We start from the raw sequence: 115,343 nt of genomic DNA, 5'->3' as shown, positions 1-115,343 counted from the left end.
AATCAACTCAGTTTACGACCACAACCAAACTTATAGGTCGAGCTCAGATTGTTGCTGGCGAACTTCTGGCGGGTAATAATGTCGTCACTAAGAGAGCAGCACCTAACAATCTCACACTTCAAGGCTCAACGACTTTACGGTTAAACACCAGTTTTAACGGTAAAGATTCACTAGGTATAACAATAGGAGGTGGAAATATTGAATCACTGGGACAAACAAGAGCTGGATTATTGGGAACTTATGAGGGGAGAACTGCTGATAACTCCAGTATTACTTTTGCACGCAACACTCTTATTCTCAGTGGTGTTCGCTATCGGTTTCTACCTTTTCCAAATACCCAAGTCAACATTTATCCCTTGTCTGACGGAGCTAGTGAGATAGGTCTTTCTGGTCCGGTTAACCCATATTTTGAATCGTCTTCTGCGACTGGTGCTAATGGGATTTCGCGATTTTCCCGGCGGTCTTTGGTCTATAACTATGGAGATAGCGGCCCTGGAATTGCCATACTCCAAGGATTAGGCAAACAGGTTCAATTCGGGATAGCGTATAGCGCACCAAACGGTGGTAATCCGACACTTAATAATGGCTTATTTACAGGCAGATATTTAGCTTTAGCACAGTTAATATACTACTCCGGTAATCGGAATTTTCGGGTAGCTGCAACTTACGTTAATACCTATAGCCCACCAAATACCATAGGTTTTAGCGGAACAAATTTCGGCCCAGCAGTCGGGAGTAACCTGGTAAACAGCACCGTGCCTGGAGTAGCAACTCTAGGCAACCTTTATGGCCTACAGGCGTTCTATCAAGTTAATTCCAAGTTGGCAATCAATGGGTGGATAAGTTATGGGGTACACACCTATTTGGGGCGCGGAAATGGTGAAGCTATGGATTGGGCCGTAGGACTGGCATTCCCGGATCTTTTTAGTGAAGGTGCTTTAGGGGGGATTTTAGTTGGTATGGAGCCAAAACTCACCAGTCTTAGTAATAATATAAATTTGGGAAAAGGTCTAGGACAAGCGGACAGAGATACTTCTCTGCACGTTGAAGCATTCTACCAATATAAAATCGGAGATAATATTGAGGTTACGCCAGGTTTGATCTGGATTACTGCACCTGATTCGGATTCCAGCAATCCTGATAGTTTATTTGCTTGGGTTCGTACTGTCTTTAGGTTTTAACCGAATGGCACTCCCCGGACTGAATAAAAACAGGACTTACATTCGTTTAATCAAAAGTCCGGGGATTCTTGAGTCTTAAGGGAGCGAATGTTAGTGCCGCAAGACAAAGACAATTCAATTTCGTGTCTTTTCTATCTAGACAAAACCGTTTAGAAAAATTTATTAAACTACGGCAAACTTATCGAATTTAAGTATCTTATGAACTAAAATTCGACTACTACACAAAAGACGTTACAAAGCAAGTTCTTGAGAAAGATAATTCCGTTGATTTTACATAAATTTACGTTTGAAGTTGTTTGGTAAAATGCTTGCTTTTTGCCGAAAACTGTGAAAGACTTTATTAAGTCAAAAACTACGGTTTACCGATCAAGATAAAGTATTTAATCAATGTCAAGCTAGTTATAGCAAGGGACTGGGGACACTTCGACAAGCTCAGTGCATCGCTGGGGACTGGGTGAAAAGCCTTTTTGTATCTAAGTTTTATCGTCTGTTGATGTCCTAACCACCTTGACTGTTGCTATAGAACCTGTATTAAGCGATCGCAATTTCTAGATTTTTAAATATTTATTTTGCAGCATGGATGGGGTGAAGACTTGATGCTTAAGAGTTTATTGATGGAGGGAAATGGTAGATGCTAAAGACGTTAACAAACGATTTTGAACTCGACTTAGAAGCAGATGTACTTGTGATTGGAGGTGGGCCGGCTGGAACTTGGGCGGCATGGAGTGCTGCATCAAGTGGAGCTAAAGTTGTCTTGGTGGACAAAGGATATTGCGGCACAACTGGATGCGCTGCTGCATCTGGAAATGGTGTGTGGTACGTGCCACCCGATCCCGAAGCAAGAGAAACTGCAAAGGCGAGTCGGGAGTCGTTGGGTGGGTTTTTATCCGATCGCAACTGGATGGATCGAGTACTGGATCAGACCTATGCAAACGTCAATCAGTTAGCAGAGTGGGGTTATCCCTTCCCTACCGACGATGAAGGTAAACCCTACCGGCGATCGCTGCAAGGGCCTGAATATATGCGGCTGATGCGGCGGCAAATTCAACGCGCTGGAGTCAAGATTTTAGACAACAGCCCCGCCTTAGAATTACTGGTTGATGACGATGGTGCTGTTGCTGGTGCAACAGGTGTAAACCGTCAAACTGGTGAGAAATGGATAGTGCGATCGCAGTCCACAATTATCGCCACAGGTGGCTGTGCATTTCTCAGTAAAGCGTTAGGATGCAACGTCCTGACGGGGGATGGTTATCTGATGGCGGCAGAAGCCGGAGCCGAGATGTCGGGTATGGAATTCTCCAATGCTTATGGCATCTCTCCCGCCTTTTCTTCAGTCACCAAAACCCTGTTTTATAATTGGGCAACTTTCACCTACGAAGACGGTACTGTAATTCCAGGGGCAAGTTCTCATAGACGTTCAGTAATAGCCCAGACATTACTGCAACAGCCAGTTTACGCCATCATAGACAAAGCCGCAGAATCGATGCGGCCATCCATGCGTTTAGCACAGCCCAACTTCTTTTTACCCTTTGATCGTGCAGGTATCGATCCATTTACCCAACGTTTCCCTGTGACTCTACGCCTAGAAGGAACTGTGCGTGGTACGGGAGGAATTCGGATTGTCGATGAGAGTTGTGCCAGTTCTGTACGGGGACTCTACGCGGCGGGAGATGCGGCTACACGGGAACTGATTTGTGGCGGATTTACTGGCGGTGGTAGTCATAATGCAGCTTGGGCAATATCTTCTGGCTATTGGTCAGGGAAATCGGCTGCTGAATATGCTCGTAGTTTGGGAGAACAGAAAACTCAACGACAAGTTAAGGGTGTTGGAGAGGTAGTATTAGAGAGTGGGAGCGATCGCTCCTTAGCAACTGACGAAATTATTCAAGCAGTCCAAGCTGAAGTATTCCCCTACGAAAAGAACTATTTCCGTACAGAACAAGGCTTAACCGAGTCTTTGAGTAAGCTAAATCATCTTTGGCAAGAACTTCGCAGTAGCCAGGTAACATCAGAGAAAGAGCTTCCCAGGGCGCGAGAAGCTGCGGCAATGGTAGCCACAGCGCGATGGATGTACAGCAGTGCCATTGAACGTAAAGAAACTCGTGGTATGCACAAACATCAAGACTATCCAGAACTTGATGCTAACCAGCAACATCACTTGATTAGTGGCGGATTAGATCGAGTCTGGGTAAAAACTCAGCCTTTACTGAATGCAGAAGATATTTTCCAATCCAAAATCGCTCGACTGAGCGAAGTCGAAGTCCAAAATCTAAAATCCAAAATAGGAGCAGCAGTGTGATTGAGTTGGTCAGCGAATCGCGGTGCATAAAATGTAATATCTGCGTGAATATTTGTCCAACCAACGTGTTTGACCGTGTACCTGATGCGCCGCCAACCATTGCTCGACAGAGTGACTGCCAAACCTGTTATATGTGCGAATTGTATTGTCCAGTTGATGCTCTTTATGTTGCACCAGAAAGCGATGTGACGGCTTCAGTTAACGAGGCAGAATTGGCAGAAGTAGGGCTACTGGGTAGTTACCGGGAAAACATTGGTTGGGGACATAAACGCACCTCAACAGCAAAAGCCGATGAAACATTCCAAATTTTGAAGCAGATGAAATAGTAACGCGATGTGCAACTTATCCTTAGAACCCCGCTTCCATTCCTCTCCCCCGCAGGTAGAGAGGCTTTGATTCCTGCTCCCCTTCCCTAGAAGGGAAGGGGTTGGGGGTTAGGTCTGAGAGAAAGTTGTACACCGCGTATAGTACGGCGGAGAAAAAAGTTATGCTGTCGTTTTCAGTAGTAACAGGTTCTATTAGTAAAAATAAATTTACTTCCAGATTATCAACCTCTGTGGCTTGTATCCTACTGTTAGTTACTACAGGATGTAGCCAAGGCGAAACTAAATCTGCTCAATCCATTGAGGCTGTTAATGTCAATAACACTGTTGCTGCATCCAATAATATTTCTACACTACGTATAGGTTATGTAGGTAGTTCAGCACCGACAGGGCCACTTGGTTGGGCAAAGAAAAAAGGAATTTTAGATCGGGAGTTGCAAAAAGCAGGATTTAAAAACATTACTTTTGCAAGATTTCCTAACGGGCCGGATCTAAATGAGGCGCTTGTTGCTGGACAGCTAGATGTTGGTTCTTTAGGCGATACACCAGCCATAATTTTGAGAGCAAGGGGTCAGGAAACGCAACTGCTGCGAATTACTCAATTTAATACAACCGCCTGGTTAGTGGCGAAAAAAAATGGTGCGCGATCGCTCGCTGAACTGAAAGGTCAAAAAATAGCTACCCAAAAAGGCTCTTATATGCATAGATACCTGCTGGGTCTATTAGCTGAAGCTAAAATTGCCAAAGATGTAAAAGTTGTTCACTTAATGACTACTGAGGCAAAAGCGGCTTTAGAACGTGGTGATGTCGCAGCTTATGCAACCTCTAGCGATTTGGGGCCTTATTTGAAATCACAAGGGTTTCCAGTGATTGATTCTTCGGCAAATCATCAGGGTTTGTCAGGGACATCATTAGTTGTCGCAACCGAAAGCTTTTTGGCGAAACAGCCTGATTTTCCGCAGAAATTTAATGCAATTCTCACAGAAGCAGCTAAGGATTTAAAAGCTAATTCTGAAGAATATTATCAGTATCACGCTCAAACTACTAAATACCCTATCGATATTATTAAAGTATCGTACCCACTCAAACAGGTTTCAGAAGAACCATTACCAGCCGACGGAGTGAAACTTTTAGAGGGAACAAAGAAATTTTTAGTCTCGCAGGGTTTAGCAAAATCGGACTTTAAATTAACAGATTGGGTTGCTAAAGAACAGTCTCGTTAATTTTATCTGTCTGAGCTTGTTACACAAAAATACTCCTCACTTTAGAGGAAGATTTTATGAATATTGCTGTTGCAGCTAATGTCTACAAGTTTGTGAAGAGGAAGATGATCGGTAAAGCTGATTATCAAGATTTTATCTTTACTAATCTCGCCACATTATATGTAAAGAAAATCCCAACTTCTTCAAAAAAATGCTGGTAAGAAGAAAGTAAACAACCTTCTTAATCAGTACTATCTACCCAATCCAATTGAAAAATAAGGTAGAACCTATGACTATTGCCTTAGAACATCCCAAAAAAACCAAGTCTGCTCAAATTCGGGAAAAACTGGGTTATCCGATTATTGACACCGATGTACATACCCAAGAGTTTCCCCCAGCATTCTTGGACTATTTAGAGCAAGTTGCTGGAACTGCGATCGCACAGCGTTTTCAAGAACACTTACCCGGTGCATCTCGTTCTAAATGGTTTAAGCAATCTTGGGATGAACGTCGCACTTACCGCACCGCCCGCCCTCCTTTCTGGACTCGTCCCACTAACGATCCCCTAAATTTAGCTACTGTTAGCTTGCCGAAGTTGCTGCACGAACGCTTACAAGAAGCTGGTACAGACTTTGCCGTTGTGTACCCCAACTTGGCAACGATGGCTCCACACATCGGTAATGAAGAAATGCGGCGGGCTGTTTGTCGTGCAACTAACACGTATCACGCTGATATTTTCCGTCCTTATAGCGATCGCTTAACACCCATTGCCGCTATTCCCATGCATACGCCTGAAGAGGCGATCGTAGAATTGGAATATGCGGTGAAAGTGCTGGGACTCAAAGCAATTCAAATTCCCGGACATATCCGCCGCCCGATTCCCGCCTTCGAGAAGTATGGCGAAGAAGTAGCCAACGAAGCCATCTGGATTGATACTTTTGGCTTGGATAGTAAATATGATTACGATCCCTTCTGGGCGAAGTGTGTAGAACTGAAAGTTGTACCCACCACCCACTCTTCCGGTATGGGCTGGATTAATCGGCGTTCCATTAGCAATTACCAATACAACCATATTGGTCACTTTGCATCGGCTGGGGAAGCACTATGTAAATCTCTGTTTTTTGGTGGTGTAACTCACCGCTTCCCCACACTCAAGTTTGCTTTCTTGGAAGGAGGTGCAGCTTGGGGTGCTAGCTTGTACACCGATTTGATTTGGCATTGGGATACTCGCAATAAAGACCATTTGGTGGAAAATAACAATCCCGCCAATATCGATCGCGAAGAATTGCTAGAACTATATACCCGTTACGGTGGCGAATTAGTACATGGTCGTTTGGATCGGCTAGGTAGTGGTTTAGGTTTCCACGCTGATTTATTATCTCCCCTAGAACCAGGTGATTTGGATGAATTCGCCGTTGCCGGAGTTACCAAGCCAGAAGATATCCGCGATCGCTTTTTGAATCACTTCTACTTCGGGACAGAATCAGATGATACCCGTGTAGCTCAAGCCTTTAACCGGAAAGCTAATCCTTATGGCGACCGTGTTAAAGCCTTTTTGGGTTCCGATTCCGGTCATTGGGATGTACCTGATATTACTGCGATCGCTGCTAATACCTATTCAATGGTAGAACGAAAGATTATCAGCGAAGAAGATTTGCAATACTTCCTGTCAATTCATCCCTTGGAGTTGTACACCAGCCTCAATCGTGATTTCTTCAAAGGTACGGCTGTTGAGAAAACCGCAGATGAATTTTTGGCTGCAAAAGAGACGCGATAAATCGCCGTCTGTACAATAATCAATCCTTTGTAGAGACGGCGATTTATCGCGTCTTTGCTAAGTGGCGTCTTTGCCAATCCCTATAAACATTTGATGAGGGTAAACTATCATGACGATCGCTCTAGACCGCCCACAAAAAACCAGGTCTGCTCAAATTCGGGAAAAACTAGGTTATCCGATAATTGACACCGATGTACATACCCAAGAATTTGAACCAGCAGTCTTGGATTATTTAGAGCAAGTTGGTGGAACTGCACTTGTTGAACGTTTCAAAGAGAATTTACCAGGATCTTCTCGCTTTAAGTGGTACAAGCAAAGTTGGGAAGAACGTTTTGCTTATCGCACTAATCGCCCTAACTGGTGGGGTCGTCCGACCAAAAATACTTTGAATTTGGCTACCATTAGCTTGCCTAAGTTGTTGCACGAACGCTTGCAAGAAGCAGGTACAGACTTTGCCGTTGTGTATCCCAATTTGGCAACAATGGCCCCGAATATCGGCAACGAAGAAATGCGGCGGGCTGTTTGTCGGGCAGTTAACACCTACCATGCTGATATTTTCCGTCCTTATTCTGACCGATTAACACCCATCGCCGCCATTCCCCTACATACTCCCGAAGAAGGGATTGAAGAGTTGGAATATGCCGTGAATGTTCTGGGACTCAAAGCAATTCAAATCCCCGGTTATGTTCGTCGTCCAATTCCTGCTTTTGAAAAGTACGGCAAAGAAGTTGCTAACGAAGTGGTTTGGATTGATAACTTTGGTTTAGATAGCGAGTATGACTACGATCCATTCTGGGCGAAGTGCGTAGAACTGAAAGTTGTACCCACAACTCACGCTTCTAGCCAAGGTTGGACAACTCAGCGTTCTGTCACCAACGCCCAGTATAATCACATTAATCACTTTGCCTTTGCAGCCGAAGCATTATGCAAATCGCTGTTCTTTGGTGGAGTTACCCGCCGCTTCCCACAATTAAAGTTTGCTTTCTTAGAAGGTGGTTCGGCTTGGGGTGCTAGTCTATACGCTGATATTATTTGGCATTGGGAAACCCGCAACAAACAACATTTGTTGTCAAATAACAATCCTGCGATTATCGACAAGGAAGCACTAGTAGAGTTGTATACTCGCTACGGTGGCGAACTTGTAGACGGACGCTTAGATAAAATTGGTGACGGTTTAGGATTTCACCATCAATTATTAGCGCCAGAAAATCCGGGCGAACTCGACGAATTTGAACTAGCGGGAATTGAGAAACCAGAAGATGTGCGCGATCGCTTCTTGAATCATTTCTACTTCGGTACAGAATCAGATGATACCCGTGTAGCTCAAGCTTTTAATCGTGCCGCTAATCCCTTTGGCGATCGCGTTAAAGCCTTCTTGGGTTCAGATTCCGGTCACTGGGATGTGCCTGATATCACCGCCGTTACTGCCAACGCCTACTCAATGGCAGAACGCGAAATCATTACCGAAGAAGACCTCCGCTACTTCCTCTCAATCCATCCCTTAGAGTTGTACACCAGTCTCAATCAAGACTTCTTCAAGGGTACAGGTGTTGAGAAAGCTGCCAACGAATATCTAGCGGCTAAGAAATAACTGTCATTGGTCATTAGTCATTAGTCATTTGCAAAGGACAAAGGACAAAGGACTAATGACAAAGGACAATTACAACGTTCCATGTTCCATTTCCTCTGTTCACTTGTAGCGTGGGCAAGGCCCACTCTACATTTCTCTAAATTCTGTGTCTAATCGCAAATTATGAAACAAGACATTGTTTCACTTTCACAGAGAAACTGGTTATATTCATAAGCATTTTTGTTTGCCTTAATTACGAATTACGAATTACGAATTACGAATTATTAGGACGGTTTGATTATGGTGCTAGATATTACAAAACCGAAGGATTACGTTGACCTAGCAACTTCTCTATCCAAGGAACTTGCTCAATCCGCAGTTGAACGGGATGCTAAAGCTGGAGTTCCAGAAGAGGAAATTAATAAACTGCGTGAAAGTGGTTTGTTGCCACTGATTGTACCTAAGCAATATGGCGGCATTGGTGCAACTTGGATTGATGCTTTAAAAATTGTCAGAAAGCTATCAAAAGCAGATGGTTCAATTGGTCAGTTATATGGTAATCATCTCAATTTAACGGCTTTGGGTCACGTTTCTGGCACACCAGCCCAAAAGGAAAAATACTATAGAGAAACTGCTAAAAATAACTTATTTTGGGCAAATGCAATTAATACAAAGGATACTAGGCTGAAGATTAACCCAGAAGGCGAGAATTTTCGGGTAAATGGTGTTAAAAGCTTTGGTACAGGTATTTCCGTTGCCGATTATCGGGTATTCTCCGCTTTAGAAGATGGCGTAGAATTGCCCTTCATATTCATAATTCCCAAAGACAGGGAAGGGTTAGTTTCTAATCACGATTGGGATAATATTGGGCAACGTCGCACTGATAGCGGGAGTTATACATTTAACAATGTTCTAGTAGAAAAAGATGAGATTTTGGGGCCACCAAATCCTCATGATAGTGCCTTCTCAACTTTTCTTGGAATTATTGCCCAGCTAACAAAAACTAATGTTTATCTAGGAATTACTAAAGGAGCCTTCGCCGCTGCTCGTGAATATACTAAAACTACTACTCAACCGTGGATTACATCAGGGGTAGATAGTGCGACTCAAGACCCATATATTCTGCATCATTACGGTGACTTTTGGGTGGAAATTCAAGCTGCGATCGCTCTAGCCGACAAAGCAGCCGAGAAGGTACAAGCAGCCTGGGACAAGGATGTAGAACTGACTCATCAGGAGAGGGGAGAAGTTGCGATCGCAGTTTCCGCATCTAAAGCATTAGCGACTCGTGTAGGTATAGATATTACCAACCGCATCTTTGAAGTTACGGGAACTCGCGCTACAGCAACCAAATATGGATTTGACCGTTACTGGCGGGATTTACGAACCTTTACTCTACACGATCCTGTGGATTACAAATTGAAAGCGATCGGTGATTGGGTACTCAATGATGAATTACCCGTTATCACGCAATATTCTTAGCTAAAGACGCGATGAATTGCGTCTCTACAATCCAAAATCTAAAATCCAAAATCTAAAATCCAATGACTCAACTAAAAACACTTCCTACCTACGACCCAAGTTTATTTGAGGGAGCCGCAGAGGGCTACGCTCAATATAGAACCAAATACCCACCGATTGTATTCGACAAACTAACCGAAATATTTAATCTCAATGGTCAAGGACGACTCCTTGATTTAGGTACTGGCCCAGGATTAATTTCAATTGGTCTGCGTACCAAATTTGAGGAAGTTGTAGCGATCGATCCCGATCCCGACATGATTGCAGAAGCTAAACGGCAAGCAGCAGCAGTCGGAGCAAATAATATCACCTGGTTACAACAAGGCGCAGAATTCATCGACGCTAGTTTAGGAAAATTTAAGTTAGCCACTATTGGTAGAGCCTTCCACTGGATGGAACGCGAATTAGTACTTGAACGCCTTTATGAATTGTTAACTGATGATGGTGCATTAGCACTGCTTCAGACTGGTGATAACCCTTGGGAAAGCAATCTACCTTGGAAGCAAGCTGCTGTTGGAGTAGTGAAAAAATGGCTAGGTGAAGAACGCCGGACTGGACAACGAGGACAAGGCATTCGTAAACCACTCGATCCTCCTCATGAAGTTGTAATTGGCAATTCAGCTTTTGCTCGTCAAGAAAACTATGAAGTGCTATTTGAAAAATCTTGGACTGTCGATAGCTATCTCGGCTATTTATACACTACAGCCTTCTCTCTGAAAATTTTCTATGGCGATAACGCCCCAGCATTTGAAAAGGATCTTAGAGAAGCGCTACTAGCAGTTGAGCCGTCTGGACATTTTACAGAAGAACTCAAAGCTACAATTTTAGTCGCTTGGAAGCACTAGCAAAATTGAACGCGAATAAGACAGAGTTTCACTCACAAGTTTCAATCTTCCACTAGCACCCCCTTGGAGTGGGTACTACTCACTCCACTTCCTAAATTTTTTCCTTTCAACTCTTAAATTCTCAGTTCCTAGAGTCGTTATAGGGTGGGTAATACCCACTCTCTTTTTTATTTTAGACATTCCCAAAAAATATTTTTATTTATTAAAAAACTGTTCCCTCTGATGCCTAAATGTGATAAAAATAGTTTTATAAAATGGATCAAAATATCTATAAATCGTACAAAAAATTGAACTCCCCCCTTGTAGAGACGCGATTCATCGCGTCTTTAAAAACCAATCATCTACACCAACAATCTTTGCTAAAATGTATTAATATATAACATTTTTAAAAGTTGAATCCTCTATAAGATTCAGTCCAACAAAATAAAAAATAAAAATATCCACTTACTTCGATAAATTACATTGAATCATGTTCATAAGCTACAGAAAGTCATGGTTGTTTGCGAATATAGCTCGTTATTTTTTGCTAGCATTTACGACTTTCTTGTTAGTTACAGGCTGTAGCTCTGCAAGCACTCAAAGCAATAGTTCCCAAGTTGAGCCAACTACTGCAAGCTCAAAAAAAATAGAGGTTATCAACATTGGTCATCAGAGTGGTACACCTGGTCTGAACCTACTTAAAGCTCAAGGCTATTTGGAAAAGCGCTTTGCTGCTGATGGTATTGCTATCAAGTGGATAGAATTTCGGGGCGGCCCGCCAATGATGGAAGCAATGGCTGCAAACAGTGTTGATATTGGCAACGTTGGAAATCTGCCACCAATTTTTGCTCAAGCTGGTGATAATCCCATTGTTTATGTTGCTGCAACTGGCTCCAACGCAGGCGCTCAAGCAGTTATTGTTCGTAAGGATTCACCAATCAAAACTCTTGCGGAACTCAAGGGTAAGAAAGTTGCCATACAAAAAGGAACTGCTCTGCAATATTTGCTTTTGAAAGCTATAGCAAGTGCTGGATTAACTCTCAATGATATTCAACCTGTTTACTTAACTATTCCAGAAAGTCAGGTTGCTTTTGAAAGTGCCAGAGTTGATGTTTTACCTACTAGCGATCCGTTTTATGCTCGCAAAGAGCGAGCAAATGAAATACGAGTTCTAGCCAAAGGTTCTGATGTCGCTCCCCAAAGAGCTTACTATATCGCTACACGCAATTTTGCTGCAAATCATCCCGACTTAGTGAAGATAATTTTGGAAGAACAAAGAAAAGTAGAAGAATGGGCTAAAGCTAACCCCAATGAAGTTGCTAATTTGTTAGCAGCGCAAACTAGACAAGAACCAGGAGTCTGGAAATGGGCTTTAGAAAGGCGACCTATCTTAGGGGTATTTGATATAACTGATGAATTTGTCGCTGAACAACAGCAGGTAGTTGAACTTTTCTACAGTCAAAAGCTGATTCCTAAAACTTTTCAAATCAAAGATGCAGTATGGAAACCTAAGAGTTGATTTATTAAAAGAGAAGTCATAATTATGAATGCAATCAGTCGCAAATTTAGACCCAAACACTGGATTATTTTTTCGATGCAGTTGAGAAGTATTTAACAAACTGTTATAGCTGTTTACAATCAACAGTATTATGCAATTTTTTATTTACTGTTAATAAATTAACATAATTTAATAGTAATATTGATAATAGCTTGACGTAAACTAATACCGTGACTTATTGATAGATGTTTACAGTTAAAAAAATATTTAACTAGTCTAGTTTTCAACTATATTATTAATAAACAAAAGTTTTTTTGCTTGTTGAGACCGCAATTAATCATAATTGTTCTGACCACCGCTCGAAGAATAAAGAAAATAACCTATGCCAGCTTCAAAAGGAAAGTTTGAATTCAGGAAAAACCAGAGAACAACGCGTCGTTCGTTGTTGTTTGCTTTGGGCTACTGCTTAATGCTATCGACGGTCTTATCGAGTTGTGGTGAAGCCAAAAATAACACTCAGCAGTCATCAGCTTCCCCTGAGTCTGTAGCTGCATCTAGCACTACAGAGAAATCAACTGAGAAACAAGTAATACGGATTGTTCGTTCAAAACAACTTTCCGCTTTAGCAGTTTTAGAAAAACAGGGTTCTTTAGAAAAGCGATTAGAGCCTCTGGGTTTTAAAGTACAGTGGGCTGAGTTTGCGGCTGGGCCACAACAGTTAGAAGCCCTAAATGCAAACGGACTGGATATCGCATCTACAGCCGAATCGCCTCCTGTATTTTCACAAGCAGCCGGAGCGCCTCTTGTTTATCTAGCTACTACACGCCCTAGTGGTAAAGCTATTTCACTTTTAGTTCCTGTCAACTCTCCTGTTAAAAGTGTTGCCGATTTGAAGGGTAAAAAAGTAGCTTTCCAGAAAGCTTCTATCGGTCACTACTTATTAGTTAAAGCCTTAGAAGATGCCGGACTAAAACTGAGCGATGTCCAATCAGTTTTTTTAACGCCGCCAGATGCAAATGCAGCATTTAGTCAAAATAAGGTGGATGCTTGGTATATTTGGGAGCCATTTGCTACCAGAAATGTACAAAATAAAATAGCTCGTGTTTTAGCAGATGGTGGAAAGTTGCGAGATACTGGCAACTTTTATTCAACTTCACGCCAGTTTTATCAGGCTCATCCTGATGCGATCAAAGTGTTTCTAGAGGAACTAGAAAAGGCAGAAATTTGGACTAAGGATCATCCCAAAGAAGTTGCACAACTGCTTGCTCCTGTAACTCAGTTAGATCCACCAACTCTAGAAATAATGCATAAAAAATATGACTATGGGTTGCTACCAATCACTGATAAAACTATTACTAAACAACAGGAAGTTGCAGATAAGTGGTACAGCTTAGGGCTTATCCCCAAGAAGGTAAATGTTAGAGACGGTTTTTTGACACCTGAAGAATACGCCAAAATTACTCCTTCAGAGGTTCTAGCGAATAAGTAGTTATTCCCAAGAAAAAACTAAAATTCAGGAGAATATTGATGTCTACCTCGACTTTGACAAAGGTTAAAATTAGGCCTATTGATGCTCCTTTGGGAGCGATAGTTACCGATCTTGATGCCAGTCAAGCGATCGCACCTGAAGTTATCTTACAACTTAAAGCAGCTCTGCGCGATCGCCACATCTTAATTTTCAAAGACCAAAAGCTCTCTGATGAACAGCTTTTGAACTTTTCTCTATACTTTGGCGCGCTTTTTGTACCATCTGATGAAACTCCAGTATTGGCTTCTAAACCAGGAGAAACTCCGGTAGTGATTCCGATTTCCAATGTTGATGGTGGCTATACCGGTACTGGAGAACTCACTTTCCATTCCGATCACAAATGGACTCCTATCCCATCTAGTGGTTCGCTTCTTTATGCGTTGGAAATACCAACTCATGGTGGAGATACTTATTGGTTAAATACCAATTTAGCTTATGAGGCATTAGATGAAGCCACCAAAGAACGGATTGCAGATTTGCAGTTAATTACCTACAACCCATTTTTGCGAGATCGGAATGCACCCCGGTCTTTGTATCGTTTAGACAAAACTATTCCTTTAATCAGTCCGATCTTTCCCCATCCTTTAGTTAGAACCCATCCAGAGAGTGGGAAAAAGCATCTTTACTTGGATGCTGCCACAGAAGTGGAAATTGTCGGGTTAGAGCCGGAAGAAGGATCTAAACTGATTGAACAGTTGAGACAACATCTAAATCAACCCAAGTTCTACTACGAACACAAATGGTCTGTAGGCGATATTGTCTACTGGGATAATCAAGCTACCTTACATTATCGTCAAGCATTCGATCCGAATGAGCGACGAGTATTAAAGCGGGTTAGCCTTGCAGGTAGTCGTCCCTTTTAGGATTTATAGCTCAGAGGATGTCTGAAAACTTTTTGGTGTTATATTCGAGACTTGTAGATCCCCCTAAATCCCCCTTAAAAAGGGGGACTTTGATTCCAGTTCCCCCCTTAAAAAGGGGGGCTAGGGGGGATCAAGCGAAATATTGAATACTTCTCAGACATCCTCTCAGAAGATTGAGTTGATGGGCGTTTAAATATACCTTTTATTGGTCAAAAGTCAAGAGTTATTCTGGACTTTTGACCAATAAAACTTGTCTAAATATCATACTCTATGCTTGGAAATCAAAAATAGTAAAAATTATTTTTTTGGTTAAAAACAAGTGTTTATGAATACTTTATTTTTAGACCAAACTTGATAAACTCTAAACTGAAAATCAGAGTTATTAGCACTCATTAAAAGCGCTAATACCAAAATTATTAAATTTAACTAGAAAAATATTATGGAGCTTTTAAAATCTTTGCAAAGGCTAAGTTTGTCTAGCAATAAATTTCTGCAATCAAAAATAAAAAATACCAAGATAGTATGTGAATCTAGCCTAAATATTAAACTTATAGAAGCCAAATATAAAATTGAGTCTAAACATATATCTTTATTAATTGCTGCTTGCACTTTCACTATACCAATGAGCATAGTTGGTTGTAGTCAAGAAACTAAAAATACTCAAAACCAACTATCCCCAGTTAGTACACAATCTCAAAGTAAAACAGTCTCTAATATTCCCCAAAAACAAGAGTTACGAGTTGTTTCTTCTAAGCTTGGTTCTCTTGCAGTGATGAGAAAGCAAGGAACTCTAGAAAAAAGTTTGGCGGCAAAGAATTTTACTGTCAAGTGGCTAGAGTTTGCTGCTGGGCCACAAGCTTTAGAAGCGTTAAATGCTGGTTCCCTTGACATCGCAGCCACAGCTGAATCACCACCTATATTTGCTCAAGCCGCAGGTACACCTCTTGTGTATATTGCAACGACTCGATTTAATGGTAGAGGAGTTTCTTTTTTAGTACCAAAAAACTCTCCGATTAAAAGTGTTGCTGACTTTAAAGGCAAAAAAGTTTCTTTTCAAAAAGCCTCTATTGCTCACTATGTCTTATTAAAAGCATTACAAAAAGAGGGACTAAAACTGAGTGATGTAAAATCTCTTTTTCTCCCACCTCCAGATGCAAATGTGGCTTTTAGTCAGGGAGGAATTGATGTTTGGGTAATTTGGGAACCTTACATTACCAGAAATGTCCAAAAAAATCTTGGTCGTGTATTAATAGATGGGCAAGGACTTCAGGATATTGGTAGCTTTTATACTACCTCACGTAAATTTGCTAAAGAGCATCCTGATATTCTCAAAGTTTTTCTAGAGGAGTTTATTAAAGCTGAAGATTGGTCGCAGAAAAATATTGATAAGTTAGCAGAACTTGAGACTAGTGAAGTTGGTATTGATGTACCTACTCTCAAAACAATTCATAGTAAAGCAATATATGGTCTACTACCAATCACCGATGAAGTTGTTACAAAACAACAACAAATAGCTGATTTATGGTATGCACAAGGACTTTTACCAAAAAAGGTTAATGTCAAAGATGGAGTACTTACTCCAGAAGAATATGCAGCATTCACACCGGATTCAATTAAATCTAATAAGTAAATAACTGTAATCAAGTTTCATAAACTGAAAAATTTACGTTATTAGCTAATGCTTTTAAATCAGTAGTTAATCAAAAATTCAGGTGCAAAAATGTTTAATATTTTCGTGAAAACTAAGACAACAATAATCAAACAATTCGCCTTATTTATAATACCTGGTTTTGTAGTATCTACTACTTTAATCAGTTGTACATCAACTGTATCTAACACAAATGCAGGAAGCGTTCCGAAAGCAGAGCCAGCAGGGGCTAAGACTATAACTTTTAAAACAAAGCTACTACGAATAGGGTATCAAAGCTCTGGTGATTTAGTTAGAGTCAGAGGAGTTTTAGAAAAACGTTTGGAGCCTTTGGGCTTGAAAGTAGAGTGGTCACAATTTGCTCAAGGGCCACAACTTATGGAAGCAATGAATGTGGGCAAAATTGATATTGGCTCTGTTGGAGAAACGCCTCCCATCTTTGCTCAAGCTGCGGGTGCAAGAATCATCTATTTGGCTGGCAGAAGACTTGGGCCTAATTCAGGTAAAGGTAGTGCGATCGCAGTTCCGAAAAACTCTCAAATTAAAAAATTAGCTGATATTAAAGGTCAAAAAGTAGTCTTTCAAAAAGGTTCTGCTTCTCACTATTTTATCATCCAAGCCTTAAAAGAAGTAGGTTTAAAATATAGTGATATTCAAGTCTTAAGTATGCCCAATGTCGAAGCCCGTGGCGCATTTATTCAAGGCACTATTCCAGTTTGGGTAACTGGCGATCCTCATTTAGCTTTGGTAGAAAAACTCCACGGTGCGCGGGTGCTGAGAGATGCAACCAATATAGGTACTCCAGGCGGATACTATGTAGGAACACGAGAATTTGCTAAGGAAAATCCCGAATTAGTTCGGATCATTTTAGAAGAAATTGAGAAAAATGGTGAATGGGCAGAAGCGAATCGTAAAGAAGTAGCGAAACTCATAGCACCTGTACTCAAAATTGATTTACCTATTCAGGAAGTAATTTCTAGCCGTGCTACTTATCGGCTAAAAGGAATTACTCCAGAACTAATGCAAGCTCAACAAAATGTTGCTGATTTGTTCTATAACGAAAAAATCTTACCCAAAAAAATTGATGTTAAAGAAGCATTACTCACGCCTCAAGAATATGCAGCTATTACTCCACCAACACTGATAAGTGAAAAGTAGAGAATAATCAAATATGAAGTTTGTTTTTTTAAACAAACTAGAATACCAATTTACTAAATGTACAAGGGGATTTGTTTAAGTAGCAGAATCTCAATTTTTTGCCATAATTTGGTGTTCTAGGAGGTTTAAATAATAACTTCCTATGATCTTACTTGCTTTTGAAAGTAAGACTGACAACGTAAAAGCTAAAACTTACTAGGAAAATCATAACTGATGAACAAGTCATTTCAACCACAACGCCGTACAGTCTTAAAGCGTGTTGTCCAATATTCTGCATTGGGACTGTTTACTTTATTATCTCCGTTAGCTGGTAGCCTTATACAAACCACCCAAGCAGTGCCTGCTAAAGTAATTAACTTGGCTTATCAAAGTTCTGGTGATATTGTCAAGTCTAAAAAAGCTGTTGAGCCACGTTTCAAAGCATTGGGTATAACCGTGAATTGGGTTGGGCCATTCGCAGCAGGGCCGCAATTGATCAAAGCGCTGAATGAAGGTAAAGTGGATATCGGTAATGTGGGAGAGACACCTCCAATATTTGACCAAGCCGCACGCCCAGGCCTCATCCCTGAAGTTGTCTATCTTACTGGACGCACGCCCAGCGATGGTACAAACCAAGGTATTGTGGTGAAAGCTAATTCTCCTATTAAGAAAGTAGCCGATCTTAAAGGGAAGAAAATTGCTTTTCAGGTAGGTTCCAATGCACAGTATTTACTAACAAAAGCGTTGAAAGAAGTAGGATTAAAAATTAGCGATATTCAAATCGTTGCTTTGACTCCAACTGAGGCCCGCGATGCCTTTATTCAAGGCAAGGCTGACGCCTGGGTGGGTGGCGATCCGCTTTTAGCTGCTGTAGAAAGTACTACCCCGATTCGTAATCTGAGAAATGCAAAAGGAATTAATACTCTCGGCGGGTTTTATATTGGCAGGCGTGCATTTGTCACCCAAAATCCGCAATTGGTGCGAGTGTTTTTAGAGGAAGCACAGAAAGTAGGAGAAGCGGCTGAAAAAAAACCAAGCGATTATGCCAAAATTTTAGTTGATGAACAGAAATTAGATCCAGCAGTTGCGCTAAAGGTGGCAAGCCGTCGTACTTATAAATTGAGAAAAATTACACCTGCGATCGTTGCCGAGCAGCAGCGCGTTGCTGATTTTTATTTTGATGAAAAAGTCATCTCGCGTAAGATTGATATCAAACAAGGGATTCTTTCCGATCTAGAATATAAAGCGAGCATACCTGATAATATCAAGTAATGGTAAACAGGTAGAGACAGGTTTATTCAGCTATTACACATTTGTCATTTGTGGTTTATTCAGCTATTAACTTGGCTAGCTATTACACTGTAGCGGAAGTTTGCCTAACTTGAACAAGGGGCTTAACAAGTTGCTCAACTAACTTGTTAAGCCTATTGTTTGTTTAAGTAAAAACCAAGAAAGGAACAAGCGATCGCAAATATTTTTACAGATATGATTTAAAACTGACAAATAGTTTTAACTATATCAAGTAATGGCGAACAGGTAGAGGCAGGTTTATTCAGCGATTAAGTTAGCGATCGCATCTACTAATTCGGCTGGCTCTACTGGTTTGGCTATATGCTTGTTAAATCCGGCTTTTAGCACTTGTTGAGCGTTCATTTCTCCAGCATAGGCGGTAAGGGCGATCGCTCGAATTTTTCCTCCCTGCTCTGGTGGCAGTGTTCTCAACTGTCGCATGAACATACAGCCATCCACTTCTGGCATCCCAATATCGCTTAAAAGTATATCTGGTAAGGATTGGGCTAAAGTAGCTAGGGCTTCATTTGCTGATGTTACTGCTGTCACATTTGCCCCATACTGCTCTAGTAAGAAGACAATAAATTCTCGCGTATCTGTATCATCATCCACTACTAAAATTTTGATGCCATTCAAATTTGAAGATGGCTCAGAATTGCTACTCTCCTGTTTAATCTCTAATTGATTTTGGATTAACGGTAGTCTCACAGTAAAAGTTGCCCCCCGATCTTCGCCCTCACTTTCTACTTGGACTGTCCCGCCATGCAATTCGACTAAGTGACGGACGATCGCTAATCCTAACCCCAATCCACCAAATTTTCTGGTGGTGCTGCTATTCTCTTGACGAAAATATTCAAACACGTAAGGCAGAAAATTGGGGTCGATGCCTTTTCCTGTGTCGCTGACTTGAATCAGTGCTGAGTTATGAGTGCTGGGTGCTGAGTTGACATTAGAACATGATGATAGTCGAATATCAACCCGTCCGCCTTCTGGTGTAAACTTAACCGCATTTGAAAGCAGGTTCCAAACAATTTGCTGCAATCGGTTGGAGTCTCCCAAAACTTGTCCCAAATTTGGTTCCAGACTAATGTGCATCTCAATTGATTTAGCTTCTGCTGATAGCCGCACTGTCTCCATTGCTGCCGAAATCACAGATGTCAGATCGACTGGGTAGATATTCAAGCTGATTTTACCTTGTAAAATCCGGGAGATATCCAGTAAATCTTCAATCAGTTGAGCCTGTAATTTCGCATTTCGCTCAATAGTCTTCAGCGCTTGAGGAATTGTCTTTTCATCAAGCTTTTTGGTTTGGAGTAGCTTTGACCAACCTAAAATTGGGTTGAGTGGCGATCGCAATTCATGAGAAAGTACTGCCAGAAACTCATCTTTTATCCGGTTGGCGTTTTCTGCTACTTTCCGGGCGGTTTGTTCTGCCTCGTATAGACGGGCACGTTCCATCGCTTGTGCGCACTGCTGTGCTAGTGCCAGCATAAAAGCTCGATCGTCTTGATTAAACTTTTGAATTTCGGTAAAAGCTAGAGACATTCCACCAATAGCTTGTCCCTCGATGAGCAATGGAATCGAAATCCAAGCGTTGTAGTTGGACTGAGCATACTCCTTGGCAAGATTTGAGTAACGAGCAATCCTCGCTGTTGTTGGCTCTTCCCAAATAGGCTGCTTAGTTCTTACAACTTCTGCCAGTGGCGCGGATGCATTAATCGAGAATCGACGCCATGAATCTACTATTTCTTGTTGTCCGCCAACAGTTCGGACAAGTTCTAATTCAGTACCGCTTTCAGTCAGTAGTGCGACAAAAACAAAACTAGCTCCCAAAGCTGCTATACTTTGCTCCACAATTACTTCAACAACTTGTGTTGCAGTTAAAGATTCAGAAAGGGCAGCGGTAATTGCTTGCAGACGGGTAGTGCGAGATGCTGCGCGTAAAGCCGCCTGTTGAGATTGCTGGGCTTCTCTGTAGAGTCGGGCATTATCAACTGCGATCGCTGCTCGGTCAGCTAACTCCTCAGCTAACATCAGGCTTTTGTTCTCGTAGAAACGACCTGAAGAAGATGCCAAAGTCATCGCTCCCAGCACTCGTCCTCGAACGATTAGCGGTACACTCATACCAGATGTTGGATTTAGTTCTTGCAGGATTTTGAAGTGACTGGCGTTGTGGGTTAACCCTTGGAGCTGTTCCTCAGAAATAAAATGAGTAATTTGTGATTTGCCTGTCCGTATTACCTTCGCAACTCCTGCTGTTTGTGCCAAATCAGGCGGATAATTTTGTAACTCTTCGACCAATTCTTGTTTCTCTGGATTGGCATGGGCTGTTGCAAGCCGGCGGACTAATTGATTGTCACAAATAATATCAACTAAGCACCAATCAGCGATTTCCGGCACTGCTAAACGCGCCAAACCTGCTAGGGTTGTCTCGTAGTCCAACGATTTAGCCAAAATCCCACTAGCTTCAGCTAAGAAACGCTGCTCCTCTTCCACTTGTTTGCGCTTAGTGATATCTCGCGAAGACGCTTGTATCTCTAAAATTTCTTGAGTTTGGCGATCGCGAATAGCTCGAATAGTTGCTTCCAACCAGATATAATGCCCGTCTTTGTGACGAGCGCGGTGAGTAACGGTATAAATATCTGGTAAATCGGCATTGACTGGGTAATTCCTGGCAATCTCTGCCAAATCGTCTGGGTGAACTAACTCCTGGCTGGGATGACCGACTAGTTGCTCTGGTTGATACCCCAATACTGTGTAGCAAGCTGGTGAAATGTACAGAAGAATTCCATCTACTGTCTGGCGGGAAATAATATCAGTTGAATTCTCAGCCAGCAGCCGAAAACACGCCTCACTCTCGCGCAGTTTTGCTTCTGCCTGCTTGCGTAGATTAACGTTACGGAAATGAAGTGATAACCCTGTGGCTGAAGGATAAGCGCGAACCGCAAACCATGCATCAAAGGGTAGGTAATAATCTTCAAGCTCAAGCGGCATTCCTAGAGCAACTGCGCTGAGATAAAGTTGACCAAAGCTAGTATTAGCCAGTTCTGGAAACTCTGACCACAAATTTTTTCCGAGCAGATCCTCGCAGGAACGCCCCAGAGTTCTGCTTCCCTCATGATTGAGATAGGTAAAGCGCCACTCACGATCAAAGGCAAGAAAGCCGTCAGTTATGCTCTCTAAAATCTTGGTAACTTGCTCTTTGGCAGTTTCAGCCTCAACACGAGCCGCTTGCTCTCGCTCAAACAGATGTTCCCGCTCGACTTCTGCTTGCTTGCGCTCCGTGATTTCTTGGCAGATTGCACCCACCCAAGTAATATCACTTGGTAGTTTAATCGGATAATAATTTACCAACCAGTGCCGTTGCTTTCCAGGTGCGGCGGGTGTCTCTCCACTGGCCTCTTGGGTAATAGATTCTCCTGTCTCGATCGCATGGTGTAAAGCTTCCATCACCGCAGGAGCTACCCCAGGTAGCACTTGAGCGACGGTCTTTCCGATATGCGCTTCTTGAGGAAAACCGTTAATCTCAGCTAAAGCGTCATTCAAGCGAACGTATCTCAATTTCTCATCCCATAGACCAATACCTACAGGGGCGTTATTAAAGAGGGTATCAAGCAGAACGTTAGCTTCAAGCAAACGAGTCTGTTCTGTTTTCAGTAGCGCCAACAGTTGCTCGCGTTCTGCCTCAGCTTGCTTGCGTTCGCTGATATCCATGCACATTCCTACCCATTCCTGGATTTCGCCTGATTCGTCAAGTATGGGCACACCACGTATAGCCATGTCACGGTATTCGCCGTCATGCCGCAGAACGCGATACTCGGCAACTGCAACGCTGCGTCCAAAAAAGGCCTGTCTCCAAATGGCAGCTACAGATGTCCGGTCATTTGGGTGTAGTGCGTCAACCCAACCCCATCCTTTGTATTGTTCGGGACTTTGCCCAGTGAACGCCTCCCAAGTCGGAATCTCGTCAACAACGTTGCCCCAAGGCCCGGCGCTCCAAACGATGGATGCGCTTGCTTCTGCCAGTGAGCGGTAGCGTGCTTCACTATGACGCAGATTTTCTTCTATTTGCTGCTGTTCATCCAAATATTGTCGCAAATCTGTAACCTCTCGAGCTTTCAGGTTATCAATTAAATTTTTAAGTAAGTCGGCACAATAAAACCAAACTATGTAAAGAAAAATTAACTAGGCTAAAACTCTTTTCCCTCCTGCTCGATCTCAACGATAAATTTTCCCACCCACCTATTTAACAATGGTAGAATTTTCCTCTCCAATCGAGACACCTGGAATTTCAAAAATCTGACATATTTTTTCTCACTTTCTTGCAGTAATGACGAGCTTCGCTGCTGCTCAATGAACTGACCAATTTGAGTGGCGATCGCACTCATCATTTGGAGTAAATTGGTGTCAGGTTCTAAAATTTGAGCGCTGAAAAATTCGAGCGCAGCTAAGATTTTATTACCCAACCGAATCGGAAATCTGATGGCGGTGGCAAAAAAATTCTCGTCTTGGGCGGGTTCTGAAATCCAAACAGGTTGACCACTTGCCCAAATCCGATCGGGTAAACCTTCACTAAAAGTAATTGTGTGCTGGTTAAATGGTTCTTTCTCCAAATCAGGTGAATACCAAGTACTCATGGGGTGTACAACATTAGCTTCATCGTCTACACTCCAGAAAATACCAGCTTGCCATCCTAAACTTTCGCACAAGGATTGTAGAATAGCTAGAACCCCATTCACAAGCGTAGTTGTCTCAGAAAGGACGTAAGCGATCGCATACTGTGCAGTTAGAAGCTGTTGGCTGCGTTTGCACTCAGTAATATCTCTAATTAAGATTGATACACCACTTTCTGAGGCATAAATGCAATTTTCCAACCAACGATGCCATTTTGGATAGAAATACTCAAAATTTACTGTAAATTTTTCTAGTAAGTAAGTCGGCATAATAAAACCAAATTATGTGAAGAAAAATTAACTAGGCTAAAACTCTCTTCCCTTTTGCCTCCTGCCTCATTTCAACAATAAATTTTTCCACCCACCTACTTAAATATTGGAATATAGCATCTGCTATAACTTTGACTCCATCTATCTACGGCTATAGACCTTGTAAGTTGGTGATTATGTATTACATCAATTATCATGCAAGCTATTTAAGCTAGTAATAGAATTGTTTCAATTCAGGGGATAAGAATATGAAGGTTTGGCTTGCTTGCTTTTTAGTGCTGTTTGCCTTAGCAGAACTGTTTGACTGGTTGCAAGAATTTAATCTGCCATTACCTATCTATATTTTAGGTGGCGCTTTTTTAGCTGTTGCTTCTAACTATGATAAAATTGTCGGCTCTGCCACTGCTGATTCCAGCATTGAAGCATCACTTGAACAACCTCAGTTAGATTCACTAACTCCATCTACTAATCCGATTTCTTTGCCAATTACCAGTCCTGTTGAAGACGTTCAAACATCTCCAACAGATGATTAGAGCTTGTCTAATTCTATGGTTGACGCTGGGCGTAAACTTGCTTTAAAAGTAGGAATACGTCAAAATCTCTAACTAACAAGTAAATTGCTACATTAATAGGAGCTTTAGGTTAATTAGCTTTTAACCTAGATTCCCAAAATTGACTTTTGTACCGACAACATCTACCCAATTCAGGCTACCGCCTCAACGCCGTGATTAGTGGACTATTAGAAAAACTCCGCGTACCTTTTGTCAAAGTTCAGGATTCCCGTGAAACTTCTAAGAGCAAAAGCTGGCTGCCAATTATTTTTGTTACCAGTATAGGAGTCACTGCCTTTATCTGGGGACTTCGGGAACTCAAATGGTTACAGCCTTGGGAGTTAAGAGTTTATGACCAGATGTTGCGATCGCGTCCATCAGAAGCACCCGATCGGCGGATTGTGCTAGTAAAAATTACTGATAAGGATCTCAAACGAGAGAAATGGCCTCTATCTGATCGGACAATCAATCAGCTATTAAAGAAAATAGAGTCTTATCAACCGCGAATTATTGGTTTATATCTTTTCCGACCAGAAGACAATAATTTGACGGCTAATCTTCAAAATCAAGATAACATTGTCACTACCTGTTTGTTCAGCAGTTTAGGTAGAGATGAAATTCCTCCACCGCCGAATGTCCCTATAGATAATGTTGGGTTTAGCGATGTGGTCGCTGACAATGAAAACGACCAAAGTCTCCGCCGCACTTTATTATTTGCTAACTCTACAGACAATAAATGTACAACACAATTTGCATTTGGTGCATTAATTGCAATTAATTATCTAGAAAAGCAAGGTATTGAATACGATTTCACGAAAAAAGGAGATTTTATATTAGGTAAAATCCTGTTCCGGCGTTTACAACCTAATTCTGGTGGCTACCAACATTTGGATGCACAGGGCTATCAAATATTATTAAATTACCGTCACCCCAATAGCCTCGCTGACCAAGTAAGCCTCACAGATGTTCTTAGCGATCGAGTCAACCCCAGTTTATTCAAAGACCGTCTGGTAATTATTGGCACTACAGCGGCTAATATCCCTCCAAGTGGCTTTTATACGCCCTACAGCGCTTTACCAGATCAACCAGCTAGAATGCCTGCTCTGTTTATTCATGCACAGATAGCAAGTCAACTGATCAGTACAGTGTTGGATGGGCGACCCTTGATTTGGTATTGGCCAAACTGGGTGGAACTTATTTGGGTGTGGGGCTGGTCGCTATTAGGTGGTGTTTTAGTATTGCGGTGGCAAAATCCGCTGCTTTTGCTAGTGGCGTTAGGGATAACTCTATTTGGCTTAGTAGTAATCTGCGTTGCTTTGTTTTTACAAGCTGGATGGGTGCCATTAATCCCTCCTGCTCTTGCTTTGGCGATCAGTAGTATCTGTGCGATCGCTTATACTAGCTACCAAAATCAACAGCAAACTCAGGTGATTGTTCTGCAAGTTGAAAAACAACAAGAAGCGATCGCCCAATTAAATGTACTCTTAGAAGATAAAACAGCAATTCCCGACTCGTCTGTTGACTTTCCTCCTCCAGTTGATTCACCAGAAATAAAATCAGGTGATTTGCTTTTGAGTGGACGCTACAAAATCTCTCAAACTCTCGGCGCTGGTGGATTTGGTCGGACTTATTTAGCACAGGATACTCAACGACCAGGTAATCCTACTTGTGTAGTTAAAAAGTTAATGCCAGCCCGTCAAGATACACGATTTTTGCAAGTCGCCCGCAGGTTGTTTCATAGTGAAGCTGAAATTTTAGAAATTTTGGGTAAACACCATCAAATTCCCGAACTACTTGCTTATTTTGAAGATAATCAAGAATTTTATTTAATCCAACAATATATTGAGGGACATACCCTAAGTGAAGAATTACCACCCGTACAAAATGTGCAAAACGAATCATTTGTGATGGAAATGCTCAAACAAGTTTTAGAAGTTCTAGAATTTGTTCATCAACATCAAGTGATTCATCGCGATCTCAAACCGACTAATATTATTAGATGCGCTCAAAATAATCGACTGGTATTGATTGACTTTGGTGCTGTCAAATTGATGCAACCGTCGAGTAGCGAGCAAACAGAATTAGCCACAGTAGCCATTGGGACGCGGGGTTATGCACCTCCAGAACAATTTGCCGGTCATCCCCGCTTATGCAGTGACATCTATGCTTTAGGAATGATTGCTATTCAAGCTATAACTGGAACACTACCCCAAGAACTCCACCCAGATCCAGAAACGGGTAATGCGATCTGGCGGCAAACCGTGCAAGTAAGTGAAGAATTAGCAGCAATTTTAGATAAAATGGTTTGCTATCATTTTAGCGATCGCTATCAATCAGCCACCGCAGTTTTACAAGATTTAAAACGGATGTAGCCCTGACGATTAGAAATTGCGGCTACACATACTTTCGTTTGCCGATACAAAAAATTAATGGTTTGCAACCCGCAGATGGGGTTTTATCTGTAATCTCAAGGGTTTATACTTATATTAATTATTAACGTGAGTTCTATCGACCTCTCCCTCCCTCTCCTACGGTAAAGAGAGGAGCAACGAGAAATTAGGGTTTTGGCTCCCCTCTAGGTGTCTAAGAGGGGTTGGGAAAGAGGTCAAAAAAAGCAAGGGACTTGTCGAACTCACGTTAATTATTAATGCTATTCATTTTAGCGAATACCTGATTAACTGCGTTTCCTGGTTTTCAGCAAAAAAAATCGCCCCCTGAATTCAGGAAGCGCATCACCAAGGTGCTGTAGAGACGCGAAGTTCCGCGTCTCTTATTTTAGCTAGCAACGTATTCTTTGACATTGGCACGACGGCGACGCAGATGAGCCAAAGCTTGATGCTCTAACTGACGAACGCGTTCGCGGCTGAGATTCAATCTCTCACCAACTTTTGCCAATGACATTTCATTACCATCTTCTAAACCAAAGCGCAGTGCTACAACTTCTCGCTGTTGCGGTGTTAGTTCTGCTAACAGATTGTTCAAGTCTTGGCGTAAGAATTCCTGGTTGGTGTAATACTCTGGTGATGGGCCATCATCTTCGAGCATTTCTTGCAACTCAGTATCTTGGTTTTCACCAACTCGCACATCCAAAGACACTGGTTGACGAGCCATATTCAGGTACTCGCGAATCTGAGCAGGTTCTAGTTCCAGTGCTTTGGCAATTTCGGCTGGAGTTGGCGATCGCCCCAAGCTTTGAGCCAACTCGCGCTGCACTTTTTTAATTTTGTTCAGTTTCTCGGTGATATGGATCGGTAAGCGAATAGTCCGACCTTGTTGAGCGATCGCCCGAGTAATTGCTTGGCGAATCCACCAGTAAGCATAAGTCGAGAACTTATAACCCCTCATCGGATCAAATTTCTCCACACCCCGCTCTAACCCTAGTGTTCCTTCCTGGATTAAATCCAGAAACTCCATATTTCGCTTTTGATATTTTTTAGCAATAGCGACAACCAAGCGCAAATTCGCTTCGATCATTTTTTGCTTCGCCCGCTTACCTTGTGCCACTGTCTGCTGCACATCGGTTTCCGATTGTTTAACGTGGTCAGCCCACTCTGAAATATCCGGTTCGCGTTGCAACTTCTTCGCCAAAGCTTCCTTGGCATCGATGAGCGTCATCATTTGTTGCACTTGCTTCCCAAACACAATTTCTTGTTCGCGGGTTAGCAGTGGTACACGACCAATTTCTCGCAGATAGGTTCGCACCATATCAGCCGTGAATTTGGTGTTGAGGTTTTCCGTTTGGGGATTGACAGTAGGCATTGGTGCGATGTCCTCTACTTCGTAAAGATAATGTATGTTTTATTACTAAAATGGATGGGGAGAAGTAGTATATCTATCACGAAATATCGGGAGCTATCAAAAGCAATTAGTTAATTGATACAGCCGTTGTTAAGACGGTAAGCCCCCATTGATAGGTTCCCCTACCTTCCCGAAATTTTCAATTTTTTATAAGCACGCTGGTTATTTTTGAGAATTCTTCTCTTGGACTGTTACTAACACCAATCGGTAAATCCGAAGTCGGTATGAGTTCTACTTAACTTATGATACGATAAATCAGGCAAATAGTAAACTCTCTTAAGATAAAACCTATTATTATAATTTAAAAGCAGCCGTTATATAAAAAATTTTTGAATTTCCTCGAAATTGCTGACTACTTCTATAGTGACGCCAAAAACCCCTCTTCTGTTGCCAAAACTAGCGGGATAACCGAACTTAATTTGCTGTGATAATGGAGGGATGTCACGAATTAGTCATTTGTCATTTGTCATTGGTCATTTGTCACTTGTACTGAACGACTCGTGCCGACTTGTGCCGAGCGAAGTCGAGGTAGTGGAGCCGAGGTAAGTCGTTGGCGTAATCTCTGTCTTTGACACGCTGTTAGCGTTCGTAGAGAAGTATTGGTCATTTACAAAGGACAAATGACAATTGACAAATGACAATCTAAAATCCAAGGTCAGCTTTAGCTAGTTCCGCAGCGGCGAATACTTCTGCGTCAGGTTTTTCTTCCCAGGCTGGCTCACCAATTTCGGCATAAAAAGTTGCGTCATAAGGACGGGTACGGACTACTACGGGCATAGGAACGGCGTGACCCAATATTAAAGCTTGTTGTTTCGAGTCTAGCTTTGCCAATACCGACCGCAGTCCGCTACCACCAGATACACCTGTAAAAATCGCCTCAATGTCTTTTTCATCATTCAGCAAAGCGGTAATGCGAGTCCCTATTTGCGACATCACTTCATTATCAATGCCTGATGGACGTTGATCGACTACCAAAAGTGTGACAAAATACTTCCGCAGCTCGCGGGCGATAGTCCCAAAGATAGTACTTTGAACGATAGCCGGGTCAAGGAAACGGTGCGCCTCTTCAATGGTAATCATCAATGGCGTTGGGCGATCGCTAGGATTTTTGCTTTGCAGGAATTTATCTGCTTTCTTGACGTAATGCTCGTGAATACGTCGGGTGATCATATTCGTCACCAACATATAAGAGAGCATATTAGACTGGGAACCAAATTCTATCACAACATTCTTCCCAGCTTCCAGGCATTGCACAATTTTACTAATGTAATTCTGGGGGCAAACGGCTCGCATATACTTCAAGCTATCCATCCGCAAGAGTTTGCGCTGCAATGCCATAATCGAGCCTTTGTGTCCGCGTTTCTCCTCGCAGAACATCTCGATTTCTTCGTTAGTCATATTCAACAATTGGACAATCCAAGACTTGCCAAATTCGCTATACAAAATATTGGCATTATCCAAGGCTGCGTCAGAGAGTCCTAAATCTCGGCTACATAACTTAATATCTTCAACTTCTATTTGCTCGTAACTCAAATAAAGTTCTTGAGCATCACGCACACCCCGACGCTTTGTCGATTCCGGGTCGAGGGTATAAACTTCTACCTTACTAGGAAAAAGTTGCTTTAAGCCTTTAACAGTATTAACATTTTTACCTTCTGCAACGGCTTCCCAGCCATACTCAGAGTGCATATCAAAAATCAAATTGACTGCCGCATTTTTACGGATAACGCCAGCTAAAAGTAGCCGGGTTAGAAAAGATTTCCCAGTACCGGATTTCCCAAAAACCCCATTACTCCGTTCTACAAAGCGATTCAAATCGATACAAACGGGTACATCCATATCCAAAGGTTTGCCGATGGAAAAGTTGCGCCTTTGGGGGTCATCTTCCCAACCAAATACGCGGCGAAAATCGTCAACACTTGCTTCGTAAACTTGACTAAAGTGACTAGGAATAGTTTTCACCGGCAACAATTCTATTGTCGTGCTGGTTTGTGGCATAAATGAAGCTAAACCCGTCACCGATGGAAGGAAAGGATTTGCCGATTTGCCATTTGTTGGGGAGAAAGATTCTTCAGTTTCGGGAGTGAACATCAACATCGGCGCGAGGTTGATAGTACCATAAGTACCACTTCCGGCTAAAACATCTCGTAAAAAAGTGTCTTCCCAATTGGGGGGATTAGCAATAATTCGGGCATTAGCAGCTCCCAATGCTACATCTGTCAGCATACAAAAAAAACGCGATCGCATCCCTTGCACAACAAGAAATTTACCCACCCGCATATCTTCTACAGAAATGTCAGGATGCAATCGGACTTCTAAACCTTCAGTTAGAGAACCTTGAATGACCGAACCTAATGGCTGTGCCGAATTCATCTGATTAGTCATTTGTCATTTGTCATTTGTCATTGGTCATTGGTCACTTGTACTGAGCGTAGTCGAAGTATTGGTCATTTGTTTTTCTTTTCCATCCCCCATGCCCCATGACGCCAGTTGCTTCAAGTCGGCAAAGCCGCCCAACGCACTGGCTCCTCAATTCCCTATGCCCTATTATCTAATCAATCTGAATCGAGGTTGGCGCACTTCCTGTTGATGGAGTGGTACTAATTAACGGTTTGCGGAATTGGGCGTAAAGGCGATCGCGCCAGGTAAAGAATGGTTGATAATCTATATTCTCGGCAAAGATTGGCAATCCTTTACCTCTAATAGAAGCTGGTAAATCCAGATAGGGCCCAGAGGGGAACTTGAGCAATATCGATAAGCCAGCCACCGCTAAGTCAGCTAAAGTCGGCTCATCTCCTGTTAAATAAGGACTATCTGCCAATAATAACGTTAAGGCTTCCAAGTCTTGTTTTAAAGATGCGATCGCTGACTGTATCACATCTGGGCTGTAACCTACGCCAAAACCCAATACTGTCAGTAAGTCACTAGGTACTCCTTGAACCAGACTTTTAAATATATCTGGTGTTGAGGTGGGTAATAAAGACTTACGGAAATTTTGGTCTTGACTTACGGCTGCAAATAGTGCTTTGCGACCTTTGATGCCTATGGACTCATCCGCCCATTCTTCTATTAATAAAGTTAAACCCCGTTGTTTAGGATCTTGCGGTATTATGGGGCGATCGGGATACTCTAAGTCTAAATACTTAGCTATTTCCGTAGAATCCGCAATGTATTTATGACGATCCTTTAATACAGGCACTTGTCTTTGACCAGTCAGCCGGAACAGTTCCACTTGTCCAATCCCAGGCGTGACCTCTATTTTGCGGTAATCTAGTCCTTTAAAATCTAGAATTAGGCGCACTTTCTCTGAGTATTGAGAGAGTTCCCATTGGTATAATTCCAGCATGTGTTCTATCTCTTGTAACTGGTCAACTTATTAACTTTACAATTGTATCTTTAGTTTAAGTAATTTTTATTGGTATTAGTTGGTTAACTGTCTATTTAATTGACATTAAGGTTTAACCGATGCCTGATTTTTGGCAAAATTATCGATTTGAAAAAATCTTGTTTTCTGATTGATTAAAATATCAAATAACTAAGTAATTTAATTCGGCATGTATTATATAAATAGCCCTAACCCCTCATTCGTGGGTCTTCAACAGTTACTTCAATTTTTGTCAGCGTTAGCCTACCTTAAAATATTTCGGGAATTAATTTCTGTGCTTTTGCTGAATAATCAATGTAATTCAACATTTATGAATCAACTATTAATTTAAGTACAACTTTGTATATAAATTATCTTTCAAGTATAATCTTTCTTTGGAGCTAATTGTAACTTATAGCTTGTAGAGGTGAGATTTTCATACTTTCCGATAATTTATGTTATCCGAGTGGGGTTTTTAAATTTTTGTGTGATGGAGAAAATTTGTTCAATTTCCAAGAAATAATATGATAGATATATTTCATGACGATCGGCGTGAATCGAGGTTAAATATTTAACCTCACCAGCACAAACTATTCTACAGAAAAACCTTACTTCCCTCTTGAGTTAGATTTTGTGCATAGCAAAATGTTATAAATCTTTATGTAATGTGTGGACAAAAAAAACAAAATTTATGAAGACAAATTACAGCAAATTGCTGACCACGTTGGCAGGCATAGCAGGATTTACTAGTTTCAGCGTCCTCATTACTTTACCATCTGATGCGAAAGAGGTATTAAATCCTAACCCCAGTATTTTCAACGAAGCTCCCTATAACCAAGGTCAACGCCTTCAAGCAAACACTCAATACGCGCCTGCTGAAGCCGTTTCTCAAATCGAAAAGGGCAATACCAAACGCAAGCCAGTAGCACAGAGAAGTGGTGGAACGGTAAATCCCAGACCAAGTATTTTCAACGAGCCTCCCTATAACCGTGGTGGTGGTAGTGCTACACCTAGTGAACCTACACCCGTCACCCCAAGTACTACCCCAGAAACTCAACCTACCACACCATCTACTAATACACCTACTACAACTCCACCAAAACCAGGGGCAAGTAGCAATCAAGGCAAAAACTTATTAGCCTTGGCAGAGTCAAACGCTTCCTTTACCACGTTGACCAAGGCTTTGAAAGCAGCAGGATTAACCGCAGCTTTGCAAGGCAAAGATAACTTAACTATTTTTGCACCCACAGATGCAGCTTTTGCTAAGTTACCAGCAGATGCTTTGCAAGAATTATTAAAGCCAGATAACAAAGAAGTATTGCTCAAGATTTTAACTTACCATGTGGTGCCTGGTAAGGTATTGTCTACTGATTTAAAGTCTGGCGAAGTTAAAAGCCTCGAAGGTGGCACAATCAACGTTAAAGTCGATCCTGCTACTGGTGTCACTGTCAATGATGCTAAAGTAACACAGGCAGATATCACAGGTAGTAACGGCGTAATCCACGCGATCGATCAGGTGATTTTACCTCCTGACTTGTAGTTGTAAGGTATCAGCACAACTGGCAACATAACTAGATTGGCATAAAGTATTAATACGTTAAAGTTCCGTTCAGATGTTAGTTTTGGACGGTTTTTTTGTTTGCAGTTAGCTTTTGATCTTTATCTTGCATTTCTAAAAGTTCAGGAATAGTAACAAATTTATAGCCCTGTTTCCGAAAGTTGGCAATAATTTCTGGTAAAGCTTGGACAGTTTTAGAGCGATTACCACCACCATCATGCATTAGCACAATTCCACCTGGCTTGGCCCTCCTAAACACATTATTAATTAATTTTGGTACAGCAGGACGTGAGTAGTCTACAGAATCAGATGACCAGCGAATGATGGCATATTTGCTATTTCTCGCGTAACTAGCCACCCCATTGTGCATGATTCCCCCTGGTGGTCGAAATAAATTTGTTTTAATCCCTGTCACTTGATAAATCAAGTCTGCTGTGTGGTCAATTTCATAGGCAGCTGCTTGTGGATTTAAGAATTGATACCAATGATGCCAAGTGTGATTACCAATTACATGACCCTCAGCAATTTCCCGCTTTACTAAGCCTGGATAATTCTTCACGTTTTGCCCAATCAGAAAAAATGTCCCTTTTATCTGATTTTTTTTGAGAATATCTAGTACTTCCCCGGTACTTTCAGGCCATGGCCCATCATCAAAGGTGAGCGCAATTACTTTCTGGTCGGGAGTCAATTTTGCCGCATCAACTATTGCCCCTTGAAAACGCTGTGGCACAGTATATGAAAAACCTTTTGTTTGTACTTGTTGCTGCCAACTTCTAAGCATCGTTGCTTTGAGTTCTTCAATCTGCTGCTGAATTCCAACTTTGCTTGGTTGATTGTTTACATTTATATTCTCTGTACTTTGAGCATTAGAAGAGCTTGACTTAATAAGCATCATCGTGCTGACACTCACACTCCCACTCAATACAAGCAACGTAACTAATATTTTTTGCAGACCAAAAAATGACTTATTGTCGTCCACTTCATAGCTCCTTCAAGGTCGAACCATTTTTTTTCACAATACTTATGGCAGCTTTTTCTACTCTGTAAGCCTTGCCATACAAGCTACAGTTATGACTGGTATATTTTTTCAAGTTAGCTCTAACACTGACTCTGAAAAAATACCTTACCCGATGGAAAATCTAATATCTATAAGCAAAACCCTCACCATAAAGATGAGAACCTGCTTGCGCATTAATTTTTGTAATCTATGGGGAATAAGGGAATTTCGAGAACTGTAAAAGGCAAGTAAAATAATTTGTAATTAAGTTAAGTTTTGCAACGGAGATTCAGACAAGAGCCACAAAACTTGAGACTTCTTAGTTGCGAGGGACTTAACCCCCTATAATTTATTAATCCTGCCTCATTAACTATGAATCTTAATGTAGGCTAAATATTGCATATTCTATTGACGAAGCTATTGCGAAATGATGACGAAGATGTGACCTTTCTTGAGTAATGACGGTAGAGAGCAAATCTGTTAAAAAATTTCTTCAATCTCCAGCAGCGTCAGAGGATTGAACACTATTAACTGCTGAAAATTCTGCAAATAATGCTTTAAAGTGAGTCCAAAACTTCCGCACACTTGTTTCTGTCTCAAAAAAGGGACTTCCGATAAATCATCCATTTTGTGGGGCTTTTCGGCCCACCCCACAAGAGTTAACAGGATACTTTTATTTGGAAATCCCTTATCTGAAAAGGTTACAGACTAGACATTACATCCCGTGCAACTGCTAAAGTCTGCTCGATGTCTTCTTCAGTGTGAGCAAAAGATGTAAACCCAGCTTCAAATTGAGAGGGTGCTAAGTAAACACCACGCTCTAACATCCCGCGATGGAAGCGTCCGAATTTGGCTGTATCAGACTTTTTCGCATCTTCGTAGTTATGAACTGGGCCAGCAGTAAAGAATAAGCCGAACATGGCGCTGATTTGACCACCGCAAGCTGCATGACCAGTTTCTTTAGCAATTTGCAGCAAACCATCTGCTAGCTTTTTAGTAATTCGCTCAAGAGACTCGTAAGTACCTGGCTTTTGCAGCAATTCTAAAGTCTTAATCCCAGCAGTCATCGCCAAGGGATTACCAGAAAGAGTCCCAGCTTGATATACGGGGCCGGCGGGCGCAACCATTGACATAATATCTCGGCGACCACCATAAGCCCCTACTGGCAAACCACCACCAATCACCTTACCCAAGGTTGTTAAATCGGGAGTAACCCCAAATTTTTCCTGAGCGCCACCGTAAGCAATGCGGAAACCTGTCATCACTTCGTCAAATACCAACAACGCTCCATATTCGTGAGTTAGTTCCCGTAACCCTTCTAAAAAGCCAGCATCAGGTGCGATAAATCCAGCATTGCCGACGACTGGCTCAAGAATGACACCAGCAATCTCGTCGCGGTTTTCTTCAAATAAAGCTTTGACTGCTTCTAGGTCATTGAAAGGTGCAGTTAGAGTACTGCTAGTTGCTGCTTTAGGTACTCCTGGTGAATCTGGCAAGCCAAGTGTGGCAACACCAGAACCCGCTTTCACTAGAAACGTATCAGCGTGTCCGTGGTAGCAACCTTCAAATTTGATGATTTTGTCTCGGTTGGTAAAAGCCCGCATCAGCCGCAAAACTCCCATACAGGCTTCAGTTCCAGAGTTGACAAATCTGACCATTTCGATGCTAGGAACGGCATCGATGACCATTTCTGCCAAAACATTTTCTAGGACTGAGGGTGCGCCGAAACTGGTGCCTTTTTCTAAAGCTTCATGCAATGCTGCAATGACTTCTGGATGAGCATGACCACAAATAGCTGGGCCCCAAGTGCCTACATAGTCTATGTATTTATTGCCATCTACATCCCAAATATACGCGCCTTTGACACGATCGAAAACGATGGGTTGTCCGCCCACAGATTTAAAAGCACGAACTGGAGAACTGACTCCTCCGGGCATGAGATTTTGAGCGGCGGCGAAGACTTCTTGTGATTTTGTTGTTTTAATTGTGGTATTTACCAAAGTTCTCTCCTAACAGTGGGCAATAAAACGCTCTATCTTAGGATAAAGTCAAACACTGCTTAGAATTTCTATCCTATAAAATTAGCGGAACCAAAAAAATAACATTATGTTATGCAAGTCGAGTGAAGACTTGACTTTAGATATTTAATTCAAAAAAAACATATCGGCTGTCCTATTTTGAATGGTATCGTGAATCCATAAATTATTCTCATGAGAGCAAACTAGCTGGTATGTCTTCTTACGATTCGCGATCGCTGCATTACACTATCCCGGTTGAGAAAATTCGCTACGATGAACGGGGTCTAGTGCCTGCAATTGTCCAAGACTATCTAGATGGTACTGTCCTGATGATGGCGTGGATGAATCAGGAGTCATTACAAAAGACTTTAGAAACTGAAGAAACTTGGTTTTGGAGTCGTTCCCGGCAAGAGTTGTGGCACAAGGGGGCGACTTCTGGACATCTTCAAAAAGTACAAAGTATCCGTTATGACTGTGATAGTGATGCCCTGCTTATCGGGGTAGAACAATTAGGAGATGTTGCCTGTCATACTGGAGAGCGCAGTTGTTTTCACCAAATAGAAGGAAAAATTGCTGCACCTCCAGGTGATACATTGTCACAATTGTTTCAAATAATATGCGATCGCCGCGATAATCCTACTGAAAGTTCTTACACTTGTAAACTATTTGCAGGTGGCGATAACAAAATTTTGAAAAAGATTGGTGAGGAAACTGCTGAGGTGGTAATGGCTTTTAAGGATGATGAAGCAGATGCGATCGCAGGTGAAGTGGCTGATTTGCTATATCATACTTTGGTTGCCCTAGCTCACCATCAAGTTGATTTAAAATCGGTATATCGCAAGCTGCAAGAACGTCGTCAATAAGTAAAAAAACAGGTCATCTTACCGTGGGGAGTTATGTTACTCAGCCAAAATTCGATTGAGATACTGTAAAATTGCCGCAGCGATCGCTACACTCAAGATGAAGCCTAGCCAGTAACTATTAGTAATAATTTGTGGTTGGTCTAATGCCCATCCACCCAAAGGATGACCAATAAAAGAGCCAACAGCCCAGCATAAAGCGTTGATAGAAAAATACACGCCGCGTTGATTTTCCGGGGCTAACTCAGTCACTAAAGAGGCAGCAGATGGGGTATAGGAAACAATTGCCACAGCAAATACTCCCAATGCCAATGTTACCCAAAGCAGATGATAAGATGGGGCTATGCCGCTAACCCAAATCAGTCCGAAACCAATTGCCCAGAAAATCGCAGAAACAGTGAGCGCGAGAGTGTGAGAGCAGCGTTTTAAAATACTGGTGACAGGCAACTGACAAATAATTGCGAACACTAGATGCCAAGCAAATAGTCCGCTAATGGTAGTTTCAGCAAATCCCTTGGCGGTACTTTCTACAAAAACAAAGTTTTTGAAGTAAAGCGGTAGGGTGCTGTGGATTTGAGAAATATAGATTGTAAAAAATATATTAACTGCGATGTAGACTAAGAAACGCCAATCTCTTAATACTGCCATCCAAGCAGCAAAAAGTTCTGTCTTTTCAGGTTCCTCTATCTGCTGTTGTTCGGTTTCATTAATCCCTACATAGACAACTCCAAAAAATGCCATAAAAGAGATGGCATCAATCACAAATAGCCAGCGATAACTCCCAATTATCGCAATCAAAAACCCAGCTAGCACAATTCCGATCGCTAACCCCAGATTATCAGCTAGTCTGGCGATCGCAAAAGTTTCCCGGCGATTGTCAATTTGGCTAGCGTCAGCAACCACAGCTTCAGCCGCCGGCCAATAGAAACCTATCCCTAAACCGCTAATCAAGCTACCGATTACCAAAGAAGTGAAATTATCGGTTGCGGCTAAAACTAGAGAAGCAATTGCTGAAATCGCCGTCGCTAGCAACAAAGTGCGGCGGCGTCCCCAATATTCAGAATCAGCCAAAGAACCACCCGCAATCCGCCCTACGATGCCGGAAATCGAGGCGCTACCCAAAGCTACCCCAACACTGGTTGCAGATAAACCAAGTTGATTGACAAAAAAGATGGGGGCGTAAAACAGGGTACAGCCGGTACCAACTTCCGAGAGAAATCTACCAATTGCGAAAATCCAGACCTGGGGATGTATCGAAGGCAACCACGATGATAACTGAGATTGAGAAGCTAATTTCATGAGGTTAAATGTCATAATTTGATGACATTTTTGTAATTCTTATCATTGGTTACTATTTTCCTCACTGATTCCACAGGGTTTCCACAGGGATTTTAGCAGTTTTCCACAGGTGCTATACGAGCTAATAGGCTTCTTGCTGTCTTACTGGGGATTGTTGATTATAAGTAGCAAAGAAGTTTAAGGACTGAGTTTTTGTGAAGTAAAGTAACAAAAAATCGGCTTAAATCCCTATTCTGTCGTTCGCATTTATTTTTTATACCATCATTTTTAACATTTCGCAGCATTGACAAACCCACCCCCTCTTGGCGCACAATGATGCGGCTTGCTTTTATAATTCCGTTCAACCGCTGGCATCAAATGTGTAAAATATATTACTACTAGATGTAAGCGCAGATTGTCGGGATAGCGAAAGAGCGTGTAAAGCCCTAAACTGCTTTACCGCAAGCAACTTGTCCCTCTTGATTATCCTCATAGGAGGAAAATCTCATGAAATCAACGGTTAGTATCTTTACAGAAATTCCTGAAACACTCCACGAATCCTTAAAAAACTACTTAGAAACTCATCCTGATTGGGATGAAAACAGAGTACTGACGGCGGCACTATCATTGTTTTTACTCCAAAATGGAGATAGCGATCGCCGTGCTGCTCGAGTCTATCTGGAAACTTTGTTCCATCACTCCACAGTAGAAATGCCCTGTACCGACTCACCAGCAACAGCTAATTTACTAGACACCCCATAGCTACTGGTATAAAGGGCGTTATTCCCCTATTTATTAATGGGGCACGGCATACCGTGCCCCATTAACGGGATTTTCAACTGATAGCGATCGGCAATATTACAATAAAAAAGATCGGTAGATTCCGATCCATAAAAAAGTTCTAATAGTTTCTTTTATTGCCAAAAGTAGTTGCTAAGAGAGCGGAATTTACCTTTGTTCTCAGTCTCCAATTGGAAATATCTATTTTGAGGCTGCCGCTTCCCTGACTTACGGCAGCATTTCCAGACAGAGGCTATAAACGGGCTTTTAAAGGGACTTTAGCTTCATTTGACTACCAATGCACAGCTATGTACCCTATGAACTCCAATCTCAGCACCGTTATATCTACCAAAACGGTTACATACCAAGAAATATTTTCCAGTGGACTTTCTCCCCTGTTTACTATCTTAAATAGATAGATAAATAAATATCTCAAATCACTGTTTGGCGTGTATTTGAGGAATATCTACTTATTTTGATTATCTAAATTTGTCTGTTACTAAAACTAAGAAAATTCACCAACCACTACCCCAAGAGTCAACAGTCAAGAGTTAAAAAACTCTAGACTATAAACTCAGGACTTGCCTTCCAACTGCTGGGGGTGAGCAGCAGATTCAAACTTATAGCCTACGCCACGTACAGTTTGAATTAATGCTGGCTGACTAGCATCAATTTCAATCTTCTTGCGAATTTGGCCGATATGAACATCTACAACCCGCTGGTCGCCGACATATTCATAATCCCACACCTCTTGGATTAGCTCTGCACGCCGCCAAACTCGGCCTGGATGACTAGCTAAAAAATGCAACAAGTCAAATTCCAGAGCAGTTAAGGGTACTGGTTGGTTATTAAGTGCTACCTCCCGTCGCACTGGATCGATCATAAGTTTTTCAAATACCAAGCGTTTCTGCTCGGCCGTAGTTATCACTCGCTGACGCCTCAAAATAGCTCCAACTCTGACTTCTAGCTCTCCTAGTCCAAAAGGCTTGGTGAGATAGTCGTCAGCACCTTTAGCAAAGCCGCGAATTTTATCAGCTTCGTCAGCACGGCTAGTCAACATCAAAACAAAAACACCATTACGACTTTGCATCTCTTGGCAGAGGTTAAACCCTGTGACATCTGGTAGATTCACATCTAGAATCACCAAATCAGGGTTAAATTGCTCAAATAGATTTAAGGCTGTCTTTCCGTCTTCGGCAGCCTCCACCTGATAGTTCTGTTTAATCAAAAAGCGTTGGATTAAATTCCGAACCGCAGGGTCGTCGTCAACTACAAGAATCTTGGCGGGAGCCATGACCATTACTTTGCACAAAAATTCGTAAGATTAACAAGAGAGTTGCGTAAAAACGCAGTTGCCACTTTAGGACTAACTAAGAATCTACATGGCTACGGTATAACAATCCCGATTATTCTAAAATAAATACTCTAATCAGGATTGTGGGCAATGAGAAGGCGAAACTTCTGTTAGCCAACAGTATATAAGCGCTCTGACTTGAACTGCAACCGTTCTTGATAGCAAGACACCTTCTCGATCCCAGTTAGCTGGTAACTTAAAACGTTTCAATTTTAAATCGATATGTGGATATATACCACAAGCGATTATTCAGTATAATTAAAAAAAAACTCTTTTAGGGCACAGTAAGTTGCCAAATTTGAAACATTAAAGTTGATTTTTTCATAAAAACCATGACTTTTAGGTACTCTCCGTTCAAATTCTAGATTAGAGCCAGAATTAGACAACGACATGAGGGTATACACGGAGTTATAGCGATATGTTAAAGTGACTATAGTTGAAATTACAAAGTCGATCAAACTAACCCGTGCTACTATCCTGGTAGGGCATATAAATAGGTCGAGACTTTAGTTTCGATCGAAATAAAACCTAAAATTGTTTTTTATTCGATAAAAGACTGCCGCTGATTGAGGCTGAAGTAACAAACTCCCATGAGCGATCAAAATCCCTACGAAAAACTTGGGGTATCAGAAGAGGCTAGCTTCGATGAAATTCAGGATGCTCGTAATCGCCTATTCGATCAACATAATGGCGACGCCAAGCATTTAGAAGTTATTGAGGCGGCTTACGATGCGATTTTAATGGATCGCTTACGGATGCGCCAGGAAGGTAAAATCAAAGTCCCTGAGCGGATACGGTTTCCAGAGTTGCGAGTGCCATCGCCTCCTAAAGAAAGTCCAACCCCTCGCGAGCAGTCACCCGCATGGCTGCAACGGATGCTGGATCAGCCAACACCTGCGGATATACTCTTACCAGGAGCTTGGTTTCTCGGTTTGAGTTCTATTAGCTTGTTCTATCCAGAGGGAGGCGATCAAGTTTTGCAGTTAGCATTGGTGGTTGGCGTAGGCACTAGTATTTACTTTCTTAATCGCAAGGAAGGCAAATTTGGCCGAGCAGTTTTGTTCACCCTGGTCAGTTTAATAATTGGCCTAATCGTTGGGGGACTAATTGCTAGCTGGCTTTTACCACAAATATCATTTATCAGTCTGGAAACGAATCAGTTCTCTACTGTAGTGACGTTTATATTGTTGTGGTTAGTTAGTAGTTTTCTACGTTAAACCACTGCCGTAAGCAGGTTTTGATAAAGAAGACATGGTTTATGTGTGTTCTTCTAAGATAAAAAGTTAGGAGTCAGAATACCTATTCTGACTCCTATTTTAATTTGCAACTCGAATGCTGATTAATTGAATATGTTGCAGGTACAGAGCCTTTTAGACAAGGTGTTAAGCTTTTAAAACTAAATCTACAGCAGCGCTAAAATCCTGAACAATTAAGTCGGGGTGGTAAAGTTCTAATTGGGTGCGATCGCGAATCCCGGATTCCACAGCCATTACCTTAATACTATAATTTTTCGCAGCGGTGATGTCGGCTTCCGTATCGCCTACCATCCAGGTATCAGCTGCGGGGGGCAGTTCTTCTAAAGCCCTAGCCATCAACAAGGGCTTATCTTCAATATCGCGAGTTTTAACGTAGTCGTTAGTCAAGCAAAAACAACGATTTTCTGGGAAAAATCTCCCTAAATCGTGTTTTTGGAAGGCATAATCTAGTTCCCGAAACCGGCGCATAGTCATAACTGCTAAATCAATTCCAGCTTGTTGAATTTTTAGCAGTGCATCCACAGCACCAGGCGCGAGGGTGTCATAGTCAAAGTAGGGTTCTGTATGCACAGTTTGTCGTCGCAGCTGGGCAAATTCTTGGGCTTGGGCTTCGTCTAACCCGGAATTTAAGGCGATTTGTTTTTCGGGAACACGCGATCGCTTTAACTGCCAAAATTCCGCTTTCGGAAGTTCTTGCACTACTTGATCTGGGCGACGGGTTTTATCTAAGCAGAATTGATAAACACGGTAGTACCGTTCGGAAACATCAATAATTGGGCCGTCGAAGTCAGTAATAAGTCTTAGCATCGGCGGTAAAAGTTAATTTTTATTAAGTTTATCTCAGATGTATGGCTATTTTTTGAGGGTATCAAGTCTAGCTAAAGGTTTTTTGTAAACTATTTTTAAGAAAGTATCGACAATTACCTCATTGCAGCGTACCGCGTTTAATTTGTTCGCTTTCAATGGCTTCAAATAAGGCGCGAAAATTACCTTCGCCAAAACCTTGAGCTTGGTAACGACGTTCAATAAACTCAAAGAAAAATGTCGGCTGTTCAAAAATGGGCTGGGTGAAAATTTGTAGTAATAAGGGTGCAGTATTTCCTCCGTCTAAAGGAGTATATTCTTGCCAGTCCACGAGAATTTCCTGTTGAGCGATCGCTTCTAATTCTAGAGGTGATAGCGTGAGTCCTGGTCGCTGTTTGAGTTGTGAGTAGTAGGTTTGGGGAACCGAGAGTAAGGATAAACCACTGGCACGAAATTTCGCGATCGCACTCACAAGATTAGTCGTCCGCAAGGCAATATGTTGAATTCCTGGCCCCCGATTGACATCTAGAAATTCCTGAATTTGAGAATTCTTGGAAGCCGGTTCATTAATTGGCAATTGAACGCTACCGTTACGCGAAACCATCACCTGGCTGTGTAAAGCAGAGTGATTGGTTTTAATTTTAAATGTTTGCTGGGGTTGAAAATCTAAGATATTTTCGTACCAAGCGACGGCACGATCTAATTCACCAACAGCCACGTTTAGCACTATGTGATCTATGGCAGTAATAGTGTTGTCATTTGTGATTTGTCCTACCCTGCGGGAAGCCGCAGAAGCGTCTATGTCATTAGTCATTTGTCCTTTCTCAAAAACCAATGACCTTTCTATCAACGTATGAGTCAATCCACCCCAGGCGGCAATTTTGCCACATTTGATGAACGCCGTACCTACCTGGCGTTCCTGGATGGGTTGTAGGATTGTAGCACCGTGCATTTGAGCTAGTGCGATCGCGCCTTCGACATCTTCGACAGCAAAAGCGACATCTGCCACACCAGGTGGATAGTGACGCAGAAATTCAGCTACTGGACTTGTGGGTAACAGTGGTGAAGACAGAAAAAAGCAAACAGTACCACTTTTTACCACTTCTGTACAAGTGTGAAATGAACTGCTGCGATCGTTGGTCACTGCTTGAAAACCAAGATGGCGTACAAACCAATTTCGCCAAACTTTGGCGTCTTCTACATAGAAATGAACGCGATCAATTTTCATAAATATTGAAAATCAAGCATAACAGTTTATATATCTGTAAATTTTGCCTTTTTTGCTAGATTTTCACTTCTTTCCTAAGCAAGAATTATGTAAGCATACTCCCCCTTTAAAAGAATAAATGACTATCAGGTTGAATGTTAATTTCCATTGGCACAGCCTGCGGTTCGGCAGAAAGAGCAAAGAAAATCGCATTGGCAGCAGTTTCAGGACTAAGCATTTTTTTTCGGTCTACTTTTAGGTTGACGTTATCCCAAAAAGGAGAATCTACCCCACCAAAGTAGAATAGCGTGAACTTGATACCAAAACGCTTGAGTTCTTCTGCCATGCACTTGCTAAAACCGACAACACCAAACTTAGAAGCCGAATAAGCCGCTGCCATCCCCATCGAATGTTTGCCCAGAATTCCTACGATATTACAGATGTGACCAGACTTGCGCTTTTGCATCTCTTCAGCAGCCGCCTGAGTGGTGTAAAAGCTACCTTTTAAGTTGACATCTAACATCTTGTCTAAATCAGTGGGTTCTAGGCTGTTGTAGGGTTTGAGTATACCAGCGCCAGCTGCATTCACTAAAATATCAATTTGACCAAACTCAGCGATGGTCTTTTCTATCAAAGTATCTACCTGCTGTTGGTCAGTAATATCGGTGGGAACAGTCAAAACTTGTCCTGGTAAATCAGCAGCCAATGTGGTTAAACGAACTGTATCTCTGGCAGCCAGTACCAACCGGACTCCGGTAGGCGCAAGTTTTTGTGTTAAAGCTGAACCAATACCACCAGTAGCTCCGACAATAACAACAACTTTATTCTGCATCGTATTATTTACATTTCTTTACATCTTTGTACATAATACTGAATTATAGGCTCAGGTTATACGTAGACATCTAAAAAGTATCTATTCGGAGAATAGCGGCATTATCTCATATTCCTTGCCATTCATTTTTAATGTAAACGTGGGAGATGATTGTAGATATTTGGTAAAATTGGAACCTAACTTTAATTTTTTAATAATTGAATTAGGAGATTCTCCGGTTATTCTCCGTAACTCTGAGCCTAGTTTGGACACAGACACTTGAGTTTGGGGAGACTTTGTTTGTATATCTTGAATAATTTTTAATAATAATTTATCTAATGTTTTTTCATTAGGGATTTTCGCAGTATCTTCTTGAATTAATTGTGCAGATAAATTATTTATAATAGGGGTAATTTCTTCAATTTCTGGTTGCTTATGATGAGATTTATTATTGATATTGGATCTTTCTTGAAACAAACTTGCAATCGTTGTTAACCTGTGTAATCGAGTATTGATTGAATCTTGTTCATTTTTAATTAAATCTTGAATTTGCTCAACCACTTTTTCTAAAGATGGAACTTCTGTTGCCATTGCTAAAGAATAATGAGTGAATTTGCCAGTATTCCGGTTTTCTATATGCAAAGTTTGCCCTTGTCTACGTACCCAATAGACAATTAATCCTTGGTTTTGGAGTTCATTACAGAGGTGACTTAAAATCCCATCGCTAGAACAGACTAATATTTCTTTAACGGTTGGATAAGAACGTACAATACAAGCACCGAAAGCAATCATTTTTGCATCAGCACTATCCTTACCTTCTGGCACATGGACAAGTTGATAGCCACGGTTATATAGTTCAATATCTTGCTTTCCAATACTTGGATTTTTCCAGTTAGCAAATGCCATTTTAAATTGGAGAGGATACTTACAGACACTAGCTAAAAATAATTCTGAATTAATATCTAATTTTAAGTTTTCTGCATCCAAAAGTAGAAGTGATATTCCTGTATCTAATTGATATTTTATTTCAGCTTTTGGTTGAATTTTTTGGATAAATTGGCTCAAAGCAGCAGATTCTAACCAACTAGGCGATAATATTGTTTGCAGCAGTTGTTCAGCTAATGTCAAACTAAAAGAGCTAAGGCTTTTTTCTGCGATTTCTTCTTCGGGCAGGTTTTTTAATAAAGAAAGTTCTGTCGTTTCAGCCGTAGATACTTTAGTATATCCGTTGCTGTTAGCAAGCAAGTCAGTTTCTAAGGAACGAGAGAATGCAGATTCTAGGAATTGTTTACCACAATTTTTGCAGAGGTAATTCTGCTTGTCATTCCGACGACCATTTTTACGATATGAAGTAGATTCGCACCGAGGACATTTCATTTTATGATTTAGGTGGTTTAGAGAAGATACTTTCCTCTAAATATAGAGTATAAAAACAGACTGTCAATATCAGTCTGCATTGCCTAAGACAAGAAAAACTCAAAGCAAGCAGAAATTAAATTCAATCTTAATTTCCACTTGCACTATGTCATATACTTCTAAATCGCTAGAGTGAAACGCTTTAACTGACGCGGGCGAAAATGTAGTCGCGGGTGCGAAAATCCACAGGGTTAGTAAATATTTTATTTGTAGTACCAAATTCAACCATTTGAGTAATACGATTTTCATTACTATGAAAGAAAGCCGTAAAATCAGATAGGCGAGTAACTTGCTGCATATTGTGAGTAACAATCACAATTGTCAACTCAGAACGCAAGTTATGGATTAAATTCTCGATTTTCATACTACCCATAGGATCGAGACCTGAACAAGGCTCATCCATCAACAAAACGTTAGGTTTGACCGCTAAAGCACGGGCAATACATAATCTTTGTTGTTGACCGCCAGAAAGCTCTAAAGCAGATTTGTGTAGTTTATTTTTCACTTCATCCCAAAGTTCGGCAGCTTTGATGGCAGATTCAACAATTCCATCTAATTCTACTTTCGGATGCCATCCAACTAACTTCACCCCATAAGCAACATTATCGTAAACGCTCATGGGAAAAAGATTTGGCTTGGGAAAAACCATACTAACTTGGCGGCGTAAGCGATTGATGTTAACGCGACGCTCATAAATACTCTGCCCAAAAAATTCTACTTTTCCTTCAACCCTTACTTCTGCCTCTAATTCACTCATGCGATTTAACGATTTAAGAAAAGTAGACTTCCCACAACCACTAGAACCAATAATTGCCGTGACTTTGTTTTGGTAAATATCCATTGACACGCCTTCAACTATCTTTTGAGTGTCGTAAGAGAAGCTGAAGTTTTTGACTCTGATGGCTGGAATTAGTTTACTCATATTCCTAAAACGTCTGAAACAAAACCTGACTAGGTAAAGTAGTACAAATTAGCACCGCTGTTTCACTATGTTACCCCCAAAAGAAGATATTCATGGAAATTACGTAGCCATACAGTAGCTATACAGCAGATAAACTGTTAGTCGATACTTATATTAAAGTTATGCCTCAAAATTTATCTTTTACAAACTTTTTATACCCACCTTTCACACCTTAACTATTGAACAAGGATTAGGTCTGGTTCGATTTAAAATAGCTATGTAGAAATCAAAATACGAATATTATATACTCCTCATGGGTAGTAAGAAGTTAATTTATTTATAAAAATAAATTAGTAACTTTTTTCAACTACACTTTATAAGTATCTTTTAGTGCAAGATAGCTCGACAAAAATCAATAAGTCACGCTAGAACGTACCTTAACCGAAACGCCCTGAAATGTAGTCGCGGGTGCGAGGATCGAGTGGATTGTTAAATATTTGCTCTGTAGCGCCAAATTCAACCATTTGACCAATCCGACTTTCATCGGTGCTAAAGAAAGCCGTAAAATCAGAAACGCGAGCGGCTTGCTGCATATTATGGGTAACGATCGCAATTGTCAACTCAGACTGTAAGCTATGAAGTAGTTCCTCAACTTTCATGGTGGCGATGGGGTCAAGAGCCGAGCAAGGCTCATCCATTAGCAAAACTTTTGGCTTGACTGCTAAAGCACGGGCAATACATAATCTTTGTTGCTGACCGCCAGAAAGCCCTAAAGCTGATTTATCGAGCTTATCTTTGACTTCATCCCAAAGAGCAGCGCTGTGAAGTGCAGATTCGACAATTTCATCTAATTCTAATTTTGAATGCCTACCTGCTATTCTCATCCCGTAGGCAACATTTTCATAAATACTGATCCCAAAAGGATTCGGTTTTTGAAACACCATACCAATTTGGCGGCGTAACCGATTGATGTTGACACGACGATCGTAAATATTCTGACCAAAAAATTCTACATCTCCTTCAACTTTGACAGGCCCTTCTAATTCGCTAATGCGATTAAGAATTTTGATGAAGGTAGATTTACCACAACCACTAGGGCCAATAATTGCAGTTACTTGGTTCTGATAAATATCTATTGATACCTTTTCAATAGCTTTTGTTGTCCCATAGTAAAAGCTGATATTTTTAACTTTGATAGCTGGAATTAGGTTACTCATGCTTGCCCAAGGTGCGAAAGAAAAATTGATAAAAATAGGATTCAGGAACCAGGATAAATATTATAGAATTCTCATTTGATTTTTCTTTGCCTAATAACTAAGCGAGAAAGAATACTGACAGATAAAATTAAGCCGAGTAGAACTATAGAAGTAGTCCAGACCAATTGACTTTTCTGTGGATCGGGGTCGTTGTAGAGGTTAAAAATCAATACTGGTAAAGAAGCTGTAGGACTTAACAATCCTTCTGACCAATCTAAACTAAATAAAGCGGTAAAAATTAAGGGTGCTGTTTCACCAGCCGCACGAGCTACAGCTAATAAAATACCTGTAGTAATTCCGGGGATTGCAGTAGTTACAACAATGCGAAAAGTAGTTTGGAAGCGAGTTCCACCTAAAGCAGCGGAGGCGAGGCGTTGAGATGTAGGAATCAATTTTAAGGATTCTTCTGTTGTCAGTATAATTACAGGTAACATAATTACGGCTAAAGCAAAACCACCTGCGATCGCACTAAATCCTTTAGTGACCAAAACTATTACACCATAAGCAAACACGCCGACAACAATTGAAGGTACGCCTGTAAGAATGCTGGTGACAAAGCGAACAATACTAGCAACTGGATTAGTTTGACTAAATTCTGCTAAGAAAATTCCTGTCATGATTCCTGTGGGAATGCTTAAAATAGCACCAATTACCACCATAATTATGGTTCCCAAGATAGCATTGCCAAAGCCATTATCAATAACTGCTTTGACAAACATTTCTGATTTGAGTCCAGATATTCCCCGAATAAAAATTTCCCACAAAATTGATAATAAAGGAATGAGTACTAGACCTGTAAGACCAAAGGCGATCGCATTCATTGTATAGGTAAATATTACCCGCTTTCTTGGCAGAGGACTGCATAATTCTGCCGCCAAAGATTCATCTTTTTCTGATTGAATGTAACCACTCATAAGTTTGACAAATTTTTATTGATAAATGTCTTGTTAACTGAGGTATTTGTAGGAATTTAAAAATAAGATAGTGTTATTTATTTTTTCTGACAACCCACTTCACTAAGATGACAGCGCCAATATTTACAGCTAAAGTCAACCCAAACAAAATCAATGCTAAATAGCTTAAAGCACCTATATGCAAACCCGGTTCAGCTTCGGCAAATTCATTAGCTAATACAGAGGGAATTGTATAAGCTGGATCGAGTAAAGAAGCGCTGATTTGAGCAGAGTTACCAATCACCATAGTAACGGCCATTGTTTCACCCAAAGCTCGTCCTAAAGCAAGCATTGCTGCACTTACTATTCCAGAAAATCCAGATGGTAGCAAGACTCGAAAAATTGTTTCCCAACGAGTGCCACCCAAAGCCATAGATGCAGAACGTAATTCTTTAGGGATAGCCATTAAGACATCACGACTAATTGCTGCCATTGTGGGCAAAATCATGATGGCGAGAATAATTCCAGCAGTCAACATATTAGTCCCAGAAGGATCTTCTGTATTAAACAGTGGTATCCATTTAAAAGTACTGGCTAACCACTTTTGTAGAGGTTCTAGAACTGGAATAAAGACAAAAATCGCCCATAAACCAATAATTACACTAGGAATTGCAGCAATTAATTCAACAACAAATGCTAGGGTGATTCGCAGCGATGTAGGTAAAAAATTTTCACTTGTGACCAAGGCTACTGCAATTCCCACAGGGACAGCGAATAAAATAGCGATCGCACTACTTACTAAAGTTCCATAAATATAGGGTAATGCACCAAAAATCTGATTACCTGTATCCCAATCTTGTCCCCACAAAAACCCCATTCCAAACTGCTTAATGGCTGGTAGAGCTTCGTGTAAAATTACCCAACTCATTAACAATAGTATTGCAACAGTAATCACAGCAAAAAAGTATACTAGCCGTGTAAAACCTTGGTCAAACCAGAAATTTGTGCCGCTAGTAGTAGTTAGATTGAAATTTTCATCACCTAGATTTGATTTCTCTAATAAATTTGCCATTACAAATCAATAAAATAGTTTTTTCTTACTATTAGAGCGAGTTATTAACTCAGTCTGTCATTCGTCATTAATCATTTGTCCTTTGTTATTTGCAATTACAAAGGACAAATGAGCAAGGACGACCATAACAAAAGTTTTCACAATCTCATTTAGGATTGCTATATTCAAAGCATCCTTCCCTTTTTAAGGGAATTGGGAAATCTCTTGTACATAATTTCTAAAAATTACAAATTAAGGCTTGACAGAGCTATTCACTGTCTGAAGCACTCGATTTGCTACATCAGATGGAATTTTGGTGTAGTTCAGATCGTCGTTATACTGTTGACCGTCTTTCAATACCCAATTAATCCATTTCTTAATTGCATCAGCTTTAGCAGCATTAGCATACTGTTTGTAAACCATCATCCAAGTAAGACCGACAATGGGATAACCTTGTCCTGGATCTCCTATAAAAACGCGGTAGTTGTTTGGAAAAGTGACAGTTGATAAAGCTGCATTTGCAGATTCTAAAGAAGGAGCAACAAATTCTCCGTTCTTATTTTGTACCAGTGCTGATTTCAGATTATTTTTGACAGCGTAGCTATATTCTACATAACCAATAGAACCAGGAGTCCGAGCTACTATAGCAGCTACACCTGGATTTCCTTTGCCTTTGAGGACGTTTGGCAGATTCCATTTTGGAGCAGTGTTAGTTCCAACTCTGCCTTTAAAATAACCGCTGATGGCACTTAAGTGATTTGTAAAAATGAAAGTTGTACCGCTACCATCGGCACGAACAGCAAATTTAATTGTTTGATTTGGTAGATTAGCGCCTGGATTATCAGCTTTAATTTTCGCGTCATTCCATTTGGTAATTTGACCTGAATAAATTGCTGGTAGTGTAGCGCGGGATAATTTGAGATTGTTAACGCCTGGAAGATTGTAAACAACAGAAACAGCACCGCCTGCTGTAGGTACTAAAATTGCACCATTCTTGACTTTAGCAATTTCATCATCTTTCATTGCAGCATCACTACCACCAAAGTCAACGGTTCCAGCGATGACTTGACGAATACCACCACCACTACCAATTGCTTGGTAGTTAATTTTCAAGTCTGGATATTTCTTCTTCACTTCACGAGCATAGCGTTCGTAAAGCGGAGCTGGGAAAGTTGCTCCTGCACCATTGAGAGTTTCAGCTTGTGCGATCGCACCAAAAAATGGACTAAGTGCAACAGAAGTTGTCACCATTGAAGTAGCAACGACACGATTCAATATGGCGGTCGAAAAAATCATATTACCTCTGATTAAAGGAATATTTTACTGCTGTAATTCCAGTCTTAAACAGGCTACATTTTGTATGGTTAAACCTTATTTAACAATTGATAAGCAATAAATTAAGATATGTTTAAATATTGAATTAAAAAATTTTTGCTTATTGATTTTGATTGACTAAATTATTTGATTAAAAATTAATAAAAATTTAAATTTTAATTTAAATAATTAAAATTGAGTAAATCACGCAATCTCAAAATTTTCACTTCAGTAAAAAAGAGATAAACACAGATATTTATCGGTGAGTCTCTAGAATTGCACATCTAAACAGACTCAGGATCTTGCTGCTGATAATATTGCTCTTCTTGAGAAGGATGTTTTCTGTGGCAAGCATAAACACTATAGCCGTCAGCAAATTGAAGAGCAGCTTCCTCGTCAGCATGAAGCATATTTTCTTCGTCAAAAGACAACTTGCAAGGGCGATCGCAGACTATACAAACCTTTTCAAATTGGAATATTAAACCACAATGTTGAATCAATTCTTGAAGTACATTCCATTTTTTCTTGTCGTGTTGAAGGTTAAGAACTGAGATACAAAAAGCTAACATACAACCCAAAATTGCCCATTCTGCTGGTCTAGTCAAGTTGTTTGTAAAGTATGAAATATCAGTAAGGGACTTCCAAATAAAAAAACATACAATTTTTCTTGTGGGGTGGACATCTTGTCCGCCCCAAGCCTTGGGCGGGCGAGACGCCCACCCCACAAGATTGGATAATTTATTTCTTGGTAATCCCTAAATTCAAGTTTCAGCTTATCAAGATCGGCAATTAGTTGATGTTCAAGACATCTTCCTGTATACGGAAAGTATGAAACTAGTGGATGACTATGAGTTGAGTAGTACGGATATTCAGGGTGTTGAATTTGGTTCCGCAATCTGATACAGAGATGTTCGTCAAGTTGTTCCGTTATTCCATGTAGAAGGTGATCTATTACTCTTTTACCGAATTTCATGTGGATATCGCGCCCTAGATATGCCTTAAAGTTCTCAATAGTAAGAATCTTCTCAATTGCGGTCATAGGACTGCTATAGAATAATATCTCAGGCTCAGGATAATCACTCACCGCATAAGCAGTTTTGATTATTGCTGCGACTTTTTCTTGCTCAATTGATTCAGTTGATATTTGTATCGACCGCCACTTCTCTCTATAAATGGGAAGCATTGCCTCTTGCTCATCAGATAGTTCGGTGATGATGCGTTTTGGCATATATATTTTCAGTGTAAAAATAGTAAGTTAGGTTGAACAGAATATTTGTTATGCAGTCACCTTTAACCATCCAAAAATATCACCTACCGTCAACTGTAACCCCTGACAGAACTCTGGCACTGGCAAAACAGATTCAACTTCCTCAAAAGGTAAAGGTTGTTGTCTTGCAGGATAAGCAGCAATGAAGCGCTCATCAGGGTCAATTAACCAACCCATTTGAGTTCCGTGATTGAGAGCGTGTAAGATTTTTTTTGTAACTTTTGTATGGCTTTGTTCGGGGGAAAGAATTTCGATTATCCAGTCGGGTGCTGCGGCAAATGTATTGGCAATATCACCATTCTCGTCTACAGGAAGCCTTGCCCAAGAGAATACAGCGACATCGGGAACTATAGAACGTCCTCCAAAAGTGCAACGTAATTCTGGAAAAGCCCAACCCATTTTTTGTACTTTGACAACAGAATTGATTGAGGGGCAGAGTTCTCCTTGAATAGTACTATGTTTTCCTTGAGGCGTAGGTTTTGAAATGATTTGACCGTCAATGTATTCAGAATACGGTTTAGTTTCTGGTAGTACGAGAAACTCTTCTAGAGTCAATCTTTTATTTGATGTTTGTACCATGATTATCCTAGCTTCAATTTATGATGATTTATTTACATAGTTTGTATTTACCTTATTCTAAAATACTTTTTCAATTTGCCAATCAGCCGCTATCTAAATTATTTTATGTTTGCTTGCGGTTACAATACATTACCAAAAGTATAAATAATCCTATCCCTGCTAGATATTTAATTGCATCAGGTACATTAGGATTAGGGGAGAAAAAACCTTCGATCGCACCAGCAATAATCAACATTGGTACAATTCCAAATACTAGCTGCACCCCTTGATATCCATAAAACTTCAGTGCATCTCCACGGCGATATTTACCAGGAAATAAAATTGCTTTTGCTAATAAGAATCCCGCACCCCCAGCAAAAAAGATTGCAGGTAATTCTAAGGAACCATGCGGAAATACAAAGGCCCAAAAAGGATAAGCCAGATTATTTTGACCGACTAAAGTACTAACAGCACCAATTAATAAACCATTAAATACCATCAAATAGGCTGTGTATGCTCCACCTGTCATACCACCAGCAACAGCCCCAAAAGACACCGACAAATTATTGATTGCGATGCCGCTGGATGCCAAAGGTTCAACACCAACAATTGAACCCATCCATAATTTATGCTCATCTCGCACTTTGGTAATCAAGCTTTCAGGTACAATCAAAGGCATAAAGCTGGGGTTTTGCCAAGAATACCACCAAGCCACTAGTGCGCCTAGTAGAAATAGCGCCGTTGCCATAGCAATATATACAAATGTTTTCTGGACTACAGATGGTAATCCCCAACGATAAAATTCTAAGATTGCCTGCCATTCCTGCCGCCGCGAACCTTGGTAAATCTGCGTGTAAGCACGAGTTGTTAAAGATTGTAAACTTTGGATTAAAGTATTGCCGATTTGCTGAGTGCGGGCACGCGCTAAATCTGCCGCTACAGAACGATACAAACTCGCTAACTCTCTAATTTCTGCTGCCCGTAAGGACTTTAACCCTTTTTTTTCTATCTGCCTTAATAAAGCATCCAAACGCTGCCAATTAGGTTCTCGTCGCGCAATCCAACGTTGAATATTCATGAATTTTGGGAACACTGAGTTTAACTTAGCTTAAGATAGCCTCAAATTGATCTCCGTAATTTCAAGGGAAATTTAGCATTATGTCTGAAAACTTTGGATCTTCCGGCCAGATACAACCACTGAGTATCGGTAACGTTGTCAGTGCTGCGGTACGGTTGTATCGTTCTCATTTGAAGACTTATCTTAACCTAGCTGCGATGCGATCGCGCACTTGTGGGTTCTAGTTCCTGTGTATGGTTGGGCAAAATATGCAGCCATCTCTGGACTAATTTCACGCTTGGCTTTTGGAGAATTGATTTACCAACCTGAAGGTGTTCAAACTGCCAGGAGCCATATTAATCCACGTCTTTGGTCATTTTTAAGAGTTGGTTTGCAAGTAGGTATATATTTACTGCTAATTTATATTGGATTAGCGATCGTGGGCGGTGTAGTGGCTAGCTTGATCGGAGTAGCATTAGGAGGAATATTAGGTACTTCAGGCGTTATAGTCATAACCACATTGGTAATAATTGTAACGGCAGGCATTATATTGTTAGGACTAACCTGGTTCTACTCCCGTTGGATAGTAGCTGAAGTACCCTTAGCAGTTGAGGAAAATATCAATGGTGGCGAAAGTGTTGCCAGAAGTTGGGAGTTAACTAAAGCCTCAGTCTTTCGCATTCAAGGCATTGTTTTAGTTGCTTTTATCGTTACAATGCCGTTGGTGTTTGTATTAAACTATATACCTAGCTTATTCCTAATTAAACTTGAGCCTGGTACTGCTATTTACTCGATTGTGTATATTATTTCTGTGATTGGCAGCTTGATCGGTGGAGTTTTAGTCATGCCATTTTGGCAAGCACTAAAAGCTGTTTTATACTTGGACTTGCGTAGTCGGCGTGAAGGTCTAGGTTTGCAATTACGAGAACCTCCCTCGCAAGATTTTCGTTAACTCAACATCTTAATCCAACTCTATTAATTTTGAATTAGTTAAAATATGCGCTTTTTTAATCGCATCACATTCCAGACTCCAGAAAGTGTAGAGTTGGAATTCACTCTCGCGGGAATCGGTAATCGAGTTTTGGCACTCCTGATTGACTATACAGTGTTGGGTGTAACTTTGCTTCTGTTTGTCCTTACTTGGAGTGTCTTCTCGACACAGTTGTTAAATTTTGTTGAATATTTTTTTAAAAATTTAACAAATTTAGATATTTGGTTGTTAGCAATTTTCTTCATTATCGCCTTTGCAATTTACATCGGCTATTTTGTATTTTTTGAAACCTTATGGTTTGGGGAAACTCCTGGTAAACGGTTTGCTAAAATTCGTGTAGTTCGAGATGATGGTAGACTGATCGGGCTACAACAAGCAACGCTACGTGCTTTACTGCGACCCTTTGATGAAACTTTGTTTATCGGTGCTTTTTTAATTATGTTGGGTAGCCGTGAAAAGCGCTTAGGTGATTTGGCTGCTGGCACAATTGTAATTCAAGCCCAAACACCCACTACATCTGCAAGATTGACAATTTCGGAACAGGCAAAAGGACTTCATGAACAGTTAATCGAAATTGCTGATTTCTCGCAACTGATGCCAGATGATTTTGCTGTGATTCGTGAGTATTTACAGCGACGCGGTGCAATGTCGTTAAAGGCAAGAACCTCACTATCTCTAAAGCTAGCCGAGCAAGTTAAAGCTATTATTAATTTAGAAAAATTGCCAGAAGCTGTTACGCCTGATGTTTTTTTAGAAGCAATTTACCTCGGTTATCAACAACCGAAATTTTAAGCTGGAGATTTTATTTAGAGGATTGGCAAAAATCTAGACTTACCTAAAAAACAAAATTATAGGATTTATCTTTAACCTTGTTTTCAGGAAGACATAATTAATAATTAGTAGTCAGTGGAAACTACTGACTACTAACTACTAACCAATTACTTAAAAATCCAAAATCGGCCAGTCTGATTCACGATAATAGCGTGTCATGTTGTCAAACTTTCGTAATTCAACACGATCGATCGAGAATTCCGGCAAATTCAACAGCCATTGTTCATTCAATTGAGAAAGTATAGTGCTGAAGTTTATTCGGTCTAGGTCAGATGAAACCTCCCCAAAATAGGCTAATGTAACATGGGCTGTGAAGTGATAATGCTGCTCAATACCCAAGGCAATTAACTTGGGATTTTGATAAATTGTTCGACGAAATTGAATAATTTCCTCGTAACAGCGTTCATCTTGGGGGACTAAACAAATGGCTATGGCTCTTGGCATCAGTATTAGTCCCAGCATTTGCCATTTAATTGGATGACTTCTGTTTGTCATCAATTGTTGATATTTTTGAAATATTTCAGCTAAACAAGAGTGTAACTCCTCGTCAAATTTAGGATTTTTTTCGTAGGCATCAAGGTAAGCATTGTCCCAAATTAAATCCGCTAAAGTCAGATGGAAGCTAGCAGGAGGTACAGGTACAATCAAATTACGGTTTACAGGCAACTGCAAAAGTTCCTGTTGATAAGTCTGTAATTTGGCATAGAAAGCAGAATTGTGTGATTCTTCTTCTGCCGGCGGGGTAATTAGCGTATAGCCAGGAAAGGATGCCGCTTGTCTCAACCCAGAATTTAGCTGAAATTTAGAAGATTCCTGAATATGCTGGGCTTGGGATCTGTAGGCTTCTGGCAGCGTCAGTCTTGCTAACCGATTTAAGTAAGTTTGATAGTTGTCGTCCAATCTTCATAGCCTCACGCTCTCACTTGATAGATTTTAGGGAAAATTACCTTGATTAAGAGAATGATTTCAAAAGTATTTAATTTTTGCGAATGGGGAATGGGGAGATGAGAGAGATAGGGGGACAAGGGGCATAGGTGTCAACTTCAGCTGGAAATAGCTTATCTGTTGGCTTACATCCCCGCCCAGAAATAAATTTTCCAGCTTTTAGCTTAACTCTACTGAAGTAGACTGGAGATTTTTGGCGATATTTAGTCATCTTCAGATGACTTTAGCTATGAGACGGGAATTTCAATTCCCGGCGGACAAGGGGTTTTGCGTTAAGTTGACACGTATGGACAAGGGGGTAAACAAAACTCCTAACTCTTAACTCCTAACTCAGCACTCCTAATGCCCATCTACTAAGAGGTTTATCTATGCCAATCTATGTTTACTGGGGTGAAGATGATTTTGCGATGGAAAAGGCGATCGCACTTTTGCGCGATCGCGTCCTCGATCCCCTATGGACAAGTTTTAATTACACTGCATTTTCCCCAGATCGGGCTGATGCTGTTATCCAGGGGTTAAATCAGGTGATGACGCCTACTTTTGGCGCTGGTGGGCGTTTGGTATGGCTGATAAACACCACTCTGTGTCAGCACTGTCCTGAGAATGTGTTGGCAGAATTGGGGCGATCGCTAAGTGTCATTCCCGAAAACTCATTTTTATTGCTCACCAGCCGCAATAAGCCAGATGAACGCCTCAAATCCACGAAATTGTTAAAACAGTTTGCTACCGAATTCCGAGAATTTCCTCTTATCCCACCTTGGAAAACAGAATTACTGGTGCAATCTGTTAATCAAGCAGCCCAGACTGTAGGCGTGAAACTGACTGCCAATACTTCCCATCTGTTGGCAGAAGCCGTAGGAAATGATACACGGCTCCTTTACAATGAGTTAGAGAAATTACGGCTATATGTCCAAGATAGCAATCAGCCTTTAGACACAGATACTGTTACAAAGTTAGTAAGAAATACTACCCAAAATAGCTTACAATTAGCAGCAGCAATCAGAACAGGAGATACAGGTAAAGCTTTGACAACACTAGCAGATTTGAGCAATGCTTCCGAGCCGGGATTACGGATAGTTGCGACACTGATTGGACAATTTCGCACCTGGCTGTGGGTGAAGATTATGATAGAAAGTGGGGAACGGAATCAACAAGCGATCGCTGTTGCCGCTGACATCGGTAATCCCAAACGAATTTACTTCTTACAGCAAGAAATTAAGCTGCTTTCTGTGCAACAGTTAATCTTTTGCTTACCCCTACTGCTGGAATTAGAGGTTAGCCTTAAGCAAGGAGCATCAGAAATGTCAACACTCCAGACAAAAGTAATCGAACTTTGTCAAGTATGCCGAGGAAATTGACAATCAAATATAAAAGCTTAATCTATTGAGCAGTTCCTGGAACTTCCAACTCTGAAAATAATTCAAAGTTCTTATAATATCCCTGATGTAGTTTCGTGTCACATACTATATGAAGAAAATTTCTGATTTATTTTCCCGAACTGGCCGAAAGCGAACCCTGTCGCGATCGTTATTGTTCGGTGCGATCGCTACTGCGAGTTTGATTTTTAATGGTTTTTCATTGAGTTCTAAAGCTGACGCTCAAACTCCAGCACCAATAGTTAACAATACTGAAATCGACAGTTACGCTCAAGCCGTGCTAGCAATGGAGCCAGCCCGTCAAAATGCTTTTGAAGAAATTAAAAAACTTATTGGCAATGGAGAAATCCCCCAAATTGTTTGCAACGATTCTAATAGCATAAATGGTCTTCCAAAGAAGGCTCAAGATATCGCAGTTAACTACTGTAACCACGCTCAAAAAATTGTCGAAGATAATGGTTTAAAATTTGAACAGTTCAATAAAATTACTATAGAACTACAAAATAATACTATCTTAAAAAGGCAGGTTTACAATACCCTATTACGCCTGCAACAACCTGCTGAGTCTCGATAAGTAGAAGAGGCTACTTCAATTAAGGCACTTAGTAATAAAGTGGCTAATTACTATGGGAATCAAAACTCAATTATTCGGACATTATCGTAGTCCTATTTGATTCATGAAAATATAGATAAGGCAACGAACCTCTTTCTCTAGGAGACATAGGGGTGAATTTAATTCATATTCCCCAATACCCCATTTCTAATTCCGTCCTAATACTCTTCGGTTAAGGCAAGAGACGCGATGAATCGCCGTCTCTACAATAATAATTGGTCTTTCGTAATAGCATCATCTGTCAACGTTGCGGCTGGAATTCTCTTTTGTTCTCACATCTTCGTGGGGCATACTGATGTCGCTGACTAAACTCCAGGGGGTGGGGGCAGAGGGGCAAAAGAGCCGAGGTGGGCATTCTTCAGAAGTGGTAGTTTGACGGTAAACGTCGCTCCTTGTTCTTTGCCTGGGCTATCTGCGCGGACAGTACCGCCATGTAATTCTACTAAATGACGGACGATCGCTAATCCTAGTCCTAATCCACCATAGATTCTAGTGCTAGAACTATCAGCTTGACGAAAGCGATCGAAAACGTAAGGAAGAAAATCAGGACTGATACCAATGCCTGTATCAATCACCTGAATTTGGGCATATTTATCCGTTGTCTGTGGTTTTTCTTGTCCACTAACCACTGACAATTGCAACTCTACCCTTCCGCCAACGGGTGTAAATTTGATGGCATTGGATAGCAGATTCCAGATGATTTGTTGTAAGCGCTCGAAATCCCCGGAAACTAAATATTGAGAATTTTCACTCGGCTTGGTGTCATTTGAATGTTGATTAGTTTGGGATTGTGCTGCTGGAAATTCGAGATTTTCGCGATTAACTCCTAATTCCCAATCTGAATTTGGTGTTGCTTTTGAGGAAATTAGGGAAAATCTCAAATCGATTTCCTTGGATTGAGCGGCTAAACTAACAGTCTTGATGGCTGACTCAATTATGGGAACCAAATTACAAGTACGGACATTGAGGCGTAACTGGCCTCTACTCATCCGCGATATATCCAGTAAGTCTTCAATTAACTGGGTTTGCGCTTTGGCGTTGCGCTCAATTGTCTCAGTTGCTCTAGCCATTTGGCTATCACTGAGCTTGCTTCGTTGCAGTAATTGCGCCCAGCCAAGGATGGCATTGAGGGGCGATCGCAATTCATGGGATAATGTTCCTAGAAACTCATCCTTCATCCGGTTGGCTTGTTGTAACTGCTCAGTTTGTTGTTGCAAAGAAGCAATTAAACTAGCCCGTTCCATTGCGATCGCTATTTGGTCGCATACTGCTTGCATCATCCCTTTTTGATTGTCGGTGAAGCTTAACCGAGTGCGGCTGCCAAAAGAAAGAGTACCTAATAACCGTCCTTGGGCTATTAATGGGTATGCATAATAAGCTGTAATTCCAAAAGAACGAATCAATTCTGTTTTCGGGTCAATTGATTGCTGCACATTCTCTAGAGCAATTGCACAACGCTCCTGGGCGACAGTCGCACAAACCGCTTCAGCAAATTCCAAGGATTCGATTTGGTTTGCTAGTTCTGGGGAAAAGCCGCTGTAAGACTCTAGCCGCATTACCTGAGAGTTATCCTCAACCAAATAGTTAAAGTAAATATCTAAACCAATTTGGTCTCTTAGTTTTTGGTAGACGCTATCGATTAGTACTACTGGTTGCTGACTCGATAATAAATCATTGGCTGTGTCAAATAGTAGCTTTAACCTTTTGTAACTTAATGAGAGGGCTTTTTGTGCAGTCTTGAGGTTGCTGATTTCTTGGAACACTAAGATACAGGTAGCCGGATGACCGTGCATTGCTGGTAAGGTATCAGCAAATACTAGTAGAGAGCGCACGCCAGCGGGAGTATGCCAGTCCACCTCTAATCCATTCAGGCTTTCGCCACGGGCAACCCGTACTCCTGGCATCAGTTCATTGGGGATGCGATCGCCAGCTGCATCTGTATAGTAGTAAGCTGTGTGATAATCTTCGGCGGGTATCCCTTTGGGAAATTCGCCCCCAGCTAATTCGTCAGCAGAGCGATTGGCAAAAGTTACCCGCGCCGTTCCTGGTTCGATAAACAGCAATGGTCTTGGCATCAGATTTAACACATTCTCTAGCCATTTTTGCTGCTTTAGGAGTACTTCCTCTGCCTGTTTGCGCTCCGTAATATCTAAAAATGCGCCAACGCTTCCTCTGGTTTTACCCTCTTCGTCAAACAGGGGTGCAACGTACTCCAACAGCTTGACAATTTTGCCATTTTCATGAATGACATCGAGTTCATAATCGATCACCTCAACACCATGAGCAGCAGAGTACTGCATTGGGAGTTCTTCTGTTGACAGTTCCCTTCCCTGGCGATAGATTTTAAAGCTTGTTGGTCTTTCGTCCAAGTCAGCACTGAGGGAGGCATTTGTATCTGACGATATCCCCAACTGCTTCGCAAAAGAAAGGTTGACCTTAATATTTTGGCATTTTGGATCTTCGGCAATGCCAATTCCAATGGGAATTACCTCCAACAAAGTTTGTAATTCAGTTATGCGGCGCTGTAGATCCCTGTTTAGCTGTAAGATTTGTTCCTGGGTCTGCTTTTGCTCGCTGATGTCACGAGTTACAGTTGCTAAGGCAATTGGCTGACCTGTTTTGTTATCTGTAACAGTGAAGATATTGTAATCAACTGGTATCGGTTGACCTGTTTGGAGATGCCGGAAGCAAAATTCTCCCTGCCAGCGCCCTTCTGATAGCACAGTCGGCAGTATATATTTTTGAAAATAGGCTTTGTCTTTGGGCATGAAGTAATCTAATACTGCTTTTTGCCTGACTTCATTCAGGTTGGCAAACCCTACCAACTTTTGACCTGCATCATTTATGTAGAGTAATTGACCCTCAAGGGTGGCAATGCCGATAAAGTCAGAGCTATTTTCTACAAGCAATGCTAATTTTTGTTGTTCTGCTTCTGCTTGTTTGCGTTCGCTCAAATCGAGGATAAAGGCTACTGACTCTTCGCGGTTTTCTCCTAGCAGGACGTAACCAACTAAAATCGGGATACGGCTACCATCCTTGCGAATAAATTCTTTCTCGTAGGGCGTACAAGCAGCGTCGGTGTTTCCTTGGGCTTCAGCGATACCTTGTTCGTCTAAATATAAATACTCTGGTGGTGTGATATTGCGCCAACTGAACTTACCAGTTAACAAATCCTCCCGCGCGTAACCAATCATCCTCAAGAATTCGTCGTTTGCTTGCTGGATACCGCCATACACATCGCTAAAGAGAATACCGATGACGTTAGCATCTACAAAACTTCCTAGTTTAGCTTCGTAGGTTCTCAGTGCTTTTTGGGCAAGGTCGCGTTGATAGCTGAGGCGTTCAATAACCCTGGCACTTTGCCAAATCAAAATAGTAAAAATTACAATCAAAACGATCGCAAATACCGATATTGCAAATGCCGGATCGTATTGTCCTGCCCGTTGACCTTCGACAATTACCCATCCTAATATAAAAGGTACTGCGATCGCGGCAACTAGTAAACGACGTGCAAGTAAGCCGCCGTAACTATCACTTGTAACTACCCTCATTAAGCCATGTTCTGCCTGCGCCCACAGAATCCCTATACTTAGTAATAAGAACAACAGCGCTGTGTGTAACGCCATTGATGTTGTATAAGGGGCGAGTCCGTAAAGAACTTTCACTTGGTAGGCATAGCCCATCAGCGCCTGAAAGGAAATCAAAGTAGCAATCAGAGTAATAATTTGGGCATACCAATAACTGCGGTGGGTTTTTGGATGAATCAGAATCTGTAGGGCGACACTGACTAGTATAAAGTTCAGTGCTGTGTTCACCCCCATCCGCCCCGGATGCAATGTCGCTAGACTAGTTCGCGAATCACGAAACACCAGTTCGTCAATGCCGAGATTCCAGCCGAATATATATTGACATAGAGTAAGCGCCGCAATTGTGGTGACAGCTATTGCACAGACCTGAGAGATGAGAAAAGTAAGTACGGGCAAGGAGGCTGTGGAACTATGCGGGTAATTTTGAATTCTTCTTTCCCCCCTGCTCGACGGCAGTTGCTCCTGGGGGAAACCCCCAAGACCGCACTGCCTCCCCTGCTCCCCTGCTCCCCTGCTCCCCTGCTCATCTTTGAAAAATAGCCACAGTGACACACCAGACAACACAAAACACAACGCCGTGTTGACTTTCATCGTGGCAGGACTACCAGGGAAGCCGCGCTTAAGAACCTCAATTCCAAGACACCAGCCAACTAATACCAAGCTACCAACAAAAACAGCGATCGCACTTGCGACTCTTGCCACAAGTGCATTTGTAGAGATTTTAAATCTATCTTGCAGCCGCAAGCGGTTAATATTTAACATTGAGTGTTCTCTAACCGCATCTATCTAGCGTAGTAAACTTACGTATTTCTTACGAGCTAATCATTGATGTTCTTTGTATTGTAGGTTACACTTTAGCCGATCTTTCATCTACCTCTATGCATATTTTTTCTTGCATAATTTAAAGTAGGAAATAATGGTGGCTCAAAAACCACCTTTACGAGTATTTCAGAATTGTAAGCTATGTCGCTTACCGTCATCTTGAAAGCGTTGCTCTCCAACACCTACAAGTTCTACGATCGCTTCTCGCAGTGGAGGTGTCCACTTTCCAACTCTTGCTGCAATTTCCACTACTGTTTGGCTTGCCTGGGTAAATACACGGATGTTAGTTATTGAGTGGTTATTATCTTGATACTTGCTTGTCTGTCCATCATCTTCAAATAACTGATATTCGTTGTTACCAGGCCAAATTCGTAACCGAATCTCGTCGAGTGGCGATTCATCAACGTATTGGCTGACAGGTTGCATAGGAACGATCGCACCGCTACGGACATACAGTGGCATTCTTTCTAATGGTGCATGAGCAAGAATGTGAATCGGGCCTTCATAGCGATCGCCACTCCACCAATCATACCAAGTGCCAGCGGGTAAGTAGACAGCTCGATGCTCAACTCCAGGGCGGTAAATTGGTGCAGCCATCAGCGATGCACCTAGCAATACTTGATCGTAGAGGCTGTAGGTTTTCGGATCGTTGGGGAAGTGGTATAATAATGGTCTTAAAATCGGTGCGCCCGTTGTTGCCGCTTCCCAAAAAAGACTGTAGATATAGGGAAGTAACTGGTAACGTAGATTAATGTATTCTCGACAGATATTTTCAACGCGATCGCCAAATACCCAAGGTTCATGACGAGCAGTAGACATTGCCGAGTGACCGCGCATCAATGGGTAAAGCATTCCTACCTGCATCCACCGAGCGAATAATTCAGCAGTGGCGTTACCAGCAAACCCGCCAATATCGCAACCCACAAATCCCACACCCGAAAGTCCCATGTTACAAAGCATCGGCAGAGACATTTCTAAATGCTCCCACAACGATTGGTTATCTCCCATCCACACAGAAGACCAGCGTTGCACACCAGCATAACCCGATCGCGTTAACACAAAAGATCGCTGTGAACTTCGATGCCGTCTCAACCCTTCATAGCAAGCTTTAGCCATCATCAACCCATACAAATTATGCACTTCTGTATGGGTTGAAAAAGATGCAGGGATATCTCCCTTGTCCCCTTGTCCCCTTGTCCCCTTGTCCCCTTGTCCTCCCTGCGGTGCATCTAGGGGAAACCAAATCTTTTCCCCATCATCGCCGAAAGGGCGATCGTTTATGGCAGGTTCATTCATATCATTCCAAATTCCTGCCACACCAATATCAGTTAGGCTTTTGTGTAAATCAGCCCACCAGTTACTCACATCAGGACGTAAAAAATCAGGAAAAACAGCTTTTTCAGGCCAAACATAGCCGTGAAACAACGTACCATCAGCTTTACGCACAAAATAATCGTTTTCTATTCCTTGGTCAAAAACATGATAATTACCTTCTGGTTCATACTTCACACCAGGATCGATAATTGTGACTGTTTTGAAACCATCCTTTGCTAAATCACTAATGAGTTTTGCCGCATTGGAGAAACGTTGAGGACTCCAAGTAAACACTCGATAGCCCCGCATATAGTCAATATCCAAGTGAATAACATCGCAGGGAATGCGGCGTTGACGAAATTCCTTTGCTAGTTCTCGCACAACGTTTTCTGATTCGTAACTCCAACGGCATTGATGATAACCTAGCGCCCATTTCGGCGGTAATGGCATTCTCCCAGTTAGTTGAGTGTAAGTCTCCAGGATTTGGGCTGGTTCGGGGCCGTAAATAATGTAATAATCCAATTCACCGCCACGAGTTTCCATCTTCCAAATACCTGGTTGTTCAGCACCGATATCGAACTGACTCCAAAAAGTGGTGTTGAAAAAGATGCCATAGCTAACTTGCGGACGCAAAGCCATAAAAAATGGAATTGCCTGGTACATTTCATCAGTCAGCGAATCATAATCTAAGGCATCCGTTGTCCAGTTAGTTTTTACTTCGCTGAGTTTATCCAGAAAGCCTGTACGTTCGCCAAAGCCATAGAAATGTTCGTCGGCTGCAATTTCCTTCCACCCTGCAACTGCACCCATCCGCCAACCCATTCCCATATCTGCATCTTGGGCGAAGGGACGATTAGCTTTGTCAAAACAGGCGATGCGACACTTTTCCCGCTGAACGCACACACGAATCTGTGCTGTTTCAATTTCGATTGTTGCTTCAGTTTCCCGCACTGCAAAAGGTGTTATTGCCCATTCTGCATCATCTGGCGTCACTGCCCAAGAGCGGCGGGGCATAAATTCCCCAGTTGGTGCAAAACGCACGCGGATTAAATTCGGAGTAAGTACGCTGATGGTCAGGCGTGAGTCGCCACAGTCAAAATTAACAATATTATTTTCCCAGGTTACAGCTTTTACATTGCTAACAGTTGTCCAAGCTTGGTTTGTGGTGGGTAATTTTCCGAAATATTGCGGCATATCAGTTATTTAGCAGGTAAACACTTATCCGCATTCATGATTACAGAGATACTCACCCTCAAACTCTTTCTTTCGCTAGAAGTTGCTAAAAGATGAGCAGATATTTTTTATCAAAATTGTTTTTATAATGTACAAACTTGTGCATTGGTCTTTCAATCCGCGATAAATATCAAAGTTAAAATTGCATAATTTAAACAATTTTCTGGAATAGGCTAATGTAGTAATGTAGATTATTTACTGTAGTACATAAGGAGGACGAACTATGACTGAATTACTAGCAGTCCGGGTTACTTTGACCATCTCAACTCAAAGAACGCAAGGCGCAGAGATTCTGTTCAGTCCTCTTTTCTACAGGAATGAAAACTAGAATTCACAGACATTCTGGTGCGGGTAGTTCTCCTGCATAGAAGTGTCTTCCTCTGTGGAACCTTGTGCAAAACAAGTAGCACACATCGAGGAAACATCAATGAATTTGGATTATTTAGGCTGGAGTAACTTTTTTGCTCGCAGCTTTGAACCCTATCGCTTACAAGGATTTAGCGTTGCTAGGGTTGCCATTGAATACAGAAATACTTACACCCTCTATAGCGAACAAGGGGAACTTTCAGCAGAAGTTTCAGGTAAATTGCGGCATCGTGCTTCTCAACCACAAGATTTTCCCGCCGTTGGAGATTGGGTTGCGATTAGTGTCAGAGAATCTGAAGGACGAGCCACTATCAACGAGATTTTACCCAGGAAAAGCAAATTTTCTCGCAAGACAGTAGGTAGTAAAACAGAAGAACAAATTGTTGCAGCGAATATTGATACAGTCTTCTTAGTCTCAGGATTAGATGGCGATTTTAACCCAAGAAGAGTTGAGCGTTATCTGATTCTGGCTTGGGAAAGTGGTGCAAATCCGGTAATTGTGTTAAATAAAGCAGATTTGTGCAATTCTCTGGAAGAGTATTTAACCCAAGTAGAAGCAGTTGCTTTGGGTGTACCAATTGTAGTTTTAAGTGCCACCAATCATCAAGGATTGGATGCCTTAAAACCTTACTTACAACCAGGACAGACAGTTGCTTTGTTGGGGTCTTCTGGTGTTGGTAAATCCACCATCACTAACCAACTGCAAGGTGCATCTGTGCAAGTTGTGCAACCAGTACGGCAAGGTGATGACCGAGGTAGACACACAACAACTAATCGTGAGTTGATTTTGCTCTCTACTGGCGGATTAATTATTGATACTCCAGGAATGCGGGAAATCCAAATTTGGGCAGGTGATGAAGGTTTGCAAGAAACTTTTGCAGACATCGAAACCTTGGCGCAAGAATGCCATTTCCGAAATTGTCAGCACAATAACGAACCGGGTTGTGTCGTGCAGCAGGCTTTGGCTGAGGGAGAACTTGATTATTCTAGATTTCTTAGCTACCAAAAGTTACAAAAAGAACTTGACTACCTTAACCGCAAACAAGACCAAAGGGCGCAATTAGCTGAGAAAGAACGATGGAAGAAGATTCATAAATCTATGCGAAATCATCACAAACGCTAGTAGTCTGCCAACCCAAAAATGCGCTTGTGAGGACTGGGGAAAGGGGAAGGTGGGGCCCCCTTTCCCCTTTTCCCCGCCAAGTTCCCTTGGCAGACTACTAGAGGCAGGGAACCAGTCATACCTTACCTTGCCTACTATACGGCTTAACTTAGTGCCAGTTTAACGACCGGTCATTTGTTCCAGCTTTTCGGGATACCGAGCGCCTTGCACCGCGATCTTGGAGGCGGCGTCATCGATGTCACGCAGATCGTCGGGTGTGAGTTCAACTGAGACTGCCCCGATGTTTTCGTCCAAGCGATGCAGCTTTGTGGTGCCTGGAATCGGAACAATCCACGGCTTCTGGGCCAGCAGCCAGGCGATCGCAATTTGAGCAGGTGTCGCTTGCTTCCGTTCGGCGATGCTGCCGAGCAGATCGATCAGGGCTTGATTTACTTTGAGAGCCTCCTTAGTGAAGCGAGGCAGGGTGCTGCGGAAGTCGGAGCTGTCAAAAGTCGTGCTTTCGTCGATCTTGCCCGTGAGAAAGCCCTTGCCCAAAGGGCTGTAGGGGACAAAGCCGATGCCAAGTTCCTCCAGGGTCGGTATCACTTCCGCTTCAGGCTTTCTCCACCACAGTGAGTACTCGCTCTGGAGAGCCGTGACTGGCTGAACGGCGTGGGCGCGACGAATCGTTTGCACTCCTGCTTCTGAGAGTCCAAAGTGCTTCACTTTACCTGACTGAATCAGTTCTTTCACCGCTCCTGCCACGTCTTCGATCGGCACGTTCGGGTCAACTCGGTGCTGATAAAGGAGGTCGATCGCCTCGACCTTGAGTCGCTTGAGCGAACCCTCTACGACTTCCTTAATATGCTCCGGTCGGCTATTCAATCCGGGTGAACCCTTCATCCCACGAGGATCGGAATTCGGACTGATGTCGAACCCGAATTTGGTGGCGATCGCCACTCGATCGCGGAAGGGAGCGAGGGCTTCGCCCACCAGTTCTTCGTTTAGGAACGGGCCGTAGACCTCGGCGGTGTCAAAGAATGTAATGCCGCGATCGATAGCGGCCCCCAGAAGAGCGATCATCTCTTGTGTGTCTTTGGGTGGGCCATAAGAAAAGCTCATTCCCATACAGCCCAGCCCGATCGCCGAGACTTCCAGATTACTGTTTCCAAGTTTGCGCTTTTGCATTTTTTGAACTCCTGTCTTTGATTTAAAGGTGAATTAAAGGTCGGAACTGTCCTACTTCAAGATCGGGTCTGGTATTGTTCATCGCTGATTTAGTCCACAGTCTTGATCGATCTGTTGCTGAATGGCGATGTGCATCATGTCCGTAGATTTGATGATGATGCTTCTTGCGCGATCGCTAGAACGAACCATCTGTTGATTTCGATAGCTCTTCATGGGCGCGCGTCGCCTGCAACCGTTCCTCGACAGCCGGTGCGATCGTCGCAAGGGCATCACTTCCGGCAACGAATAACTTCGGCGGATTCTCCATCCCGGCGATTTTGACCAGAGCATCGCCCAACTTTGCTGGATCACCCTGCTGCGTGCCGTTGTAGACCGACCAAGTGTCCTGAACGTTGCCCTCGGCGGCATAGTCTTCGATGGCGTTGCTGGGCCATCTGACATTCCGGTCATCCAGAAGATCCGTGCGGAAGAAGCCAGGTTCGACAAGCGCGATCTTGATGCCGAACCCCTCCACCTCGGCTGCGACCGACAGCGAGATGCCCTCGACCGCAAACTTCGATGCGGCGTAGGCAGCACAGTGCTTAAACCCGACAACGCCAGCAACGGAGCTAATGTTAATGATGTGACCTGACTGCTGCTGACGCATAATCGGCAGCACAGCACGCATGACGTATACCACACCATAGAAGTTTGTCGCGAACTGGCGTTCGATCTCGGTCGTGGTCATCTCTTCAAAATTACCAAGCAGGCTGTAGCCCGCGTTGTTAACCAAAACGTCGATGCGACCGAACCGATTCACTGCCTCCTCGACGGCTGTTTTCGCCTCTACCTCGTCGGAAACGTCCAACTGAACAAATGCAAGATTCTCGCTTGCAACATCGCGCAAGGCATTACGCACTTTGTCGAGGTTTCGGCCAGTCGCAACTACACGGTCACCGGACTGCAATGCCGCCTTCGCGGTTCCGGCTCCAATGCCGCTGCCAGCGCCTGTGATAAACCAAACTTTGCTCATGATTATTCTCTTTATTATTCAGTTCTTAATCAGGCCTTGTTCGTCGCTGACCTGTTCCATCCACTCGACGGTATTACCGCAGCAGTCGTTGCCTAACCACCAGCACTATCCTTACCAAGGCTGCGTGGTTGGGCCAATCGTAAATTCGTTCACGTTTGTATCTTCTGGCTGGTCAATAGCAAATGCCACAACATTGGCTACTCGATCTGGTGAGATGCCATACTGCTCATACAACTGAGTCATTTTTTCAGCCATATCTTGGCTGGTAATCTGATTTAATAGCTCAGTGTTAATTGCCGCAGGATAAATTGTCGCAGTACGAATGTTACTCCCCTCTTGAGCAGACTCCATGCGTAGAACTTCCATGAAATCGCGCACGAACCATTTCGTCCCACCATACACTGCACCACCTGGATAAGCTTTTAACCCAGCAACCGATGAAGTTGTAATAACATGCCCAGACTTTTGGCTAATAAACGTTGGTAACACAGCAGCGATACCATTTAGTACACCCTTGATATTGATATCAACTGTTTGATTCCATTCATCAGTTTTCAATGCAGAGAGTGGAGAATTTGGCATTATGCCAGCGTTCAAGAAAATAACATCAACGCCTCCAAATCTTTTCTTGGCAAGCTTGACGATTTCAGCATTATCAGATGGGTTAACCACATCCATCACTTGATAGACTGCTTGTCCGCCATCTGTTTGAATTTCATCAACCAGTTTTCTCAATTGGCGATCGCGTCGCGCGCCCAATACGACTTTAGCGCCTTTGCTTGCAAGCAATTTCGCAGTTGCTTCACCAATCCCTGATGAGGCGCCGGTAAGAATCACAACTTTGTCTTTAATCATCTGATTCCTCTTTTTGTTGAGTAACTATTGAGTTTCGCTTTCTTCGGATTTGCTAATCAGTGGCTAAGGGCACGCTGACGGTTCGATGTGGCATCAGCAAAAACTTTTCTGGTAATACCGCAAAGTCGGCAGTTGGCGACGAACAATCACTGCACTGTTTGACCGCCATCGACGACCAAGGCGTGTCCGATGATAAAGGCAGCCGCGTCTGAACACAGCCAGACAACGGCATTGGCAATCTCTTCGGGCTGGCCCATCCGTCCAACCGGCTCCTCCGAGATTACCTGCTTGCGTCCTTCAGCAGTGCCGCCAGTGAAGCGATCCATCATCGGTGTGTTAATGTAACCAGGGGCAACGGCGTTGACGCGGATGTTTTGCGAGGCATAATCGAGAGCCGCCGACTTGGTGAGTCCGATTACGCCGTGTTTTGCGGCGGTGTATGCGGCTCCGCCCTTGATGCCTATGACCCCAGCACCCGATGATGTGTTCACGATCGCGCCGCCGCCTTGCTTGAGTAGCAGCGGAATTTCATACTTCATACACAGAAAAACGCCGCGCAGATCGATGTTTACGATCCGATCCCACTCTGACTCTTCGATTTGGGCTGTTGCTGCCTTTTTCTGCTCCACACCGGCGTTGTTGAAGGCAAAGTCCAGCCGCCCGAAGGTCTCAATGGTCTTGGAAAGAGCCGCCTTCACGTCCTCCGTTCGCGTCACATCGCACTTGACGGCGATCGCTCGTTTGCCGAGTTCTTCGATCGTGCGTGCTGTTTCTTGATTGCCCTGTTCTGAAACGTCGGCGACCACTACATTAGCGCCCTCACGGGCAAATGCCAGCGCCGTAGCTCGACCGATGCCGTTTGCTGCTCCAGTCACAAACGCAACTTTTCCTGTGTACTTTCCATTTTCGTTGGTTGTCATGATTTTTTTCCTTTAATTCTTTATCTAACAAGGTCTTAAAACTACCAGATGCGGAGATCAGTTGGGATATTGCTCGTCGCTGACATGCTCCAGCCAGTCCACAGGTTTGCCGTCGAGTTCTTCGTGAATGGCAATGTGCGTCATGGCTGTGGTGGCTGTAGCTCCATGCCAGTGCTTCAGTCCGGGCGCAATTCGGACAACATCACCTGGTCTGATTTCCTGAATTTGTCCGCCCCATTGCTGGACATAACCAGACCCAGCAGTCACAATCAGAGTCTGTCCAAGTGGATGGGTGTGCCATGCTGTCCTAGCACCAGGCTCGAAGGTTACACTAGCGCCAGCCGTGCGTGACGGGTCGCGTGCTGAAAACAGAGAATCGATGCGGACGGAACCTGTGAAATATTCGGTTGATCCTTTAGTAGAAGGCTGCGAACCTTTCCGAGTAATCTCCACTGTCCGTGTGCTATTATCTGATGTAACTTGTGTCTGACCCGCATGAGCAAGCGCCAAAGTAAGCAGGGAAAATGACACGATAGTCGTCGCAAGCAGTTTCATTTCCGTCTCCAACTTTCAGGTTTTACTAAACAATCTCTAGGGAAGATGGACTAACCTGGATATCACTTGCATTTGAAGGCGAAATGTTCCCAGTTCCATGACCTGTAGCCCTCCTAATGCGAAAGGCAGATCGCCCTCTTTATTGCGATTGAACAAGCTCGATTGTCACTTCTACAGAGCCAGGCACATTGAATGCTTCTACGCCAGCATCGATCTTGCCGATCGCGATGATGCCGGGATCGGGGATTTCCTCTCTATCGTGGCGATAATAAATAGCCACATCAGGGCCGGGAGACCAGTAAATGACATCTCCAACTTCATAGGTTTTGGTTCGCTCTCCCTCCTCCGAAATTGCTCTCGGCAGGTGGGCAAACTTTTCTCTTCCAAACAAATCGTTCATCGTCAGCGTTAATGGCAGCAGGGAAACAAAATCCTGAGTGGTTTTGCTGTCGATTAAAGTGGCTGTAACAACTTTGTCTTTGACCTTGATATTTATCTTCATACTGTCTGCCTGCTTGGTTGATATTTCAGTCGGCATCTTCAACGAGGCACTGCTAGTAATACTGTTGTCGGCAAGGCAGGCTGAGTAATTCAGGGACATCACTAGGGCGAGAACCAAAATCAGCCTTCTCTGCTGGCAGTTTTTCCCCTTGATGGGAAACCATCTCAACAGCACTAAGATATTCCTCCATACTGCTCGTCGCTGACATGCTCCATCCAGTCCACAGGTTTACCGTCGAGCCATTCCTGAATAGCGATGTGCGTCATCGCCGTGCTTGCTGTGGCACCGTGCCAATGCTTCTCACCCGGCGAGATCCAGATTGCGTCACCCGGTCGAATTTCCTCGATCGCGCCACCCCAGCGCTGTACAAGACCACAGCCAGCGGTGACAATCAGAGTTTGTCCCAATGGGTGCGTGTGCCATGCTGTCCGAGCGCCAGGCTCAAACGTGACACTGGCTCCAGACGTGCGTGCTGGATCGTGCGCCTCGAATAGGGGATCAATGCGGACAGTGCCGGTAAAATAATCAGCCGACCCTTTGGCAGAAGGCTGTGAGCCACTTCTTTTGATGTCCATTTTCTTAATTCCTTCACTTGATATAATTTTTGTGGCTAGGAGGCAAGCCTCTTACCCAATCAAAACTGAGTTTTTTATTAAATAAAAATCCAGAATGCTTATAAGAAGCCGAAATCATTTTTCATTGCTTTAGCTTTATTCTAAGAATCTTGAAGAACAAGTAATAGGACGATCGTCTAAGATAGTTGTACAATTCTGCAAACTTAGAAATGAACGCTGCCAAAACGAGTGAAAAGCCCGATCGCGATTTAATGAACGACTTGCAGGCAAAGCGTGAGGCAGACAGAGCGCAAGCCAATAGAGACGAACTGAAAGAGCGGATTGCACAGGCGATTCGTCATGATGGGACGATTGAGCCGCTCAAAGGTTTGCACTTCAACCGCGCCTCTTCGCCTTCGGAATGCGTTCATAGTGTCTCTATCCCTGCGTTTTGTGCGATCGCTCAGGGCAGCAAAGAAGTTCTTTTGGGTAGCGATCGCTATCAGTACGACCCAATGCATTATCTGCTTGCTACGGTCGAACTGCCAATTATCAGCCAAATTCTGGAAGCGTCCAAGGCGCAACCGTTCTTTAGCCTTCGCCTCGATCTTGACCCCACTCTTGTTGGCTCAGTGATGGTCGAAGCAGGGCATCCCTCATCGCGCAGCCGTGCTGATGTGAAAGCTATTGATGTAAGTCCGTTGAATGCAAATCTGTTGGACGCTGTAGTGCGGCTCGTCAGGCTTTTAGATTCCCCTGCTGAAGCTCATGTTCTCGCACCACTGATTAAACGGGAAATCATTTACCGACTCTTGATGGGAGAGCAAGGTAATCGGCTCCGTCATATTGCAGTTTTGGGTGGCTGCACCTACCACATCGCCAGAGCCGTCGAGCGACTTCGTAAAGATTTTAACGAACCGATCAAGATTGAAAGCATTGCACGAGAACTGGGAATGAGTGTATCGGGCTTCCACCATCACTTTAAATCTGTCACTGCCATGAGTCCCTTGCAGTACCAAAAGCAACTGCGGCTCCAGGAGGCTCGCCGTCTGATGCTGGGGGAAAAGCTTGATGCTACCAGTGCTGCCTACCGCGTGGGTTATGACGATGCCTCGCATTTTAACCGGGAGTACAAGCGGCTGTTTGGTGCGCCACCGATGCGCGATGTGGAGCGGCTGCGAGAAGCTACTAGGGAGACTACTAGTTCAATATGATGACAAAATTTTTGACTGCAAAAATAAGAATTTATGTTTTCTTTTTCAAACATTAGTTTTAAATACTTTTATCAAATTTCCAAAAGTATCTAACTGCACATATTGGCTAGGATAAATAATTTCATTAACTAGTTAATAACGAGGGTGTAACCTATGACTATTAAAGGTTATAAAAATAATCTTATATTAAATAGATAAATAATTTGAGATTCGGCAAATTAATTAGTGGGATGTATGTTATGGTTTTTATAGGAATCAAACAAGTGAAAACACAAAAAGACTTCAAGACAAGTTTGAGGCAAACTCAAGAAAGTTTTTTTGCTCTGGTAAGTCCCCTTCAATTCGCTACATCTTTTTTTAACGAAAATCTAAAACTAGATTGAGTAGGATAGTAGCCTTTGTAACAACTTGAAGTCAATCAAAATTTATCTGGGTACGAGCCAATAAGAGTTGGCTAACCTAGCTAGAGCATTACCCGCCAAGGCAATTACTCTTGGAGTCTGGGAAGAAAGACTCTTAGTACAGCCTGACAATTCAATAGAAATACAGAATATTTACTAACTTCGTCTTGCGGAAGTAAACGTTTTCAACCGCAAACTAAGTTGAAGCAGTTGCTGACTTTTGGAACGAAAACTTCAAGCAGAATGGTGTCTTTCCATAATTTCTAGGAATTTAGCCATCTGTCAAAAATCACCAAGATATTATCTAAGCCGAAGTATCAGATGTTGTCTGTGCAGATATTATATTACTGCACTGCTAGCTACCACTTTTAGGCTGGAATTTATCTTGCTGCATCAATCACGAAACGAGAAGCACTATAGATTTTCTTGGTTACTTGACATCAGCAAAATCAGACAAGTTGTAGCAACCATTTAAGAGTGGATTGCAATTTGGTTGGTTGTGTGGTTCAAGGAATAAATCTGCGTTCATTTGAATTCCTGCTGCAACCACTCTTGAGGCTTGAGCAACCATTTGGGATTCGTTGCAACAACTGATAATGCTGAAGTCATAGTTTCAAAGGCTTTGTTATTAAGAGATTAGATTTATCTATCTCTTAAGCCATCGCTTCGTGGGTAAATATGTTCTGATTTTAACTGCTTTTGCCAGGATGCGATGTCTAGCGACAAGTCGCTACGCGTCTACGCCAATAGGCTCTACTTCCCTACGACGCCAAGGGTAAACAACTACATCAAGCTTACGACTCATCAATTAAATCATTGTAGGAAACACAACCATGACTGACGAAAAGATTAGACAAATAGCTTTCTATGGTAAAGGCGGTATTGGGAAATCTACTACTTCTCAAAATACCTTAGCAGCAATGGCTGAAATGGGTCAACGCATTCTAATTGTTGGTTGCGATCCGAAAGCTGACTCTACCCGTTTGATGCTACACAGTAAAGCTCAAACAAGTGTTCTGCAATTGGCTGCTGAACGCGGTGCTGTAGAAGATATTGAACTCGAAGAAGTAATGCTTACTGGTTTCCGCGATGTACGTTGTGTGGAGTCTGGTGGGCCTGAACCTGGTGTGGGTTGCGCTGGTCGTGGTATTATTACCGCTATCAACTTCTTGGAAGAAAACGGTGCTTACAAAGATGTTGATTTTGTAAGTTACGACGTTTTGGGTGACGTTGTGTGCGGTGGTTTCGCTATGCCTATCCGTGAAGGTAAGGCACAAGAAATCTACATCGTTACCTCTGGTGAAATGATGGCGATGTATGCAGCTAACAACATTGCTCGTGGTGTTCTCAAGTATGCTCACACAGGCGGCGTACGCTTGGGTGGTTTGATTTGTAACAGCCGTAACGTTGACCGGGAAATCGATTTAATCGAAACCTTGGCAAAACGTTTGAACACCCAAATGATTCACTACGTACCTCGTGACAACATTGTTCAACACGCAGAATTGCGCCGGATGACTGTTAACGAGTACGCGCCTGATAGCAATCAAAGTAACGAATATCGGATACTAGCTAAAAAGATCATCGACAACGACAAACTCGCTGTCCCCACCCCCATTGAGATGGAAGAGTTAGAAGAGTTGTTGATTGAATTCGGTATTCTTGAAAGCGACGAAAATACCGCAATGCTAGTTGGTAAGTCTGCTACTGAAGCACCCGTAAAGTAGTATCAATTAAATAATGGTTTAGGGTGGGCTGTTGCCCACCTTTCCTCTAATTTTTGCATTTCTTTGTTTGAATCCTTAATAGAAATATATAGCGATCGCTCGTTCCCTGCAAGAAGCCGCTACGCATTTATATAGAAGAGATATTTCCAGATTTGAAAGCTATATATCCCTACTCCCAAGTGGAAACATCTCGCAGCAAATTAGGAATTTCTCCTTGAGATAAGGGAAACTCTAGTAAAGTTTCTCTAATACCCAAATATCCCGATTCAGCAAACGATAAAAGCATTCGTGAAAGCGCTAGCCAAACCTCCGGTTCGTATTCCCAATCACGATAACGTGAAGCTTGACCAGCTATTGAACGTAATGCCCAAAAATAAGAGTTTCTTACCACCGAACCACCTTTTTTAAACTCTGGCAAATCTTCGTGGTGGATAAAAAGTATTTTATTTTCAATTTTGGCTCTCATAACAATTTTAGATTTTAGATTTTAGATTTTAGATTAAAATAAATTTTAAGTAGGGGCATTATGGCTTTAGCTTAACGCACTGTGTTGTACGGTGGTGCCTTACCTTTACTACAAAAATACTGTCAAACCTAACATTCTATCCTTATAGGAAAGTGAGATTTTCCAAATCATGTGACAAGATATAAGAATGTAGAGACTTCGTAATGATAAAATCTCTACATTGAATACCTAAAAATTGGCGTTTAAACCCAGACGAAAAGTAAATCCAGGGCTATATATGCGATTAACTCGCTCATATTGCTCATCCAGTAGATTTTCTAAGTAAACTGTTAGTCCTAAATTGCTAGTTAGAGGTATACGCCCGCTCAAATCTAAATTCACGAAAGACGGTGCAAAATCTGTAGGCTTGTCATTAGAGTTAGCAAAGATGGATCTGCGAGCGCCACTATTGTAGGTAACATACAAGTTAGCTTGCCAACCTGAATTTTCATAACCTACACCAGTTTGCAGTACAGAGTAGGGAATTAAACCTAATTGTAAACCTTTCTCTGTCCCTGTTTTTATTTGGGAATCTGTATAAGTATAGTTGAGGAAAGTTGACCAGCCAGTGGCAATTTTTAATTGCAATGCAGCTTCTAAACCATTGGTATCTACTAATCCAATGTTTGCCCATTTTCCAGCGATGACTCCTAAGCGATCGCCTATACTACTACCAAAGTAAGTAAACTGTCCAATCAGATTTTGAGAAAAATTAACATCGATTCCTGCACTCCAAGTAGAGCCAGTTTCTGGTCTTAAATCAGGATTAGGTTCCCAACCATGAACTGTATCATAAACATACAACTGATCTAACCCAGGATTGCGTTGTGCCCCTGCCCAACTTCCACGCACTGCTATTAATGGTGTGACGGCGTAACGTAACCCAACACTAGGGTTGAGATAATTTCCAAATTGGCTGTCAAAGGTTTGCCTTAGCCCTAAATCTATCAGAAAGTTATCGCTAATATTCCAAGTATTGACAGCAAATAAAGCTGTATTGAATAAACTCCTATCTTCAGTTTCATTTTTGGCAATATTACTAGGATTTGTACTCAAAACATCACCGGTTAAGTCGGTGTTTTTTAAATCTAATCCCCAACGCAATTTATTATTCGCAGTAATTTTCCACTCATGATCTACCCTGGCTGTAAGTTGTTGGGTATCTAAAGCTCCTGTACGGTAAAACGATCCTGTAGGGCCGTAAGTGCTGAAATAATCTTGGTTATAACCAATTGAGGTTGTTAGGTTAGAGCTTTCGCCATTACCTAACCGAGTTTTCCAAGATAAGCCAATATTTAAACCATCGTGGTCTAATCTATCTCTTTGGAGAGGAAACCCAAAATAAATTAAGCCACGACGACTGCTGAGTGCAGTAACATCTAAATTCAGAGAATTTTTTTGATTTAAATCTACTCCGATGCTACCAAAATAGGTACTTGTAGCTGTGTCTGCATTTGATAAAAATCCCTGTTCGTCACGATTTGCTGCACCTACAGGAACGCGGTAACGGTTATCTGTAAAAAATCTTTCAAAGCTAAAGTTGTACTTGACTTTATCGGATGAACCACCATAAGTCACTTGTTGATTATTTAAACTCAATGAGCCAAATTCTGCACTAGCACTCAATTTAGGTTTGCCATAACCTTCCTTGGTAATAATATTCACAACTCCCCCAAAGGCTGAGGAACCAAATAAAGCGGAGGCTGTGCCGCTATATAATTCGACTCGTTCAATCGCCTCTACAGGAATGCTATTTAAATCAGTTCCACCATGATAAATGTTGACATTAGTGTTAATTTGTCTACCATTAATCAAAAATACAGATTGATTAATTGAGGCTCCCCGATAGTATGTACCTGTGTGAATATCTGCACCATGACCGACATCATTGATTGCAAAACCAGGCATTCTTTTCAAAATATCGGCTAAACTTGCAGCACCCTGCTTCTTAATTTCTTCTCGATCGATTACGTAAGTTGGAGTAGATTGGGGTAGGTTGTCTGGTTCTGCGATCGCTTCTATCGAAATGTCTGCATCATCGCTCGGAGTTTGCTCTGCTTCTGGCTGAGTTTCTTCTGGATTAACTTGAATTGGTACAGATTGTTGAGATAATAATTCGGCATTAGTGGCGGGTAGCTCAATTTCACTCAAACTCGGAATATCTGAAATAACTTCGGTTGATTTATTAGTATTTCTCTGCTCAATTTCACTCTCAACAGCATAACTAGGAGATGCTATCAGTAAAGGTAAAGCAACTGTTAGCAACAAAAAATCCTTTTTCACGTTCTCTTTCACACCAAGTAAAAACAGTTACTACGTAGCATTGTGGCTGTAATAGTAAAATCGTGTCAAAAGACACGCTGTCATATTTCTAAAGACCGGATGAGACTATTTGTCAAATTACTATGTGTTAGACTCTAGAGCGATCGCATTTAAAGAAGGTAGAACGGGATTTGACCTAGATGATTTGGAGCCATGTAAAGAGCCGTACCTTGCAGGAAACTGTGGCAATAGTGAGGGTTTTAAACCCTTGCTCTTTACCGTTAGCGCATCCTAACGCAGGCATCGCTTTACTGAAGCAGATTGCGCGGCGTGTCGCAAACAGCGCAGTTTTCCTTCAGTCTGTTGCCCTCTACATTAATTTTTCCCACTTAAGGAATAGAGATTTTATTACTAATGATAGAGTCAATAATATTATTTTGAAGTTAAACTTGAGTGTTATTGACTTATAAAGAATTATTAGTAACTCTTAGATTTTAACTAATTATTCAAAAAAGTTGAAGTCAATAATATTTGCCGAAAAACTAATATTCAAGATTTATGTATGTAGCTTTATGGCCGGGAAATGTATATCCTTTAGGTGCAACTTGGGATGGTAAAGGAACAAACTTTGCTTTATTTTCGGAAAATGCAACAGGGGTAGAGCTTTGTTTATTTGATAACGATGACGAAGAAATCCGCTTGCCTTTGACAGAAAAAAATAATTTTGTTTGGCATGGTTACTTACCAGGAGTTGGCCCAGGTCAAAAGTATGGGTTTAGAGTGCATGGGATGTGGGCACCGGAAGTTGGTCATCGATTCAATCCAAACAAACTATTAATTGACCCCTACGCTAAGGCAATTGACGGTGAGTTTAGTAACGATCCAGCTGTCTTTGGCTACTCTCTAGACGCTGAGGAAAAAGACTTAGTTTTTTCTGAACTAGATGATGCCAAAATAATGCCCAAGTGTGTTGTGGTGGATCAATCTTTTGATTGGGAAGGCGATAAACTGCTTGCTACACCTTGGTATAGAACTGTTATTTATGAAACTCACGTCAAAGGTTTTACTAAACTACACCCAGCTATTCCAGAAGAGTTGCGCGGCACTTATGCCGGTTTGGCACATCCTGCTGCAATTCAACACTTACTGCAATTAGGAATTACAGCAGTAGAGTTGATGCCAGTACATCATTTTTTATCTCATCCGGGACATTTAGAAGGAAAAGGATTAAGCAATTACTGGGGCTACGATTCCATCAACTATTTTGCTCCCTATTCTAGTTACAGTGCTAGTGGGACTGGGGGAGAACAAGTCGCTGAATTCAAGCAAATGGTCAAGGCACTACATTTTGCCGGAATTGAAGTGATCTTAGATGTAGTCTACAACCACACTGGCGAAGGAAATCATTTCGGGCCAACGCTGTCTTTGCGAGGTATTGATAATTCTGTATATTACCGTTTGGTAAAAGACGATCCTCGCTACTACATGGATTTTACAGGCTGCGGTAACTCTCTGAATGTGCGTCATGCTCAAGTTCTGAAGTTAATCATGGATAGCCTGCGCTATTGGGTAACAGAAATGCATGTAGATGGCTTCCGCTTTGATTTGGCCTCGGCGCTGGCACGGGAATTATATGAAGTAGATAATCTATCAGCTTTCTTTGATATTATTCATCAAGACCCAATCTTGGCAGATGTGAAGCTGATTGCTGAACCTTGGGACTTAGGAGAAGGCGGCTATCAAGTCGGGAACTTTCCACTGCGTTGGTCTGAGTGGAATGGAAGATATCGGGATACAGTCAGAGATTTTTGGCGTGGTGTAGATGATAGTTTAGGACAATTTGCCTACTGTTTTACCGGTAGCCCTGACTTGTATCAAACAAACGGGCGCAACCCAAATGCAAGTATTAATTTCATAACTGCTCATGATGGTTTTACGTTAAATGATTTGGTCAGCTACAACGAAAAGCATAACGAGGCAAACGGGGAAGACAGTAGAGATGGTGAAAGCCATAATAGATCCTGGAATTGTGGTGCAGAAGGCGAAACCGACGATCCAGAAGTGATGCGTTTGCGCGAACGGCAACGACGAAACTTTTTAGCAACCCTAATGCTATCTCAAGGTGTCCCAATGCTATTAGAGGGGGATGAAATTGGCTGTAGTCAAAAGGGAAATAATAATGTCTACTGCCAAGACAATGAGATTTCTTGGCGGCATTGGGATTTGCACAAAGCGAACTCGGATTTATTAGACTTTACACGCGAACTAATTAATTTTCGCCATCAGCATCCAGTATTCCGACGACGTAAGTGGTTTCAAGGCCGTCCCATTCACGGTTTAGGTATCAATGATATTGCTTGGTTTAATTCTGATGGCAGTGAAATGACTGAGCAGCAGTGGCTAGTTAGTTATGCCAAAGTAATGGAGATTTTTTTGAATGGGCAGGGAATTGCTACTCCAGGCGATCGTGGTGAGCGGATTATTGATGAAAGTTTTCTGATATTTTTTAACGCTCACTACGAGTTAATTGAGTTTGCTTTACCCGATGACTTTAAAGAAAAGGTATGGGAGATAGTAATTGACACTAATGAACCTCGCTTTTTAGATCGGGGAAAATTAGTTTCCGGCTCTCAAACTGTACCAGTTTCAGATCGCTCTCTGATGGTGTTACGCCTTATTAGTTAGCAGTATGAGGAGAAAAAATACTCAATTTTATAGAAAGAAAAATATATTTTTCTTTCTATAAAGTTGCTAGAATGCCTCAATAATTTTTACTCGTAACTCTAATTAGAAAACGCAGAGCTTCATTTACTGCTTCCGAATTAGGAAACATTTCTGCAACATCAGGTTCTAAAAAAACTGTCAATTTTTCAAAATTATTAAAATTATATTCACCTCTGATCGTATTAGTGTCTACCAAACCCTGATTTGATTGAGGTTTATTTTGAATTGTGATTGTTTGAGAAGATGCAGCATTTAATTTATTAGCTAGTGATTCCCAACTAGTAACTTTCAGATTAAAGTGAGCCTTTGCATCCCGTAATGTTTTAAACTGTTGCTTTAGAAAATCAATAGTGTAAATATGCTTTTGATATACCTGTTTCTCTACATTTAGGTCTGACTCAACCATATCAACTACTTCATTAATAAGTCGGTCATGATTTTCGGCAATTTGAGCAGCAGCGCCTAAAATTCGAGAAGTTGCTGTTATCTGTACATCTGTCTCTTGTTTAAGGCGATCGGCAATACTGCGAATTTGATCTCCCAGCCTCGCTTTACCTTGTTTTTGCGTGGTTGGTAGTGATTTTTTGTTCATAGATATGCTTGTTTATTCAGAAAGTATGTCTTTAATTGCCAGCCAGATGCGTTTAAATTTTTGTACTAAATTCATAGGATTGTTAGTTGTTTCTTCTTCCACCGAATCAACTAGAGATTGAATTCTATCCATACGCTCTGCGACAACATAAAGATTATTTACTGCTTCATCCTTACTTGCTAAAGAGTCACGCAGTAGCACAACCATCTGGGCAATTTCTCGTTTTAGTTTTTCATTCTCGGCTTTCCGGCGCGTTTCCCATCCCTTAATGCTAGCTTTGGAACGACGCTCATGCTTGAGTTCTGCTTTAGCTTCATTGTATAAAGTCAAATATATTTCTCGTTCAGAGTTTACTGACTCATATTTGGTAAGTAATTCTGTTGCTCTCGCTTTTTCTTCGTTGTAGAGACAGAGCATTTGTTGATGACTTTGTTTTTCATCCACAAAGAACTGGTAATTTTGAGTGACTCGCTCTTTTAACTCATCAGCTTCGAGTTGACAAGTTTGAATCTCTCGCTGGTGAACATGAACTAACTGGGATATTTTCGCTTTTTCTTCGTTATAAAGGTAAAGCGTCTTTTGATGATTTTCTTGCTCATCAATATAGAAGCGATAGTTTTGAGTAACTTGCTCTTTTAGCTCATTAGCTTCAATTTCGTAAGTTTGAATCTTTTGCTGAACATGAACCAGTTGGGATGCAGCTTCTTCATTATGTTTCGCAAGTTTTCGCGCCTCTTCAAGATTGGCACGAACAGTCATCAATGAAAGTTTAAGCTCATGATAAGAAACTGGTTCTTTCTGCTGTGAGCGAGGATTATTAACAGCGTTGTCATAATTAGAATCTCTGCGATCGCCTCTTTTCATTGGCATAATTTAAGTTCCTATGTAAATATTTTTTATATTTAAATATAAATATTTAGTTTAGCCGAGATAAACTCATTGAAGTGTGATCTGGGTTCTACTAGTAATATGATCTGACTCTAGATTGAGATATGTTTTATTCTGTCTTAGGCGTTTAAATTTCCAGACGAGCGATTTTCAAGAGCTAGAGAGATCGCGCTTCATAAGTAAGCTAGGCTCCAAAAGATGAAGGGAATAAACCTAAAACCTTCGTACCAAAGTTATCTCTGTTTTTTTTGCAAGCACAACCCCGGTTAAAGTACGCTCTATAATCGTTAGCATTGAGACGAATCGCAATAATTTATGATTCAAGCCTTACGCAAACTAGTTACATTCGATCAATTCGTTGCTAAATATCCTGACAACACGGGAAAACGTCATGAATTGCATGATGGAGTAATAGTAGAGATGCCGCAACCCACAGGCGACCATGAAGAGGTAGTTGGATTTTTAGCTTTTGAAGTTACTAGAGAGTGTATTCGTTTAAATCTCCCCTACTTCATACCCAAAACAGTACTAGTAAAACCGCCTGAAAATGAATCGGCTTACTCACCAGATGTACTGATATTAAATCGCCCCAATTTAGTGAATGAACCTTTATGGAAAAAAGAATCTACTGTAAGCCAAGCGGAATCAATACCTTTAGTAGTTGAGGTAGTAAGTAGCAATTGGCGTGATGATTATTTAAAAAAAGCTGCTGATTATGAGGGTGTAGGCATCCCAGAATACTGGATTGTAGATTATGCTGCTTTAGGCGGTAGGCGATTTATTGGCAACCCCAAACAACCAACAGTCTCGCTTTTCACTTTAATTGAGGGAGAATATCAAGTCAGCCAGTTTCAAGGTAGCGATCGCATTATCTCACCTCTTTTCCCCGAATTAAACTTAACCGCCGAACAAATTTTTCAAGCTGGTAAATACTCTGCATAGCGCTGACAGTATTACAAAAGAGCGATTTCTGTTACAGACGAAATTTGTTGTCGCAGATTCTTCAGTAAATCTAAAGTTTTTTCGTAGGCAACTCTCTTTCCTTGGTTTTCAAAGTACTCGGATGCTTTTTGTAAATCAGATATAGCTCCTAAGTGATATCCTAAGCGATACTGAGCTACTCCCCGATTAACATAAGCTTGACCATTACTAGGATTAAGTCTGATGACTTGCGAAAAATCACGCACTGCACCCAAGTCATCTCCGTTTCGGCCGCACACACAAGCCCGGTTAAAGTATGCTCTATAATCGTTAGCATTGAGGCGAATTGCTAGATTAAAGTCGAGCATCGCAGCTTGGATATCTTGCAAGACAAAATGCGCTAAACCTCGGTCATTATAGATATCTGCAAGCAGTAAGCTGCTGATTCGAGGAATTTGAGTTAGGGCTAAATTAAAGTCAAGAATTGCCTCTGAGTCTTTCCCATCACCAGCACGGGCTAGCGCTCGGTTGTAATAGGCTCGAAAATCGGATGGTTTAAGTGTAACGGCTCGGTTATGATCGACAATGGCAGCTGGATAATCCCCTTGTCTGTAGCGTGCTACTCCCCGGTTCAGATAAGCCTCGAAGTTATCCGGTGCAAAATTTATCGCTTGAGTACAATCTGCGATCGCTTGATGGTAATCTTGTAATTGCAGATAAGCAAGACAGCGATCGCTATAAGCGACAGCCAAATCTTTCTTAAGTTCAATCGCCTGGTTGAAATTCTCTATTGCTTCCTGATAATCACCGCGCCGCATCTTATCTACACCCAACTCTAAGAAATCACCGGCTATTATTTGGGTAATTAAAATGGGTGAAGAATGTGCAGGTAAAGTCAAAAAAGTCAGAGGAAAAGCAATAATTATACTGAAAATTAATCGCCAGAAATTACTCATAATACCAAATGAGGATAGGTAGTATTGTTTGATATTTTTGGAACAGTCTTTTTATAAAGACTATTAATCCAAAATCCTAAATTGGTATATGCATCCTGTTTGATAATTGCGGCAACTCTAAGATTAGCGGGACAGAAAGCCCCGCCAATTGTTAATTTTTGAAGTTAAATTTTAGTCTACTTCCAACCATTATCTGCTTGTGAAAGCACATAAGCCGCTACATCTTCAATTTGGTTAGACTTCAAACGTTTGCCGAAAGCGGGCATAGCATTTTTACCTTTTGTAACCTGGGAAATAATCGCCTCTGCTGAGTACAAACCATTCTTTTGCAAAGCCTCCTTCTTCAGGTTTTTGTCAGCTTGAACCAGATTCTTTCCTCCTGCGTGACAAGAGGCACAATTGGCACTAAATACTTTAGCTCCACTAGCAGCATCTGCTGCCAATGCTGGACTACTGAAGGCAAATGTGAAGATTGCTATGCCTAACAGTATGACTGTAATCATTTTTTTCATTTCGTGTTCTCTCTGCAATAACGGCTTATTCGGTGCAATATCCTCCATAATTGTCAGTTGAGCCGCTGCCATAGTCAAATGACAAGCTGTCAAACTTAGCCCAAAAATTTTTTAAATTTTGCTTAATAAAAATTTTCAATTACGTCTGTAATTGCATTATGAAGAATTCTGCGTTGATTCCCCGTTCTATGATTAAGATATCCGTAAGCAACTGCCACTTACAATACTTTGCAGGAAGTGTTTTTAAAATTTCACCATGCAATCCTAAAGATTATAAACCTGGAGTTATTTAAGTATATTTTATAATAATGAAATGCTGAAAAAACTTATATTTTACGTATTGATATAGTAATTCAGTTTGATTACCGAATTTACTTACGTGGGCAGCAAACAGGAAATAGGAAAAAAGGCATAGCTCCGTACTGAGTCTATCAAATAGGAGTTTTAGCTCGCTAAATTATAATTATGAAAATTTAGTAAACTCTACTGATTACCATAAAACTACTGCAAGAACCCAAATTTATTTTTCGTGCAGATCCCTTAGAGGATGTTTAAAAAATCGTAAAGGATGCCAGAAATACCGCTTCCATTTTTTTCCCATTGGCGTCAGCCTATCATCAGACAAGCAAACAGAGGTTTTTAAACCCTCATTTAACCCACATTTACTTGTAGGTAATGGGGTAGAAAGGTTAAGTTTCCGAGGCTTAGAAGTTACCAAAAATACTTTTCAAACATCCTCTGAGATTAATGGGATAGATTCAACTATAGTCGGTTGATTTAGCTCGATCGGGTTTCTCAATTTTTACTAATGAATTGTGATAATTCAAGTTAATTAGGGAAAAATAAACTCAGGTTATCCAATAGCAACTTTTATGCTAGAGAATCGAGTCGATGTTCCCGGCTATCGAATTGGTGAGAGAATTTACACCAGCAGTCGCACTCTGGTTTACCGAGCTTTGCGAGAGAGCGATCAAACTGCTGTTGCGATCAAACTTCTTAAAAATTGTTATCCCAGTCTGATTGAGTTGGCTCAATTCAAAAATCAGTACACAATTACGAAAATCTTAAATGTTCCTGGGGTTGTTCGGATCTATAGCCTGGAAAATTGTCATAATCGACCCGCTCTGATCTTAGAAGACTTTGGCGGAATTTCTTTGAAGGAGTATGCTGACACTTGGAGACAGAGATTCAGAAAGGTAGCAAGTGAAGAAAATATCTCACGCTTTTATCCTGAGTTTTTGAGCGAGTTTTTACAGATTGCAATCGCACTTGCTGATATCCTGGCCGATCTCTACCATCACCAAATCATTCACAAGGATATCAAACCCGCCAATATCCTGATAAATCCGACCACCAAGGAAGTTAAACTCATTGACTTTAGCATTGCTTCACTGCTACCAAGAGTTAACCAACTTTCAACCAGCCCGACTGTTTTAGAAGGAACCCTTGCTTATATCTCCCCCGAACAAACCGGACGAATGAATCGGGGAATTGATTACCGCACTGACTTCTATTCTCTGGGAGTCACTTTCTATGAACTATTAACTGGGCGATTACCATTTCAATCTGATGATTTGATGGAATTGGTGCATTGTCACATAGCGAAACAACCACCACTTTTAGGGAATAGAGAAGAGATTCCCCAAATTCTCTGTGATATTGTCATGAAACTGATGGCGAAAAATGCTGAAGACCGCTATCAGAATGCATTAGGGCTAAAGCACGATTTACAAATTTGTTTAGATCAATTGCAGGAAAGTGGAAATATTATCCCATTTCAGCTAGGGCATAAGGACGTTTGCGATCGCTTTACAATTCCCGAAAAACTCTATGGACGGGAAGCAGAAGTGGCAATGCTACTAGCAACCTTTGAACGGGTGCGCCAGGGAACTTCTGAAATCATTCTGGTGGCAGGTTCCTCTGGTATTGGGAAAACGGCAATTGTCAACGAAGTTCACAAACCGATCGCCCGTCAGCGCGGATACTTTATCAAAGGCAAATTCGATCAATTTAATCGGAATATTCCCTTTTTTGCTTTGGTGCAAGCATTCCGGGACTTAATGGCACAACTGCTGACAGAGAGCGATGCTCAAATTGACCAGTGGAAGACCCAAATTTTATCTACATTGGGTGAAAGTGGTCAAGTGATTATTGAGGTGATTCCAGAACTCGAACGAATCATTGGCAAACAGCCCTCAGTGCCGGAATTATCGGGTACTGCTGTCCAAAGCCGCTTCAATTTGCTATTTCAGAAATTCATTCAAGTATTCACAACTCAAGAGCATCCCCTGGTCATTTTCCTCGATGATTTACAGTGGGCAGACTTGGCTTCTTTAAAACTGATGCATCTGTTGATGAGTGAAGCCAATAACTCTTATTTGTTAGTGATTGGAGCATATCGAGATAATGAGGTTTCTTCTGCACATCCCTTGATGTTGACCATTGAGGAGATGCGTCAAGAGGCGATTACAGTTAGCAGTATTGTCCTTTCTGCCCTTACCGAAGCCGACCTAAATCAACTGATTGCAGATACGCTGAAATATTCAGCAGAACAAGCAATTGCGATCGCCAATTTGGTGTATCAAAAGACCAAAGGTAATCCATTTTTCACGAACCAGTTTCTCAAATCGCTGCATGAAGATGGACTGATCGCCTTTGCCAGCAGAACAGGCGATTGGCAGTGCAATCTTGCTCAAATCCGGGCGCTTTCTTTTACAGAAGATATTGTAGAGTTTGTGGTGCTGCAACTCCAAAAATTGCGATCGCAGACGCAGGATGTTCTCAAACTGGCCGCCTGTGTTGGCAATCAGTTTGATTTAGAAACCCTATCGATTGTCTATGAAAAATCTCCAGCCCAAACCGCAGCAGATTTGTGGCCAGCTCTCAAGGATGGATTAATTTTGCCCGGTGGTGAAGGGTATACATTCTTTCAGAATGAGTCTGTTGTCATAGATGATTTGACAAACGATCGCGGATCGATAACTATTACCTACAAATTCTTCCACGATCGCATTCAACAAGCCGCTTATTCACTAATTCCAGCCAACCAAAAACCAGCAACTCACCTGAAGATTGGTCAATTGCTGTTGAGTAATACCCCGGAAACTGAGCAAGAATTGCTGATTTTTGAAATTGTCAACCAATTGAATCTTGGCAAAGAACTGATTGTATCTGTGCCCGATCGCGATCGACTGGCACAACTTAACCTGATGGCAGGAAAAAAAGCTAAATCTGCTACATCATACCAGGTAGCAATTGAGTATTTAACTACCGGGATTGGTTTATTGAGATCCGACTGTTGGCACACTCAGTATGAATTGGCTCTAGCACTGCACGAATCAGCCGCCGAGGCTGCTTACCTTTGTGGTGCCCACGAACAGATGGAGCAATTGGCTCAAACAGTAATGCAGCAAGCCAAAACTTCACTAGATCAAATCAGCATTTACGAAACCAAAATCCAGGCGTATACAACTCAAAATAATGTAATAGGCGCGATCGCGATCGCTCGCCAGGGAATGAGTCTGTTCGGCGTGGTTTTTCCCGAAACATCTACCCCCGAAGATATTCAGCAAGCCCTTCAGGAAACTGCTGCCTTAATTAACGGGCGTGATATTGCTTCCTTAGTTGACTTACCCCTGATGACGGCAAAAGACAAGCTGGCTGTTAACCGAATTGTGGCAAACGTTGCTCCCGCCGTTTACACCGCCGAACCAAATCTGTTTCCCCTAGTCATCCTGTCACAAGTCAAAGCATCAATTCAGTATGGCAATGCTCCATTTTCTGCCTTCTGTTATGCCGCCTATGGCATTCTGTTAAACGGAATTCTCCAAGATATTGAAAAAGCCTATCTCTTTGGCAACCTGGCTTTGGCATTAACTGACAAATTTAATATTACTGACATCAAACCTACTGTATTTTATGTTACAGGTGCTTTTATCACCTATTTGAAGTCTCCCCTACAAAAATCTTTACAGCTGATACTGGAGGGCTACAAAATTGCTCTGGAAACTAGGAATGTATATTACGTTGCCTTCAATACGAAAGACATCTGTCAGTATTCTTATTTTTTGGGACGAGAACTGAAATCGTTAGAGGAAGATATCCGCGCTTACTGTCATGTTTTGGAAAATTTTAGGCAAGACATGGTTCTTAACTACTGCCGTGTCTTCTGGCAAACAGTTTTGAATTTGCTCGGCAAGGCTGAAAATCCCTGTATTTTAACGGGTGAGGTACTTGATGAAGCAAAATTTTTGACTCAAATGCATAATGCGAATGACTTGGTGGGGCCTCACTACTTCTGGCTACACAAGTTGATTCTCTGTTATTTGTTTGAAAACATCTCTCAAGCAGTGGAAACAGCTGCTCAAGCTAGAGTTTATCTAGTTGCAGGCACGGGCTATGCTACTGTGCAGATGTTTTATTTTTATGATTCATTGACGGCTCTGGCAGAATATTCTACAGCTACGGGCGATCGCCGAGAAATATTACTGGAGCGGGTGAGAGAAAACCAGGAAAAAATGAAGACATGGGCGCACCACGCACCCATGAATTATTTGCACAAATTTGAACTAGTGAAAGCCGAAGAATGCCGAGTGTTGGGACTGATGGCGCAGGCTGTGGATCTTTACGATCGCGCGATCGCTGGGGCAAAAGTCAATGGATACATTCAAGAAGTTGCCCTCGCCAATGAATTGGCTGCCCGATTTTACTTGGAATGGCACAAAGAAACGTTGGCGTACCACTTTGTAGAAGCAAGTTACGCGCACCGTTCCCCAGGAAAGCACACGGAAGGTATGGCTCAAATTTACTTGATGAATGCCTATTACAGTTACCTAAAATGGGGAGCTGTAGCCAAAGTCAAACAGTTGGAGAGCCAATATCCTCAATTCTTGGCTATGAGCCTTCAGGAGGAGGAAAATCCTTCTACAGACCTTAGCCTCACCACTACAATCGGATTCACACACACTAGTTCCAGTGGGACTGAAGCGTTAGATTTAGTAACGGTGATGAAAGCCTCTCATGCATTGGCTGGAGAAATTGAGTTAGAAAAGCTGTTGACAACCTTGATGCAGGTTGTAAGCGAAAATGCCGGGGCTGAAAAATCAGTAATTTTGCTGCTTCAAGAGGATAATTGGGTGGTTGCAGCTCAAAGAAGCAGCAAAGCGATCGTCGAAGAGGAGCGATCTATGCCTTTGCATGAAAGCCTTGGGGGAAATCTGCACTCATTGCCTCTTTCAGCCAGTCAGGATATTCCTAAAACGGTGGTGAACTATGTATCGCGTACTTCCGAAACCTTAGTGCTAGATGATGCCCGCAAAGAAACCACCTTTGCCAACGATCCCTATATTATTCAATGGCAACCTAAAAGCTTGCTATGTACGCCTATTCACAATCGCGGCCAGATCGTTGGCATCCTATACCTAGAAAACAGTTTGACGACTGGAGCCTTTACCCAAAACCGTCTTGAAGTTTTGCGGCTGCTCACAGTACAAGCTGCCATCTCGCTGCAAAATGCCATGTTTTATAACAATCTTGCCGTAGCAAAAGCCCAACTAGAGGATTACAGCCATACCTTGGAGCAAAAGGTAGAGCAGAGAACTTTTGAGTTGAATGATAAAAATCAGCATCTCTCGGAAACTTTAGAACAACTGCAACACACCCAAAGCCAACTGATTCAAACTGAAAAAATGTCTTCATTGGGGCAAATGGTGGCAGGTATCGCTCACGAAATTAACAACCCGATTAACTTTATCTATGGCAACGTCACCTATACCAATGAATATTGTCAAAATTTGCTGCACTTGGTCGATCTGTATCAACACTACTATCCTCAACCATTTGCTGAGATTCAAGAAGAACTAGAGGCCATAGATTTAAACTTCCTCAAATCTGACCTCCAAAAATTACTGCAATCAATGAAACTAGGAGCAGATCGCATCCGCCAGATTGTTCTTTCTCTCCGCAATTTCTCGCGCTTGGATGAGGCTGAAATGAAAACTGTCAATCTTCATGAAGGTATTGACAGCACCTTGTTAATTTTACAGCACCGTCTAGAAGAGAAAACATACCGCCCCGCAATTAATGTGATTAAGGAATATGCCCAACTACCTGAAGTAAATTGCTACGCCAGTCAGATCAATCAAGTATTTATGAATATTCTTAGCAATGCTATTGATGCATTAGATTCATTATTCACAACTGAACATACACAAACAAAAATCCCCACCATCGAAATTCGTACCAAAATGACTGAGGCTGATACAATAACCATTCAAATTGTAGATAATGGGTCTGGTATGTCTGAAAAGGTGAAGCAGCATTTATTTGACCCATTTTTTACAACAAAGCCTATTGGCACAGGAACAGGCTTAGGATTATCGATTAGCTACTCTATTGTAGAAAAACATCGGGGACGACTAAGTGTAATCTCGGAGGTAGGAAAAGGAGCAGAGTTTTCCCTCTCTATCCCATCAAATTCAGTAAAGTGAAAAGTTCTAAGATCGGGTTTAGCACGTCAGAGTAATGGCATCTCAATCAAGCTTGACTTTTTGTAATTAAAAATTAAAAATGTAATTTTTTACAACACAACCTATAATTTAACAGTATCTTTTTCCGTGAAAAAAATTTAAAGATAAAACAAGATAAAAATTGTCTTGTTTCATCTTTCAATTTTTATTTAACAGATCCTAACTGAGTAAGCGCATGTTCTGTAACACGACAAATTCGCCAATCATCTAATATAGAGGCTCCCATACTACGGTAAAATGCTTGGGCTGACTCGTTCCAATCTAAGACACTCCACTCTAATCGCCCACAATCACGTTCTACAGCTATCTGAGCGACTTTAGTCAACAGAGCCTTACCAATACCTTGCCTACGATATTCTGGTAAAACAAATAAATCTTCCAGATAAATTCCCGGCTTAGTCAGAAATGTTGAATAATTATGAAAAAACAGCGCAAAACCAACAGCTTGACCCGCAGATTCCGCTAATATTGCCTCTATATATCTTTGCGAACCAAATAAATGCTCCTGAAGTGCTAGAGCATTGCCAGTAACAGCGTGAGATAATTTTTCATATTCTGCAAGTCCCTCAATTAATTTAAACAATACGCTGCAATCGGCTGCTTGGGCAAAACGCACAATCAAATTGCTATCCGAAGTCATTCGTCTATAGTCCATAGTTTATAGTCCATAGTCTATAGGCAACTGGGCAATTTTTTTTGAGTATTGACTAAATAAGAGCCGAAAAACGCTACAAAACGCTTGATTTTTGCGAATTGCAAAGCTAATTAAGTTTCAGATTGCATCTCTATCTTGAGCAATGAGATTAAATCAACCAACCTTTTAAGCGTTTGGCTATGTGAGGACGGCGCAATTTCCGCATGGCTTTGCTTTGAATTTGACGCACTCGCTCGCGAGAAAGATTGAACATATTGCCAACTTCTTCTAAAGTACATGGTTCGCTGGTTGTCAAACCATAACGCAGAGAAATCACATCTTTCTCTCGTGGAGTTAACACATCACCCAAAACTTCCCAAATCTCCTGACGCATCATGTTTTCATTCATTTTTGCTTCAGGAGACAAGTTATCTTCATCTTCTAGCAAATCCATTAATTCCGTGTCTTCTTCTTTACCGACGCGGTGGTTGAGAGAAAGTGCTTGTCGTCGTAGCTGTTGTAGCTGACGTAGTTGTTGCACGCTAATCTCTAAATATTCTGCCATTTCACCTTCGGTAGGATTACGACAGAGTTTTTGTTTGAGTTCCCGTTGGGCTTTTTTTAGCTTGTTAAGCTTTTCGACAATATGAATTGGTAGTCGAATTGTTCGCGCATCGTTAGCGATCGCTCTGGTAATCGCTTGTCTAATCCACCAATAGGCGTAAGTAGAAAACTTATATCCTTTATCGGGATCGAATTTTTCTGTAGCACGATTTAAACCCATTGCTCCTTCTTGAATTAAATCCAGAAAAGGCACTCCCCGATTTAAATATCGCTTGGCGATAGACACTACCAATCTCAAGTTAGAGCGAATCATTTTGCGTTTTGCTACTCTCCCTTGATACAAGCGATTTTCTAGTTGCTTTTCCGTCATCCCTAACTCAGAAGCCACTTCTAATTTGCTAGCTTCATGTTCCAGTTTTAACTCTAAAGCCGCTTGTATTTCTCTAAATTCCTCTATAAACCTAACTCGCCGCGCTAACTCTACTTCTTCATCAGCTTTTAAAAGCGGATAACGTGCCATTTCTTTAAAAAATGCGCCGACAGCATCATCATGTTCGGTTTTGTTGTATCCTGAAGGACGAGCCGCCGCCATGTCATCTCCATCGCGTTCGTCCGATTCCAGATTTTCTACTACAATTGGAGATTCTTCTTCTGCCACTGCATTTAAACTATCGAGTGATGGTTCTTCGATATCAGCAGCATTCTCCAGTATTTCCATTTTTCCCAATTCAACAATATTCATATTTTCCTTTAGGGATTGTTGCTTTGTTTGGTACATAATTCATTTACACCTACTCGTTTGAGGCTTGGTAGTTTTCCCTAATGGACGATGCACCCGTAAAGAATAGCGAAATATAAGCTGATGCTAATTTGTCTACAGAAATAAAAATCGGCATCTACCTAGTATTTATAGGTTACACTTATATACAACCTATAACGAAACTGACCTTAGCACCCAATAAAACTTTTTTTTAGATTCCCAACAGATATATTCTTCATTTTTTTCGGAATTATCAAATATGTCAAACCCCCCTCAAACTTTCTCAACCTTAACAAATATAAAAATTTCAGCTAATCATCCAAATATCTTAAAGTTTCATATATTTTTCTAAATATTTATAATGTTTTAGGCGCTGGAGTCCACTGTAGAAAAGGAATACCTACTAATGGGTTTACGCATTCCCGATTTGATTTCCAGTTACCTACACAATCCAAATTACAAGAGTAAGAGCTTAATTTCGATCTGATATTACTTTGTATAAAAGCATCTCATATACAGAAAGGGTTGAATATCTACCGATAGGCGGAAAAAGGCTACTCCATATTTAGTAGATAGAGTAACTGTTGCAGCAATAGCCGACATGCTTTTATTTGTATAGTGGGCACCAAATATTTATTGCATATATAGTTGATACGAATTTGTCTAGTAGATTACATAAGAGGAAAATTATCAAGTATTATGAAGAATAACAGTATTGAGAAATACCATTTAAATTTAAGAAAGCGAAAAACTAAAGTTTAGTTAGCTAGGTTGATTTTGACCAGCTATGTGAAGGAAATATTTAATTATAAAATCAGCAAGTATGTATATTAATGACATAAAAATATCTCCTTTAGTGGTAAGTGAACCGAGTGAATCATATAAGTCAGGTGAAACTGTTAATCGGTGGGTTGAAGTATTGGTAGACTGTCCAGGAAGTACAGGACTATTTACTTATCGATTGCCAGCCCAGTTAGAAATCAAACCAGGGGATATTTTGAGCGTGCCATTTGGGGCGCAACAATTAGGAGCGATCGCGATTCGATTACTGGCACAACCCAATATCGATTTACCACCAGAAAAAATCCGGGAAGTAGAAGATATAGTCAGCGTTGGATTTTTCCCAAGTGCTTACTGGGAATTACTCAACCGAGTTGCTGCATATTACTATACGCCGTTGATTCAAGTAATCCGGGTTGCTCTGCCGCCAGGGTTACTGGGGCGATCGCAGCGTCGTATCCGCCTGGTTGGTGGGAGAGGGGCAGGGGAGCAGAGGGGCAGGGGGGCAAAGGGGAGTAGTTATTTACTGGGATCTGCCGATCCTTTAGCTTTTTTGACTCCAACTGCGCGGCAAGTTTGGGAACTTTTACAAGGGCAACCAGCGGGGGACTACAGTTTTGTTTACCTGCAACAAAAAGTCAAATCTGCTTATCGGGGAATTCGGGAATTATTGCGATTTGGTTTAGTAGAAAGCTACTTAGAACCACCACGACTAACTCGACCAAAATTGCAAAAAGCAGTTACGCTCACAGGTACAATTGACCAAGAGTTAACTACTCGCCAACGAGAGATTTTAGAAGTGCTGCGGCGGCGTGGTGGCGAGTTATGGTTAAATGAGTTCTTACAGATTTGTAAAACAACTACCCCTACCCTGAAAGGGCTAGAGGAAAAAGGCTACATCGTCATCGAAGAACGGGAAGTTTTGCGAACCGAACAAGGCCCAACTTTAGTAGGCGATGGTGCTAAATCTTTAACTACAGCTCAAGCTAGTGCCTTAGCGACAATCCAGACATTAGATGAATTTGCTCAAGTTTTATTGCATGGGGTGACAGGTTCAGGAAAAACCGAAGTATATTTGCAAGCGATCGCACCTCTTTTCAATCAAGGTAAATCTGCCTTGGTTTTAGTCCCAGAAATTGGACTCACACCGCAGCTAACCGATCGTTTTCGCGCTCGTTTTGGTAATAAAGTCAGCGTTTATCACAGCGCCCTTTCAGATGGTGAACGTTATGACACTTGGCGACAAATGCTTACCGGAGAACCCCAAGTTGTCATTGGTACTCGCAGCGCCGTTTTCGCCCCTTTGCCCAACTTGGGTTTAATTATTTTAGATGAAGAACATGATAGCAGCTTTAAACAAGATTCCCCCATACCCACCTACCATGCCCGCACTGTTGCCCAGTGGCGAGCCGAATTAGAAAATTGCCCTTTGGTGTTGGGTTCCGCTACGCCTTCATTGGAAACTTGGGTAAGCGTGAGGAGGCAGGGGAGCAGGGGAGCAGGGGAGCAGGGGAGCAGAGGGGCAGGGGGAGAATTCGTAACTCCTCACTCCTCACTCCTAACTCCTAACTCCTCACTCAGCACTCAGCACTCAGCACTCAGCACTCATTATTTAAGTTTGCCTGAACGCATTAATTCTCGCCCTTTACCGCCTGTGGAAATTGTCGATATGCGGCAAGAGTTACAACAGGGAAATCGTTCTATATTTAGTAGATCGCTGCAAACAGCTTTAGAAGAGTTGCAAGAAAGAAAACAACAGGGAATTTTATTTATCCATCGCCGGGGACACAGTACTTTTGTTTCTTGCCGCAGTTGTGGATATGTGTTGGAATGTCCGCACTGTGATGTGTCGCTGGCGTATCACCACACCGAAGAAAAAGCGCCAGAATTATTGCGGTGTCATTATTGTAACTATGCGCGATCGCACCCCAAATTTTGCCCTGATTGTAGTTCCCCTTATCTAAAATTTTTCGGTAGCGGTACTCAACGGGTAACGCAGGAACTAGCAAGGCAGTTCCCAGAGTTGCGCTTGATTCGTTTTGATAGCGATACCACCCGCAATAAAGGCTCCCATCGTACCCTACTTACTCGGTTTGCCAACGGCGAAGCAGATTTGTTAGTCGGTACGCAAATGCTCACTAAAGGTTTAGATTTACCACAGGTGACACTTGTGGGTGTTGTCGCCGCCGATGGATTACTAAATTTATCAGATTATCGCGCCAGCGAACGAGCGTTTCAAACCTTGACTCAAGTCGCTGGACGTGCTGGTAGAGGTGAAGATCCCGGTAGAGTGATTGTGCAGACTTATACTACAGAGCATCAGGTAATTGCAGCAGTGCGATCGCACGATTATCAATCTTTCTCTCAAGCTGAATTGGAACAACGCCAAGCACTCAATTATCCTCCATACGGGCGGTTAATTTTGTTGCGTTTGAGTAGTCTCGACCCGATTCAAGTGCAAAATACAGCGCAAGTTATTGCTACAGCCTTGAGTACAGAAGAAGAATTCGAGATATTGGGCCCAGCACCAGCGAGTATTTTACGAGTAGCTAATCGTTATCGCTGGCAAATATTGATTAAATTTGCCCCTGATGCCTTACCGCGATTACCAGATTGGGAAGAAGTGCGATCGCTTTGTCCTTCATCTGTAAGTTTAACTATTGATGTAGACCCGTTAAATATTATGTGATCGTTATGCGATCGTAAATTACTACCCCACCCAGTTGCGCACTGATAAATAAAGCTGATTTGCTTAGTAATTAAGTTAATCTCTGCATAATCCACCTTCAGATAGATGAGTGAATTAAAATATCATATTATTACAAAGGTAAGTATAAATATTGAAAAATTTTTCCTGATTTACTGTCAAACTTATATCATGTTCGGCTGATTACTTAATAAAATATCTCCATGTTCGTGTTGGGTTTCATTATTGTTAAACACAACATAAATATGGATAAAATGTTGGGTTTTGTTTTGCAAAGGCCATTTGCTTGGTTGTCGGGAAACCCCAGATGTTCGCGGTAGCATCTTTAAGAGTTGCTGTCCTATTGGCTACCCTTACAGGGAAGCAAGCTACGCCTAGCGTCTCCCTTTGTGAGAAGAGAAGGCTTTACGCTGCACTATTGCCCTTACTGGTTCCCCAAACTATAGATATTACAAACATTCAACTAGCTTGATATTACTTTTGTATTAACAGCACTGATAAAAATGAACTCTGCCAGCACCAATTCATATCGTATCCATTTAAAGACTTATCATTAAGACGGCAAGGGTTAGGGGGAAAAGAGTTTCCTGATTTTTGTACAGATGTGGGAATTATAACTAATTAGGCGGACATGATATTAAGGTTGGTTTACGGTAATAATTTTGAAGATTTATTGCTTTTTACGTAATCATGCTGTGCCAAGTTGAGGCATTAGAAAGTTCCCCTATAATTCTCTGAAAAACAAGTTCAGTATTGATGTATAAAAAGTATTTAATAAATACTTTTTATACATTCTGGAGAAATGAGTTCCCTAAGACTTGCGGTCATTACGTTCGTTTATAGCTAGTGAAAGATTGCCAAGAATAATCATTGCAGATACTTGGCCGAATGGCACGCTTGTTAACGGCAAACCCATTATATATAAGGCTTTTGGGTGTGGGGTGTGGCTGAGTGGGTGTAGTCAGTCAGAAATTTATTTGTATCCCCACTCATATTTACTAGAAACAGGGTGTGGGGTGTGGGGTGTAGGGTGTAGGTTTAAAGCCTCGCCCCACGCGCACGAAAAATCCTTATTTCGCAAGGCAGGTAAAAGCCCCACCCGGAGTGTCTGTCTTAATTTCCCTACACCCCACACCCAATACAACCTGCACCCTGTTCACTTTTCTTGATTTTTCCCTACACCCAACACCCTACCCCCAACACCCTGCCCAGACGAGCTTTCAGCTTTACAAGCGTGCCATTCGATACTTGGCCAATGTTAATGGACTACTCACTTATCAACTATGAACACAACGGCAAGGCATACTATGATTTACAAGATTAAACCCAAAATACTGGTATTAGCAATTGTTCAAGGGATTGCTTTTCAACCAAATAATGCTCCTGTACCATCTGGGTATATTAAAGATATCGGTCAAGCCTACAATGATACTAGAGGTTTTGGTTGGGTGCGTGAAGATAGCTTAGGCAATAGTACACCCACTCCCCTTGATATCCAACTCAATACACGCGATCGCAACCAAAGTGGCATCGATCGGCGGCTAAATAGACTGATTCATCTGCAATATCCTCCTAGCAATGCGGGAACAGGAGTCACGATACCTGCTGCTTGGGAATATGCCCTATCTAATGGTTCGTACAATGTGACTGTTAGCGTCGGTGATGCTATTAACAGTGTAAATAGTAAGCACCAGATCAATATAGAAGGGACGGCTGCTATTTCTGGCTTTGTACCAACGGCAACCAAAAAGTTTGCCGCAATTACCCGGATTGTTAATGTTGCCGATGGCAAGCTCACAATTGATGCTAAAGGTGGTAGGAATACTAAACTCAACTATATTGCGATCGCACCAGGTAATCGTCCCTCGATCAGAATGACCAATCCCAATGATGGTCAGACAAACGTGTCGCCAGATATCTCGATTACAGCAGACCTAAATCTCCCTAACAGTGGGATTGCGGTTAATACTATTTCCGCCTCAACCATCAAGCTGATCGATAGCACTACTAATACACAAGTCAATGCCAATTACAACACTTCCGGTGGTGGAGATGTGATTGTAGTGTCTCCGATAAATCGTCTCAAGAACAATACCAAATATTTGTTACAAATCAGTGACGGGGTTAAAGATAGCAATGGTGCTGCATTCTTACCCTATAGCATTAGTTTCACAACAGGCTCTTTTGTGAACCCAGTAAGCAATATTACTTTCGAGCAAATCTCACTAGCGAATGTACCTATCAAACCTTACACCACAGTATTGATTGGGCCTGACAATAAACTCTATGCTGCTACCTTATTAGGTGAGATTTTGCGTTTCCCGATTAATGCTGATGGCACTCTGGGTACGCCACAAACGATTTCCTCATTGCAGACTGCAAATGGTGGTAATCGAACGATCGTTGGTATGCACTTCGATCCCTCATCAACAAATGCTAACAACCTAATTCTATGGGTAACAAATAACTACTATTGGAATGGAAAAGCTGATGCGCCAGAGTGGAGTGGTAAGATTACTCGTTTAAGCGGTACTAATCTAGAGACAGTAAAAGACTATGTAGTTGATTTACCGCGATCGAGCCGGGATCATCTAACCAATAGCATTGAATTTAAGCCCAATGAGCCAAACGTGCTCTATGTGTTGCAGGGTAGTAATAGTAGTACCGGCGCACCAAACACTGCCTGGAGTAATCGTCCTGAGCAGTTGTTAACTGCTGCTGTATTACGAGTTGACTTGTCCAAAATCACCTCACCTCCTTTAAGCGTTAAGACGGAGGATGGAGGTACTTATAACCCCTTTAAAGCGGACGCGCCTGTAACTATCTTTGCTAGTGGTATACGTAATGCCTACGATCTGGTTTGGCATAGCAATGGTCAGTTGTATGTGCCAACGAATGGTTCAGCAGCTGGTGGCAATACGCCAAATACACCTATCCCTTTACCTCTTGCCTGTCACAACCGGATTGATAAAGCTACTAATGGGGCATATACTAGTCCATCTGTGCCTGCTCTTAGCAGTCTAGGCACGCAGCGAGACTTTCTGTTTCGCGTTGTTAAAAATGGTTATTATGGTCATCCCAATCCGAAACGTTGTGAGTGGGTGTTGAGTGGAGGAAATCCTACAGCTGGTACAGATCCAGTTCAGATAAGTGAATATCCCATTGGGACTCTACCTGACCGGAATTGGAAGGGTATTGCCTTCGATTTTGGAGAGCATTTTTCACCTAATGGTATTATTGAATATCGTAGTCATGTTTTAGGTGGTCAGCTGCAAGGCAAACTGCTGGTGACACGCTTCAGTTCAGGGAAAGACATCATTGTGCTAACACCAGGTGGCGCAAAGTTGGATATTATAAATTCCCAAACGGGTATTAGTGGTTTCACTGGTTTTAATCCAAGTCCATTGGATTTGGTTGAGAATCCCACGAATGGAAATCTCTACGTAGCGCAACTCAGTCAAGAGACGGGCATGGGCAAAATTACACTTCTGCGTCCACTTAATTAATATCAGTACCGAGCGATCGCAATCAATTCATGCTTGTAGCTGGGCTGACTTTTCACGACATCTGGAAAACCTCTCTCTAAATCTCTCTCCTAAAAGGAGAGAGACTTTGAATTTTGCTCCTTCCCTGGTCGGGAAGGGGGTTAGAGGGTTAGGTTTTTGGTGGACTTTTCCACATAACGTGAAAAGTCAGGTACTTAGAAAGGGTTTTTACTGAAACTGCAAGCATTTATGTTTGCATTTACTCTTTAACAAGCATCGATCTCATAAGTTAATTTTTGTACTTTTATAATTCACTCCAAATTACGGTTGCATTCTAGCGCGACCATAAACTTTTTATATGCATTTATCTAAATCAATGGTTACGAAGCATTCAGAATTTTATAACCCGCAACTTGGGTTAATTATGATGTTGATACTTAATTCCAAACAATTCGGCGACACTAATTTGCGAATGTACTAAAGCCAGCAGCGGGATTTGAACTCGCGACCTTCCGATTACAAGTCGGATGCACTACCACTGTGCTATGCTGGCAAGTCTGACGATTACTCTTAAATTAGCAACCACGATTTATTATTGTACCATAATCCATTTATTTGTCTAGCTGTAAATTCTAAAAAATATCTGCTTCATCCTAAATTAAGTTAAAAGACCAGAAATTTTAGCAATATCGCTGCTTTTGTCGGTTTAAATGGTTGTTCTGGCGTTGCCATTGTGATGAACCAGAAACAATTAGGCATTCTGAATCACTGATAAAGTTGATAAATTAATATTTATAGCAAATTTATAGCAAAAGCTAACTCAAATCCTGGGCTGAACCCAAAAATACCTGGTCAGTTCTAAAACTATATTTTCTTGGCATGGCACGGCTGAATAAAGGAACAGAAATATATAATTATTTTTTAGAGATTACAAGCATGGCAGCATTGCTCGGACGAGATTTATTAAGTCTAGCGGATATCACTTCTACTGAACTTCAAGAACTCTTGCAATTGGCAACTCAACTTAAATCACAACAGTTGAAGTTGCAGTGTAATAAAGTTTTGGGGTTGTTGTTCTCCAAAGCTTCAACTCGCACACGGGTAAGTTTTACTGTGGCGATGTATCAACTTGGTGGGCAGGTAATCGATCTCAATCCTAATGTCACTCAAGTTAGTCGCGGGGAACCTTTGCAGGATACGGCGCGGGTGTTAGATCGATATCTGGATATTTTGGCAATTCGTACTTTTGCACACCAAGATTTAGAAACTTTTGCTCACTATGCCAAGATTCCGGTGATTAATGCGCTTACTGATACAGAACATCCTTGTCAGGTATTAGCGGATTTATTGACAATTCAGGAAACCTTTAATACCCTTGCTGGGTTAACTTTGACCTACGTGGGCGATGGGAATAATATGGCTAATTCTCTGATGTTGGGCTGTGCTTTGGTGGGGATGAATGTCAGAATTGCCACTCCTAGCGGATACGAGCCAGATTCTCAGATTGTAGAACAAGCAAGAGCGATCGCTAATAACAAAACAGAAGTCCTCGTCACTCACGATCCAGAATTAGCAGCTAAGGGTTCTGCTGTACTTTACACTGATGTTTGGGCGAGTATGGGGCAAGAAGCCGAAGCAGACAATCGGATGCCAATTTTTCAACCTTACCAAATTTCAGAGCAGCTATTAAGCCTTGCTGACCCAGAGGCAATTGTTTTACACTGCTTACCAGCCCATCGTGGTGAAGAAATTACCGAAGCTGTTATTGAAGGTTCTCAATCACGAGTTTGGGAACAGGCAGAAAATCGCCTGCACGCTCAAAAGGCTTTGCTTGCTAGTATTTTAGGGGCAGAATGAAAGGAGTTAAGAGTTAGGAGTTAGGAGTTAGGAGTCAAAATAGTGAGTGTGCAATTGGCTCCTAACTACTTGCTGGTAAAAATCCGAAATAAATGGGTAAGAGAAAAGAGAATATTTTTACTTTTGCCTTTCATAATTTTTACTTTTCTCTTGTTATGGGGAGTTTTTTGTAGTACTAATGTTCTAGAGACATTTATAATTACTTCTCGGAAATTTATGGAACGTCTAACAGAAGCTCAACAAGAACTTTACGAATGGTTAGCAGAATACATCAAAACGCACCAGCATTCGCCTTCAATTAGGCAAATGATGCAAGCGATGAACTTGAAGTCACCAGCACCAATTCAAAGCCGTTTAGAGCATTTACGCACTAAAGGATATATTGAATGGACTGAAGGACAAGCGCGAACGATTCGGATTTTGCATCCTGTAAAGCAAGGTGTACCAATTTTGGGCACGATCGCTGCTGGTGGTTTAATAGAACCGTTTACTGATGCTGTAGATCATTTAGACTTTTCTAATTTCGATTTACCTCCCCAAACCTACGCTTTGCGGGTAGCTGGCGATAGCATGATTGAAGATTTAATTACTGATGGTGATGTGGTATTTCTGCGTCCAGTAGCAGAACCAAATCATTTAAAAAATGGTACTATCGTTGCCGCCAGAGTTGATGGATTTGGTACGACATTAAAACGTTTTTATCGCCAAGGCGATCGCGTTACCCTCAAACCAGCAAATCCTAAGTACAATCCCATTGAAGTCATGGCTCAACAAGTGCAGGTGCAAGGTTCTCTCATTGGTGTTTGGCGCGGTTACAACTGAGTAATGGGGACTGGGGACTGGGAAAGATAAATACTAATGTCCAATGTCCAATGCCCATTAATTAGGGTTCGTTACCATCTTTGTGCTTAACATTTTATGTACCTGACGAAAAATTCAGTGCAGCAACTGCCCACTTTCCGATTGAAATTACCATTTACAAGGGAAAGTAAGGGCAGTTATTACACGCAACCATTACCAGGATGCCCAAGAATGCCTGTGTCTCTGCAATTGCGGCAATATCAGCGTCAAGCGATCGCTAGCTGGTTTACCAACAATGGCAGAGGGACGCTGAAAATGGCTACTGGTAGTGGTAAAACTATTACTGCATTAGCGATCGCTTGTGAATTATATCAGCAGATTAATTTACAAGTTCTGGTGGTGGTATGTCCCTACCGCCATCTCGTTACCCAATGGGCGCGAGAATGCGAAAAATTTAATTTGCAACCCATTTTAGCTTTTGAGAATTTACGCACTTGGCAAAGTCAACTTTCTACCCAAATTTATAATCTGCGTTCTGGTTCTCAACGGTTTATCACGGTGATTACTACGAACTCCACTTTAATTGGAGATGGATTTCAGTCTCAACTCAAATATTTTCCCGCCAAAACTTTAATTATTGGGGATGAAGCGCATAATTTAGGCGCACCCAAGTTAGAAGAAAGTTTACCGCGTAGTGTTGGGTTGAGACTAGCTTTATCTGCGACACCAGAGAGGTATTTTGATGATTTTGGGACGCAATCTTTATTTGATTATTTTGGCCCAGTTCTGCAACCGGAGTTTACTTTGAGGGATGCGATCGCTCAAGGTGCTTTGGTACATTATCTGTATTATCCGGTGTTGGTAGAGTTAACTGAAGCAGAAAGTATTGCCTATTTAAAGTTAACTAAAAGAATTGGGCGATCGCTTCTTTATCGAGATCGAGAAAATGGCGAAGCGGGATTTGAAGATAATGAAGATTTAAAACCGTTATTGATGCAAAGAGCAAGATTAATTGGTGCAGCAGAAAATAAATTAACAGCCTTGCACGAATTAATGGCGACTCGCCGCGAAACTACTCATACTCTTTTTTATTGTAGCGATGGTTCCCAAGAACCATCTAATTCAACGTTAAATCAGTACTTTCAGCCCATAAGTTAATATTTTCTGCTAATTGTCTAGTATTTAACAAGTTTTAGTACATTTGAACTACTGATGTAAGTGATTTATCTATCTAGTAATTTTCTATTTCAAGTATAAATTACTACTTAATGTTGATGCTCAACAGATGCTCAACCTTTTTGAGTGCAATTCTGCAAGCCTTGCTTTCTGTGCTTCACTGGGTAACGATAACTGAGGTTTGGCGATCGCTGAGTAAGTGCCTGTCTTGCGGATAGCTGGTATGACCTCTGACGTGAGCCACTTTTTAAAGCGCTTTGCTTGTGCCTTGCGAGAAGTGAGAACAAGCGAATACAAGCCTGACTCGTTAACACAAAGCGTCTCTCTACCTTGACCTGATGTATGTAATGTATACATCAGCTTTTCGTCATCATCCAGTTTAGCGATCGCCTGACTGACATTCACTATATCGAGTACTGTGCATAAATCACTGGCTACCCACCACGGTTCATCTGCTGTACCCACAAACCGTATTTCGTGTGACTCAAAACTGAAAACTGATAAATTTGCCATTTTCCTTGTGTTGTAAATTGTGTGTTGATACCCTGGAAAATGGGTGTCACTTTCGATGACATCTTAGGTGACACCTTAGATGCTACCTGGGATAACACCCAAAAAAGTAGGGTATGTAGCAGAGGAATTATCAGCGTCCAATGCTTGAGAGTGTAAAAATTTAGAGAAATATTATAAACAAAGCGAATAACTCTTGTAATCCAGTCACAGCAGACATTGTGGCTTATCTTCTTATTTATAACAGATAAATAGTTGACGCTTTTTATTTATCTGTTATAAATGATATATACCAAGCACAGCAAGGGATTTAGAGATTCATCACTTCCATAGCGCTGTCGTTGTTGGGTATAAACCACTGTCACTTGAAACTACTGTCATTGAGAGGAAGTTATGAACTCGCCAGGGTACAAATTTAAAACTATTCAGTCCCAAGCACTTCAATTAAGTATCGAGTCTACAAGGCTTGCTGCTCTTGTTATGGGCTTAACGGATGAAGAGGTAACACCTCAAACAATAATTGAAAACTTTACCGAACTTGATGAGCGCTATAAAGCACTAAAAAATCGAATTGAAGCAGTCCAAACAAGCATTGATAACGGACACGACCCAGACCGACATTTATTCGCATACGAGAAGGAAGAAAACAATGCCTAGAGGTGTTCCAAAAACAGGCACAAGGAAGCCGGGTTCAGGTAGAAAGAAGAAGTATGCAGGAGAGGTAATGCAAAAATATGTCCCAATCTCTATTGCTGACAAATTAGATGATATCTACCTACTTTTAATTGACTTAGAGAAAGAGGTTGATATATGGGAAAGAACTTGTGAAGAGAAGATCACATCACCACGCTATGAGCAAGCCCGTAAACTTGTTTCAGTGCTTAGATTCCTTCTAAACAGACTAGGTATCGATACCACTAACATTTACGCAGACAACCAAGAACAAGAAAGACCTACTGAGGAATTGCGATCCCAGTAAGTCTTGTAAATGATTGATTTCTCTAGTTCGTTAATTCAAATTCCCCTTTCATAGTTACCAGCTATCAAAGGGGAAACAAAAAAAGTTTAACAATCAATACCATGATAACATTATCATCCATCAACACTAGTAACCCTCCAAACTCTAGTAACACAAGTGGATTACCCGCCGCATGCGACTACGCGTCGATGTATTGCAACAATACTGCCTATGATGTGGCATCAAATCAGGAATGTGATGAGAAGCCGGCGGTAAATGATTTTACCTATGTTGCACCAACTAATGAAAAAACTGTTTGTACTAAAAATCTCGCACTGAAAAACAAAGCACTTTTAGCTTTTCGAGACAAGTGTTACTCTTCCCACGCATTAGATGAAATTGCTTTACACCACAAGCCAAAAGACATCAGAGATTACATCACTCTACATATCCACCCTTTTAACAATGCTTGCCACCGTGACCTAAGTGTTCGTGGTGGAAGCAAGGATTTTTGGGAAGCAGTAATTAAGTGGTGTACCAGTAGATGAACCTCTTTCGTTAACCACGCAGATGTGACTTAGTGGCATCGAAAATAACAAGACTCTCTCAATAGCTGCGAACTAATGAGAGAGTCCTATGCACTAAAAACCAGTGCTAATAATATTCATTCTGGCAACAACAATAATACTAACAATGAAAAACAATATCGTACAGTTCTATAGACCTATTACCTTCATTTTTTGCTCAGGTTCTTTGAATTGCTGGATAAGAGAAATATGTAATGAATACAGCTTACTGTCTTTAACTTGGAATGGACAAAAGCTTGTATGTTGCAAAATAGATCCTATGTGGGCTGAAGACTATGCACAATCATTAATAAGTGCAGTATTAAGACAAGTTCCTATGAGTTTACCAGATGAGGAACCCTTAGATATAGAGTACGCTAACGACCCCTGGAAAATGGGTGTCACCTTCGGTAGCATCGAAGGTGTTACCCGCGATAACACCCATTTTGCGACATACCCAAGACCACACATTTATAGCGATGATGAGCGCATGATGATGCTTGAGTTAAGGGCGAAAGAGTTAGCGCGAGACTATCCACACATGACAGCAGAGCAGTGGAAGTCGTTTCTACTTAATGGCTGCGATAAAGAGAGAGATTCAACACACTAGGGACTAGCTTTTGCTCACTCACCACTAACTCTCCCCGATTGAGCCTTAACCCTCAGTCGGTTTGTTGTGAGTTAGGCGATCGCTAGAAGAAAATGTTTTTCTAATACCTTAAGGTTCTAGAATAACTTTTTGTGCTGGAGGCTTCATGGCTCCGTGTTTTTGGGGTTTTTAACTCGCGACTGAAAAGCAACTCCTAAGTTCATCGTTATCCGGACTTTGATCTAGCGCGAGAAAATCACCGTCTGTGAATGCCGTGATTGACCATCAACACACTTAAGCGTCAAAACCTACCGTTAACTTGGTGCAAGTGCCTTAAAGGCGATTCTGGCGCTAGGTGTTAAAGTTTGCTCACTTGCACAAGGTTGGGATTGTTGTTTTTTTGCCAATAAAGGGTGGATATTTGGTTAATGCCAGTGTAGGTATACCCCATAAAAAAGATGACATCCCACGGTGTCATCTTGGATAGTATCGCGGGTAGCATCTAAGGTGTTACCCGTTTTTTATGGGTATGCCTTGCTACTTCACAATTGCGGGTAGGCTTATTCTCTTGATGCCAAGCTTGAGGTAGTGTTTTCGGATTATTTATTCAATCAATGGTTTGTTGAATTGTTCTTACTGATGCTTTAGCTTTGTCGTCCTTTATTTGGTAGTCGCTCGGAAGGTGTTTGTAATGTTTCAATAATTTCACTAGTTGCTCAGGAGTTATCCCGCGTTCATTTTTCCTTATAAAGTATTCAATATCCCTGATATGAACTCCGACGATAACTCGATCATTTATTCTGGTTTCATAGTCAAAGATTAATTCGCTACTGCTGTAACCACCAATGCGAGATGAGTACCCATTGACGTACATAATAGCTAAGGATGAGAGTATCTTGTCACGAGTGACCGCCTTTAGTCGTTTATACTCCACAACAATATACCCTTCTGATGTCTCATGATGTGTCACCTCTTTATATTGACAATTCATTTCAATGACTTGATGCTCGTGAGAGTGTTTAATAACGAATTTATTAGATGGCTTTGTTTTGCAAAGTTCTTTGTATGTCAACATTGTTTTATTGCTGTTAGATGTCATTCCTTTTGCATCAATCGGCAATGCCTATCAGTGTTAGATGTCTAGTAAAACTCGCTCCCTGTCTGGCTGTAAGTAATGTTTGATAATGATATCTACACTGTTCCCACAGCTATCAGCTAATAGCGCTAAGTCAGTGCCATTGTTAGCCTGAATACTAATGAAGGTGTGTCGTGTTGAATAAGGTTTGAGGTAATGTGCCAATTGTCCAGACTGAACTAATTGAGTGACTACACCTGGTATTTGATACGATTTACCAGATGGTCTGACTACATTCGTGCCTTGCCAGTAAGTACCAATCTTGTATGTGTCGCATCGTTCATTTTTGTACGTAAAAACTAAATCATTGGGGTTCTTATCTTCCCCGTACAAGTTTTTCAATAAATCAATTAGTCTGTTCATCCCCTTCATTTTGAACCATCTAATGACACCTGTCTTAGTGTCCTTCATTAGTACTTTTGTGTGAGTGCTATAACTTTCATCAAATACTATCCATCCAGTGTCAAACTTAATATCCTTCCATTGCAGCGCAAAAGCTTCACCATGTCTACAGCCAGTCAGAAATAAAAATTCAACCAAAGGCGCTAGTATCCTTTCCCCTTTTCTATCTGAAGCATAAAAACTGTTAATTATTAAGTCTCTTTCATCCTTGGTATAAGCCACGAAATCTTCTTGTTCCGAAACTTGCTTTGATTTTTTAGGAAGTCTGTAGCTTGATTTTATTTCCGAAAAATAATCCTCTGAAACACCCGATTTTTTATTAATTGCCCATTGACATAATCGAGAGAGTATTCCGTACAGAGTTTTGATTTGTTTGCGATTCTTGGTTCTACTGTTCAACTCTGTAATGATTTCGTTCGCGGTTACTTCATCGAAGGGCTTGTCCATAAACGGGCGTAATGTATGCTCGTGCTTATCCTTGTAAGCGCCGATATAAGTACTCTCACCTATTTGCTGAGTCTTGAGCCTCCATTCCACGAATTCATCCCATAGTTCCCTTAGTGTTGGCAGTGCCCTTGCAGTAGGCAGATGAGTAACAGTGGCTAACATCGGCTTGATGTCCATGTACTTAGCAAGGGTAGGGTCAAACAGTCCACCATCTGGATGGTCGATATCGGCTTGTATTCTTCTGGCTATACCGTCTGCCCACTGTTGATTCTCTGGCGTATCGCTTCTGCCTAGTCCTTTATAAGCTTGACGCTTGCCATAAAACTGTTGACTGACCTTGGTAGAAAACTGTAACCGCAAGCTACCCTTGTCGGTTCCTACCCTGATGTCGGCTAATTGACTGGAATGCTTGTTACTTGGGCGTTTTGATTGCATCTAGTAATCCTCTAGTAAAAAGTACAAGGCAAAGTTACCTAATATCTACAGGATACCAGTCTTAAACCCAGTTGTCCCGTTTCCCAAGATGCGGGACAACGTTCATCTCTACGCCAACTTAAAGCTGTTGCTAAAATCCTGGGGGTGGATTTAGGGTACAAGGTAAGCACCTATACAGCTCAAACAACTTTACAAGAAAGGGAAATTTTACGGCATCAATTTGAAAGTGGAGAGTTGCAAGGTTTAGTCGCAATTTGTTGTTTAGATGAAGGCGTCGATATTCCGGCAATTCAAACTGCGGTGATTTTATCAAGTTCTGGAAATCCCCGCCAATTTATTCAGCGACGGGGGCGAGTTTTGCGCCCTCATCCAGCTAAAGAACGCGCCACTATATTTGACATGATTGTTTTACCACCAGATTTAGATAGAGAAACTATAGAAGTTGAACGTAATCTATTGAAAAAGGAATTGCGTCGCTTTGTGGAATTTGCTGATTTAGCTGATAACGCTGGTGAAGCAAGAATGAAGTTACTTGATTTACAAAAACGATATGGTTTATTAGATATTTGATGGTGAACTATATAGTTGTATTTTTTTGTAAAATTTTTCGAGTTTTTAAAAAACAAGCATTAAGTATGAAATAATAAAATCATGAATTAGATCATAATAGAATGTAAATAGCTTTAAAAATTCTGCTTACATCCCATTACGATCTAGATTGTTAATATTAATAATAGAAGACAATTCAAGAATAAAGTCTTTTTTCAAAGAAAAGTATAAATTTAAAAAAATAGTTTTTACAAAATTAAAGATAACGCTAACAGTGGCTTTACGGAGGTAAATGCAGTACTAGAAAAAGTTAAAATATAGAAAAACTATATTTCCAAACCGAAGATGTCACAAGATGCGAATATCGATGATGTGCAGGAGCCAATAAACAGCGCTCCGCCGGAAGTACGGCAAATTATTGAGCGGGTATGGAAGCTGGAAAAAGGCAGACTAGATAAAAAGATTAACAGCCATATAAATGATAATATTTTAGACATTATTAAGGAAGAGGTGCGATGAAGCTGACTTCAATCAAGCTCTGCAACTTTCGCTCCTTTTATGGTACGACACCAGAGATGCTTCTGGCTAGTGGAGATATTCAAAACACAACGATTATTCATGGTAATAATGGCTCTGGAAAAACCAGTTTACTAAATGCCTTTACTTGGGTATTATATGAAAAATTTAGTGCAGCATTTGCATCGATAGAACAGTTAGTAAATAAGCGTGCGATCGCAGAAGCTCAAAAAGGTCAAGCTGTAGAATGTTGGGTAGAGATTGGCTGGGAACATGAAGGTAAACGCTATCGAGTTAAACGCACCTGTCGGGGTTATAAAAGCGAAGGTGATTTTGACGCTGGCAAAACTCAATTAACGATGTGGGTTGGTGCGGATGATGGCAAATGGAATATACCAATTCAGCAACCAGACGATATAATTAATCAAATTTTACCCGCTACTTTACATCAATATTTTTTCTTTGACGGCGAACGAATTGAAGAAATAGTTCGTTCTGATAAAAAAGCTGAAATTGCTGAAGCTACAAAAATTTTCTTGGGTGTAGAAGTAATCAACCGTTCCATCAGACATTTAGGAGATGCTAAAAAAACTCTAGAAAATGAGTTAAAAGCGATTGGTGATTCTGAAATTAAACAATTGTTACGACAGCAAGAAAAGATAGAACGAGAGCGTGAACGCATTACCAAGCGACAAACTGAAATTAAAGAAGAGCTAGAATATCAACAAACTTTTAAAAAAGAGACAAGTAACCGCTTGCGAGAACTGAGTGCTGCTAAGGAATTACAAGAAAGATGGCAAAATTTAGAATCGCAGAAAACAGCGAATCAAGAAGAATATAAAAAAACGAAGGAAGCGCTCAAAAAAGTTATTTCTGCGCGGGGTTATACCGTTTTACTCTCAGAAACTACATCCCAGTTCCGAGGAATTATCAATGATTTGAAGGCGCGAGGCGAGTTAACATCAGGGATTTCGCGGGAATTTGTGAATGATTTACTCAATTCTCAGCGCTGTATTTGTGGCGCAGAATTACACGAGGGTAATCATTCTCATACTCATGTGAGTAACTGGCTAAATAAAGCAGGTTCTTCGGCGGTAGAAGAAACTGCAATTCGGATGTTAGCACAAGTAGATGAAATTGATAAGCAAGCAATAGGATTTTGGGAAGAAGTTGATAGAGAACAAAGTAGAATTAATCAGTTAAGGCAAAGCATATCTCAAATTGAAGGCGATTTAGACAATATTCAAGAACGGTTGCGAAAAGATGCTAATGAAGAAATTAGCAGTTTACAAAAACGCTTAGATGAAATTGAAAATAAAATTGATGAATTGAATCGAGAACAGGGTGCAAATCAGCAGCAAATTGCTCAACTCACAACTGAGATTGAAGGTTTAAACAAACAAATCGCCAAGCAAAAGCTGAATGAAGACAAGCAAACTCTAGCACAACGACGAATTAACGCTACTCAAGATGCAATCGAACGGTTAACAGAAGTTAGAAATCGTCAAGAACAACAATTTCGTCTGCAATTAGAAAAGAGAGTGCAAGAAATATTTACTGAGATTTCTGTTACTCCATACATCCCTAAAATTAGCGATAAATATGAACTGACATTAGTAGAAAATACTACAGGTGTGGAAGCGCCAGTTGCAGCTTCTACCGGGGAGAATCAAATTCTCAGTTTATCTTTTATAGCCAGCATCATTGACAAAGTGCGGGAATGGAGTGAGAAACGAAAAATGATGATGATTCCCGATAGTAGTACTTTCCCAATTGTGATGGATTCGCCGTTTGGAAGTTTGGATGAGAATTCGCGGCGACACATTGCGAAGACAATTCCCCAATTAGCGAATCAGTTGATAGTTTTAGTTACTAAGACTCAATGGCGGGGTGAAGTAGAAGCAGAAATGACAGACAGAATTGGTAGAGAATATGTGCTTACGTATTATTCTTCTAAGCCGGATTGCGAACAAGATTATATTGAGTTGGGTGGGGAAAGATATCCTTTGGTGAAACAAAGTCCGAACGAGTTTGAGTATACTAAAATTATCGCGGTTGAACGTAATCTTTAAAGGATAAAGTTATGGTTGCGAGTCCAGATGGAAATTATATGTCTCCCCAAGAATACCTGGAATGGGAAGAACGCCAAGAAATCAAATATGAATATATTGATGGTGAAGTTTTCGCTATGACTGAGGGTACTCTTCCCCATAATGATATTGCTTTAAACTTAGCTTCAGCGTTAAAAAGTCAGCTGCGAGGAAGTGGGTGTCGTGTGAATATGGCGGATGGGAAAGTAGGTGTATCTGAAAAGGGGCCTTTTCATTATCCTGATGTTGTGGTGAGTTGCGATGAACGAGATAAACAAGCTATTCAATTTCTCCAATATCCTTGTTTAATTGTTGAAGTTCTGTCCCCAAGTACAGAAGCTTACGATAGAGGTACAAAATTTACGCGGTATCGTCGCATTCAGACTTTGCAAGAATACGTCCTTATCGATGCTGAAAAAATTGGTTTAGATTGCTTCCGGTTAAATGATAGAGGACTTTGGGAGTTACATCCTTATGAACAAGGGGATGAAGTTCATTTAACTAGCGTTGATTTTCACTTTCCTATTTCTTTGCTTTATGAAGACGTTCAGTTTCCTATTTAAATTAGGATTATCTTCGATTCATGATTAGGAGTTTTATGAGTATTAAAACTGAAGCAACTATTGAAGATTTGTACCATTTACCTGACAATTGTAAAGCAGAGATTGTCAATGGAAAATTGGTGCTGATGTCTCCAACTGGATTTTTACCAGGACGTGCAGGTGGTGAAATTTATGCAAGTTTACGGGATTATGAACGTCTGAAAAAAAGTGGTTATGCTTTGCCTGATAATGTCGGTTTTATTGTCAATCTTCCTAACCGCCGTTCTTTAAGTCCTGATGCTGCATTTTATACTGGCAAACCTACAGGTGGGAAGTTTCTTAATGGTGCGCCTATATTTGCTGCTGAGGTGCGAAGTGAAAATGATTACGGTGATAAGGCTGAGATAGATATGGCTAGTAAACGCCGTGATTATTTTGCGGCTGGTACGCTGGTAGTTTGGGATGTAGATGTGCTTAAAGAGGAAGTTATTAGAGTATATCGTGCTAGTAATCCTGAAGAACCGCAAGTTTATCGCCGTGGTGAGGTAGCTGAAGCTGAACCCGCAGTGCCAGGATGGACTATGTTAGTGGATAATTTGTTTGTTTAGTGTTTGTTTAGCGATCGCCCACATACTATCATCAAATCATACCTTGGCAATTGCGTAAACGTAGCGATCGCTTTTCGCTGTCGGTTAAGATGGCAACAATGTAAATATTAATATCATGGCTGCAAATAGAATTAGGGTTGCTAAAGATAAGGCTGAGTTAGTGAAATCTCTAGTAGCATCAAAAGACACAACTGGGCCTTTTCAGACTTATGTAGAAGTAATGGTGTTTGCAGCAGCTTTAGGCGTTAAATATAAAAAGCGGGTTCCTTTGGGAGAAACCACAAAACGAGAACCATCTCCAATCCCACAAGAAAATTTTGCTTCATTAGGATATGACCTAATCATTAAATTATTAGCAATAAATGAAACTAAAGATATCAATATACTTTCATCTAGAGAAGAACAAGATGAAGATAAACGTACTCAAATATTTGAAGAATATGCTAATGGAGGACTGGAGATTTTACAAAACGAGTTGCGAGGTTCTGTTGACTACTCAGAGCGACTTTTATTAGTTCTGATTTCTGAAAGAGGGACAAAAGAACAGTTAGAAGAAGAATTTGACCTGAGTAAATTTTTAAATTGATTTTTTTACTTGCTTAATTAAGTTATTAAATATGAAAAATATAACTTATTACTGTCAACGCTTTGCTGAATTAAATGTGAGAATTAGCCGAAAACGTGGTAATGCTCAATATAAACCAATCCTACTTTTATCTGTAATTGATTTGATTGCGCGAGGTATTAATACTACGAATGAAATTCCCGTTTCCGACGAATTAATTCAAACATTTGAGAGGTATTGGAATGTAATTGGTTCTCCGTCTTACAAAGGTGGCTTACACTATCCTTTCTTCCATCTCCAAAATGAGGGCTTTTGGTACTTAAAATTTAAGCCTGAATTTAATGGGTTACAGCCAAAAACAATTAACAAACTAAAAGAGGCTGTTGAATACGCATATCTAGACAATGAATTATTTAACTTTTTGGAAGATGAATCTTCTAGAAAAGAACTAATTGACGCACTTGTGACAGCTTTCTTTTCTGATAATGAAAATGATATAGAAGCGATTTTACAAATAAATCAAGCTTTTCAAGATGATCCGTTAGAGATAGAAAAATTAATTGAAACAGTAAATTTAGAGGCTAATCCCAGATGGGGATGGAAACGAGCAGTTATTAGAAATGCTTTTTTTAGGACAGCAATTATACATATTTATGATTACAAATGTGCTTTTTGTGGACTCAAAGTAACTAAAAAAGTAAATCAAAATATTGTGGATG

Annotated in this window: 87 protein-coding genes, 1 tRNA gene and 4 pseudogenes (2 of these 92 running past the window's edge); 47 read left to right on the top strand and 45 right to left on the bottom strand. The window is 41.4% G+C overall.

Going from position 1 to position 115,343, the window contains the following annotated elements; all coding sequences use genetic code 11:
- The 14 genes from RMY64_RS00990 to RMY64_RS00925 all read left to right on the top strand — a co-directional run.
- On the top strand, positions 1-1,181 hold the 3' portion of the coding sequence (locus RMY64_RS00990) for an iron uptake porin (RefSeq protein WP_322699050.1). Its footprint begins 631 nt before the window's first position; only the last 1,181 of its 1,812 coding nucleotides appear in the window; the start codon falls outside the window, past its left edge; its stop codon occupies positions 1,179-1,181.
- A gap of 631 nt (positions 1,182-1,812) precedes the next feature.
- On the top strand, positions 1,813-3,480 hold the full coding sequence (locus RMY64_RS00985; protein ID WP_322669989.1) for an FAD-binding protein: 1,668 nt from the start codon (positions 1,813-1,815) through the stop codon (positions 3,478-3,480).
- Complete coding sequence (locus RMY64_RS00980) at positions 3,477-3,806, top strand: ferredoxin family protein (RefSeq protein ID WP_322669988.1); 330 nt, start codon at positions 3,477-3,479, stop codon at positions 3,804-3,806. The genes RMY64_RS00985 and RMY64_RS00980 overlap by 4 nt, the downstream gene beginning before the upstream one ends.
- Before the next feature lie 161 nt (positions 3,807-3,967).
- Positions 3,968-5,026: an ABC transporter substrate-binding protein gene (locus tag RMY64_RS00975; RefSeq protein WP_322699049.1), complete on the top strand. Its 1,059-nt coding sequence runs from the start codon at positions 3,968-3,970 to the stop codon at positions 5,024-5,026.
- A gap of 268 nt (positions 5,027-5,294) precedes the next feature.
- Positions 5,295-6,782: an amidohydrolase family protein gene (locus RMY64_RS00970; RefSeq protein ID WP_322669986.1), complete on the top strand. Its 1,488-nt coding sequence runs from the start codon at positions 5,295-5,297 to the stop codon at positions 6,780-6,782.
- A gap of 109 nt (positions 6,783-6,891) precedes the next feature.
- The gene (locus RMY64_RS00965) at positions 6,892-8,373 is read left to right on the top strand and encodes an amidohydrolase family protein (protein ID WP_322669985.1); all 1,482 of its coding nucleotides are present in this window, start codon (positions 6,892-6,894) and stop codon (positions 8,371-8,373) included.
- A gap of 279 nt (positions 8,374-8,652) precedes the next feature.
- Complete coding sequence (locus RMY64_RS00960) at positions 8,653-9,834, top strand: acyl-CoA dehydrogenase family protein (protein ID WP_322669984.1); 1,182 nt, start codon at positions 8,653-8,655, stop codon at positions 9,832-9,834.
- Between the two features lie 62 nt (positions 9,835-9,896).
- Positions 9,897-10,718 (top strand): class I SAM-dependent methyltransferase, encoded by an 822-nt coding sequence (locus tag RMY64_RS00955; RefSeq protein WP_322669983.1) that lies wholly within the window; start codon positions 9,897-9,899, stop codon positions 10,716-10,718.
- A gap of 496 nt (positions 10,719-11,214) precedes the next feature.
- The gene (locus RMY64_RS00950; RefSeq protein ID WP_322669982.1) at positions 11,215-12,216 is read left to right on the top strand and encodes an aliphatic sulfonate ABC transporter substrate-binding protein; all 1,002 of its coding nucleotides are present in this window, start codon (positions 11,215-11,217) and stop codon (positions 12,214-12,216) included.
- Between the two features lie 361 nt (positions 12,217-12,577).
- On the top strand, positions 12,578-13,684 hold the full coding sequence (locus RMY64_RS00945) for an aliphatic sulfonate ABC transporter substrate-binding protein (protein ID WP_322669981.1): 1,107 nt from the start codon (positions 12,578-12,580) through the stop codon (positions 13,682-13,684).
- A gap of 38 nt (positions 13,685-13,722) precedes the next feature.
- Positions 13,723-14,586, top strand: a complete 864-nt coding sequence (locus tag RMY64_RS00940; protein WP_322669980.1) for a TauD/TfdA family dioxygenase — start codon at positions 13,723-13,725, stop codon at positions 14,584-14,586.
- A gap of 622 nt (positions 14,587-15,208) precedes the next feature.
- The gene (locus RMY64_RS00935) at positions 15,209-16,216 is read left to right on the top strand and encodes an aliphatic sulfonate ABC transporter substrate-binding protein (protein WP_322699048.1); all 1,008 of its coding nucleotides are present in this window, start codon (positions 15,209-15,211) and stop codon (positions 16,214-16,216) included.
- Between the two features lie 90 nt (positions 16,217-16,306).
- Positions 16,307-17,392 carry a sulfonate ABC transporter substrate-binding protein gene (locus tag RMY64_RS00930; protein ID WP_322699047.1) on the top strand — a complete coding sequence of 362 codons (1,086 nt, stop codon included), beginning with the start codon at positions 16,307-16,309 and terminating at the stop codon, positions 17,390-17,392.
- Between the two features lie 213 nt (positions 17,393-17,605).
- Complete coding sequence (locus tag RMY64_RS00925; RefSeq protein ID WP_322669977.1) at positions 17,606-18,643, top strand: aliphatic sulfonate ABC transporter substrate-binding protein; 1,038 nt, start codon at positions 17,606-17,608, stop codon at positions 18,641-18,643.
- 276 nt (positions 18,644-18,919) lie between these two features.
- Here RMY64_RS00925 and RMY64_RS00920 read toward each other — a convergent pair whose 3' ends face one another.
- The gene (locus RMY64_RS00920; RefSeq protein ID WP_322699046.1) at positions 18,920-22,759 is read right to left on the bottom strand and encodes a PAS domain S-box protein; all 3,840 of its coding nucleotides are present in this window, start codon (positions 22,757-22,759) and stop codon (positions 18,920-18,922) included.
- Between the two features lie 92 nt (positions 22,760-22,851).
- Positions 22,852-23,604 (bottom strand): GAF domain-containing protein, encoded by a 753-nt coding sequence (locus RMY64_RS00915; protein WP_322699045.1) that lies wholly within the window; start codon positions 23,602-23,604, stop codon positions 22,852-22,854.
- A 248-nt stretch (positions 23,605-23,852) separates the two neighbouring features.
- Between RMY64_RS00915 and RMY64_RS00910 the strand changes: the two genes are divergently transcribed.
- Both RMY64_RS00910 and RMY64_RS00905 read left to right on the top strand, forming a co-directional pair.
- The gene (locus RMY64_RS00910; RefSeq protein ID WP_322682435.1) at positions 23,853-24,137 is read left to right on the top strand and encodes a hypothetical protein; all 285 of its coding nucleotides are present in this window, start codon (positions 23,853-23,855) and stop codon (positions 24,135-24,137) included.
- A 191-nt stretch (positions 24,138-24,328) separates the two neighbouring features.
- Positions 24,329-26,527, top strand: a complete 2,199-nt coding sequence (locus RMY64_RS00905) for a CHASE2 domain-containing serine/threonine-protein kinase (protein ID WP_322699088.1) — start codon at positions 24,329-24,331, stop codon at positions 26,525-26,527.
- Positions 26,528-26,930: 403 nt separating this feature from the next.
- Here RMY64_RS00905 and RMY64_RS00900 read toward each other — a convergent pair whose 3' ends face one another.
- The 3 genes from RMY64_RS00900 to RMY64_RS00890 form a co-directional block, all read right to left on the bottom strand.
- Complete coding sequence (locus tag RMY64_RS00900; protein WP_322699044.1) at positions 26,931-27,914, bottom strand: RNA polymerase sigma factor, RpoD/SigA family; 984 nt, start codon at positions 27,912-27,914, stop codon at positions 26,931-26,933.
- A 681-nt stretch (positions 27,915-28,595) separates the two neighbouring features.
- Positions 28,596-30,326, bottom strand: a complete 1,731-nt coding sequence (locus RMY64_RS00895) for an ATP-binding protein (protein ID WP_322682475.1) — start codon at positions 30,324-30,326, stop codon at positions 28,596-28,598.
- Between the two features lie 178 nt (positions 30,327-30,504).
- Positions 30,505-31,299 carry a glutathione S-transferase family protein gene (locus RMY64_RS00890; RefSeq protein WP_322699043.1) on the bottom strand — a complete coding sequence of 265 codons (795 nt, stop codon included), beginning with the start codon at positions 31,297-31,299 and terminating at the stop codon, positions 30,505-30,507.
- 709 nt (positions 31,300-32,008) lie between these two features.
- Between RMY64_RS00890 and RMY64_RS00885 the strand changes: the two genes are divergently transcribed.
- Positions 32,009-32,857 (top strand): fasciclin domain-containing protein, encoded by an 849-nt coding sequence (locus RMY64_RS00885; RefSeq protein ID WP_322669972.1) that lies wholly within the window; start codon positions 32,009-32,011, stop codon positions 32,855-32,857.
- A gap of 76 nt (positions 32,858-32,933) precedes the next feature.
- Here RMY64_RS00885 and RMY64_RS00880 read toward each other — a convergent pair whose 3' ends face one another.
- On the bottom strand, positions 32,934-33,854 hold the full coding sequence (locus RMY64_RS00880; protein WP_322693092.1) for a polysaccharide deacetylase family protein: 921 nt from the start codon (positions 33,852-33,854) through the stop codon (positions 32,934-32,936).
- 719 nt (positions 33,855-34,573) lie between these two features.
- Entirely contained in the window at positions 34,574-35,872 is a 1,299-nt protein-coding gene (gene hemL / locus RMY64_RS00875) for a glutamate-1-semialdehyde 2,1-aminomutase (RefSeq protein WP_322669970.1), read from the bottom strand.
- A gap of 230 nt (positions 35,873-36,102) precedes the next feature.
- Between hemL and hisIE the strand changes: the two genes are divergently transcribed.
- Positions 36,103-36,753: a bifunctional phosphoribosyl-AMP cyclohydrolase/phosphoribosyl-ATP diphosphatase HisIE gene (gene hisIE / locus RMY64_RS00870; protein WP_322669969.1), complete on the top strand. Its 651-nt coding sequence runs from the start codon at positions 36,103-36,105 to the stop codon at positions 36,751-36,753.
- A 36-nt stretch (positions 36,754-36,789) separates the two neighbouring features.
- Here the strand turns inward: hisIE and RMY64_RS00865 are convergent, their stop codons facing one another.
- Positions 36,790-38,049, bottom strand: a complete 1,260-nt coding sequence (locus tag RMY64_RS00865; RefSeq protein WP_322699042.1) for an MFS transporter — start codon at positions 38,047-38,049, stop codon at positions 36,790-36,792.
- Positions 38,050-38,535: 486 nt separating this feature from the next.
- On the opposite strand from RMY64_RS00865, the pseudogene RMY64_RS00860 reads away from it, so the two are divergent.
- Positions 38,536-38,727, top strand: a pseudogene (locus RMY64_RS00860) (DUF2811 domain-containing protein); the annotation flags it as partial.
- 655 nt (positions 38,728-39,382) lie between these two features.
- Here RMY64_RS00860 and RMY64_RS00855 read toward each other — a convergent pair.
- Entirely contained in the window at positions 39,383-40,102 is a 720-nt protein-coding gene (locus tag RMY64_RS00855; RefSeq protein ID WP_194040360.1) for a response regulator transcription factor, read from the bottom strand.
- A 650-nt stretch (positions 40,103-40,752) separates the two neighbouring features.
- Here RMY64_RS00855 and RMY64_RS00850 point away from each other — a divergent pair.
- Positions 40,753-41,379, top strand: a complete 627-nt coding sequence (locus RMY64_RS00850; RefSeq protein WP_322682446.1) for a CPP1-like family protein — start codon at positions 40,753-40,755, stop codon at positions 41,377-41,379.
- A gap of 165 nt (positions 41,380-41,544) precedes the next feature.
- On the opposite strand, the gene RMY64_RS00845 is transcribed toward RMY64_RS00850, so the two are convergent.
- The 13 genes from RMY64_RS00845 to RMY64_RS00785 all read right to left on the bottom strand — a co-directional run bounded on the left by RMY64_RS00845 (position 41,545) and on the right by RMY64_RS00785 (position 53,974).
- Positions 41,545-42,225, bottom strand: coding sequence for an HAD family hydrolase (locus RMY64_RS00845; protein WP_322682447.1), 681 nt, complete (start codon positions 42,223-42,225; stop codon positions 41,545-41,547).
- Between the two features lie 118 nt (positions 42,226-42,343).
- Positions 42,344-43,450: a 4-hydroxyphenylpyruvate dioxygenase gene (hppD, locus tag RMY64_RS00840; RefSeq protein ID WP_322669965.1), complete on the bottom strand. Its 1,107-nt coding sequence runs from the start codon at positions 43,448-43,450 to the stop codon at positions 42,344-42,346.
- 106 nt (positions 43,451-43,556) lie between these two features.
- Positions 43,557-44,261 carry an SDR family oxidoreductase gene (locus RMY64_RS00835; protein ID WP_322669964.1) on the bottom strand — a complete coding sequence of 235 codons (705 nt, stop codon included), beginning with the start codon at positions 44,259-44,261 and terminating at the stop codon, positions 43,557-43,559.
- An 81-nt stretch (positions 44,262-44,342) separates the two neighbouring features.
- Positions 44,343-45,617: a transposase-like zinc-binding domain-containing protein gene (locus RMY64_RS00830; protein ID WP_416212130.1), complete on the bottom strand. Its 1,275-nt coding sequence runs from the start codon at positions 45,615-45,617 to the stop codon at positions 44,343-44,345.
- A gap of 181 nt (positions 45,618-45,798) precedes the next feature.
- Positions 45,799-46,578, bottom strand: coding sequence for a phosphate ABC transporter ATP-binding protein (locus tag RMY64_RS00825; RefSeq protein ID WP_322669962.1), 780 nt, complete (start codon positions 46,576-46,578; stop codon positions 45,799-45,801).
- A gap of 416 nt (positions 46,579-46,994) precedes the next feature.
- A complete protein-coding gene (pstB, locus tag RMY64_RS00820; RefSeq protein WP_322669961.1) occupies positions 46,995-47,774 on the bottom strand; it encodes a phosphate ABC transporter ATP-binding protein PstB in 780 nt (259 codons plus the stop codon).
- A gap of 71 nt (positions 47,775-47,845) precedes the next feature.
- Positions 47,846-48,727 carry a phosphate ABC transporter permease PstA gene (pstA, locus tag RMY64_RS00815; RefSeq protein ID WP_322699040.1) on the bottom strand — a complete coding sequence of 294 codons (882 nt, stop codon included), beginning with the start codon at positions 48,725-48,727 and terminating at the stop codon, positions 47,846-47,848.
- 73 nt (positions 48,728-48,800) lie between these two features.
- On the bottom strand, positions 48,801-49,778 hold the full coding sequence (gene pstC / locus RMY64_RS00810) for a phosphate ABC transporter permease subunit PstC (protein ID WP_322669959.1): 978 nt from the start codon (positions 49,776-49,778) through the stop codon (positions 48,801-48,803).
- A 231-nt stretch (positions 49,779-50,009) separates the two neighbouring features.
- On the bottom strand, positions 50,010-51,053 hold the full coding sequence (pstS, locus tag RMY64_RS00805) for a phosphate ABC transporter substrate-binding protein PstS (protein WP_322669958.1): 1,044 nt from the start codon (positions 51,051-51,053) through the stop codon (positions 50,010-50,012).
- Positions 51,054-51,355: 302 nt separating this feature from the next.
- The gene (locus RMY64_RS00800; protein WP_322699039.1) at positions 51,356-51,676 is read right to left on the bottom strand and encodes a DUF6745 domain-containing protein; all 321 of its coding nucleotides are present in this window, start codon (positions 51,674-51,676) and stop codon (positions 51,356-51,358) included.
- Positions 51,673-52,299 (bottom strand): hypothetical protein, encoded by a 627-nt coding sequence (locus tag RMY64_RS00795; protein WP_322699038.1) that lies wholly within the window; start codon positions 52,297-52,299, stop codon positions 51,673-51,675. The genes RMY64_RS00800 and RMY64_RS00795 overlap by 4 nt, the downstream gene beginning before the upstream one ends.
- A 48-nt stretch (positions 52,300-52,347) precedes the next feature.
- Positions 52,348-52,917 carry a Uma2 family endonuclease gene (locus RMY64_RS00790; protein ID WP_322699037.1) on the bottom strand — a complete coding sequence of 190 codons (570 nt, stop codon included), beginning with the start codon at positions 52,915-52,917 and terminating at the stop codon, positions 52,348-52,350.
- A 103-nt stretch (positions 52,918-53,020) separates the two neighbouring features.
- Positions 53,021-53,974, bottom strand: a complete 954-nt coding sequence (locus RMY64_RS00785; RefSeq protein WP_322699036.1) for a stage II sporulation protein M — start codon at positions 53,972-53,974, stop codon at positions 53,021-53,023.
- Between the two features lie 80 nt (positions 53,975-54,054).
- Between RMY64_RS00785 and RMY64_RS00780 the strand changes: the two genes are divergently transcribed.
- The 3 genes from RMY64_RS00780 to RMY64_RS00770 are packed head-to-tail and all read left to right on the top strand — an operon-like array spanning position 54,055 to position 55,736.
- Entirely contained in the window at positions 54,055-54,198 is a 144-nt protein-coding gene (locus tag RMY64_RS00780; RefSeq protein ID WP_322699035.1) for a hypothetical protein, read from the top strand.
- Entirely contained in the window at positions 54,186-54,905 is a 720-nt protein-coding gene (locus tag RMY64_RS00775; RefSeq protein WP_322699034.1) for a hypothetical protein, read from the top strand. Before RMY64_RS00780 ends, RMY64_RS00775 begins: the two co-directional genes overlap by 13 nt.
- Positions 54,906-54,950: 45 nt before the next feature.
- A complete protein-coding gene (locus RMY64_RS00770) occupies positions 54,951-55,736 on the top strand; it encodes an RDD family protein (protein ID WP_322699033.1) in 786 nt (261 codons plus the stop codon).
- A 150-nt stretch (positions 55,737-55,886) separates the two neighbouring features.
- On the opposite strand, the gene RMY64_RS00765 is transcribed toward RMY64_RS00770, so the two are convergent.
- Positions 55,887-56,675, bottom strand: a complete 789-nt coding sequence (locus RMY64_RS00765) for a DUF1868 domain-containing protein (protein ID WP_322699032.1) — start codon at positions 56,673-56,675, stop codon at positions 55,887-55,889.
- A 413-nt stretch (positions 56,676-57,088) separates the two neighbouring features.
- On the opposite strand from RMY64_RS00765, the gene holA reads away from it, so the two are divergent.
- Positions 57,089-58,078: a DNA polymerase III subunit delta gene (holA, locus tag RMY64_RS00760; RefSeq protein ID WP_322699031.1), complete on the top strand. Its 990-nt coding sequence runs from the start codon at positions 57,089-57,091 to the stop codon at positions 58,076-58,078.
- 109 nt (positions 58,079-58,187) lie between these two features.
- Positions 58,188-58,670 (top strand): DUF4168 domain-containing protein, encoded by a 483-nt coding sequence (locus tag RMY64_RS00755; RefSeq protein WP_322699030.1) that lies wholly within the window; start codon positions 58,188-58,190, stop codon positions 58,668-58,670.
- Positions 58,671-59,014: 344 nt separating this feature from the next.
- Here the strand turns inward: RMY64_RS00755 and RMY64_RS00750 are convergent, their stop codons facing one another.
- Both RMY64_RS00750 and RMY64_RS00745 read right to left on the bottom strand, forming a co-directional pair.
- The gene (locus tag RMY64_RS00750; protein WP_322699029.1) at positions 59,015-63,058 is read right to left on the bottom strand and encodes a PAS domain S-box protein; all 4,044 of its coding nucleotides are present in this window, start codon (positions 63,056-63,058) and stop codon (positions 59,015-59,017) included.
- Between the two features lie 186 nt (positions 63,059-63,244).
- Positions 63,245-65,626, bottom strand: coding sequence for a glycoside hydrolase family 31 protein (locus RMY64_RS00745; RefSeq protein WP_322699028.1), 2,382 nt, complete (start codon positions 65,624-65,626; stop codon positions 63,245-63,247).
- 466 nt (positions 65,627-66,092) lie between these two features.
- On the opposite strand from RMY64_RS00745, the gene rsgA reads away from it, so the two are divergent.
- Positions 66,093-67,154 carry a ribosome small subunit-dependent GTPase A gene (gene rsgA / locus RMY64_RS00740; RefSeq protein ID WP_322699087.1) on the top strand — a complete coding sequence of 354 codons (1,062 nt, stop codon included), beginning with the start codon at positions 66,093-66,095 and terminating at the stop codon, positions 67,152-67,154.
- 159 nt (positions 67,155-67,313) lie between these two features.
- On the opposite strand, the gene RMY64_RS00735 is transcribed toward rsgA, so the two are convergent.
- The 8 genes from RMY64_RS00735 to RMY64_RS00700 all read right to left on the bottom strand — a co-directional run bounded on the left by RMY64_RS00735 (position 67,314) and on the right by RMY64_RS00700 (position 72,740).
- Positions 67,314-68,321, bottom strand: a complete 1,008-nt coding sequence (locus RMY64_RS00735; RefSeq protein WP_322690139.1) for an aldo/keto reductase — start codon at positions 68,319-68,321, stop codon at positions 67,314-67,316.
- Positions 68,322-68,496: 175 nt separating this feature from the next.
- Positions 68,497-69,333: an SDR family oxidoreductase gene (locus RMY64_RS00730; protein WP_322699027.1), complete on the bottom strand. Its 837-nt coding sequence runs from the start codon at positions 69,331-69,333 to the stop codon at positions 68,497-68,499.
- A 111-nt stretch (positions 69,334-69,444) separates the two neighbouring features.
- A complete protein-coding gene (locus RMY64_RS00725; protein WP_322682466.1) occupies positions 69,445-70,188 on the bottom strand; it encodes an SDR family oxidoreductase in 744 nt (247 codons plus the stop codon).
- A 146-nt stretch (positions 70,189-70,334) separates the two neighbouring features.
- Entirely contained in the window at positions 70,335-71,108 is a 774-nt protein-coding gene (locus RMY64_RS00720; protein WP_322699026.1) for an SDR family oxidoreductase, read from the bottom strand.
- A gap of 57 nt (positions 71,109-71,165) precedes the next feature.
- Entirely contained in the window at positions 71,166-71,663 is a 498-nt protein-coding gene (locus RMY64_RS00715; RefSeq protein ID WP_322699025.1) for a cupin domain-containing protein, read from the bottom strand.
- A gap of 139 nt (positions 71,664-71,802) precedes the next feature.
- Positions 71,803-72,201: a cyclophilin-like fold protein gene (locus RMY64_RS00710; protein WP_322699086.1), complete on the bottom strand. Its 399-nt coding sequence runs from the start codon at positions 72,199-72,201 to the stop codon at positions 71,803-71,805.
- A gap of 16 nt (positions 72,202-72,217) precedes the next feature.
- Positions 72,218-72,373 (bottom strand): hypothetical protein, encoded by a 156-nt coding sequence (locus RMY64_RS00705; RefSeq protein ID WP_322699090.1) that lies wholly within the window; start codon positions 72,371-72,373, stop codon positions 72,218-72,220.
- The gene (locus tag RMY64_RS00700) at positions 72,339-72,740 is read right to left on the bottom strand and encodes a cupin domain-containing protein (RefSeq protein ID WP_322699024.1); all 402 of its coding nucleotides are present in this window, start codon (positions 72,738-72,740) and stop codon (positions 72,339-72,341) included. Before RMY64_RS00700 ends, RMY64_RS00705 begins: the two co-directional genes overlap by 35 nt.
- Positions 72,741-72,949: 209 nt before the next feature.
- Between RMY64_RS00700 and RMY64_RS00695 the strand changes: the two genes are divergently transcribed.
- Together RMY64_RS00695 and nifH are read left to right on the top strand one after the other, a co-directional pair.
- Positions 72,950-73,933 carry an AraC family transcriptional regulator gene (locus RMY64_RS00695; RefSeq protein ID WP_322699023.1) on the top strand — a complete coding sequence of 328 codons (984 nt, stop codon included), beginning with the start codon at positions 72,950-72,952 and terminating at the stop codon, positions 73,931-73,933.
- Between the two features lie 1,234 nt (positions 73,934-75,167).
- Positions 75,168-76,061: a nitrogenase iron protein gene (nifH, locus tag RMY64_RS00690; protein WP_229464468.1), complete on the top strand. Its 894-nt coding sequence runs from the start codon at positions 75,168-75,170 to the stop codon at positions 76,059-76,061.
- Positions 76,062-76,230: 169 nt separating this feature from the next.
- Here the strand turns inward: nifH and RMY64_RS00685 are convergent, their stop codons facing one another.
- Positions 76,231-76,527 carry a hypothetical protein gene (locus RMY64_RS00685; protein ID WP_322669940.1) on the bottom strand — a complete coding sequence of 99 codons (297 nt, stop codon included), beginning with the start codon at positions 76,525-76,527 and terminating at the stop codon, positions 76,231-76,233.
- A gap of 228 nt (positions 76,528-76,755) precedes the next feature.
- Positions 76,756-78,849: a TonB-dependent receptor gene (locus RMY64_RS00680; protein ID WP_322699022.1), complete on the bottom strand. Its 2,094-nt coding sequence runs from the start codon at positions 78,847-78,849 to the stop codon at positions 76,756-76,758.
- A gap of 537 nt (positions 78,850-79,386) precedes the next feature.
- Here RMY64_RS00680 and glgX point away from each other — a divergent pair.
- Positions 79,387-81,513: a glycogen debranching protein GlgX gene (gene glgX / locus RMY64_RS00675; RefSeq protein WP_322699021.1), complete on the top strand. Its 2,127-nt coding sequence runs from the start codon at positions 79,387-79,389 to the stop codon at positions 81,511-81,513.
- 76 nt (positions 81,514-81,589) lie between these two features.
- Here glgX and RMY64_RS00670 read toward each other — a convergent pair whose 3' ends face one another.
- Both RMY64_RS00670 and RMY64_RS00665 read right to left on the bottom strand, forming a co-directional pair.
- Positions 81,590-82,144, bottom strand: coding sequence for a hypothetical protein (locus RMY64_RS00670; protein ID WP_322699020.1), 555 nt, complete (start codon positions 82,142-82,144; stop codon positions 81,590-81,592).
- Between the two features lie 12 nt (positions 82,145-82,156).
- A complete protein-coding gene (locus tag RMY64_RS00665; protein WP_322699019.1) occupies positions 82,157-83,014 on the bottom strand; it encodes a hypothetical protein in 858 nt (285 codons plus the stop codon).
- 333 nt (positions 83,015-83,347) lie between these two features.
- Here RMY64_RS00665 and RMY64_RS00660 point away from each other — a divergent pair, with 333 nt between their 5' ends.
- Entirely contained in the window at positions 83,348-83,974 is a 627-nt protein-coding gene (locus RMY64_RS00660) for a Uma2 family endonuclease (protein ID WP_322699018.1), read from the top strand.
- 11 nt (positions 83,975-83,985) lie between these two features.
- Here the strand turns inward: RMY64_RS00660 and RMY64_RS00655 are convergent, their stop codons facing one another.
- Entirely contained in the window at positions 83,986-84,909 is a 924-nt protein-coding gene (locus RMY64_RS00655; protein WP_322699017.1) for a tetratricopeptide repeat protein, read from the bottom strand.
- Positions 84,910-85,085: 176 nt separating this feature from the next.
- On the bottom strand, positions 85,086-85,421 hold the full coding sequence (gene petJ, locus RMY64_RS00650) for a cytochrome c6 PetJ (RefSeq protein ID WP_322670045.1): 336 nt from the start codon (positions 85,419-85,421) through the stop codon (positions 85,086-85,088).
- 872 nt (positions 85,422-86,293) lie between these two features.
- On the opposite strand from petJ, the gene RMY64_RS00645 reads away from it, so the two are divergent.
- Entirely contained in the window at positions 86,294-91,909 is a 5,616-nt protein-coding gene (locus tag RMY64_RS00645) for an AAA family ATPase (RefSeq protein WP_322699016.1), read from the top strand.
- Between the two features lie 184 nt (positions 91,910-92,093).
- Here RMY64_RS00645 and RMY64_RS00640 read toward each other — a convergent pair whose 3' ends face one another.
- Positions 92,094-92,588 (bottom strand): GNAT family N-acetyltransferase, encoded by a 495-nt coding sequence (locus RMY64_RS00640; protein WP_322669932.1) that lies wholly within the window; start codon positions 92,586-92,588, stop codon positions 92,094-92,096.
- A gap of 163 nt (positions 92,589-92,751) precedes the next feature.
- Positions 92,752-93,924: an RpoD/SigA family RNA polymerase sigma factor gene (locus tag RMY64_RS00635; protein WP_322669931.1), complete on the bottom strand. Its 1,173-nt coding sequence runs from the start codon at positions 93,922-93,924 to the stop codon at positions 92,752-92,754.
- A gap of 805 nt (positions 93,925-94,729) precedes the next feature.
- Here RMY64_RS00635 and priA point away from each other — a divergent pair.
- Both priA and RMY64_RS00625 read left to right on the top strand, forming a co-directional pair.
- Entirely contained in the window at positions 94,730-97,375 is a 2,646-nt protein-coding gene (gene priA, locus RMY64_RS00630; protein WP_322699015.1) for a primosomal protein N', read from the top strand.
- Between the two features lie 1,325 nt (positions 97,376-98,700).
- On the top strand, positions 98,701-100,899 hold the full coding sequence (locus tag RMY64_RS00625; RefSeq protein ID WP_322699014.1) for an Ig-like domain-containing protein: 2,199 nt from the start codon (positions 98,701-98,703) through the stop codon (positions 100,897-100,899).
- A gap of 460 nt (positions 100,900-101,359) precedes the next feature.
- On the opposite strand, the gene RMY64_RS00620 is transcribed toward RMY64_RS00625, so the two are convergent.
- Positions 101,360-101,431: transfer RNA gene (locus RMY64_RS00620), tRNA-Thr, on the bottom strand.
- A 383-nt stretch (positions 101,432-101,814) separates the two neighbouring features.
- Here RMY64_RS00620 and argF point away from each other — a divergent pair.
- The 3 genes and pseudogenes from argF to RMY64_RS00605 all read left to right on the top strand — a co-directional run.
- Entirely contained in the window at positions 101,815-102,735 is a 921-nt protein-coding gene (gene argF / locus RMY64_RS00615) for an ornithine carbamoyltransferase (protein WP_322685119.1), read from the top strand.
- A gap of 216 nt (positions 102,736-102,951) precedes the next feature.
- A complete protein-coding gene (gene lexA / locus RMY64_RS00610; RefSeq protein ID WP_322690154.1) occupies positions 102,952-103,557 on the top strand; it encodes a transcriptional repressor LexA in 606 nt (201 codons plus the stop codon).
- A 96-nt stretch (positions 103,558-103,653) separates the two neighbouring features.
- A pseudogene (locus tag RMY64_RS00605) lies at positions 103,654-104,673 on the top strand (DEAD/DEAH box helicase family protein); the annotation flags it as partial.
- Positions 104,674-104,907: 234 nt separating this feature from the next.
- On the opposite strand, the pseudogene RMY64_RS00600 reads toward RMY64_RS00605, so the two are convergent.
- A pseudogene (locus RMY64_RS00600) lies at positions 104,908-105,225 on the bottom strand (Bro-N domain-containing protein); the annotation flags it as partial.
- A gap of 390 nt (positions 105,226-105,615) precedes the next feature.
- On the opposite strand from RMY64_RS00600, the gene RMY64_RS00595 reads away from it, so the two are divergent.
- The 4 genes from RMY64_RS00595 to RMY64_RS00580 all read left to right on the top strand — a co-directional run bounded on the left by RMY64_RS00595 (position 105,616) and on the right by RMY64_RS00580 (position 107,356).
- Complete coding sequence (locus tag RMY64_RS00595; protein WP_322699012.1) at positions 105,616-105,879, top strand: hypothetical protein; 264 nt, start codon at positions 105,616-105,618, stop codon at positions 105,877-105,879.
- Positions 105,872-106,201: a hypothetical protein gene (locus RMY64_RS00590; protein WP_322699011.1), complete on the top strand. Its 330-nt coding sequence runs from the start codon at positions 105,872-105,874 to the stop codon at positions 106,199-106,201. The genes RMY64_RS00595 and RMY64_RS00590 overlap by 8 nt, the downstream gene beginning before the upstream one ends.
- 188 nt (positions 106,202-106,389) lie before the next feature.
- Complete coding sequence (locus tag RMY64_RS00585) at positions 106,390-106,728, top strand: hypothetical protein (protein ID WP_322699010.1); 339 nt, start codon at positions 106,390-106,392, stop codon at positions 106,726-106,728.
- Between the two features lie 298 nt (positions 106,729-107,026).
- Complete coding sequence (locus RMY64_RS00580; protein WP_322699009.1) at positions 107,027-107,356, top strand: hypothetical protein; 330 nt, start codon at positions 107,027-107,029, stop codon at positions 107,354-107,356.
- Positions 107,357-107,942: 586 nt separating this feature from the next.
- On the opposite strand, the gene RMY64_RS00575 is transcribed toward RMY64_RS00580, so the two are convergent.
- Both RMY64_RS00575 and RMY64_RS00570 read right to left on the bottom strand, forming a co-directional pair.
- A complete protein-coding gene (locus RMY64_RS00575; RefSeq protein ID WP_322699008.1) occupies positions 107,943-108,434 on the bottom strand; it encodes a hypothetical protein in 492 nt (163 codons plus the stop codon).
- A gap of 33 nt (positions 108,435-108,467) precedes the next feature.
- Positions 108,468-109,754 (bottom strand): tyrosine-type recombinase/integrase, encoded by a 1,287-nt coding sequence (locus RMY64_RS00570; protein WP_322699007.1) that lies wholly within the window; start codon positions 109,752-109,754, stop codon positions 108,468-108,470.
- A gap of 81 nt (positions 109,755-109,835) precedes the next feature.
- Between RMY64_RS00570 and RMY64_RS00565 the strand changes: the two are divergent.
- The 7 genes and pseudogenes from RMY64_RS00565 to RMY64_RS00535 form a co-directional block, all read left to right on the top strand.
- Positions 109,836-110,324, top strand: a pseudogene (locus RMY64_RS00565) (helicase-related protein); the annotation flags it as partial.
- Between the two features lie 324 nt (positions 110,325-110,648).
- Positions 110,649-110,822, top strand: a complete 174-nt coding sequence (locus RMY64_RS00560; protein WP_322669925.1) for a hypothetical protein — start codon at positions 110,649-110,651, stop codon at positions 110,820-110,822.
- On the top strand, positions 110,819-112,891 hold the full coding sequence (locus RMY64_RS00555) for an AAA family ATPase (protein WP_322699006.1): 2,073 nt from the start codon (positions 110,819-110,821) through the stop codon (positions 112,889-112,891). Before RMY64_RS00560 ends, RMY64_RS00555 begins: the two co-directional genes overlap by 4 nt.
- 11 nt (positions 112,892-112,902) lie before the next feature.
- Positions 112,903-113,472, top strand: coding sequence for a Uma2 family endonuclease (locus tag RMY64_RS00550; RefSeq protein ID WP_322669923.1), 570 nt, complete (start codon positions 112,903-112,905; stop codon positions 113,470-113,472).
- Positions 113,473-113,507: 35 nt separating this feature from the next.
- On the top strand, positions 113,508-114,059 hold the full coding sequence (locus tag RMY64_RS00545) for a Uma2 family endonuclease (RefSeq protein ID WP_322669922.1): 552 nt from the start codon (positions 113,508-113,510) through the stop codon (positions 114,057-114,059).
- Between the two features lie 115 nt (positions 114,060-114,174).
- Complete coding sequence (locus tag RMY64_RS00540; RefSeq protein WP_322669921.1) at positions 114,175-114,645, top strand: DNA phosphorothioation-associated protein 4; 471 nt, start codon at positions 114,175-114,177, stop codon at positions 114,643-114,645.
- 31 nt (positions 114,646-114,676) lie between these two features.
- On the top strand, positions 114,677-115,343 hold the 5' portion of the coding sequence (locus RMY64_RS00535; protein WP_322669920.1) for an HNH endonuclease. 275 nt of this gene lie beyond the right edge of the window; only the first 667 of its 942 coding nucleotides appear in the window; the start codon lies at positions 114,677-114,679; its stop codon lies beyond the right edge, outside the window.

The sequence above is a fragment of the Nostoc sp. DedQUE08 genome, assembly GCF_034530895.1.
Taxonomy (GTDB): domain Bacteria; phylum Cyanobacteriota; class Cyanobacteriia; order Cyanobacteriales; family Nostocaceae; genus Nostoc.
Note: the sequence above shows the minus strand (reverse complement) of the source record. Positions and strands in the feature narration are given on the sequence as shown.

Coding starts and splice junctions, on each gene's coding strand:
- RMY64_RS00985 (WP_322669989.1), top strand. CDS start 1,813: ATGCTAAAGACGTTAACAAACGATTTTGAACTCGACTTAGAAGCAGAT.
- RMY64_RS00975 (WP_322699049.1), top strand. CDS start 3,968: ATGCTGTCGTTTTCAGTAGTAACAGGTTCTATTAGTAAAAATAAATTT.
- RMY64_RS00970 (WP_322669986.1), top strand. CDS start 5,295: ATGACTATTGCCTTAGAACATCCCAAAAAAACCAAGTCTGCTCAAATT.
- RMY64_RS00965 (WP_322669985.1), top strand. CDS start 6,892: ATGACGATCGCTCTAGACCGCCCACAAAAAACCAGGTCTGCTCAAATT.
- RMY64_RS00960 (WP_322669984.1), top strand. CDS start 8,653: ATGGTGCTAGATATTACAAAACCGAAGGATTACGTTGACCTAGCAACT.
- RMY64_RS00955 (WP_322669983.1), top strand. CDS start 9,897: ATGACTCAACTAAAAACACTTCCTACCTACGACCCAAGTTTATTTGAG.
- RMY64_RS00945 (WP_322669981.1), top strand. CDS start 12,578: ATGCCAGCTTCAAAAGGAAAGTTTGAATTCAGGAAAAACCAGAGAACA.
- RMY64_RS00940 (WP_322669980.1), top strand. CDS start 13,723: ATGTCTACCTCGACTTTGACAAAGGTTAAAATTAGGCCTATTGATGCT.
- RMY64_RS00935 (WP_322699048.1), top strand. CDS start 15,209: ATGAGCATAGTTGGTTGTAGTCAAGAAACTAAAAATACTCAAAACCAA.
- RMY64_RS00930 (WP_322699047.1), top strand. CDS start 16,307: ATGTTTAATATTTTCGTGAAAACTAAGACAACAATAATCAAACAATTC.
- RMY64_RS00925 (WP_322669977.1), top strand. CDS start 17,606: ATGAACAAGTCATTTCAACCACAACGCCGTACAGTCTTAAAGCGTGTT.
- RMY64_RS00915 (WP_322699045.1), bottom strand. CDS start 23,604: ATGCCGACTTACTTACTAGAAAAATTTACAGTAAATTTTGAGTATTTC.
- RMY64_RS00910 (WP_322682435.1), top strand. CDS start 23,853: ATGAAGGTTTGGCTTGCTTGCTTTTTAGTGCTGTTTGCCTTAGCAGAA.
- RMY64_RS00900 (WP_322699044.1), bottom strand. CDS start 27,914: ATGCCTACTGTCAATCCCCAAACGGAAAACCTCAACACCAAATTCACG.
- RMY64_RS00895 (WP_322682475.1), bottom strand. CDS start 30,326: ATGAATTCGGCACAGCCATTAGGTTCGGTCATTCAAGGTTCTCTAACT.
- RMY64_RS00890 (WP_322699043.1), bottom strand. CDS start 31,299: ATGCTGGAATTATACCAATGGGAACTCTCTCAATACTCAGAGAAAGTG.
- RMY64_RS00885 (WP_322669972.1), top strand. CDS start 32,009: ATGAAGACAAATTACAGCAAATTGCTGACCACGTTGGCAGGCATAGCA.
- hisIE (WP_322669969.1), top strand. CDS start 36,103: ATGTCTTCTTACGATTCGCGATCGCTGCATTACACTATCCCGGTTGAG.
- RMY64_RS00865 (WP_322699042.1), bottom strand. CDS start 38,049: ATGAAATTAGCTTCTCAATCTCAGTTATCATCGTGGTTGCCTTCGATA.
- RMY64_RS00855 (WP_194040360.1), bottom strand. CDS start 40,102: ATGGCTCCCGCCAAGATTCTTGTAGTTGACGACGACCCTGCGGTTCGG.
- RMY64_RS00850 (WP_322682446.1), top strand. CDS start 40,753: ATGAGCGATCAAAATCCCTACGAAAAACTTGGGGTATCAGAAGAGGCT.
- RMY64_RS00845 (WP_322682447.1), bottom strand. CDS start 42,225: ATGCTAAGACTTATTACTGACTTCGACGGCCCAATTATTGATGTTTCC.
- hppD (WP_322669965.1), bottom strand. CDS start 43,450: ATGAAAATTGATCGCGTTCATTTCTATGTAGAAGACGCCAAAGTTTGG.
- RMY64_RS00835 (WP_322669964.1), bottom strand. CDS start 44,261: ATGCAGAATAAAGTTGTTGTTATTGTCGGAGCTACTGGTGGTATTGGT.
- RMY64_RS00830 (WP_416212130.1), bottom strand. CDS start 45,617: ATGAAATGTCCTCGGTGCGAATCTACTTCATATCGTAAAAATGGTCGT.
- RMY64_RS00825 (WP_322669962.1), bottom strand. CDS start 46,578: ATGAGTAAACTAATTCCAGCCATCAGAGTCAAAAACTTCAGCTTCTCT.
- pstB (WP_322669961.1), bottom strand. CDS start 47,774: ATGAGTAACCTAATTCCAGCTATCAAAGTTAAAAATATCAGCTTTTAC.
- pstA (WP_322699040.1), bottom strand. CDS start 48,727: ATGAGTGGTTACATTCAATCAGAAAAAGATGAATCTTTGGCGGCAGAA.
- pstC (WP_322669959.1), bottom strand. CDS start 49,778: ATGGCAAATTTATTAGAGAAATCAAATCTAGGTGATGAAAATTTCAAT.
- pstS (WP_322669958.1), bottom strand. CDS start 51,053: ATGATTTTTTCGACCGCCATATTGAATCGTGTCGTTGCTACTTCAATG.
- RMY64_RS00795 (WP_322699038.1), bottom strand. CDS start 52,299: ATGCCAAAACGCATCATCACCGAACTATCTGATGAGCAAGAGGCAATG.
- RMY64_RS00790 (WP_322699037.1), bottom strand. CDS start 52,917: ATGGTACAAACATCAAATAAAAGATTGACTCTAGAAGAGTTTCTCGTA.
- RMY64_RS00785 (WP_322699036.1), bottom strand. CDS start 53,974: ATGAATATTCAACGTTGGATTGCGCGACGAGAACCTAATTGGCAGCGT.
- RMY64_RS00780 (WP_322699035.1), top strand. CDS start 54,055: ATGTCTGAAAACTTTGGATCTTCCGGCCAGATACAACCACTGAGTATC.
- RMY64_RS00770 (WP_322699033.1), top strand. CDS start 54,951: ATGCGCTTTTTTAATCGCATCACATTCCAGACTCCAGAAAGTGTAGAG.
- holA (WP_322699031.1), top strand. CDS start 57,089: ATGCCAATCTATGTTTACTGGGGTGAAGATGATTTTGCGATGGAAAAG.
- RMY64_RS00755 (WP_322699030.1), top strand. CDS start 58,188: ATGAAGAAAATTTCTGATTTATTTTCCCGAACTGGCCGAAAGCGAACC.
- RMY64_RS00750 (WP_322699029.1), bottom strand. CDS start 63,058: ATGTTAAATATTAACCGCTTGCGGCTGCAAGATAGATTTAAAATCTCT.
- RMY64_RS00745 (WP_322699028.1), bottom strand. CDS start 65,626: ATGCCGCAATATTTCGGAAAATTACCCACCACAAACCAAGCTTGGACA.
- rsgA (WP_322699087.1), top strand. CDS start 66,093: ATGAATTTGGATTATTTAGGCTGGAGTAACTTTTTTGCTCGCAGCTTT.
- RMY64_RS00735 (WP_322690139.1), bottom strand. CDS start 68,321: ATGCAAAAGCGCAAACTTGGAAACAGTAATCTGGAAGTCTCGGCGATC.
- RMY64_RS00730 (WP_322699027.1), bottom strand. CDS start 69,333: ATGAGCAAAGTTTGGTTTATCACAGGCGCTGGCAGCGGCATTGGAGCC.
- RMY64_RS00725 (WP_322682466.1), bottom strand. CDS start 70,188: ATGATTAAAGACAAAGTTGTGATTCTTACCGGCGCCTCATCAGGGATT.
- RMY64_RS00720 (WP_322699026.1), bottom strand. CDS start 71,108: ATGACAACCAACGAAAATGGAAAGTACACAGGAAAAGTTGCGTTTGTG.
- RMY64_RS00715 (WP_322699025.1), bottom strand. CDS start 71,663: ATGAAACTGCTTGCGACGACTATCGTGTCATTTTCCCTGCTTACTTTG.
- RMY64_RS00710 (WP_322699086.1), bottom strand. CDS start 72,201: ATGCCGACTGAAATATCAACCAAGCAGGCAGACAGTATGAAGATAAAT.
- RMY64_RS00705 (WP_322699090.1), bottom strand. CDS start 72,373: ATGTCAGCGACGAGCAGTATGGAGGAATATCTTAGTGCTGTTGAGATG.
- RMY64_RS00700 (WP_322699024.1), bottom strand. CDS start 72,740: ATGGACATCAAAAGAAGTGGCTCACAGCCTTCTGCCAAAGGGTCGGCT.
- RMY64_RS00695 (WP_322699023.1), top strand. CDS start 72,950: ATGAACGCTGCCAAAACGAGTGAAAAGCCCGATCGCGATTTAATGAAC.
- nifH (WP_229464468.1), top strand. CDS start 75,168: ATGACTGACGAAAAGATTAGACAAATAGCTTTCTATGGTAAAGGCGGT.
- RMY64_RS00685 (WP_322669940.1), bottom strand. CDS start 76,527: ATGAGAGCCAAAATTGAAAATAAAATACTTTTTATCCACCACGAAGAT.
- glgX (WP_322699021.1), top strand. CDS start 79,387: ATGTATGTAGCTTTATGGCCGGGAAATGTATATCCTTTAGGTGCAACT.
- RMY64_RS00670 (WP_322699020.1), bottom strand. CDS start 82,144: ATGAACAAAAAATCACTACCAACCACGCAAAAACAAGGTAAAGCGAGG.
- RMY64_RS00665 (WP_322699019.1), bottom strand. CDS start 83,014: ATGCCAATGAAAAGAGGCGATCGCAGAGATTCTAATTATGACAACGCT.
- RMY64_RS00660 (WP_322699018.1), top strand. CDS start 83,348: ATGATTCAAGCCTTACGCAAACTAGTTACATTCGATCAATTCGTTGCT.
- RMY64_RS00655 (WP_322699017.1), bottom strand. CDS start 84,909: ATGAGTAATTTCTGGCGATTAATTTTCAGTATAATTATTGCTTTTCCT.
- petJ (WP_322670045.1), bottom strand. CDS start 85,421: ATGAAAAAAATGATTACAGTCATACTGTTAGGCATAGCAATCTTCACA.
- RMY64_RS00645 (WP_322699016.1), top strand. CDS start 86,294: ATGCTAGAGAATCGAGTCGATGTTCCCGGCTATCGAATTGGTGAGAGA.
- RMY64_RS00640 (WP_322669932.1), bottom strand. CDS start 92,588: ATGACTTCGGATAGCAATTTGATTGTGCGTTTTGCCCAAGCAGCCGAT.
- RMY64_RS00635 (WP_322669931.1), bottom strand. CDS start 93,924: ATGTACCAAACAAAGCAACAATCCCTAAAGGAAAATATGAATATTGTT.
- priA (WP_322699015.1), top strand. CDS start 94,730: ATGTATATTAATGACATAAAAATATCTCCTTTAGTGGTAAGTGAACCG.
- RMY64_RS00625 (WP_322699014.1), top strand. CDS start 98,701: ATGATTTACAAGATTAAACCCAAAATACTGGTATTAGCAATTGTTCAA.
- argF (WP_322685119.1), top strand. CDS start 101,815: ATGGCAGCATTGCTCGGACGAGATTTATTAAGTCTAGCGGATATCACT.
- lexA (WP_322690154.1), top strand. CDS start 102,952: ATGGAACGTCTAACAGAAGCTCAACAAGAACTTTACGAATGGTTAGCA.
- RMY64_RS00595 (WP_322699012.1), top strand. CDS start 105,616: ATGAACTCGCCAGGGTACAAATTTAAAACTATTCAGTCCCAAGCACTT.
- RMY64_RS00590 (WP_322699011.1), top strand. CDS start 105,872: ATGCCTAGAGGTGTTCCAAAAACAGGCACAAGGAAGCCGGGTTCAGGT.
- RMY64_RS00585 (WP_322699010.1), top strand. CDS start 106,390: ATGTATTGCAACAATACTGCCTATGATGTGGCATCAAATCAGGAATGT.
- RMY64_RS00580 (WP_322699009.1), top strand. CDS start 107,027: ATGTGGGCTGAAGACTATGCACAATCATTAATAAGTGCAGTATTAAGA.
- RMY64_RS00575 (WP_322699008.1), bottom strand. CDS start 108,434: ATGACATCTAACAGCAATAAAACAATGTTGACATACAAAGAACTTTGC.
- RMY64_RS00570 (WP_322699007.1), bottom strand. CDS start 109,754: ATGCAATCAAAACGCCCAAGTAACAAGCATTCCAGTCAATTAGCCGAC.
- RMY64_RS00560 (WP_322669925.1), top strand. CDS start 110,649: ATGTCACAAGATGCGAATATCGATGATGTGCAGGAGCCAATAAACAGC.
- RMY64_RS00555 (WP_322699006.1), top strand. CDS start 110,819: ATGAAGCTGACTTCAATCAAGCTCTGCAACTTTCGCTCCTTTTATGGT.
- RMY64_RS00550 (WP_322669923.1), top strand. CDS start 112,903: ATGGTTGCGAGTCCAGATGGAAATTATATGTCTCCCCAAGAATACCTG.
- RMY64_RS00545 (WP_322669922.1), top strand. CDS start 113,508: ATGAGTATTAAAACTGAAGCAACTATTGAAGATTTGTACCATTTACCT.
- RMY64_RS00540 (WP_322669921.1), top strand. CDS start 114,175: ATGGCTGCAAATAGAATTAGGGTTGCTAAAGATAAGGCTGAGTTAGTG.